At 35.7% G+C, this 115,343-nt stretch carries 115 protein-coding genes, 5 pseudogenes, 1 riboswitch and 1 other annotated feature (1 of these 122 running past the window's edge); of the genes and pseudogenes, 25 read left to right on the top strand and 95 right to left on the bottom strand.

Annotated elements, in window-relative coordinates; genetic code table 11:
- From atpD to BM305_RS02585, 19 genes are all read right to left on the bottom strand, one after another.
- Positions 1–1,003, bottom strand: the 5' portion of a protein-coding gene (gene atpD, locus BM305_RS02675; protein WP_092559153.1) for a F0F1 ATP synthase subunit beta. It extends 389 nt beyond the left edge of the window; 1,003 of the gene's 1,392 nt are visible here — the first part of the coding sequence; its start codon is at positions 1,001–1,003; its stop codon lies off the left edge, out of view.
- A gap of 26 nt (positions 1,004–1,029) precedes the next feature.
- Positions 1,030–1,899: an ATP synthase F1 subunit gamma gene (atpG, locus tag BM305_RS02670; RefSeq protein ID WP_092559152.1), complete on the bottom strand. Its 870-nt coding sequence runs from the start codon at positions 1,897–1,899 to the stop codon at positions 1,030–1,032.
- A gap of 13 nt (positions 1,900–1,912) precedes the next feature.
- Positions 1,913–3,424, bottom strand: coding sequence for a F0F1 ATP synthase subunit alpha (gene atpA, locus BM305_RS02665; protein WP_092559151.1), 1,512 nt, complete (start codon positions 3,422–3,424; stop codon positions 1,913–1,915).
- 30 nt (positions 3,425–3,454) lie between these two features.
- Positions 3,455–4,003, bottom strand: coding sequence for an ATP synthase F1 subunit delta (gene atpH / locus BM305_RS02660; protein ID WP_092559150.1), 549 nt, complete (start codon positions 4,001–4,003; stop codon positions 3,455–3,457).
- Complete coding sequence (gene atpF / locus BM305_RS02655) at positions 3,991–4,536, bottom strand: F0F1 ATP synthase subunit B (RefSeq protein ID WP_330393408.1); 546 nt, start codon at positions 4,534–4,536, stop codon at positions 3,991–3,993. The genes atpH and atpF overlap by 13 nt, the downstream gene beginning before the upstream one ends.
- Before the next feature lie 35 nt (positions 4,537–4,571).
- Positions 4,572–4,844 (bottom strand): ATP synthase F0 subunit C, encoded by a 273-nt coding sequence (gene atpE, locus BM305_RS02650; RefSeq protein ID WP_092559149.1) that lies wholly within the window; start codon positions 4,842–4,844, stop codon positions 4,572–4,574.
- A 52-nt stretch (positions 4,845–4,896) separates the two neighbouring features.
- Positions 4,897–5,646, bottom strand: a complete 750-nt coding sequence (gene atpB / locus BM305_RS02645) for a F0F1 ATP synthase subunit A (protein WP_092559434.1) — start codon at positions 5,644–5,646, stop codon at positions 4,897–4,899.
- Between the two features lie 50 nt (positions 5,647–5,696).
- The gene (locus BM305_RS02640) at positions 5,697–6,065 is read right to left on the bottom strand and encodes an ATP synthase subunit I (RefSeq protein ID WP_092559148.1); all 369 of its coding nucleotides are present in this window, start codon (positions 6,063–6,065) and stop codon (positions 5,697–5,699) included.
- Between the two features lies 1 nt (position 6,066).
- Positions 6,067–6,384 (bottom strand): AtpZ/AtpI family protein, encoded by a 318-nt coding sequence (locus BM305_RS02635; RefSeq protein ID WP_092559147.1) that lies wholly within the window; start codon positions 6,382–6,384, stop codon positions 6,067–6,069.
- 119 nt (positions 6,385–6,503) lie between these two features.
- Positions 6,504–6,932 carry a ribose 5-phosphate isomerase B gene (rpiB, locus tag BM305_RS02630; protein WP_092559146.1) on the bottom strand — a complete coding sequence of 143 codons (429 nt, stop codon included), beginning with the start codon at positions 6,930–6,932 and terminating at the stop codon, positions 6,504–6,506.
- Positions 6,929–7,387, bottom strand: coding sequence for an arsenate reductase/protein-tyrosine-phosphatase family protein (locus BM305_RS02625; RefSeq protein WP_207649454.1), 459 nt, complete (start codon positions 7,385–7,387; stop codon positions 6,929–6,931). The genes rpiB and BM305_RS02625 overlap by 4 nt, the downstream gene beginning before the upstream one ends.
- Position 7,388: 1 nt before the next feature.
- Complete coding sequence (locus tag BM305_RS02620; protein WP_092559144.1) at positions 7,389–8,462, bottom strand: L-threonylcarbamoyladenylate synthase; 1,074 nt, start codon at positions 8,460–8,462, stop codon at positions 7,389–7,391.
- 13 nt (positions 8,463–8,475) lie between these two features.
- Positions 8,476–9,204 carry an N-acetylmuramoyl-L-alanine amidase family protein gene (locus BM305_RS02615; RefSeq protein ID WP_092559143.1) on the bottom strand — a complete coding sequence of 243 codons (729 nt, stop codon included), beginning with the start codon at positions 9,202–9,204 and terminating at the stop codon, positions 8,476–8,478.
- A gap of 65 nt (positions 9,205–9,269) precedes the next feature.
- Complete coding sequence (locus tag BM305_RS02610; RefSeq protein ID WP_092559142.1) at positions 9,270–10,967, bottom strand: glycosyl hydrolase family 18 protein; 1,698 nt, start codon at positions 10,965–10,967, stop codon at positions 9,270–9,272.
- Entirely contained in the window at positions 10,954–11,580 is a 627-nt protein-coding gene (locus BM305_RS02605) for a hypothetical protein (RefSeq protein ID WP_092559141.1), read from the bottom strand. Before BM305_RS02605 ends, BM305_RS02610 begins: the two co-directional genes overlap by 14 nt.
- Before the next feature lie 191 nt (positions 11,581–11,771).
- Positions 11,772–11,990, bottom strand: coding sequence for a hypothetical protein (locus BM305_RS02600; RefSeq protein WP_092559140.1), 219 nt, complete (start codon positions 11,988–11,990; stop codon positions 11,772–11,774).
- 100 nt (positions 11,991–12,090) lie between these two features.
- Positions 12,091–13,014 (bottom strand): CpaB family protein, encoded by a 924-nt coding sequence (locus tag BM305_RS02595; RefSeq protein WP_092559139.1) that lies wholly within the window; start codon positions 13,012–13,014, stop codon positions 12,091–12,093.
- Between the two features lie 9 nt (positions 13,015–13,023).
- On the bottom strand, positions 13,024–13,602 hold the full coding sequence (locus BM305_RS02590; RefSeq protein ID WP_092559138.1) for a hypothetical protein: 579 nt from the start codon (positions 13,600–13,602) through the stop codon (positions 13,024–13,026).
- A gap of 55 nt (positions 13,603–13,657) precedes the next feature.
- A complete protein-coding gene (locus tag BM305_RS02585; protein ID WP_177214509.1) occupies positions 13,658–15,031 on the bottom strand; it encodes a serine/threonine protein kinase in 1,374 nt (457 codons plus the stop codon).
- 274 nt (positions 15,032–15,305) lie between these two features.
- Between BM305_RS02585 and BM305_RS02580 the strand changes: the two genes are divergently transcribed.
- Complete coding sequence (locus BM305_RS02580) at positions 15,306–16,088, top strand: adaptor protein MecA (protein ID WP_177214508.1); 783 nt, start codon at positions 15,306–15,308, stop codon at positions 16,086–16,088.
- 186 nt (positions 16,089–16,274) lie between these two features.
- Here BM305_RS02580 and BM305_RS02575 read toward each other — a convergent pair whose 3' ends face one another.
- Positions 16,275–16,442: a DUF362 domain-containing protein gene (locus tag BM305_RS02575; protein WP_092559136.1), complete on the bottom strand. Its 168-nt coding sequence runs from the start codon at positions 16,440–16,442 to the stop codon at positions 16,275–16,277.
- 170 nt (positions 16,443–16,612) lie between these two features.
- On the opposite strand from BM305_RS02575, the gene BM305_RS02570 reads away from it, so the two are divergent.
- Complete coding sequence (locus BM305_RS02570) at positions 16,613–16,816, top strand: DUF1858 domain-containing protein (RefSeq protein WP_092559135.1); 204 nt, start codon at positions 16,613–16,615, stop codon at positions 16,814–16,816.
- Positions 16,817–16,884: 68 nt separating this feature from the next.
- Here the strand turns inward: BM305_RS02570 and BM305_RS02565 are convergent, their stop codons facing one another.
- The 16 genes and pseudogenes from BM305_RS02565 to BM305_RS02490 all read right to left on the bottom strand — a co-directional run bounded on the left by BM305_RS02565 (position 16,885) and on the right by BM305_RS02490 (position 32,325).
- Positions 16,885–17,604, bottom strand: a complete 720-nt coding sequence (locus BM305_RS02565) for a MerR family transcriptional regulator (RefSeq protein WP_092559134.1) — start codon at positions 17,602–17,604, stop codon at positions 16,885–16,887.
- A gap of 176 nt (positions 17,605–17,780) precedes the next feature.
- Positions 17,781–19,115: a replicative DNA helicase gene (gene dnaB, locus BM305_RS02560; protein WP_092559133.1), complete on the bottom strand. Its 1,335-nt coding sequence runs from the start codon at positions 19,113–19,115 to the stop codon at positions 17,781–17,783.
- A gap of 25 nt (positions 19,116–19,140) precedes the next feature.
- A complete protein-coding gene (gene rplI, locus BM305_RS02555) occupies positions 19,141–19,587 on the bottom strand; it encodes a 50S ribosomal protein L9 (RefSeq protein ID WP_092559132.1) in 447 nt (148 codons plus the stop codon).
- Positions 19,588–21,639 carry a DHH family phosphoesterase gene (locus BM305_RS02550; RefSeq protein ID WP_092559131.1) on the bottom strand — a complete coding sequence of 684 codons (2,052 nt, stop codon included), beginning with the start codon at positions 21,637–21,639 and terminating at the stop codon, positions 19,588–19,590.
- 75 nt (positions 21,640–21,714) lie between these two features.
- Positions 21,715–23,220: a methyl-accepting chemotaxis protein gene (locus tag BM305_RS02545; RefSeq protein ID WP_177214507.1), complete on the bottom strand. Its 1,506-nt coding sequence runs from the start codon at positions 23,218–23,220 to the stop codon at positions 21,715–21,717.
- Between the two features lie 171 nt (positions 23,221–23,391).
- Positions 23,392–25,545 carry a M56 family metallopeptidase gene (locus tag BM305_RS02540; protein ID WP_177214506.1) on the bottom strand — a complete coding sequence of 718 codons (2,154 nt, stop codon included), beginning with the start codon at positions 25,543–25,545 and terminating at the stop codon, positions 23,392–23,394.
- Positions 25,546–25,550: 5 nt separating this feature from the next.
- A complete protein-coding gene (locus tag BM305_RS02535; protein ID WP_092559128.1) occupies positions 25,551–25,910 on the bottom strand; it encodes a BlaI/MecI/CopY family transcriptional regulator in 360 nt (119 codons plus the stop codon).
- 438 nt (positions 25,911–26,348) lie between these two features.
- Positions 26,349–26,603 (bottom strand): hypothetical protein, encoded by a 255-nt coding sequence (locus BM305_RS02530; protein WP_092559127.1) that lies wholly within the window; start codon positions 26,601–26,603, stop codon positions 26,349–26,351.
- Positions 26,604–26,854: 251 nt separating this feature from the next.
- On the bottom strand, positions 26,855–27,154 hold the full coding sequence (locus BM305_RS02525; RefSeq protein ID WP_092559126.1) for a hypothetical protein: 300 nt from the start codon (positions 27,152–27,154) through the stop codon (positions 26,855–26,857).
- Positions 27,133–27,498 (bottom strand): annotated as a pseudogene (locus BM305_RS19805) (hypothetical protein); the annotation flags it as partial. The pseudogene BM305_RS19805 and the gene BM305_RS02525, both read right to left, overlap by 22 nt.
- 61 nt (positions 27,499–27,559) lie before the next feature.
- Positions 27,560–28,151, bottom strand: a pseudogene (locus tag BM305_RS02515) (M15 family metallopeptidase).
- A 126-nt stretch (positions 28,152–28,277) separates the two neighbouring features.
- Positions 28,278–29,489, bottom strand: a complete 1,212-nt coding sequence (locus BM305_RS02510) for an ABC transporter permease (protein WP_092559125.1) — start codon at positions 29,487–29,489, stop codon at positions 28,278–28,280.
- Between the two features lie 2 nt (positions 29,490–29,491).
- A complete protein-coding gene (locus tag BM305_RS02505) occupies positions 29,492–30,364 on the bottom strand; it encodes an ABC transporter ATP-binding protein (RefSeq protein WP_092559124.1) in 873 nt (290 codons plus the stop codon).
- Entirely contained in the window at positions 30,345–31,109 is a 765-nt protein-coding gene (locus BM305_RS02500) for a hypothetical protein (RefSeq protein ID WP_092559123.1), read from the bottom strand. Before BM305_RS02500 ends, BM305_RS02505 begins: the two co-directional genes overlap by 20 nt.
- Positions 31,078–31,638, bottom strand: coding sequence for an RNA polymerase sigma factor (locus BM305_RS02495; protein WP_092559122.1), 561 nt, complete (start codon positions 31,636–31,638; stop codon positions 31,078–31,080). The genes BM305_RS02500 and BM305_RS02495 overlap by 32 nt, the downstream gene beginning before the upstream one ends.
- Positions 31,639–31,956: 318 nt before the next feature.
- Positions 31,957–32,325: a hypothetical protein gene (locus BM305_RS02490; protein ID WP_092559121.1), complete on the bottom strand. Its 369-nt coding sequence runs from the start codon at positions 32,323–32,325 to the stop codon at positions 31,957–31,959.
- Positions 32,326–32,381: 56 nt separating this feature from the next.
- Between BM305_RS02490 and BM305_RS19800 the strand changes: the two are divergent.
- A pseudogene (locus BM305_RS19800) lies at positions 32,382–32,594 on the top strand (transposase); the annotation flags it as partial.
- A gap of 323 nt (positions 32,595–32,917) precedes the next feature.
- On the opposite strand, the gene BM305_RS02475 reads toward BM305_RS19800, so the two are convergent.
- The 7 genes and pseudogenes from BM305_RS02475 to BM305_RS02445 form a co-directional block, all read right to left on the bottom strand.
- Positions 32,918–33,349, bottom strand: coding sequence for a ParB N-terminal domain-containing protein (locus BM305_RS02475; protein ID WP_143099117.1), 432 nt, complete (start codon positions 33,347–33,349; stop codon positions 32,918–32,920).
- Positions 33,350–33,371: 22 nt separating this feature from the next.
- Positions 33,372–34,168, bottom strand: a pseudogene (locus BM305_RS02470) (ParA family protein).
- A 370-nt stretch (positions 34,169–34,538) separates the two neighbouring features.
- Positions 34,539–34,886, bottom strand: coding sequence for a hypothetical protein (locus tag BM305_RS02465; RefSeq protein ID WP_092559119.1), 348 nt, complete (start codon positions 34,884–34,886; stop codon positions 34,539–34,541).
- Positions 34,887–35,347: 461 nt separating this feature from the next.
- Positions 35,348–35,626 (bottom strand): 30S ribosomal protein S18, encoded by a 279-nt coding sequence (gene rpsR, locus BM305_RS02460; RefSeq protein WP_092559118.1) that lies wholly within the window; start codon positions 35,624–35,626, stop codon positions 35,348–35,350.
- Positions 35,627–35,697: 71 nt separating this feature from the next.
- The gene (locus BM305_RS02455) at positions 35,698–36,144 is read right to left on the bottom strand and encodes a single-stranded DNA-binding protein (RefSeq protein WP_092559117.1); all 447 of its coding nucleotides are present in this window, start codon (positions 36,142–36,144) and stop codon (positions 35,698–35,700) included.
- A gap of 19 nt (positions 36,145–36,163) precedes the next feature.
- Entirely contained in the window at positions 36,164–36,451 is a 288-nt protein-coding gene (rpsF, locus tag BM305_RS02450) for a 30S ribosomal protein S6 (RefSeq protein WP_092559116.1), read from the bottom strand.
- A gap of 127 nt (positions 36,452–36,578) precedes the next feature.
- The gene (locus tag BM305_RS02445; RefSeq protein ID WP_092559115.1) at positions 36,579–36,761 is read right to left on the bottom strand and encodes a DUF951 domain-containing protein; all 183 of its coding nucleotides are present in this window, start codon (positions 36,759–36,761) and stop codon (positions 36,579–36,581) included.
- A gap of 267 nt (positions 36,762–37,028) precedes the next feature.
- Here BM305_RS02445 and trhA point away from each other — a divergent pair, with 267 nt between their 5' ends.
- Positions 37,029–37,691, top strand: a complete 663-nt coding sequence (gene trhA / locus BM305_RS02440; protein ID WP_092559114.1) for a PAQR family membrane homeostasis protein TrhA — start codon at positions 37,029–37,031, stop codon at positions 37,689–37,691.
- 38 nt (positions 37,692–37,729) lie between these two features.
- Here the strand turns inward: trhA and BM305_RS02435 are convergent, their stop codons facing one another.
- The 5 genes from BM305_RS02435 to sppA all read right to left on the bottom strand — a co-directional run bounded on the left by BM305_RS02435 (position 37,730) and on the right by sppA (position 42,903).
- Entirely contained in the window at positions 37,730–38,890 is a 1,161-nt protein-coding gene (locus tag BM305_RS02435) for a hypothetical protein (RefSeq protein ID WP_092559113.1), read from the bottom strand.
- Positions 38,891–39,170: 280 nt separating this feature from the next.
- The gene (locus BM305_RS02430; protein WP_092559112.1) at positions 39,171–40,376 is read right to left on the bottom strand and encodes a hypothetical protein; all 1,206 of its coding nucleotides are present in this window, start codon (positions 40,374–40,376) and stop codon (positions 39,171–39,173) included.
- A gap of 152 nt (positions 40,377–40,528) precedes the next feature.
- Positions 40,529–41,389 carry a M23 family metallopeptidase gene (locus tag BM305_RS02425; RefSeq protein WP_177214505.1) on the bottom strand — a complete coding sequence of 287 codons (861 nt, stop codon included), beginning with the start codon at positions 41,387–41,389 and terminating at the stop codon, positions 40,529–40,531.
- 85 nt (positions 41,390–41,474) lie between these two features.
- The gene (locus tag BM305_RS02420; protein WP_092559110.1) at positions 41,475–41,930 is read right to left on the bottom strand and encodes an RDD family protein; all 456 of its coding nucleotides are present in this window, start codon (positions 41,928–41,930) and stop codon (positions 41,475–41,477) included.
- Positions 41,911–42,903 (bottom strand): signal peptide peptidase SppA, encoded by a 993-nt coding sequence (gene sppA / locus BM305_RS02415; protein WP_092559109.1) that lies wholly within the window; start codon positions 42,901–42,903, stop codon positions 41,911–41,913. The genes BM305_RS02420 and sppA overlap by 20 nt, the downstream gene beginning before the upstream one ends.
- A 144-nt stretch (positions 42,904–43,047) precedes the next feature.
- Between sppA and BM305_RS02410 the strand changes: the two genes are divergently transcribed.
- On the top strand, positions 43,048–44,400 hold the full coding sequence (locus BM305_RS02410) for an MATE family efflux transporter (protein WP_092559108.1): 1,353 nt from the start codon (positions 43,048–43,050) through the stop codon (positions 44,398–44,400).
- Positions 44,401–44,455: 55 nt separating this feature from the next.
- Here the strand turns inward: BM305_RS02410 and BM305_RS02405 are convergent, their stop codons facing one another.
- From BM305_RS02405 to BM305_RS02365, 9 genes are all read right to left on the bottom strand, one after another.
- The gene (locus tag BM305_RS02405) at positions 44,456–46,909 is read right to left on the bottom strand and encodes a glycogen/starch/alpha-glucan phosphorylase (RefSeq protein WP_092559107.1); all 2,454 of its coding nucleotides are present in this window, start codon (positions 46,907–46,909) and stop codon (positions 44,456–44,458) included.
- 174 nt (positions 46,910–47,083) lie between these two features.
- Positions 47,084–50,299 carry an isoleucine--tRNA ligase gene (ileS, locus tag BM305_RS02400; protein WP_092559106.1) on the bottom strand — a complete coding sequence of 1,072 codons (3,216 nt, stop codon included), beginning with the start codon at positions 50,297–50,299 and terminating at the stop codon, positions 47,084–47,086.
- Positions 50,300–50,684: 385 nt separating this feature from the next.
- Positions 50,685–51,050: a DUF1667 domain-containing protein gene (locus BM305_RS02395; RefSeq protein ID WP_092559105.1), complete on the bottom strand. Its 366-nt coding sequence runs from the start codon at positions 51,048–51,050 to the stop codon at positions 50,685–50,687.
- Complete coding sequence (locus BM305_RS02390; RefSeq protein WP_092559104.1) at positions 51,050–52,309, bottom strand: NAD(P)/FAD-dependent oxidoreductase; 1,260 nt, start codon at positions 52,307–52,309, stop codon at positions 51,050–51,052. The genes BM305_RS02395 and BM305_RS02390 overlap by 1 nt, the downstream gene beginning before the upstream one ends.
- Positions 52,310–52,325: 16 nt before the next feature.
- Entirely contained in the window at positions 52,326–53,759 is a 1,434-nt protein-coding gene (locus tag BM305_RS02385) for an NAD(P)/FAD-dependent oxidoreductase (RefSeq protein ID WP_092559103.1), read from the bottom strand.
- Between the two features lie 204 nt (positions 53,760–53,963).
- Complete coding sequence (locus BM305_RS02380; protein WP_092559102.1) at positions 53,964–54,533, bottom strand: glycerol-3-phosphate responsive antiterminator; 570 nt, start codon at positions 54,531–54,533, stop codon at positions 53,964–53,966.
- Positions 54,534–54,569: 36 nt separating this feature from the next.
- On the bottom strand, positions 54,570–56,060 hold the full coding sequence (gene glpK / locus BM305_RS02375) for a glycerol kinase GlpK (RefSeq protein WP_092559101.1): 1,491 nt from the start codon (positions 56,058–56,060) through the stop codon (positions 54,570–54,572).
- Between the two features lie 42 nt (positions 56,061–56,102).
- Positions 56,103–56,831 (bottom strand): MIP/aquaporin family protein, encoded by a 729-nt coding sequence (locus tag BM305_RS02370; protein ID WP_092559100.1) that lies wholly within the window; start codon positions 56,829–56,831, stop codon positions 56,103–56,105.
- A 239-nt stretch (positions 56,832–57,070) separates the two neighbouring features.
- Entirely contained in the window at positions 57,071–57,949 is an 879-nt protein-coding gene (locus BM305_RS02365; RefSeq protein ID WP_092559099.1) for a LysR family transcriptional regulator, read from the bottom strand.
- A 123-nt stretch (positions 57,950–58,072) separates the two neighbouring features.
- On the opposite strand from BM305_RS02365, the gene BM305_RS02360 reads away from it, so the two are divergent.
- Positions 58,073–58,996, top strand: a complete 924-nt coding sequence (locus BM305_RS02360; protein ID WP_092559098.1) for a ketopantoate reductase family protein — start codon at positions 58,073–58,075, stop codon at positions 58,994–58,996.
- Between the two features lie 58 nt (positions 58,997–59,054).
- Here the strand turns inward: BM305_RS02360 and BM305_RS02355 are convergent, their stop codons facing one another.
- Both BM305_RS02355 and BM305_RS02350 read right to left on the bottom strand, forming a co-directional pair.
- Entirely contained in the window at positions 59,055–59,513 is a 459-nt protein-coding gene (locus tag BM305_RS02355; protein ID WP_092559097.1) for a hypothetical protein, read from the bottom strand.
- A gap of 150 nt (positions 59,514–59,663) precedes the next feature.
- The gene (locus tag BM305_RS02350; RefSeq protein ID WP_177214504.1) at positions 59,664–61,640 is read right to left on the bottom strand and encodes a S8 family serine peptidase; all 1,977 of its coding nucleotides are present in this window, start codon (positions 61,638–61,640) and stop codon (positions 59,664–59,666) included.
- Between the two features lie 186 nt (positions 61,641–61,826).
- On the opposite strand from BM305_RS02350, the gene BM305_RS02345 reads away from it, so the two are divergent.
- The 4 genes from BM305_RS02345 to BM305_RS02330 all read left to right on the top strand — a co-directional run bounded on the left by BM305_RS02345 (position 61,827) and on the right by BM305_RS02330 (position 66,060).
- Complete coding sequence (locus BM305_RS02345; RefSeq protein WP_092559095.1) at positions 61,827–63,287, top strand: nicotinate phosphoribosyltransferase; 1,461 nt, start codon at positions 61,827–61,829, stop codon at positions 63,285–63,287.
- Between the two features lie 148 nt (positions 63,288–63,435).
- The gene (locus BM305_RS02340; RefSeq protein WP_092559094.1) at positions 63,436–64,617 is read left to right on the top strand and encodes a M15 family metallopeptidase; all 1,182 of its coding nucleotides are present in this window, start codon (positions 63,436–63,438) and stop codon (positions 64,615–64,617) included.
- Between the two features lie 162 nt (positions 64,618–64,779).
- Positions 64,780–65,514 carry a lysophospholipid acyltransferase family protein gene (locus BM305_RS02335; RefSeq protein WP_092559093.1) on the top strand — a complete coding sequence of 245 codons (735 nt, stop codon included), beginning with the start codon at positions 64,780–64,782 and terminating at the stop codon, positions 65,512–65,514.
- Positions 65,515–65,556: 42 nt separating this feature from the next.
- Complete coding sequence (locus BM305_RS02330; protein ID WP_242940435.1) at positions 65,557–66,060, top strand: hypothetical protein; 504 nt, start codon at positions 65,557–65,559, stop codon at positions 66,058–66,060.
- 60 nt (positions 66,061–66,120) lie between these two features.
- Here BM305_RS02330 and BM305_RS02325 read toward each other — a convergent pair whose 3' ends face one another.
- The 3 genes from BM305_RS02325 to spoIIR form a co-directional block, all read right to left on the bottom strand.
- Positions 66,121–66,585, bottom strand: a complete 465-nt coding sequence (locus tag BM305_RS02325) for a YwiB family protein (RefSeq protein ID WP_092559092.1) — start codon at positions 66,583–66,585, stop codon at positions 66,121–66,123.
- A 22-nt stretch (positions 66,586–66,607) separates the two neighbouring features.
- Positions 66,608–67,414, bottom strand: coding sequence for a glutamate racemase (gene murI, locus BM305_RS02320; protein ID WP_092559091.1), 807 nt, complete (start codon positions 67,412–67,414; stop codon positions 66,608–66,610).
- Positions 67,415–67,481: 67 nt separating this feature from the next.
- Complete coding sequence (gene spoIIR, locus BM305_RS02315; RefSeq protein WP_092559090.1) at positions 67,482–68,150, bottom strand: stage II sporulation protein R; 669 nt, start codon at positions 68,148–68,150, stop codon at positions 67,482–67,484.
- Positions 68,151–68,278: 128 nt separating this feature from the next.
- Here spoIIR and ispE point away from each other — a divergent pair, with 128 nt between their 5' ends.
- Both ispE and BM305_RS02305 read left to right on the top strand, forming a co-directional pair.
- On the top strand, positions 68,279–69,148 hold the full coding sequence (gene ispE, locus BM305_RS02310; RefSeq protein ID WP_092559089.1) for a 4-(cytidine 5'-diphospho)-2-C-methyl-D-erythritol kinase: 870 nt from the start codon (positions 68,279–68,281) through the stop codon (positions 69,146–69,148).
- A gap of 61 nt (positions 69,149–69,209) precedes the next feature.
- Positions 69,210–69,887, top strand: coding sequence for a GntR family transcriptional regulator (locus BM305_RS02305; RefSeq protein ID WP_092559088.1), 678 nt, complete (start codon positions 69,210–69,212; stop codon positions 69,885–69,887).
- An 88-nt stretch (positions 69,888–69,975) separates the two neighbouring features.
- On the opposite strand, the gene BM305_RS02300 is transcribed toward BM305_RS02305, so the two are convergent.
- The 3 genes from BM305_RS02300 to BM305_RS02290 all read right to left on the bottom strand — a co-directional run bounded on the left by BM305_RS02300 (position 69,976) and on the right by BM305_RS02290 (position 72,491).
- Positions 69,976–70,404, bottom strand: coding sequence for a hypothetical protein (locus tag BM305_RS02300; RefSeq protein ID WP_092559087.1), 429 nt, complete (start codon positions 70,402–70,404; stop codon positions 69,976–69,978).
- 217 nt (positions 70,405–70,621) lie between these two features.
- Complete coding sequence (locus BM305_RS02295; RefSeq protein ID WP_092559086.1) at positions 70,622–72,187, bottom strand: DUF3794 and LysM peptidoglycan-binding domain-containing protein; 1,566 nt, start codon at positions 72,185–72,187, stop codon at positions 70,622–70,624.
- Positions 72,188–72,248: 61 nt separating this feature from the next.
- Entirely contained in the window at positions 72,249–72,491 is a 243-nt protein-coding gene (locus tag BM305_RS02290) for a Veg family protein (RefSeq protein WP_092559085.1), read from the bottom strand.
- A gap of 246 nt (positions 72,492–72,737) precedes the next feature.
- On the opposite strand from BM305_RS02290, the gene queD reads away from it, so the two are divergent.
- The 3 genes from queD to BM305_RS02275 are packed head-to-tail and all read left to right on the top strand — an operon-like array spanning position 72,738 to position 74,591.
- Complete coding sequence (queD, locus tag BM305_RS02285) at positions 72,738–73,181, top strand: 6-carboxytetrahydropterin synthase QueD (RefSeq protein ID WP_092559084.1); 444 nt, start codon at positions 72,738–72,740, stop codon at positions 73,179–73,181.
- Positions 73,174–73,887, top strand: a complete 714-nt coding sequence (locus BM305_RS02280; RefSeq protein WP_092559083.1) for a 7-carboxy-7-deazaguanine synthase QueE — start codon at positions 73,174–73,176, stop codon at positions 73,885–73,887. Before queD ends, BM305_RS02280 begins: the two co-directional genes overlap by 8 nt.
- A gap of 11 nt (positions 73,888–73,898) precedes the next feature.
- A complete protein-coding gene (locus BM305_RS02275; RefSeq protein WP_092559082.1) occupies positions 73,899–74,591 on the top strand; it encodes a hypothetical protein in 693 nt (230 codons plus the stop codon).
- A gap of 40 nt (positions 74,592–74,631) precedes the next feature.
- On the opposite strand, the gene BM305_RS02270 is transcribed toward BM305_RS02275, so the two are convergent.
- Both BM305_RS02270 and BM305_RS02265 read right to left on the bottom strand, forming a co-directional pair.
- A complete protein-coding gene (locus BM305_RS02270; RefSeq protein ID WP_092559081.1) occupies positions 74,632–75,021 on the bottom strand; it encodes a desulfoferrodoxin family protein in 390 nt (129 codons plus the stop codon).
- Positions 75,022–75,081: 60 nt separating this feature from the next.
- Complete coding sequence (locus BM305_RS02265) at positions 75,082–75,885, bottom strand: hypothetical protein (RefSeq protein ID WP_092559080.1); 804 nt, start codon at positions 75,883–75,885, stop codon at positions 75,082–75,084.
- A 157-nt stretch (positions 75,886–76,042) separates the two neighbouring features.
- Here BM305_RS02265 and BM305_RS02260 point away from each other — a divergent pair, with 157 nt between their 5' ends.
- Complete coding sequence (locus BM305_RS02260; RefSeq protein ID WP_092559079.1) at positions 76,043–77,119, top strand: alpha/beta hydrolase; 1,077 nt, start codon at positions 76,043–76,045, stop codon at positions 77,117–77,119.
- An 82-nt stretch (positions 77,120–77,201) separates the two neighbouring features.
- Here the strand turns inward: BM305_RS02260 and BM305_RS02255 are convergent, their stop codons facing one another.
- From BM305_RS02255 to proS, 6 genes are all read right to left on the bottom strand, one after another.
- Positions 77,202–77,609 carry a protease complex subunit PrcB family protein gene (locus tag BM305_RS02255; protein WP_092559078.1) on the bottom strand — a complete coding sequence of 136 codons (408 nt, stop codon included), beginning with the start codon at positions 77,607–77,609 and terminating at the stop codon, positions 77,202–77,204.
- Between the two features lie 56 nt (positions 77,610–77,665).
- Positions 77,666–79,051, bottom strand: coding sequence for a PEGA domain-containing protein (locus tag BM305_RS02250; RefSeq protein ID WP_092559077.1), 1,386 nt, complete (start codon positions 79,049–79,051; stop codon positions 77,666–77,668).
- 33 nt (positions 79,052–79,084) lie between these two features.
- A complete protein-coding gene (locus tag BM305_RS02245) occupies positions 79,085–80,089 on the bottom strand; it encodes a CotS family spore coat protein (protein WP_177214503.1) in 1,005 nt (334 codons plus the stop codon).
- Positions 80,090–80,169: 80 nt separating this feature from the next.
- Positions 80,170–81,552 carry a CCA tRNA nucleotidyltransferase gene (locus BM305_RS02240; protein ID WP_092559075.1) on the bottom strand — a complete coding sequence of 461 codons (1,383 nt, stop codon included), beginning with the start codon at positions 81,550–81,552 and terminating at the stop codon, positions 80,170–80,172.
- A gap of 40 nt (positions 81,553–81,592) precedes the next feature.
- The gene (gene mltG / locus BM305_RS02235; RefSeq protein ID WP_177214502.1) at positions 81,593–82,936 is read right to left on the bottom strand and encodes an endolytic transglycosylase MltG; all 1,344 of its coding nucleotides are present in this window, start codon (positions 82,934–82,936) and stop codon (positions 81,593–81,595) included.
- 183 nt (positions 82,937–83,119) lie between these two features.
- The gene (gene proS / locus BM305_RS02230; RefSeq protein WP_092559073.1) at positions 83,120–84,556 is read right to left on the bottom strand and encodes a proline--tRNA ligase; all 1,437 of its coding nucleotides are present in this window, start codon (positions 84,554–84,556) and stop codon (positions 83,120–83,122) included.
- Positions 84,557–84,622: 66 nt separating this feature from the next.
- Positions 84,623–84,861 (bottom strand) — a binding site (T-box leader).
- Between the two features lie 130 nt (positions 84,862–84,991).
- Here proS and BM305_RS02225 point away from each other — a divergent pair.
- Positions 84,992–85,702, top strand: a complete 711-nt coding sequence (locus tag BM305_RS02225; protein WP_092559072.1) for an RluA family pseudouridine synthase — start codon at positions 84,992–84,994, stop codon at positions 85,700–85,702.
- A gap of 49 nt (positions 85,703–85,751) precedes the next feature.
- A complete protein-coding gene (gene ytvI, locus BM305_RS02220; protein WP_092559071.1) occupies positions 85,752–86,801 on the top strand; it encodes a sporulation integral membrane protein YtvI in 1,050 nt (349 codons plus the stop codon).
- 1 nt (position 86,802) lies between these two features.
- Here the strand turns inward: ytvI and BM305_RS02215 are convergent, their stop codons facing one another.
- The 4 genes from BM305_RS02215 to BM305_RS02200 form a co-directional block, all read right to left on the bottom strand.
- Positions 86,803–87,690: a DUF4097 family beta strand repeat-containing protein gene (locus tag BM305_RS02215; RefSeq protein ID WP_092559070.1), complete on the bottom strand. Its 888-nt coding sequence runs from the start codon at positions 87,688–87,690 to the stop codon at positions 86,803–86,805.
- Entirely contained in the window at positions 87,687–88,370 is a 684-nt protein-coding gene (locus tag BM305_RS02210; RefSeq protein ID WP_177214501.1) for a LiaF transmembrane domain-containing protein, read from the bottom strand. Before BM305_RS02210 ends, BM305_RS02215 begins: the two co-directional genes overlap by 4 nt.
- A gap of 152 nt (positions 88,371–88,522) precedes the next feature.
- Positions 88,523–89,212, bottom strand: coding sequence for a response regulator transcription factor (locus BM305_RS02205; RefSeq protein WP_092559431.1), 690 nt, complete (start codon positions 89,210–89,212; stop codon positions 88,523–88,525).
- A gap of 14 nt (positions 89,213–89,226) precedes the next feature.
- Positions 89,227–90,771: a HAMP domain-containing sensor histidine kinase gene (locus BM305_RS02200; protein WP_092559068.1), complete on the bottom strand. Its 1,545-nt coding sequence runs from the start codon at positions 90,769–90,771 to the stop codon at positions 89,227–89,229.
- Positions 90,772–90,939: 168 nt separating this feature from the next.
- A riboswitch (SAM riboswitch) is annotated at positions 90,940–91,035 on the top strand.
- Between the two features lie 160 nt (positions 91,036–91,195).
- Here BM305_RS02200 and metK point away from each other — a divergent pair.
- Both metK and BM305_RS02190 read left to right on the top strand, forming a co-directional pair.
- Positions 91,196–92,395, top strand: coding sequence for a methionine adenosyltransferase (gene metK, locus BM305_RS02195; protein WP_092559067.1), 1,200 nt, complete (start codon positions 91,196–91,198; stop codon positions 92,393–92,395).
- Positions 92,396–92,513: 118 nt separating this feature from the next.
- Positions 92,514–93,593 carry an HD-GYP domain-containing protein gene (locus tag BM305_RS02190; protein WP_092559066.1) on the top strand — a complete coding sequence of 360 codons (1,080 nt, stop codon included), beginning with the start codon at positions 92,514–92,516 and terminating at the stop codon, positions 93,591–93,593.
- A 55-nt stretch (positions 93,594–93,648) separates the two neighbouring features.
- Here the strand turns inward: BM305_RS02190 and BM305_RS02185 are convergent, their stop codons facing one another.
- From BM305_RS02185 to BM305_RS02170, 4 genes are all read right to left on the bottom strand, one after another.
- The gene (locus BM305_RS02185; RefSeq protein WP_092559065.1) at positions 93,649–94,947 is read right to left on the bottom strand and encodes a UDP-N-acetylglucosamine 1-carboxyvinyltransferase; all 1,299 of its coding nucleotides are present in this window, start codon (positions 94,945–94,947) and stop codon (positions 93,649–93,651) included.
- Between the two features lie 119 nt (positions 94,948–95,066).
- Positions 95,067–95,591, bottom strand: a complete 525-nt coding sequence (locus BM305_RS02180) for a shikimate kinase (protein WP_330393403.1) — start codon at positions 95,589–95,591, stop codon at positions 95,067–95,069.
- A complete protein-coding gene (locus BM305_RS02175) occupies positions 95,569–97,428 on the bottom strand; it encodes an ATP-dependent nuclease (RefSeq protein WP_092559064.1) in 1,860 nt (619 codons plus the stop codon). Before BM305_RS02175 ends, BM305_RS02180 begins: the two co-directional genes overlap by 23 nt.
- A 4-nt stretch (positions 97,429–97,432) precedes the next feature.
- Entirely contained in the window at positions 97,433–98,008 is a 576-nt protein-coding gene (locus BM305_RS02170) for a flavin reductase family protein (RefSeq protein ID WP_092559063.1), read from the bottom strand.
- Between the two features lie 78 nt (positions 98,009–98,086).
- Between BM305_RS02170 and BM305_RS02165 the strand changes: the two genes are divergently transcribed.
- Complete coding sequence (locus BM305_RS02165) at positions 98,087–98,431, top strand: Ig-like domain-containing domain (protein ID WP_092559062.1); 345 nt, start codon at positions 98,087–98,089, stop codon at positions 98,429–98,431.
- 9 nt (positions 98,432–98,440) lie between these two features.
- Here BM305_RS02165 and BM305_RS02160 read toward each other — a convergent pair whose 3' ends face one another.
- Positions 98,441–100,093, bottom strand: a complete 1,653-nt coding sequence (locus tag BM305_RS02160) for a putative manganese-dependent inorganic diphosphatase (RefSeq protein WP_092559061.1) — start codon at positions 100,091–100,093, stop codon at positions 98,441–98,443.
- 23 nt (positions 100,094–100,116) lie between these two features.
- Positions 100,117–101,427, bottom strand: a complete 1,311-nt coding sequence (locus tag BM305_RS02155; protein WP_092559060.1) for a tetratricopeptide repeat protein — start codon at positions 101,425–101,427, stop codon at positions 100,117–100,119.
- A 194-nt stretch (positions 101,428–101,621) separates the two neighbouring features.
- On the opposite strand from BM305_RS02155, the gene BM305_RS02150 reads away from it, so the two are divergent.
- The gene (locus tag BM305_RS02150) at positions 101,622–102,596 is read left to right on the top strand and encodes a ComEC/Rec2 family competence protein (RefSeq protein ID WP_092559059.1); all 975 of its coding nucleotides are present in this window, start codon (positions 101,622–101,624) and stop codon (positions 102,594–102,596) included.
- 5 nt (positions 102,597–102,601) lie between these two features.
- On the opposite strand, the gene BM305_RS02145 is transcribed toward BM305_RS02150, so the two are convergent.
- Both BM305_RS02145 and BM305_RS02140 read right to left on the bottom strand, forming a co-directional pair.
- On the bottom strand, positions 102,602–103,657 hold the full coding sequence (locus tag BM305_RS02145; protein ID WP_092559058.1) for a hypothetical protein: 1,056 nt from the start codon (positions 103,655–103,657) through the stop codon (positions 102,602–102,604).
- A gap of 24 nt (positions 103,658–103,681) precedes the next feature.
- Positions 103,682–104,524, bottom strand: coding sequence for a CPBP family intramembrane glutamic endopeptidase (locus BM305_RS02140; RefSeq protein ID WP_092559057.1), 843 nt, complete (start codon positions 104,522–104,524; stop codon positions 103,682–103,684).
- A gap of 208 nt (positions 104,525–104,732) precedes the next feature.
- Between BM305_RS02140 and BM305_RS19860 the strand changes: the two are divergent.
- The 3 genes and pseudogenes from BM305_RS19860 to BM305_RS02125 form a co-directional block, all read left to right on the top strand.
- Positions 104,733–105,087: pseudogene (locus tag BM305_RS19860) on the top strand (hypothetical protein); the annotation flags it as partial.
- A 337-nt stretch (positions 105,088–105,424) separates the two neighbouring features.
- Positions 105,425–105,922 (top strand): RNA polymerase sigma factor, encoded by a 498-nt coding sequence (locus BM305_RS02130; protein ID WP_242940434.1) that lies wholly within the window; start codon positions 105,425–105,427, stop codon positions 105,920–105,922.
- The gene (locus BM305_RS02125) at positions 105,915–106,769 is read left to right on the top strand and encodes a DUF3298 and DUF4163 domain-containing protein (RefSeq protein WP_177214500.1); all 855 of its coding nucleotides are present in this window, start codon (positions 105,915–105,917) and stop codon (positions 106,767–106,769) included. Before BM305_RS02130 ends, BM305_RS02125 begins: the two co-directional genes overlap by 8 nt.
- Before the next feature lie 122 nt (positions 106,770–106,891).
- Here BM305_RS02125 and BM305_RS19420 read toward each other — a convergent pair whose 3' ends face one another.
- From BM305_RS19420 to BM305_RS02080, 10 genes are all read right to left on the bottom strand, one after another.
- Positions 106,892–107,158: an ISAs1 family transposase gene (locus tag BM305_RS19420; RefSeq protein WP_272481938.1), complete on the bottom strand. Its 267-nt coding sequence runs from the start codon at positions 107,156–107,158 to the stop codon at positions 106,892–106,894.
- Between the two features lie 27 nt (positions 107,159–107,185).
- A complete protein-coding gene (locus BM305_RS19415; RefSeq protein ID WP_242940432.1) occupies positions 107,186–107,470 on the bottom strand; it encodes a transposase family protein in 285 nt (94 codons plus the stop codon).
- Positions 107,467–107,973, bottom strand: coding sequence for a polymorphic toxin-type HINT domain-containing protein (locus tag BM305_RS02115; protein ID WP_092559055.1), 507 nt, complete (start codon positions 107,971–107,973; stop codon positions 107,467–107,469). The genes BM305_RS19415 and BM305_RS02115 overlap by 4 nt, the downstream gene beginning before the upstream one ends.
- A 58-nt stretch (positions 107,974–108,031) precedes the next feature.
- The gene (locus tag BM305_RS02110; RefSeq protein ID WP_092559054.1) at positions 108,032–108,748 is read right to left on the bottom strand and encodes a hypothetical protein; all 717 of its coding nucleotides are present in this window, start codon (positions 108,746–108,748) and stop codon (positions 108,032–108,034) included.
- Positions 108,739–109,497 carry a polymorphic toxin-type HINT domain-containing protein gene (locus tag BM305_RS02105; protein ID WP_177214499.1) on the bottom strand — a complete coding sequence of 253 codons (759 nt, stop codon included), beginning with the start codon at positions 109,495–109,497 and terminating at the stop codon, positions 108,739–108,741. Before BM305_RS02105 ends, BM305_RS02110 begins: the two co-directional genes overlap by 10 nt.
- A 203-nt stretch (positions 109,498–109,700) precedes the next feature.
- Entirely contained in the window at positions 109,701–109,913 is a 213-nt protein-coding gene (locus BM305_RS02100) for a hypothetical protein (RefSeq protein ID WP_092559052.1), read from the bottom strand.
- 17 nt (positions 109,914–109,930) lie between these two features.
- Complete coding sequence (locus BM305_RS02095) at positions 109,931–111,346, bottom strand: polymorphic toxin-type HINT domain-containing protein (RefSeq protein WP_092559051.1); 1,416 nt, start codon at positions 111,344–111,346, stop codon at positions 109,931–109,933.
- Positions 111,347–111,576: 230 nt separating this feature from the next.
- Positions 111,577–112,257, bottom strand: coding sequence for a hypothetical protein (locus tag BM305_RS02090; RefSeq protein WP_092559428.1), 681 nt, complete (start codon positions 112,255–112,257; stop codon positions 111,577–111,579).
- 16 nt (positions 112,258–112,273) lie between these two features.
- Complete coding sequence (locus BM305_RS02085; RefSeq protein ID WP_092559050.1) at positions 112,274–114,976, bottom strand: RHS repeat-associated core domain-containing protein; 2,703 nt, start codon at positions 114,974–114,976, stop codon at positions 112,274–112,276.
- Between the two features lie 64 nt (positions 114,977–115,040).
- Positions 115,041–115,343, bottom strand: a 303-nt coding sequence (locus tag BM305_RS02080; protein ID WP_143099116.1) for an IS3 family transposase, incomplete at its 5' end; no start/stop codon positions are given.

Below are 115,343 nucleotides of genomic sequence, written 5' to 3'. Positions count from 1 at the left end.
CCAATTCTACAATTGCACGAGACAATACTGTGGTAGCATCCAAATGCGCAAACGTTGTAGCTGGTGCTGGATCAGTTAAGTCATCGGCTGGTACATATACTGCCTGCACAGAAGTAATGGAACCATTTTTAGTAGATGTAATACGTTCCTGCAATGCACCCATTTCTGTCTGTAATGTTGGCTGATAACCTACAGCACTTGGCATACGTCCCAGTAATGCGGAAACTTCAGAACCAGCCTGCGTAAAACGGAAGATATTATCAATAAATAAGAGTACATCTTTACCACCCTTATCACGAAAATACTCTGCCATTGTCAGACCAGTTAACCCTACTCTCATTCTCGCTCCTGGCGGCTCATTCATCTGTCCAAACACCATTGTTGTTTTATTAATAACGCCAGATTCAATCATTTCATAATAAAGGTCATTTCCCTCTCTTGTTCGTTCCCCTACACCAGTAAATACAGAATATCCACCATGTTCGGTTGCAATGTTGGTAATAAGCTCTTGGATTAATACTGTTTTACCTACGCCAGCTCCTCCAAACAAGCCTATTTTACCACCCTTTTGGTAAGGACAAAGTAAGTCAACCACTTTAATTCCTGTTTCAAGAATTTCTGTTTCTGTAGACTGTTGGTCAAAGTTAGGTGCTTTTCTATGAATTGGATCATGGAATTTAACTTTTGGTGTTGGCTTATTGTCAATCGGTTCTCCTAACACATTAAACATACGTCCTAGTGTCTCCTCACCAACTGGCACACAAATTGGAGCGCCTGTTGAAACCGCCTCCATACCTCGTACCAATCCATCGGTTGGTCCCATGGCAATACAACGCACCGTATCATCACCCAAATGCTGCGCGACTTCTACAACTAATTTCTTCCCTTCATTTGTCTGAATGTCAATAGCATCGTATATTTCAGGAAGATTCCCTTCGGAAAATTTAATATCCAAAACCGCGCCGATAATCTGAGTGATTTTACCTACATTAGATTTAGCCATATTTGCTTTTTCACTCCTTTTCTTTGTTAATCTATTGCAGATGCACCTGCAACAATTTCTGTAAGCTCTTGTGTTATAGAACTCTGTCTTGCACGATTGTATTTTAAAGATAAATCTGAAATCATTTCTTCTGCATTATTTGTAGCAGAATCCATTGCTTGCATTCTCGCACCATTTTCACTGGCAAGTGCCTCCATCAATGCGCCATAAATCAGACTGTTTATATATTTAGGAATAATAATTCCCAGTGCCTCGTCAGCCTCTGGTTCATAATTCATTAATGTAAGCCTGTCCGAATTCTCCTTCTGCTCCTCTTTCTCAAACGAATCGCTGGAAACTGGCAAAAGTTTCATAATAGTTGGAATGTGGGTCACTGTATTTTTAAATACTGTATACACAAGATAAATTTCACCCACTTCATTTTCTGAGAATGCCCTTAATACCTCCGCACCAATTTCCTGTGCATCCTTATAAATCGGGCTATTGATTGCCTCCGAATAATCCTTGGCAATTTTATATCCCATTCTGTCTAATGTTTCTTTTCCTTTTCTACCAACCGCATAGATAACAGCATCTTCTTTCTTATAGCCGCCCTTTGTAATCAGCTTAGTGATATTAGAATTATATCCTCCCGCCAAACCTCTGTTAGAAGTAATTACAATAAACGCCTTTTTCTCTGAAGTCCCTGCCTGTAGATAAGGATGTGTTAATTTTTCTGACTTTGCCAGCATAGAGGTGACTGCCTCATACATGTGATCAAAATATGGCTTTGCCTCTTCCGCCTTAGTTTTTGCTTTTTGAAACCGGACTGTTGACACAAGCTTCATAGCCTTCGTAATCTGGCTGGTACTTTGAATACTTTCCTTGCGCCGTTTAATATCTCTCATGGAGGCCATATTTTACTACCTCCTATCCTTGTTTAAATTCTTTTTTAAACTCAGTAATTGCCTTAATCAGTGCCTGTTCTGTTTCCTCTGAAATTTCTCTTGCCTCACTGATACTTGCTGGTATCTCACTGTACTTTGTATCGATAAATTCAAATAACTCTTTCTCAAATCTTTGAATATCATCTACCTCGACATCTAACAAGTATTTCTTAGTAGCCGCATAGATGATAATAACCTGATACTGTACAGGCATTGGCTTATATTGAGGCTGCTTCAAAATTTCTCTAATGCGTTCACCTTGGGCAAGTTTTTCTTTTGTATCTGCATCCAAATCAGATCCAAACTGAGCAAATGCCGCAAGTTCTCTATACTGTGCCAACTCAATACGTATTGGTCCAGCAATCTTCTTCATCGCTTTAATTTGAGCAGAACCCCCTACACGGGATACAGACAGCCCGGCATTAACAGCAGGACGAAAACCCGAGTTAAACATTTCTGTTTCCAGATAAATCTGTCCATCTGTAATAGAAATTACATTGGTTGGAATATAGGCGGATACGTCCCCTGCCTGTGTTTCAATAATTGGCAATGCTGTTAAAGAACCACCACCCAATTCATCGGAAAGTCTTGCTGCTCTTTCTAACAATCGGGAGTGCAGATAAAACACATCACCAGGATAAGCTTCACGTCCTGGTGGACGGCGAAGTAATAAGGAAAGTGTACGATATGCAGTTGCATGCTTGCTTAAGTCATCATAAATAACTAAAACATCTTTGCCATCTTCCATCCATTCCTCACCAATAGCACACCCTGAATATGGTGCAATATATTGTAATGGTGCTAACTCACTAGCTGTTGCAGCTACTACTGTTGTATAATCCATTGCACCGTAATTTTCCAGTGTTTTAACAATTGTTGCAACGGTTGATGACTTTTGTCCAATTGCAACATATATACAGTATACGCCTTGTCCTTTTTGATTAATAATTGTGTCCAAAGCAATCGCAGTCTTACCTGTCTGCCTGTCCCCAATAATTAGCTCTCGTTGTCCTCTTCCAATTGGAACCATCGAGTCAATTGCCTTAATACCTGTCTGCAACGGTGTATTCACGGATTTTCTTGAAATAACACCAGAAGCCACTCTTTCTATCTGGCGGTACTTTTTTGAAGCAATAGGGCCCTTTCCATCAATTGGTTGTCCTAATGCATTTACAACCCGGCCCAGCATGGCATCGCCAACAGGAACTTCCACTACCTTACCTGTTGTTTTTACTGTATCACCTTCATTTATATTGCTGGTATCGCCAAGTAAAACGGCACCAACATTATCTTCCTCTAAGTTCAGAACCATTCCGTAAATGTCGTTTGGGAACTCTAAAAGTTCGCCTGACATAGCATTCTCCAAACCATGAATACGAGCGATTCCATCTGCAACCTGTATAACTGTACCAACATCCGATACTTGAAGCTGTGTGCTATAATTTTTAATCTGTTCCTTAATGACAGAACTGATTTCTTCAGGCCTCAAATTCATGATACCTTTGCACCTTCTTTCTATTAATTATTAAGAGAGTTGAACCTTAGACATATCCTTTGCCATAACATCTATTTTAGTACGGATACTGCTATCCACAATTCTGTCACCAATACGGATAATCATTCCACCAATAATTTCAGGTTCCACAAAATAAACAAATTCTAATTCCGCAAACCCTGTAATCTTAAGCAGCCTGTCCGTAAGCTTGCTTTTTTGTTCCTCCGTAAGCTCAATGGCAGAAGTTACAGAAACAACTCCTATATTTTTGAATTGTCTTACTTTATCCTCAAAGTACTCAAATATTTCAATTAACTGGCCATACCGCTCTTTATTTACTACTGTAACTAAAAAACCAACTGTAATATCTCCTAATTTTCCTTTAAAAATATTTTCAACAACCCTGACCTTCTCTTCCTTTGTTATCTTAGGGTGATTTAAAAAACTGACCAACTCTGCATTTTCATTCAATACATCTTTTACAAATTGAATCTCTTCCTGAACCTGCCCTAATACATTTTCTTCCACAGCCAAGTCAAAAATTGCTTCACCATATGTTTTTGAAACTAACTTTGCCATGTGCCATCACCCATCTCTCTTAACGTTTCATCAATTAATTGATTTTGAGTTTTTTCATCCAGCGATGATTTTACAATTTTTCCAGCCATAGCAGACGCCACTGTAATCATCTCTTTCTTCATTTCATCTCTAACTTTAGCTTTTTCAAGGTCGATTTCCTTGCTTGCCCTGTCTAATATCTTGACAGCTTCATCCTTTGCCTCATTTACAATCTCAGTTTCACGTTTTAATGCTTTCTTACGTGAGCTGCTTAAAATTTCCTCAGCCTCTTTATTTACTTCTTTCAGCTTTGTATCATACTCAGCCTTAAATTGTAATGCACTCTGTTGTTCAGATGCTGCATTGTCCAGCTGTTCCTGTATTCTCTGCTGACGCTTTTTCAATAATTCTCTTGCAGGATTAAACAACATATTTGACAAAAAGAAAAATAAAGTAAATACCGCAGCAGCCATAATACATGCATCTACAAGCAATTGCAGATCCAAATCAAAAATTCGGTTGTTCATTCCCGCTTCCAATAAAATGCTATACACTTTCCAGCCTCCTTTCGTTTGGCTTATTATTCCTATTATTGTGGAAGTTTACCAATAAGTGGATTAGCATATAATAACAAGAAAGCAATTAGCAAACCATACAGACCTGTTGTCTCGGCAACAGCCTGGCCAAGAAGCATTGTTGACATAATAGTTCCTCTTGCACCTGGATTACGACCAACTGCCGCTGCACCCTGACCTGCTGCAATTCCCTGTCCAATACCAGGTCCTACACCTGCGATCATAGCTACGCCTGCTCCTAATGCAGAAAATGCCAAAACCAAACCTTCATTTGTTATATTACCCATAAAATATTCCTCCTTAAATTTTAAATTTATTTCTTTTCTTTACTAATCTCTTTTACTCTTCTTCAAAGTTGCCTGAAACAAAAACCATTGTTAGCATACAAAATACATAACTTTGAATTGCACCTGAAAATACATCAAAATATACATGCAGAAATCCTGGCCAGAATAGCGTAATTGGTTTATACAATAAACCATATAACAACGTCATCATCAGAGTTCCTGACATAACATTACCAAATAGACGTAATGACAATGATATTGGAGTTGCTAATTCTCCAATAATATTAATTGGTGATAAGACAAGTGGCTTAAATAAGCCTGTGATGTGTCCAATCTTCTGATATTTAAATCCATTGTAATGAATCATTACAAATGTTATCAGCGCCAGACTCAAAGTAACACCGTAATCGGCAGTTGGCGGCCTTAACCCAAGTAAACCGGATGTATTTGCCAGAAAAATAAAGGCAAATAACGTACCAATGTAGTTACAGAACTTAGGTCCATGTTTTTCTCCCATGGTAGAAATTGTCAGCTTATCTACAGACTCTACAAGCAGCTCAACAAAGTTTAAAAATGCCCCTGGTGCTTTATTGGGATCGGCTCTTTTAATTACTTGATTTGCAACCACAGCAAAAATAACTAATATTAGCATTACGATTAAAATTGATATATGAGTATTAGTAAAATACAATTTTTGACCAAACAACTCATATTGAAAATAACCATCAATACCAATGCTTAATTCTTTACTAGCTGCTTTGGTACCTGAATTAGCAGCTAACACTATTGGTGCAAAAGCCATACCACTATTCACGAACTCACCTTCCTTTACTATATTTTATTTTTACATAATTATCTATGAATGAAAGGCTGAAAATACGCTGATATCTTCAGACCCATCAATCCAAAAAACAATCCTACTGGATGAAAGATTGTAGGAAAACAAAACGCAGCTCCCACAGCAAGTCCCATTACAACAAATCGAATAACTGCCTTCTTCTTCATTTGTTTCTCAGCTGATTCTGGATCTAAATCCAGGCAAAAATCCAGACTTTTGAACATATGAACTGCTATGCTTACTGCTATTATAATTCCAACTGCAAGCCCCAATAAAAAGGATAGTTTATTTTCTGCAAAAAAAGAACCCACCAAAGCAATTGGCGTTGCGTATGTGAGAATTCCCACTATTAAAAATTTTAATGTTCTTTTTGCATCATCCATCTTATCCCTTTTTTCCTTTCTCCTGCACTTTTCCCTGTTGCTGTACCTCTTGACTTTTACCAAATTCATCCCAATACTTTTGCTCTTCTTTTTCTCTTTGAAGATCTTTTGTATAAAACCCCTTTGTCAAGTGATACGCATTTCGAAAACCTGCCAAAACGCCTACAAAAAACATAACAATAAACCAAAAACCAGTCTTCATCCATTGATCTAGATAATAACCCAAAATGCTGCATAGTCCAATGGGGGTAATGAACGTCAGCCCTAGCTGTGTTATCATCAAAAAAGCATGTATGACTTCTCTATCCTTCTTTTTCAACACATCACCTCTGCATTGCGCTAAATACTACTTTTATAAGATATCATTATATACATTTTATCTAAACTTGTCCATAAATAATATTACGAAATCTATATAAATAAAAAGGAGTAGCCGGACTACCCCTCAATTAAATGAATACGCCTTTTATGCCTTTCATCATTTGAAAATTCAGTATTTAGAAATGTATCCACAATTTTTAATGCTAAGCCTGCACCAACTACGCGGGCTCCCATAGCCAGAACATTAGCGTCATTATGTTCTCTAGTTGCCTCTGCACTGAAGCAATCGTGGCATAAAGCCGCACGAATCCCCTGTACTTTATTGGCTGCAATAGAAATTCCAATTCCTGTCCCGCAAATTAATATTCCCTTATCACACTGTTTTGATACAACAGCATCTGCAACTTTTCTTGCATACAGCGGATAATCTACCGACTGCTCATCATAACACCCAAAATCCTGATAGGAAATACCCTTCTCCTCAAAATATTTTATAATTTCCTGCTTTAATAAATAACCACCATGGTCACATCCTATCGCAATCATTCTAAAACCTCCTCATGTAATTTAATAATGGTTTTTTTCATCAATCTTGAAAGTTCTTTAAAACAATCCTCATATTCTAGTACACTTCCTCCATATGGGTCTAACACATCTCCCTCTTCACCTACAAATTCTTTAATAGAATACACATTTTCTAAAAATCCATACTCCTCCATAATTTTCAGTTTTTGAACCATTGTCATACAAAGTACCAATGTTTTATCTGTTAACTCTTCTTTCTTCAATTGCATCGATACGTGGTTTTCTAATACTAAGTTATGATTTTTCATAACAACATCCGCTTTTTGATTAGTAGGTTCCGGAAACAAAACCACTAGTCCTCTTGAACATACTTCTACTAATTCTTCACTAACCATACCATGATAAATCGCTTCTGCCATAGGGCTTCTACATGTATTCCCTGTACAAACAAAGATTAGCCTTTCATATTTTGACATACTATTCACACCTTTCTCGACTTGAAACTTGAATAACATGATATCCGGCCGCCTTCAAAAGTCGATTCATTATCGCCTGTCCAAAGTGCTCAGATGAAAAACATTCACCAAAAATGTACTCCACCTTTTCCTGGTCAAAATCCCGCAGTACAGCATATAAATGCCTTGCTACTGAGTCTTCATCCAATCTGGAACCTATGCACTTTATGTTTTTACCAATATACCTGTTCATACTTTCTTCTGTTGCAATAACGCCTACTCTTTTCCCCTTTGTCTCTAATTCCTTTGTTCGTTGGTTAATCTCAAAAATAACATCCTCTTCTTCCCCTTCAAACAGTGTTAATTCTCCTTCTGGTGCATAATGTTTATATTTCATACCAGGAGCTTTTGGCCTTATTCCTTCTAGAACTCCTTGCTGGAGAATCCCTTTATCCACTTCGATTTCACCAATTACTCCTTTTATCATTTCTACTGTAACATATCCTGGACGCAGAATAACTGGTACTTCTGCCGTTAAATCTACAATTGTAGACTCAATTCCAATCCCTACAGCACCACCATCTATAATCATCTCAATTTTCCCGTCTAAATCTTCCCTGACATGTTCAGCTGTAGTAGGGCTTGGTCTTCCAGATGTATTGGCACTTGGAGCGGCAATAAAAATACCTGACTCTCGAATTAACTCCAATGCAATTGGATTAGAGGGCATTCTGACAGCAACTGTTTCCAATCCACCAGTTGTGCTATACGGCACTTTATCACTTTTTTCAAAAATCATGGTCAACGGACCCGGCCAAAATGCCTCAGCTAACTTTTCGGCTTTTGGAGGAACTATTTTAACTAGTTCCCGCAGACTTTCCATATCTGCAATATGAATAATTAGTGGATTATCTGATGGCCTGCCTTTTGTAGCATAAATCTTCTGCGCCGACCTGGCATCCAGTGCATTCCCACCTAATCCATATACTGTTTCCGTAGGGAATGCTACCAAGCCTCCAGTTTGCAGAATTCTGGCAGCCTCCGGAAATTCCAAAGTTTTAAATTCTTCTTTTATCACTTGATATTTCGTAATCATTATTATGTCCTCTTTACGTTGTTTCACTTAAATATTTTTGAATCCCTTCAAATATTGCTTCTGCAATTTTTTGTTGGTACTCCTCTTCCTTTATAAACTCTGCTTCCTGTCTATTCGATAAAAAACAGCATTCCACAATGACTAATGGACACTGGGTTTTCTTTAACATATAATACGTATCATTGGATTTGGCCATTCTATGATTGCCATCTGCCATCTTCGCTTTTAATGTTTCTTGTATAAATTGTGCCAGCTTTTTCCCTTCTTCCGAAGCAGTATGATAAAATACCTGCGCTCCTTTAGAACTCTCCTGCTGAAAACTGTTCTGATGAATACTAACTGCCAATCTTGCTCCACTATTATTTACTATTTGGACTCTCCGGCTTAAATCAACACGCTTTTTATTCGTATCTGTTTCATCATATAAGCCATTATCCTGAGTTCGTATCATCTTTACGTCAAAATTATTTTCATCCAACAGCTTATTTAGCTTTAAGGCAATGTCCAAATTGACGTCTTTCTCTAAAACGCCATTTACCCCAACTTTACCTGGATCAAATCCACCATGCCCTGCATCCACTACAATTCTAATTTTTTCTCCTTCAGGTTCTATCGTAGCAGCCACTGGGCTTTCCGTAACCACCGTATTATCTTCTTCTAAAATCTTATTCCCCTTTTTCATAGTTACGTATACAATCAGCAAAATTACAATGATTATGGTAATATAACAATATTTTTTCACAACTCACAACCCTAATAGTACTTATATATAGTCTATGAGTCAATACTTTTACTTATTCTTCCAGTTTAATTTACATACTTAATAATTACATTCCACACACTGTCTTTTTCCAGTCCAAGCTTCCACGCTGCAACACCTGCCACATCACTATTCTGAATTGCTTTCATCTTTAATTCAATGGACTTATCTTCCTCCAGCCATATACGCTTTTGTCCATCCTCTGCCTCATATTCTCCATAATACTGTCCTGTTTCACTTTGCCATACAGGCTCTACTCCATTAACCTCTAGATAAGCTAATCCCTGTTCCATTCCACAAGCCTCTGATGTAATCATGCCATCTTCACCTTCGGTCCACAACCTTGTATAAAAAGGAATTCCCATAATAATTCTTTCCTTTGGAACCTCTGCCAATGTATTCTCAATAGCACTCTCTACAAAACTGATTGATGATACGGAACCGCATTCCTCTGAAGAAGCATGATGCTCATCATATCCCATAATAATAACATAATCTACAATTTTTCCTTGCTCTTCCCTATCATAAAATTGTGTATAAGGAGCAGGCACATAAGTATCAACCGACAAAATGATTCCGTTGTTTCTGCATTTAATCGAAAGCTCTCTCAAAAACTGAATATAATCAATTGCTGAGTTTTCTGTAATACGCTCAAAATCAATATTTAATCCATCCAAATTATACTTAATTGCATAAGAAATCAGTTCATTGATAAGCTTTTCTCTTCTGGAAGTGTAGGACAAAAGTTCTTTCATATCAACTTCCTTATTGAAATCATCACATAATGCCCATACTTCTATATCCTCATTATGTGCACGTTCTACATACATCTCGCTGGCAATAGAAACAATTTCACCTTCATTGCTGCTGATAGAAAACCACGTTGGGGAAATTGTTGTTACCCCTTTTGTACTAGAGATAGCATTTAGCAAATTGTTATTTGCCTCCTGATTTGTCACCTGATGCCATACTAGATTTACTTTATAATCCTTTGATATGTGAGAATATTCTACCTCATGGTAGTCACTTACCGGCGTTTCATAATAAGCTGCTTTTACATATTTATTTTTAACATATCCCATGATACCATCTTTTGTGATAACCTTGCTAAAACCTTCCTTCACAAGACTGTCATTTTCTACATATGTTAAAACGTCTCCCACACCCAGCTGCTTTAAAATAGGACTTTTAATTGTCGCTTCTGTCCTTAACTGAGTCTTCTTTTTCACTTGTGTATATAAAAATTCTTCTCCCCATTTATAGTTAATCACCACCCGGGCAGGTTCTTCAAACACCTCATACTCTATATTTGAAAACATTCTTACATAATCCAATGCGATATACACCTGTTCACCAATTGTTTTTACAATCTGGTGAGTCAAAGATGCCTTGCTTTTATTCTCATAATAATCTTCACTTCCAACTTCCGTCTTAATTACCTCAGAAGATGTAGTGTAAATTAGCAAATTTTCATGTTCATCCCAGTAAAATCTTTTATTAAACTTATCCACCACTGTTTCATAGTCTATAAATGGTACACCATCTAAATAAAGACCTTGTTTTTCATAAACTTCATCTTGCAATACAACCAAAATGCTGTCCTTCTCTACTGGATAGTACTCATTTAAATCCATAACTTCTTTGCTTGGTATTAATTTTTTCACTAAAAATATGCCTGCAACAATAAGAATCAGTGTTATCGCAAAGCAAGACCCCAAAACTAATGGTTTTCTATTCTTTCTCATCCTTCGTTCCTCCTATTTTAATTTCACGAAACAGCAGAACCACCAGATAAATGAAATAGGAAGATAATAAAGTAAATAAAGTAATCCAGATAAAACCTACTTCCTGCCTTTTTGCTCCCGCTTCATCAATAATAATGCTCGATATATTATATTTATCTCTCACTTCTTCTGCCGATAATTGATAGTCCTCTGCTACCATCTCGAACAATTTCTCATCTTCTTTTAATCTACCGATTAAATTATAATCCTTTAACTCTTCTTTGGCATTTCCACTCTCATCTACTGACTTATCATTTGGAATAAATACAAAAAACTTTGTTTCATCAAATTCAGCAACATAGCAATTGTATACTATTTTTCCATCCTTGTCCATTTTATAATATCCTGAAAAGTCTAACGACTGCTGTTCTAACTTAATATAGCTAATATCATCATAATATGCCTTTTCAATCTGCTTATCACTTTTTACTGTTTTAATTTCAAATGGATTTAATACGATTCCTGAAATTAGAAGTAAAACCGTACCAATTATTAAACAGCATGTAGCTACTAGTTCAACAGCTCTTCTTAGTGTAATATGCCTAACCTTAATTCCGATATTATACTTCATCATACACCCATAAGATTGCAACAATTAAATTGTTCTTCTTCCAATAAATTTACAAGCTCTTCTCATTATATCACTAAGTTTTTATTTTGTACAAGAAAAACGTAAAAATATAGAGAGTTCACCAATTAGAACCCTCTATATTTACTACAATTGCATAAAAATTCAGACTATAAGCTACTAACATAGAGGGCTTTTCATTTTTTATGATTTGTTTTTATCTCGTGAAAACTTAGCTCAATAATCTTTCCTTTATCATCTGTCACATAATCTGACATATAATCTGCTTTTTCTTTAATTATCTGCTTATGTACTTTTTGCTCTGCTTCATATTCTACTCCATTTATAGTAACCGGAAGCCCCTTATCATTTGCAGCTTCAATAAAATTTAAAACCCACTCATTCTTCTTGTCCATCGAAATTACTCCTTATATTTTGCTAGAAGGTGCATAGAACCGAAAAAGATAATTTGATCATATTATTGTGAGACAATACATCATATATTCCAGCTGCTACTTAGTCAAAATACAAATACTCCGAATTTACATTTTGTTCTTCCATCACCTCATCACCCGTATTATCATCTCTGATTTCATCAGATTCTAAAGAATTTTCCTCTTCATTTAGAAGTGAACTTTCAAAATTTTCTACTAAATATCGTAATTCAAATGTCTCTGTATCTTGAAGCAGTATAAGAATATTAGGATCTTCCTTCAATATCTTTTCAACCACTTCATTAACAGGATAATTGATCCTAGCAGCCTCCTGTTGAAAATCTGTATACTGGATGGCATACAGATAAGTTCCCTTCTGATTTAAAATATCAAACCCTGCACTGGACAAACGTAACAGCTCTTCTTCATTTAGTTCAAACCAAAGTGAGCTTTCGACACTTTCCAGTCCACTTTTAGCCTCTTGATTTGTTTCGCTCATTTGCTTTTTGGGAGACAGATCTAGAATTTTCTTTTTGGATAGTACTACAAAATCAGCTCCATTAGGAAATGAAATACGAATATCAACATAATCTCCTGTCTTTAATTTTTCTGTATAACTTATCCAGGTAACCTGGTGGAGTCTTAAATCTTCAGATGGCTTGTCAGCATCATAAAAAAACTCTTTTAATAACAAGGTATCCTTTTCTAAAGATATTCTGGCGGCTTTTCCAATAAGGTTATTAACAGAAATCTCTTCCATATAGCAGCTTCCTTCCTCCATCTCCTTCCTATAAATGTCCTGTTCCTTTAATTCTTCACCTGGAAGAAGCTTTCTAGCCAATAGACACACAGTTACCTTACTGACAGACTTTTCTTCCCTTTCTTGCCTCTCAGAGCAGGTTCTAAAAATATATAACATAATAATGCTAAGAGGAATTCCCAGTAAAGCACCACCCACAAGACCTGCCCGAATCAGCCACTTCTTTCTCTTTCTCAGACTTGTCATATAACCTCCTTACAAAAGTAAATAATACAACCTGCTCATTTCCTTTGATATAATAAATGGGTCTGTAATAACAGGTACAGGCTGAAGCAAAACTCCCTTTTCTAATATAAGTTCATGTACTATTTCCTTACCTGACAAGTTGACCATAAAATTCCAACCCTTCTTTTCTTGAATTTCTTTAAATGCCTCCATGAAATGCTCTAGATTGTCTCTTTTCCATTCTACAAGATTGCACATTACAATTTTTTGGTTGCACCTTAAAAATTCATCTTTTAATAAAGTTTCCATACTTCCCAGATCCAGAATAAAACTGTCATAATTTTCATTAAACAGAGAAGGCAGACTTTTTTGAGAAACATTTTTATAAAAACAAATAGAATGAAACAAGAAATATTCATCTGTTACTTTAACCTTTTCATCTTTGCTTAATTCCATCTGTATTTTCAAAAAATCATTGTGCTTATTTACTTCCACAACTGCTATTTTTAAGCCACAGACCTGACTAAGAAATACAGCCATATTTACGCTAAACAACGTAACACCTGCACCCCGATGAGTTCCAGTTACACCTATTACTTTTTTAGTCATACCATTAAAATATTTTCTTCAACCCATCACTCCTCGTAACAAATAAATAGACTTTTTAGAAGCTCTGGCATATATTATCCAGAAACTCTATTACTTCTGGTGGCATTTTTTGTTGAAATGGATTTGCCACAAAGGGCATTAGAAAACAACGACTATTTTTTTTACTTCTAGAATAACGGTGAAAACCGTCTTTATCAGAATAATTTACAACAAAAACAATATTTTTATAATTAAAAAGCTTATTTACCCATGGTGTGGCATACATCAGTTCCCACTCTTTTATTCCAATAACTAGAACCATCCATGTGTTCGCCTTGTACGCAATAAAATTATCGCTAGTTAGTTCTCCATAATCTTTTACTTGATAAAAGTATTTTTGAGAGTACTGACTTGAATTTTCTTTACTTTCCTCCCCTATTGGGCAATTCTTATAAAAACAAGTTCCGTCTTTAATCAGAATATCTGCACCTGCATTCCAACAGCTTGCTAATATCTTATGCTCATTACATTCAAGACAAATTGCTCCCAGTTCACTTTCTTGCAGATAATTCGTTAAAAGAAACGAAAAATGCGTTGTCCCAATGCGCCTCTGTGTACCGGCCACGGCAATTGTTACTGGCATATTTGAATCGGTTTGATTAAATTTTTTTTGTTCCTTTAGATGTGTAAGTGCCCATTTCAAATGCTCGATTGATTGATATCGTCTTGACGGATCATTTCGCAAGCATCTTTCCATGATAATTTCTAATTTGCTTTGAAATAGCCTCCTTCTTTCTAAATATTTAGACAATAACTCTGGATTATATGATTTACCTGTCTTTAAAAAGAACAATAACACGCCAATACTATAGATGTCACTTCTTTCATCAATAAAAAATTTGCCTTCATATTGTTCTGGTGCTGCATAACCTGCTGTACCAAGTGATAATTTCATATTATCTCTTCTCGTCCTATATGTTGCTGTTCCAAAATCCACCAGCTTAATTTTTCCCCTGCAAATTATAATATTATCTGGCTTCAAATCCAAATATAGTATACCTTCTTCAAAATGATGTAAATACTGAATTACATCACATATTTGTAAAACATATGATTTAATACTATTTTCCCGAAGAAATCCATGATTTATCCGAAATGCTTTTAATGACTGCCCTTCCAAAAACTCCTCAATAATATACGAATATAATTCATCTGTTTCCACATCATATATTATAGGAATATGGGAGTGCTTTAGACGCTTTAGAACATCAATTTCATTCATAATCTGTTCATAAGCCTGGTGTGACTTAGAGATTCTTTTTATTGCACGCTTACATTGTAATACTATATGTTCTGCTAAAAACACATCTGCCGTACCTCCGTGACCTATTTCACAAATAATACGGTACTTTTGAAACCAAACATTCTCTAACGTAGTTGCTCCTTTCAAAAAATTTTCAAATATGCCATATCCAAATTATAACGATAACGTCCAATATATGCAATATTTTTTTTGTTGTATTAATTACCAATTTTTTAATAATTCTTTGTTACATTTTTACACACTTTCCCCCATCAAAAAAATTAGTAATTTTTACTATTTATTATAGTGTATCCAACGAAAACTAATTGACTTTATCTATTTTTTAAATTATACTTTGTATACGAAAGAGTGTTGAGATTGTATTCAATAGAGAAATGAAACATCGGAAGGATGTGATTAAGTGAAAATCGAAAAAGTAAGTGATAATCAAATTCGCTGTACCCTAAGTAAAGATGATTTAGTGGATAGACAACTTCGCATAAGTGAGTTAGCTTATGGAACGGAAAAGGCAAAAGCTCTATTTCGTGAAATGATGCAGCAGGCTTCCTCAGAATTTGGCTTTGAAGCAGATGACATACCTTTAATGATTGAAGCTATCCCGATTTCTTCAGATTGCTTAATATTAGTAATTACAAAAGTGGAAGATCCCGATGAATTAGATACCAGATTTTCTAAGTTTTCACCTGATCAAGTTGATGAGGAGAACGAAACAGAAGTTTCATCCGAAGCCTATGCAGATGAAATAATTAACTGTTTTGACCAGCTAAATGACCTTTTAGATGAGCAGAATGAAGGGAAGAATGAAGAGGAAGACAGCATTTCATTTTCAACTGTTCCAACAGAGGAAGAGGAAAAAGAACCAGTGAAAAAGGAAGTTTCTATTAAAACTGATTTGACAAAAGTATTTTCATTCCACAGTTTAAATGAAATAAGTACGTTGGCAATTCATTTATCCTCTTTTTATCATGGGGTAAATCATGTATACAAAAATCCTGTCAATGGATTATATTACTTAAGCATAAATAAATCAGAGCATAGCCCAGAAGAGTTTAATAAAATTTGTAATATTACTTCTGAATATGGTAAATCAGAACGTACTACTTATGCAACTAGTGAATATTTTAATGAGCATTTTGAATTAATTATTAAGGATAAGGCAATTCAAGTTCTTGCCACCCTTTAACTCTTACTAATATGAAAAGAGAGTACATGTAGTGACCTATTACTTCATGTACTCTCTTTATATTTATTCTTTAAAGCAGATATATCCTATCATATAAAAAGTTGCATTCGTCAACACGCGTAAGATGACAAATGCAACTCTTATTTTTATTTTTCAAGACCTTTTGTATTCAATCTTATTTTCAAATTATCCTTCGATAGAACCTGTTGGACATGTAGCAGCACAAGAACCGCAATCAATACAAGCACTTTCATCGATAACATATTTACCATCGCCTTCTGAAATTGCTCCTACTGGACATTCTGGTGCACATGCTCCACAGCTGATGCATCCATCATTAATTGTATATGCCATAATATTTATCCTCCTTTTTTATGATAATACTATTTTAATATATTGATAAAAATAATACAAGTACTATCTATGATGTTTCACAATAAATACAAATTAATTCCTTGACGGCACAATAGTGGTGACATATAATATATACAATTGTTAAAGCTAATACAAAAGGAGGTAACACTATGGCTCAGATAACAAAAAATATGACGATTGCAGAAATTATTAAAATTAACCAAGACTTAATACCAGTGCTTATGGAAGCAGGAATGCATTGTATTGGATGTCCTTCCGCTCAGGGTGAATCTTTAGAAGAAGCTTGCATGGTTCATGGGATTGATCCAGACGCGCTTTTGAATGCCTTAAATCAGAAACTTAATGAAGCATAATTTTAATGTCATTTATATGATAATACCCTTAAGAGTTCTTTTGTTCTCCTAAGGGTATTATTGTACTTTTATACGGCATCACTTTTTTTCTTTTTTGAAAAAAAGCCTTTCTTTTTCTTTTTTTCCTTTTCTTCTGTTGCAGCAACTTCTCTTCTGGATTTTTGCCTGGAACGAATTGCTTCATCAAGCTTCTTAAAGCGCTCTTCTTCCCGTTCCTCTTTCATACGCATCATATAATCCATTTCTTTCAAAACACTTTCCGACACTACTGTACCCACAACCCCTGAAAGCTCTTTATTATTTTCGCGTAAAGCGTCCATAATTAACGTACTCATTATCACCTTAAACTGGGTCATTTTATCTTCTTCAGGAGGAAATAATTCCTCTTCTTTATGACTCAGCCCATTATAACATCTTTCATTTTCCTCTTCAAGGGCTTGTCCAACCTCTTCCAAGCATTCCTTTAAAACCTGCTCACTAGCTGTTTGTTCAAGAGTAAGTACTTGAGCATTTAATTCATCCTTTAACATTGACATACTTTTTTCATCAAGTTGTCCAATTTTTGAAATGTCCGATAAAACCATTTTTATGGCACGAAGTTGAAATCCCTGCTCTTTTAACAGCTTAATCCCCTTAAACATCTCAATATCCTGTTCACGATAATATCGATGCCCCATTTCATTTCTAGGTATCTTAATTCCCAATTCATCTTCCCAGTACCTTAAAACATGCGGTTCCACATCTATTTTTTTCGACGCATCTGAAATAATGTATCTAATTTGGCTCATGATACTCCTCCTAGTAAATGTAAATTTTTTCCACTTACTACATTATACCATAGCTTTTCTTGTTTTCAATACATTTTCCAAAATTATACATAAAAAATGTAGACATATATTTACCCTATTCCACACACCTGACTCATTTATGACAGCATATCCAGTAAGGATAAGAAAAACGAAACCTACCTGTTTCGTTCTAGGTTTGCAAATTTAGTAAATTGAGACAGCCAAGCAAGCTTTACTGTTCCAGTAGGACCATTTCTTTGCTTTCCAATAATAATTTCTGAAATACCTGCATCCTCTGAGTCATGATTATAATAATCATCACGATAAATAAACATTACTACGTCTGCATCCTGCTCAATAGCTCCAGATTCTCTCAAATCAGACAGCATAGGACGTTTATCTGGGCGCTGCTCCACCGCACGGCTTAGCTGAGAAAGTGCAATAACCGGTGCCTGTATTTCACGAGCTAACGCCTTTAAGGAACGGGATATTTCTGAAATCTCCTGCTGTCGTGATTCACTTTTTTTACTTCCTGACATCAATTGCAGGTAATCAATGATTACAATACCCAGATTCTTTTCCAGCTTAAATTTTCTGCATTTTGAACGCAGTTCAGCAATGGATATCCCTGGTGTATCATCTATTATTAAATTGGAACTACCAATCAGGTTTGCACTTTCAACCAGCTTTACCCAGTCATCATCCTGCAATTCCCCACTTCGAATTGCCTGGGAATCTACCTTAGAGTTCATAGATAAAATACGCTTTACTAATTGTTCCTTAGACATTTCCAAACTAAAAATTGCTGTTGTAACATTTAGCTTTAAAGCTACATATTCTGCTACATTAAGGACAAATGCCGTCTTTCCCATAGACGGTCTGGCAGCCACTAAGATTAAATCAGAAGGCTGTAACCCAGAGGTTTTATAGTCCAAATCGTAAAAGCCTGTTGCTATTCCTGTCACCGTCCCTTTATTACGGGATGCGGCCTCAATATTTTCAATTGCCTCTATTACAATTTCCTGAATACTAACAAAATCAGTAGAACCTCTATTTTGTACAATATCAAAAATCTGCTTCTCTGTGTCCTCAAGAATTTCTTCTACAGAGGCATTATTAATATAACATTGATTGGTAATCCCTTCTGTTACCTTAATCAATCGTCTTAAAACTGCTTTCTCTTTTACAATAGTTGCATAATGTTTTACATTTGCAGACGTAGGAACTGCTGTTACAAGTTCACGAATAAAATCTATACTACATAACTCGGGGGGCACATTTTTTTCCTTCAATTTATTCTGCAACGTAATCAAATCAACTGGTTTACCTTCACTATTCAGCTCCAGCATTGCTTCAAACAAAACTGCATACTGCTTCTGATAAAAATCTTCCTCTGTTATGATTTCAGAAGCGGTAATAATAGCATCCCTGTCCATAATCATAGAACCAATCACTGATTGTTCCGCCTCACTGCTGTGAGGGAGAATACGTTTAATTAGTGCCTCATCCATATCTTTCACCTTTTCTGCTTTTTATCTATAATTCCTGTACTTTTACTGTTAATTCCCCCGTAACCTTTGGGTGCAGTTTTACCTGTACAATGTAATTTCCAATTGCCTTAATGGGATCAGCTAAATGCATCTTCTTTTTGTCAATATCATAATTTAACTGTTCCTTAGCAGCCTGTGCAATTTCCTTCGTAGAAATAGAACCGAATGTTTTCCCCCCATTTCCAGCCTTTAAGCTGACCACTACAACCTTGTCCTTCATTTCAGCTGCAAATGCCTTTGCTTCTTCTAAAATTTCCTGTGCCTTCTTTTCTTCATTTGCCTTCTTTAACTTTAAATCATTCAGATTTTTAGCTGTTGCTTCTATTCCTAACTTTTTAGGCAAAATAAAATTTCTGGCATATCCATCATTTACCGTAACCTTCTGCCCCTTTTTTCCTAATGCCTTTACATCTTCTAATAAAATAATCTCCATCTATAATTCTCCTTCCATTGCCATTTTGTGAAGTGTTTCTTTAATAATATCTTTTGCCATTTCTATTGTGCAGTTTTCCAACTGAGCACCTGCTACACTCATATGGCCGCCCCCTCCCAGTCGTTCCATAATAATTTGAACATTAACCTCATCAATTGAGCGGGCGCTAATAAATATTTTTCCTCCAAATTCTGTTAGAACAAAAGACGCTTTAATATTATTTATGTTTAGCAGCTCATTGGCAACTTGTGCTCCTAATACCATAGGGCTTTCCTGTCCCTGGGCATTACATTCCGTTACTGCAAACACATTTTGAAAAACCTGTACGTTTTTAATTGCATTTGCCCTTATCTGATATTCTGTCATATCACTGCGGAAAATCTTACGTATTTTCGTAATATCTGCACCGTTTCTCCTTAAATAGGCTGCTGCTTCAAAGGTTCTGACACCTGTTTTTGTCTGATAATTATTTGTATCAATAATAATACCTGAATACATAGCATCTGCTTCTACTGGACGAAGACGCAGACCTTCACCAATATATTGCAGGATTTCTGCTACCATCTCACAGGTAGATGAAGCATACGGTTCAATGTAAGATAGAACGGCATTTTCAATCACCTCTCCACTTTGCCGGTGATGATCCAGTACTACTATTGTACGAGTCTGCTCTAATAGTTCTGGACATTCCGTATAACTGGGTTTATTCACATCCACCACTACCAACAGTGTATTGCTGTCTACTAATGATCTGGCTTCCTGACCGCTAATAATCATGTCCTCATCATATTCTGTATTATCCTTAAAGCGTTCCATAACTGGACGGACAGACTTTGTAACATTATTTACAACTATATTAGCCTTTTTCCCAAGTGTTTTAGCAATTCTCCAAATACCAACAGAAGCACCAAATGAATCCACATCTCCAATGCTATGACCCATGATTACAACCCGATCTCTTGACTCTACCAGCTCCTTTAAAGCATGTGCTTTTACACGAGCCTTTACACGAGTTGTCTTTTGCATTTGGACACTCTTTCCTCCATAATAAAGAATTTTCTCGCCTTCCTTTACCACAGCCTGATCACCACCGCGCCCCAGCGCTAAATCAATAGCCACTCTGGCAAATTCATAGCCTCTTAGGTAACTGTCTGCATTCACTCCCAGTCCCATACTAATTGTAACTGGAATCTCATTACCTATATTAATTGCTTTTACTTCATCTAAAATGGAAAATCTGCTGTTCTGAAGCTCTGCCAAATGCTTTTGCTTAAAAATAACAATATATTTGTCTTTCTCCAGCTTTTTAGTAATAGCATCAATGCTCTGCATATATTTGTTTACTTTACGGTCTATTAGAGCCACTAACAGGGAACGTCTGACTTCGTCAATGCTTTCCAGTGCCTCTTCGTAATTATCAATGTACACTAACCCTACAATCAGCCTTTGTTCTCTGTTTTCTTTAATATATCCAACAATCTCCGTTTCATCAAAAAGGTACATAGCGATTAGTGTGTTCTCTACCTCCTCATCGGTTTCTGCCATATTAGCTGAAAATTGTTCCAGATCTTCAATTACAATTTTACGCATTACAACCTTATAATTTTTCTCGTTCAGCTGAATATGAACCTCACTGTCTAGTTCGTCACCAGGAAGACTTTCTTTATCAATACCTGGCAAAAAATGAAAAATGTTTTTCTTCGTTCCCTTTTCATTTCCTACCAGATATGCAAATTCATCATTTACCCACAGCAAATGTCCTTCTGTGTCTAATACCCCAAAAGGAAGCGCCATTTCCTTAATAAGCTGCTTCTGTACCTGCCCATAATTAGAAGCAAAGCGGACTAAATCTCCTAAAATTGCCTTATGCTTATATGCATAGATAGAGAATGAAATCAAGATATATACTATTACATATATAAACATGATAATACCTGCCTCTGTGCTAACACCAAAAATACTAATGTCCATGCACAGCAATAAAATGGTCAGCAAAAATGGCCATCTTAAGTATGAATTTAAAGAACTTGTTAGCTTAATCTTCGATTTCATTTCTTAACTCCTTAATATCCTTTGTTACGTTAACCTTTATTATACCAAAGATTGCATCTATTGAAAAGTTTTATTTTACTTCATGCAATTGATGTCTACGCATAATACATACCTCTGCCCTGTTTTTAGTGTAAATACTTTTGCAAAGGTTTTACAAAGGTTTCCTGTCGCTCCAGATATATACCGAAAAGAATCATATACCGCTCCATTCAGCCGTAAGCCCTTCATAAAATATTTTTTATTTGAATGATCCTGTCCTGGCAATGCTGGTGTAAACTCTCCAAGCACAGACTGATCAATTTTTGGATTCATTACCGTTTCACTGATCTGTAACCCGTTTTCGCCAATGATATAAATACACTCAATCATATCCTGCTTCTCTATTACTTTTTCCAGTGTCTTATTAAATTCTTCTTCCCTTTCCAGCCTTCCAGCCAGCTTAGCAATTACACCCTCCGCATACTGTTTTATATGTTTTTCGTCTTGTATTCTCATATTTTCCTGCCCACTGAGAATAAAATACTCCAGCATTTTCTTTAACTCACTGGTTTGCTCTAGAAGTTCTGTACTGTTGCTGGCATTTTCTTCAGCAAACGCGGCATTATTTTGAACAAGTGCTGATATTTGCTCTACAATGTCCACCATTTTCTTCAGAGAACTCTCTTGTTCTTTCGTAGACGCTACAATAGACTCGCTTTCCTGGGTTGCCTTTTCAACCTCACTTTTAATATTTTGAAAGTTCCAGGCAGTCTTTTGTACGATTCTTTCACTTTCTGCTACCCGGTCCAGACTTTCCCCTACTAGTGCAGTGGTCTGATTCACTGCATCTGTGGTCTGGATTGCCAGTTTCCCAATTTCACTAGCAACAACTGCAAAGCCTTTTCCTGCTTCCCCCGCCCTTGCTGCTTCAATGGAGGCATTCAAAGAAAGTAGTTCGGTCTGACTTGATATAGCATTAATTAACTCAATAATATTTTTAATATTTTGAGATGCCGTTGTAACCTCCCCCATTGAACGTAACATGTCTTCTACATACAATGTACCTTCCACTGATTCTGCTTTTGCTTTCGATATATACTCTGCCACCAGTTTTGTACGCTGAGCATTTTCTGCCACATTATTGGATATATGATGAATTGCTTCTGAGAGGTCGCTGATCCCTTTCGCCTGCTGTTCTGCATGTTCTGCTACCTCATTAGACTCCTTTGCTGCAAGTTCACAGACCATCTGAATCTTGTCAGCTAGTGTCCCAACCTTTTCAAATGTCGTATTCAGCGAGAAAATAATTTTCTTTAAAGCATTCTTTATCGATATAAAGTCCCCCTGAAAATTAGTTTCTTTTGATACTTTTACAGACAAATCCCCTACTGATAAATGAGAAAGCACTCTGGATACTTCACTAATATAGCAGTCTAAATATTGAGAAATAGTGGTAATATGCTCTGCCAGCTGGGATAGTTCTCCTTCTTTCATTTCATCCATATGTATTTCTAGATTTCCCTTTGCCATATCCTGTGTATAGTCTAACATTCTGTTATACTCTGCAATCAATTCTTCCAATCTTCTTTTATTCTGAAACATTGTATGGTCACATCCTTTACTGTTCATAATGCATTATATACTTTCTTTCAAAAAAATAAGCACAAAAAAAGGCCAAAAGTTGTAAAATCTCCCTTGACCTTAATAAATGTTATTATAACACGACTATTTCTTTTTATCAAAACTTTTTTCGTCTTGACATCCTCAAAGTAATTACTTTTCAAAATAGAATCCTATTACAAGCCACTTGTCACCTGAATATTTTAATTGAACATCCAGATAAGTATAGGAGTCTTCCCCGTCTGTCATATATTCATATTGTATTTCAGCCTGTTCATCAGATGCAGAATACCACTTTGCTATTAGATGGGTAAGTTTCTCATATATGTTTGTGGTAACTCCTTTACTCTGATATACTTTATTGCCACTGTAATCGGCATCAGCAGCAAGATATTGATCAATTGTATCTTTATCGCCTGAAAAGTAAGCTTTCACAAAATTGTCTGCTGTCTTCTTTAGAAGCTCTCCGTTTTCTGTATTAAGGTACTGTAATATTTCTTCCTCTGCATAATCTTCTACACTGTCACTTTCAACCATGTCAGCACTGACAATTGTATTATCTTCCAGAGGCTGAGTAAATTTAATGGAAGAAATAACCGATTCAAGTATACTTACATTTTCTGTGCTTTTCTCTGTTGGATATGTGTAATTGAACTGATGAGAAGCATAACCTATGATAGTCTCATACTGCGTCATAATATATTCTTTATCCTCCTGAGTATAAGAAAATACAAGTTTAATCGCATCATGCCCATCTATTGTTGTTTTTATTAAATCTGTTATCTTAATATCCCTATAGCTGTCAGATAAAAGTGTTTTATAATCCTCTTTTGTGCGCTCGAATTCAGTTAGCCACGAAGGACCCTTGGAGTACTTAAAAATAGGCAAATCTTCTGAATCAGTGCTATAAAAATTTACGTAATGTATGTCCTCTGTTGGGTTATCTTTTATTGTCCAATCACTTGGATAATCAAATTTTATATCATCACTAGAATAACTGCTAACTATTAGTGCTAAAGGTGTTGGCGACGGTGATACAGCATTTTCACTAGTATATTTCCATGAAGAAAGGTAGTCATAACTCGCTTCGTAATAATCACCATCAATAATCAAGTAGTTATTTCCTCTATTACACACACTATGGCGAGTTCCATCTGCTAACGTGATATAAAAAGTTATTGACTTTCCCACTAGCTCTTTAGGATTTTTTATGTATTTACCACTGCTTTCATTAATAAGCGTAATTATATCGTCAAATTCTGCTTTTTCTAGGCGACGTTTATTAATATTTCCCTTATATTTCCATTCAACAAGGTCTATTTCTACAACGTCACTAATGCTTAACTTCTTTGCCCACTGCATGGATGCTCTTTTAGTATGTGGATTTGCTACCAATCCAGTTACCACAATAATAACTGCAATAAATGTAACACTTACTCCCCAGAAAGCAGGCTTCTTATAATTCATCACATTTTTAATTCTGCCCTTTATATCTCCCTCACAAAATGCAAGTGGCACCCCCGAAATTACTTTTCTTCCCGTTGCAAGACCCAGCAGCAGCTCAGAGTAGTCGCCGCGAATGTCGGTATCCATGTGTTTCATAACACTTTCATCACAGGACATTTCCATATCGTTACTTAAAAATATAAAAGCTGCCCATACCAGTGGATTAAACCAATGAATAACAACGCTTACAAATGCCAGTATTTTTACTATATGGTCAAACCTCCGAATATGGGTCTGTTCATGCCAAATAGTATATCTTTGTTCCTGTTCGGACAAGGTGGACGGCAGATAAATTTTCGGACGTATTACGCCTATCACAAAAGGTGAATTAATATGATCCGCAAGATAAATGTTACCGTGCAGCTTTCCTGCACCTATGAGCTTCCACCGCAATCGCAGCAAAGAAATGAAACTATATAGTAACAGAACAGTAATTCCTATTAGCCAAATAATCGTCCCTATCGTTATCCATTCTTGCAGGGGTTTAACACCAGCAGACGACACCTGCTCAGGCAGCACTAAATTATTTGTATTACTAATGGTAGTAATCCCGCTATTAACCTGCGTTATTTTAGAATAATTAGTATCTATTGGTAATGCTATGGAGTCTTCCGGAATAAGACTCCATAGACTAGTAAAGGAAAAAGGACACATAAGCCGGAATAGCACTACACTCCAAAGCATATAGGAAAATAACTTTGGTGCTTTTTTAATCAGCAGTCTCATAATGATTACAAAAACAATTACGTAACTGGCAGTATAACTCATATTAAGTATTTGTAGAAAGACTTTTCCTGCCATACTCATTACCTCCTGTTCCGATTAATGATCTGCTGAAGCTCGCTGATTTCTTTCGCAGACAATTTCTTCCGCATCGTGAATGCTGCTAAAAACTTTGGAAGAGAACCATCGAAGGTTTCTTTAACAAACATTTCGCTTTGCAATGCATGAAATGCTTGCTTGGAAAGGATCGATGATACGATTCCATCTTTATTTTGAAAAATCTTACGCTGACATAGCCGGCGCAGCATTGTATAAGTAGTAGATTTTTTCCACCCCAGCTCATTGTCGCATAACTTCACCAAATCTCCAGATGGTATTGGCTCGTGATTCCATATCAGCTCTGCAAACTTTGATTCCATAACTCCCAGTTTATAATCTATCATTTTTATTAACCTCCTTGGTTTAATACCATTAAACCCAATTATCAGTTTAACAGCATTAAACCAAATTGTCAATACATGACTTTTCCAGTATCTATACGTCTTTTTCAGCTTTTGAAACAAAGTATGTGCTCCGCACACTTTGCCGCGCCTCAGGATTGCGGTTGTCCTTTTGACACATTATTCAACATGTAACAGCTACTTTCACTTTATATGCTACTTATATATACAGTTTATACATGACCATCTTTCTTCTCTGAAACTTCTGTAAATTCAATAACTAATCCAGTGTATACGTCATTAAAGCGATATTATCATTCTTGCTTTCATCATGCCTCTTCTTATTTCAAAGCATAATATAATAACACTTCCTAACTATCACTAAATTGCATCTTCTTTTATCTCATTCCATCAATGTTGTCAAAAACCGTGTAATCTTTATTAACATTCATCAATTGGTAATAATCCATTTTCCATATTAAAATAACCATATTTGTTACCGTCACCGTTATCATTTTCACCTATGTAAGCATGCACTGCATTTCCATATACATGAATACGCCGACCTTCGTCCTCCCATGTAAGATATTTTGCATCTTGACTACTTATATATGCTCTCTTATCTGTTTCTGTCCCTTTACCATCACCATCTGTGTATACCAGAACTTCTTCTTCTCCAGTATTTTCAACACTCATGCTTCCATTTTGAGGGTGATAAATATCTTTTTGCTCGTTTTTCCTAAATAATCCTTCTGCTTTTCTCTTTAAACTTCTTTCAATATAATCTTCATCAATAGTACTGTTCTTATAGTATGCTTTTAATTTTTCACGCCCAATCTTTCCTTTATAATCAACATGTCACTGAGATATGTGAAAGGTACAGTTATCAATTTTACTCCGTTTATAATCACATCCAAACCTAACATATTTAGATTTCCTTTAAATGACTAAAAATTAGAACTAGGATTGTTCAATAATAATTCATTGGCTTTTTCATCAGATTTCAAATCACTATTTTGAAATATTTCTAACAAAGCTGAAAAACATTTATTATTATGATAATAATAATCTTCCCAATTCATTTCCTTGTAAGTAACTCTTAATTTAGAACTGTAATCTTCATACAACTCTCCTAAGCCTGAATTATAAAATATTTTTTTCCATATATCCGTTGAGGGAACTAAGAGCTTTCCACAAGATAATATATCAGCTATTTGAGAAATAGCTATATTTTGATTTGTATCCATTTCATTTCTCCTTGTAATAATTTTTTATTTAATTGTATCATCTTAAAATGTTTTAAAGCATTTGTTATGGCTTTCTCTTTATCTGGTGGGCATTGTGGCACTCGTGCATCCTCTGATTTTGGAAGATTATAATTTGTACCCACCTCTAAACCCAATTTTCGTTTAACCTATGAAATATACAGACTTGATACTTTCATACTATGATTTTTCAGAACATAATCTTTTATTTCCTCATAAGTAGCTTTACTTTCAGCACTAGTAATATCAAGCTCGTCAAGGTCTAAGTCGATTTCTATTCTATCATCAGGATTTTTTCTGGACAAACAAACAACCGTCTCAACATGCCTTGAGTAGACAATAATGATGTCGTAAGAAGCTAGTAACTCCTTGGCGGAAAGATGAGTGTCATTTTTGCATATCTATATATTCTTCTAAACAGATTCCTTGAGAATATATCTCGCGTGCCGCTTGCTTTCCAACATATCTATAATGCCATGGTTCATTGATAATACCAGTTATTTCTATCTTATCAGTGGGATAACGTTTTATGAATCCATATTTATATCCATTTTCTGCAAGCCAAGCATACACATCATCACTAGAACTATTCGTAGTATCAGCATTTATGTCAACTGCTATACCTAACTGATGTTCACTTGTTCCCGGAATAGCTACCCACTGTTCTGCAAGTTTTCTTGCTTCTGATTTTGAATGCCCTTCACTTTGATATGCCTTTATTTTTTCATCCAATAATTGTTGCTGCTTTTCCTGTGTTCTATAGCCAGCAGCAACATATGGATATACGCCATCCGACCTTGCAGCGTCAAACATTGCTTGTAAGTCTGGATAAATTCTGGAATCAACTTTTTCCCCATTTGACAATTCTGTTAAGTCCATCTCATAATGTTCTGGTATATAGTTTTTTTTGATTGACCAGAATCAGGTTCCAGCTATAATCATAACTATCCGTTTTATGCTCCACCCCTATACTATCCATAAATGGCAATGGAAATTCTGGAATAGAAATTAAGTTGCTTTTCAGCAGTACATATGCAAAAACAAGAAGGAGAGGAATTGTAAATATCTTTGTTTTATTAAATTTTCGCTTTGTATATCGTTTCATTTATTTTATTTCTGCCCTTCTATAAACAGCATACAATAATGGTTGAAGAGCAATACAAGGTACCAAATAGGCCGGAATAATAATAGCTATTGTTCCCATTACTTTTCCACCTATTTCATATAATCCAGAGTCTTTAAGAATAACAAATATCTCTAACAACTGGTCTGGAAAAAGTGAACATATTTGAGGTAATGTAATGATTCTGCTTAGAAACGGAAACACGCATAATAGGATAAAAGGTATCATGATTGCTACCACTGTTGAATGTGTTTTGGCTGATACAAGCATAGAAACCGTCATGGCAAATAATGTTCCTACATATCCTCCTAGGAGAATAAGAAGATAAGCTTGAAAATACGTAACATTATAAAAACTTCTCCACATACTCCATTGTATTGGACAGCTTGCGCCATCAATTCCCAATAATAAGAGTACAATCATAGAATACAAGAAAACACATATTATGTATGTCAATGTGGTAATTAAAAATCCCGCTCTTATTTTAGAACGAACTGCTTTATTTCTTCCTAGTTTTGTTGAAAAGAAAATAGAATCTGCCTTTAATTGAAACTCATCTGAAAAAATACCTGATACAAAAAATCCAATGATTAATGCTAATATTAGAATAACCGTAGAAATATTCTGTAATAAAGCCTGCCAGCCATCAGTATATTCATAATAAAAAGGTGTTTCAAGATTCTGATATTGTCCAATTAAAAAATCTTTTTCTGCATCCGAAAAATGTTCTTCACCAGTATCCAGCCATTCTTGTAAATTTGAAATTCTTTTCTCATAAGCCTTGCTTACTTCTTCGGTTGTAACGCTATCAGCTCTATAATAATCATATTCCCCAAAACTCACAAATGCATTACTTATCATTTCTATAATATCAGAAAACCCTTGTTTTTTTGCATATGCTTTATCTTTTTCCTGTACAATGTCAGATAAAGCTTCTTTCGAATTGTTAATTGCAGTATTTTCCTCAATTGCTTTTGAAAGCACATCACTTTTAACATAACCTGCCCACTGATTTTTTAACTCTCTCAAATGTTTTGCTGCGGTAATTCCCGTTGTTGCATCTCCATTTTCATCTACATATCTCACATTATTAATGGTGAGAATACTTACAATAATAAGTGTAACTATCAAAAACAACAGTGCCGCCTTGTTTCTAGGCTTAGAGAATACTTTTTTTATTTCAAATCGAATCATTTTTACTCACCAACCTTTTCTCCAAAATAGTACAAAAATACGTCTTCAAGGGACGGTTCTACCCAAACTGCCTCAGGAAAAGGCTTTTCTGACGAAATAATACGTAATGCTACACCTTGAGGCTCTGATTTCATATTAGAAACCTTATATCTTTTCATAATTGCAGATACCAAGGAATGTTCTACAAAACACTTCCAGACTTTTTCAGGCATTGAATTTATAATTTCATCCGATGTTCCCTTACGAACAATTTTTCCATCACTCATTAACCAGATTTCATTGGCAATGTACTCAATATCAGAAACAATATGTGTAGACAACAGCACCAAACGTTCTTCTGAAAGCTCACTAATCAAATTACGAAAGCGTATTCTTTCATTGGGATCTAGACCTGCGGTTGGTTCATCAAGTATTAAAATATGGGGATTGTTTAACATTGCCTGTGCAATTCCTGCTCGGCGCTTCATACCCCCAGATAATTTCCTCATTTTTTTATTTGATGATTTGGTAAGTCCCACTTGGGAAATTAATTCTTTTACTCTTTTTTTTGCCACAGCAGGACGAATTCCTTTAATTGTAGCAATATAAAGAAGGTAATCTTGCACTGTAAAGTCAGGATAAAATCCGAATTCCTGTGGTAAATACCCTAATAGATTTCTATATTCCCCGTCCATTTTAAAAATATCTTTTCCATTGCAAGTAATATGTCCACTTGTAGGTCGCAGTAAAGTACAAAGCATTCTCATTAAAGTGGTTTTTCCTGCACCATTTACACCTAACAAGCCATACACACCATTGGTCATAGTAAGATTCATATGGTCTACAGCAGTAAAATCACCAAAACTTTTGGTTAAATCACTCAATTCCAATTTCATTAATAGCCACCTCCCAATATTTATTGCAACTATTTAAAGTACGATAAATAGTAATACATAAGAAAATAAGTGCAAATGTCACTAAAGCCAGCCATATTGGCAATGTAATCACTCCATATATTTTTTCATTTAAAGTAATAATTGACCATAATCCACTCCACACAATACATAAACCAATTGCAACAGTTTCATTCAAAATATATTTGCTGCACAACGTACCGAAACAAATACAAGCTGTTACAATCATTGGCAAAAGGAACTGAACAAGCAACTTGGTAAGCTCAAAATGCAATTCCACTGTTACTGTTGCACAAAATGTAGTAAGAAGCAACATGTCTACTATACCAAACAATGCCATTCGTGCTGCATAGATTTGTCGCAGGGAATAGTAGGCGGATTCTTCTATTTCCATACACCTGCATGATCTATTTTTCCAAAATTCTGGAATAATAAGAATTACAAACAATGACGCCATAACTCCCATACCCCTTTGGATATAGTTGTCCTCATATGCGGATAACAACATTATTCTTAATATGAATAAAAGTACAAATTGAAAAATCCACCATCTTTTCTGTATTAATTTCAACTGTGCCCATAAAAATTCGTGGTAAGATAACATATGCTCCTGCTCTACTGCATAAAATACTTCCTTTGACCGTCTGATTGTTTCCTGTATTTTTTCCTCTGCTGTCTCTGCTTGTACTGTTTTTCTATAGTTCATAAGTGGTTCTTCCAAACTCATATATTCCCTCCTCTCCCAATAGCTTTCCCAATTGTATTTTTGCTTGTTTAAGCCGATATTTCACTAATGGCAGGCTTATTTTCAGTACATCGGCTATTTCTTTCAGTTTAAGTTCCTGAAAATAATAAAGAATAAGAACCTCATGAAATTCATTTGGCAGTTGCTTTAATGCCCACTCAATAGTAAGTTTATTTTCTACCTCTGACATCTGATGTTCTACCGGTTCTATTTTTTCGCTTAATTCCATGTCTTTGATAGGTATCTCTTTTTTCTTTTTATAAAAATCTCTACATAAATTTCCAGATATCGTATATAAGTAATTTTTTGTCTTCCCTTTATAATGATAATCAGATACTTTTTCAAAAAACCGCGCAAAGGTTTCCTGCGTTAAATCTTCGGCATATCCTTTATCAAAGCAATGATAATTGCAGTATGTCAAAATCTCTTTATAATACTTACGGATAAATAAATCAAAAGCCTTTTCATCCCCTTGCTTTATTTTCCTAATCAATAGAAAATCAGCGTCCACAAAATCCTCCTTTCTCATTTATTACTAATGTCAAAATTATTTTTTACATTCTATAATGTATAACGAATCAGAAATGCGAAAAGATAGTCTGCATTAAAAGTTTAAAAAAATCATCAATTTAAACCCATTGTTTTTTATCAGTTTTTTACTACCATACTTGAATCATTATATTGCACTTAAAGTTATACTGCAAAACTAAGAATTAAATAATAAATTCCATTAAACTAATTTTTGAATTGATAATAACAATCTAAAAAGGGATACCGTTCTTCCAGTATCCCTCTGACTTAATTTTTCTTAAATTCGAATTTTATTACCTTATTTGAAATATGTTATACTAGAAAAAGTACCTAAAGTTAAAGAATTTCTATATAGTTTTTCGTTGTAGTAACACGCAAGTCTCCGTATGGCTCGAGTGCTCATTATTGGGATACTTCCATTAGGTGCATAGATTAATCCACTATAATTTATATTAGTACCATCAATATCTATATTACCATTTTTGCTATATAATGCACTTTTTGTATTAATAACTTCTTGATTAATTTTAATATTATTGATACATCCATAATTTAAATTTTCTAACTCGTTTAATACTATGCTCTCATCAGAATATGTCTTATTTTCTTCATCACCATTTCTATTCATAATAAATTTACTAATAACCGAGCGTTGCTTATCAATCATTGTTTCTTGATGACTGCCTGCACATTCTCCGTTTACTGAAACATGTTCTGCATCAAAACGGCTTTGATAACATCGACGGTGCCAACTATGACCTAGCTCTGTGGGTTGCCTACTACAACTTCCTGCGTCCTCACAAGCATACCAACTACAGAGTGCTTAATGGGGTTGAAATGTTAAAGGGTTCCGATAACATGCCGGGTAAGTGGCAGCTACTTATCTTTTTGGGTCAGCAGACAATACTAAATCTACAGAAACAAGCAGCTATATAAATGAAGCGGAACTGTTGTCAAGTAAACCGTGGAATACCACAGTGCATTGCCAACTACGTTGGATAGGCACTAGGATATGCCGCGAAAGTTACTTGACATAAAGTTTTCGGATTATCCTTTTTAGCAGAAAAGGGGCAACTGCGCCCTTTTCCTGCCTTCCAGCGAGGACGGGTTAGGGCAGATCCCATGAATGGGTCAAGGGACAAGTCCCTTGTGGGTACTTAGGGCAACGCCCTAAGCCCTCGGAGAGCTTTTCGGCATCCATATCTACAGTTTTCAAGGTTCATTTGAGCCTATTTTTTAGACTCTGTTTTTTTCATAAATCATTTGACACTATCTTTTAGTGCCTCATAGTGTTTTGCAAGTACACATGCCCGCTCAGAATGGCACAAATCACTAAAGGATCTTTGTATTAAATTTGTCTCGGTCACGATGAGCATTGCTTCTTCTTCTGACAGACCATCCATGACCACTACAGGAACTTTATTTAGTCCTGCTTCCCTGCCAGCATTCCATCTATTGTGACCTGCCAGTATTTCACAAGTACCAAATCTTCCGCTTATAGTTCTCACAATTAGGGGTGACAAAACCCCCAATTCCTTTACACTTCGCACCATATCATCCAATCGTGCCCCTTGATAAAGCTTGAATGGATGATTTTGAAAAGGCACCAGCTGATTAATTCCTATTTCCTTAACTGCTCCTTCTTTTTCTGTATCCTCGCTTTGTTCAGAAAATCCACTTAATCCAAGCATGTCATCCAAGCTTGTTAGTTTCTTAATTGGCTACGTCATTTGCTAACACCTCATGGGCAAACTCTCGATAAGAACATGCCACTTTATTTTTTTGATCATATTCTATAATACTTTTACTGCTTAATGCTGATTCCCCAACTCTTACTGATTTCGGAATGTAAGTACTATAGATATTTAAAACTTTTCCATATGCCGTTTCAATCATACTTCTAATCTCTTTTGATAAATTCATTCGTTCTGTATACATAGTTAATAAAATTCCTTTTACTTCAATACTCGGATTAATCCTCTTTTTAACTTTAAAATATTCTTTAATAATAACTCCAAACCTTTTGCACTAAGATACTCTGGAGTTACTGGAATCAAAACCCCATTACAGGCTGCTAATGCATTAATCGTTAGCATTCCTAAGCTTGGAGAGCAATCAATAATTACATAATCATAATTTTCTTTTAATTCACCACTAATGGCTTTTAGAATCATTTCCCTGCTCATGGCATTTACTAATGACACCTCAATAGCAGATAATTCTATATTACATGGGACTAAATCCATTGAACCGACCGTAAGAATATAATTATTCTTTCCAGGTAACAGCCTATCTTCCATAGTTAATGCCATTAAAGTTGCAATGGTTGTTTCCAAGTTGTCATTGTCATCATATCCACAAGATATTGTTAAGCTTCCCTGTGGATCTAAGTCAATTAGCAATACCTTCTTTCCTTTTTCAGATAATGCATATCCAAGATTTAATGCTGTGGTTGTTTTTCCCACGCCACCTTTTTGATTTACGACAGATAATACTTTACACATGTACATCTCCTTCTTTCTTTTCAATATTTTTTACTACCCTTTTAAAAAGTTTAACCCAGAGTTGCGCGACCCTGGGTTAAGAAAAAAGGTAGTATGTGTGCATCCCCGTATTGCCGATAGGACAGCATGTGTTCAAAGCAACAAAAAAAGGACAACCAACTCTGATTATCCTTTTTTCATTGCTCAATATAAATATTATTCAATTAAAAACGACTTACAATAGCATCGTCATGTACATCAAATATTTGTTAGATAAGGTTATATAGGAAATCCATACCCCTGGGTGTAATGACTTTGTACTCAGGTATATCGCTAATATAATTAGACGTTTAAACGTAAGTGTTAACTCAACTATACATTAAAAAAGACATTTCAACTAGTATAAATCTATACAGGCTCTTGGTATATACACATTTTCTAACCATTCAGATTCTGCACAATTACCAGGATCTGCCTTTACGTATTTAACTTTATAGAATTTTCCACTTTTTTTTATAATCTCAACTTTTTGCCCTTTCCTAACTTCCCAATAGCAACCCTCCCTTGATGTTATTTTTTTAGAATTATCTGGTCTACTATAAGCATAACATCTTTTTATAATTTCGCCTTTTTGTGTAGCTGCTTGAACTACTTGAGTATCTTTTGCTACAAAACCCACCTGCGATACTGTAGCTAAACATATAGACAATAATCCAACTCCTATAATTTTTTTTACTTTCAACATGAAATAATTCCTCCTTTTTTAGTTTATACATGTACTATTGTACCACTATTTCCCATTATGTCAAATAAGAATAAATTTTTTGATATTATCTGGTTTATATTTCAAATATTCTATATATTATTGTATTGCTTAAGTATAGTAGCATTAAACTTCAATTAACGAGTACCATATTTTAAAAATCTACAATACAACACACCAACTGCTTCCCCTATTATAATAAAATAAGTGCAGATGTCAGAGTTAATTACTCTCCAACAGCTACACTTTTATGGTACTAAAAAGGACAACCAATTCATACTCTGATTACCCTTTTTTTATTGCTTATTTAATTAGTATTGAAGTTGATGGTAAATTTCAAAAAACCACCATATTTACATATGATGGTTTTATACATACACGCTTTGGTGTAATATTGGTGTAAAGATATTTTTACTAGCTAATAATTCCTTATAAATAAGGGATTAATCCAGTGTATAAGGCATTAAAGCGATATGTCTTGCTCTCTTAATTGCCACTGTAAGAGCTCTTTGATGTTTTGCACAATTTCCAGTAATTCTTCTAGGAAGAATTTTTCCTCTTTCAGATACATATCTTTTTAATTTATTAATATCCTTATAATCAATAGCTTTGTTCTCTTTATCTGCACAGAATACGCAAACTTTCTTTCTTCTGCGTCCGCCTCTTCTCTTCATTGGAGAATCGCCTCTGTCGTTTCTATCGCCTCTATTATTTGCTGGCATAACATGACCTCCTTATCTTTTCTCGGTTCATTTCTTTATATAAAACGATCTTACCGTTCTAAAAAATCTGATTAATTAAATGGTAACTCTTCATCAATTCCGTCTGGAATATTCATAAAGCCATCTCCAACAGCCTGACTAGGTTCTGGTCTCTGAGCAGGCTGATAACCTGTCCCATCATGGTTGTTATTACTAGCATTTTTGCTTTCTGCAAACTCAACCTCTTCTAAAACAACGTCTGTAGTATAGACTTTTTGACCATCCTTATTCGTATAACTGCCTGTTTGAATTCGTCCTACCGCAGCAACCTTAGTACCTTGCTTCAAGTACTTCTCTGCAAATTCAGCTGTCTTACCAAATGATACACAATTAATAAAATCGGCATCTGGCTCGCCTGGGCGCTTAAATCTGCGATCTACTGCCAATGAAAACCTTGCAATGGCAAGTGAACTTTCACCTTGTGAGTAACGAACTTCTGGGTCTCGAGTTAACCGTCCCATTAAAATCACTTTATTCATAGGGATACCCCTCCTTTATTTATGCTTCTTGTTTCACGCATAAATATCTGATAACATTTTCCATGATACGAACTGATTGCTCAAGCTCGCTAGGAACATTTGCTTCAGATTCGAATTGAATGAAATAGTAGAATCCGTCTCTCATTTTCTGAATTTCATAAGCTAATCTCTTCTTACCCCATTCATCAACGTTAGTAATGGTACCGCCAAATTTTGCGATATATTCTTTTACCTTTTCAACAGTTGCTACTCTAACATCGTCTTCGATTTTTGCACTTACAACTAAAGCTAATTCATACTTATTCATAGCTACGTGCACCTCCTTTTGGTCTCTGGCTCTCTAATATATAGAGAACAAGGAATTTTTTGTATTGTCTCACAATTTATTATTTTAACACAGCTTTTCTGGTAAAGCAAGCTATTTTTTCTAAATTCTAATTTGCTCGTTTTATATCACGTATATTTTTTTCTACCTGCTTTCTTGGAATCATAATCTGATGACCGCAGCCACAACATTTGAGACGGAAATCCATTCCTATTCTTAACACTTCCCACTCCTGGCTTCCGCAAGGATGTTGTTTTTTTAATTTAATAACATCTCCAACCTGAATATCCATTGTAACTCCTTTCCCACAACTTACCTCATTATTGCCTTATTTTTTATGAGATTTTAAATATACTAAATAACAGCTTTTATTATATCATGCCTTATATTTAAAAGAAATTTATTTTTCACTTGCTTTTTACCATAAATTGTAGTAGCATATAAATATAGATGATGTAGTATTGAAAACTACAACATGAATATTTCACACAAGATAACGTATACTAACTTACTACATAGGAATAATATAAATGATATAAGAAAGAAATGAGGTATTGATATGAAAGCAATTAAACAATTAAAAGAACCTGGAAGTGCTATTACTCATTTTATTGGAATGCTTATGGCGATATTTGCTGCTACTCCGCTACTTATTAAAGCTGCCCACAGCCCTGACTGGGTTAACAGCTTCTCACTTGGTATTTTTATTGTCAGCATGATTCTATTGTACGCTGCCAGTACTATTTATCATTCAATAAATAAGTCTGAAAAAATCAACCGCATACTGAAAAAATTTGATCATATGATGGTCAGCGTATTAATTGCTGGGACATATACTCCAATCTGTCTAATTGTTCTTGGTGGCAAAACTGGCCAAAGAATGCTTTGCATTATTTGGGGAATGGCCCTTATTGGAATTTTAATTAAAGCATTTTGGATTTACTGCCCAAAATGGGTTTCTTCCTTCATTTACATTGCAATGGGCTGGACCTGTGTCCTTTCTTTTACTCAGATTATTAATTCGCTTTCACCTGCTGCGTTTGGATGGCTTGTTTCAGGAGGCATCATTTATACAGCTGGCGGCATTATTTACGCATTAAAGCTCCCTATTTTCAACAGTAGACACCAGAATTTTGGAAGTCATGAGATTTTTCACCTGTTTGTCTTAGGCGGAAGCATCTGTCACTTTATATTAATGTATCGTTTTGTAAGTATCATGTAATACGATTCCAGTTTGTTTCAGAAGAAACAAACTGGTTTTTAATTTTTAGTACTTACTTTTAACCTAAAATAACCACACATTTTTTTTACGTTTTTTGTTACTTTAATATAGTATGTCCCTTTTGCCAACGGTAATACCTTTCCATTTCCATCTAAGTCTGCTATTTGGGTCCCATTGGCCAAATTAATTCCCGCTAACAGTTCTTTCGTACCATAACAGTCCCCATTTGCCCGATAAACAGACATAGAAAGAGTATCAGTAGAAAAATAGGATGCCGCATATAAAAAGATAGACTGTTTCTTTGGATTGTAAAATTTAAACCAATACGACTTTATGGTACGGTCGGTTGCAAGAAACACACCTGTTTTTGCTGCACCATTTACAACTACCTTTTTTGCCTTTGATTTAGTAGTCCCCGCACTGGAGGTAATGGCTTTTATTGTAGGCTGAACTATATAAACCAGGTTTGCAGACTTAACCCGAATAAAATATGTTCCCTTCTCTACTGTATATACAGCCTTAAAGTTACTATCTGTTATACATACCGTATTGGTCAAAGCTTTTTTTCCACTATTGCAAAGAGCAGCTTCTGCTTTTATTTCTTTTCCCGAAAAGTCCAATATTATTTGAGATGTTTTATTTACCTTAATTTCATAATAGCTTGTCTTCTCACCATCAAGAGAAACGCAGCTTTGCTTTACACCATTTACCAGTGTTGAAGCATTGGGTTGAAAGCATGTGACAGAAAATAAAAATATAGTATCTTCTCCTTTTTGTAAAAGCTCTGCTCCAATTTTTACATAACATACTGTTTCTTCCTTAAATTCAATCCCATCATTAACTCTTGAAATTATGCTGGTACACGAAACATCCTTATATACTTCAAACGAAAGAGTTTCTGCGCCTGCTGCATCAGATAGTGTAAAAAAAGCAAATGCCTCTTGTTTTATATGTATTGGAATAATTACATCCCTTGTCCACTGACTGGGTATTGAAATCCCTGTTATTTCTGCTTTAACATCCTCCAGATTCTCAAGGCAGTTAGGCTCTATTATGTGTACCTCTTCTCCTGACTCTGTTAACAAAAGAAACGTTTCTTCATATGGTATTCCAGTTTCTGTTACCTCAGCCTGAAGCTTTAATGACGGAAAAAAAATACAGAGTAACCCAAATAAAAAAATAACTAGTTGTTTTTTCATAATCAACCCCCATGCATCAGATTATTGTATGCTTTTTCATTTTTTCCCCACTTATTATTTATAAGGGAGGTGCTGCATATGTCTACAGCACCTCAAATTTATATAAAGCAACCGAATATTCTTGTATTTTAACATTATTTTTTTGGAAAGCAAACCTCTGGTAAAAAAGTTTCGGTTGCAAACTTTACCTTATGTACGTCTGCCTCCAATTACACTTAAATTCCTAAGAATACAAGAGTTACTTTATTATACGCTCAAACTTAAAAAGCGTTCATCTTTTCTACTTATTCGTAACATTTACTTTTAAGACACCAGAAGTTTTCTTTTCTGTTTTCTTAAATCTCATATAATACGTTCCTTTTGGCAATGTTCCTTCTGATGAATAAATAGCTCCAACATATGGAGAAAAACCATCTGCATTGTTAACGCCAGGATAAACTGTCTTTACACCAAAGCTTGTGCCCTTTGAATTAAAGAATTCAACTTCAATATCACCTGAAGTCATATTAGTTAATATGTTAACAGTAATTGCCTGAGTCTTTGGATTAGTAAACTTCAGCCATTGAACCTTTGACGTAGAAGCCGCTGCATTAAGTACAACCGTCTTTTTCCCACCATTTACCTTTATCGTTTTTGCCTTTGCCTTAGAAGTTCCTGCTCCACTGGTTACAGCAGTAATTGTAGGTTTAATTTTAATTACATCACTTGAAGTTTTAATACGGACATAATAAGTTCCCTTGGCTAGTGAAAATGCTGCCTTACCTTCATCGGTATACACACTTTCTTCTGTTGTAATTGCAGTTTTTTTACTATTACATATTGTAACATATGTTGAATAATCACTTTCGATATCAAATACAACCTTAGATGTCTTTGCCACTTTAAATTTGATATACACTGGTGTGTTATAATCTATAGTAGCCGCAACACCCCACTTTTTATTGGTAAGCGTCTGTACATCGCTTGAAATAAAGCTTAAGGCAACTCCATAAAGCAAATCTGCTGTTTCCTGTGCACTTGAAGTAGCCACTCCAATGTAATAAGTCCCTGCTTCCTCTATTAATGCCCGGTTATCATATCCGCCTACATACTGTGAACAAGCTTCATCTGCATACAGAGAAGCATCCACTTCAGTTCCAGAAGCATCTGCCACTGCCATGGCTAATAAACCTTTTTTATTAATTTTCACAGGAATAGAAACATAATATGTATCACCTGCTGCTGTCTTGTATCCCATAGGTACAATAACAGTATATGCATTTAATTGGGATACCTCAGAATCTGAACCTCCTGTTATATAAAATGGTTCTAGAACACTTACTGTCTGTTGATTTAAATCAGACATAATAAGTCCCGTATTTGTTGTAGTGGAATCTGTTTCTAGAGCAACTGCAAAATTAAATCCTGCACCCTTCACATTATTTACTGGGGTAATAGCAAGTACTGCTGCCAAAACCAATGCCACCACTGTTCTTAACTTTTTCATTCTTTTTCTCCTCCTAAAATATTATGCATTATAATTATAACATTTCAACTGATATTATGCAATGACTAAGGCTTTACAACATGAAAAGAAGCTGTAAAACGATAACATGTTTACAACTCCCTTAGCATTTTATGATGTTTTTAAAATGAAAACTATCTAAGCAGATACAAAGGATTTACTGGCTCACCATTTTGTGTAACCTGGAAATATAAATTAGCCCCTTCCACAACATAATACTTTGTAGGCTTTGCAATACAACCAAGCACCTGTCCTTCTTCTACAGTATCACCTACTTCAACTTTGAGGTCTTTTAATTGTCCATATGTTAATACATAGTCATTTCCAATTGACATTTTAATGGTAGTTCCTGTTTCCTCATTTTCAATAATTTCATCAATTGTCCCTTTTGTTGCACTGACAACTTCTGTTTCCTCTTCTGCACCAATCAAAATTGCTGGATTTACCTTGTATTGCCCTAAAGTAGCAAAATAAATCCCTTTCTCATCACTATAATTCATAATGACATTTCCATTTGCAGGCCATAAAAGACCAGCATCTTCATCAAAACTCAGTTTTTCACTGATTGGTTTCGTATCATTCTGCATAACAGAAACTGCTTCCTCTTCCTGAATTGCAACAGTCGGAACCTCTGTATTCTCTGATGGCTCTACTGTTTCTACAGGCTTAGTTACCTGTGACAGACTTGATTCGTTCTCATTTTCATCATAAATATCATGTTCTAACAAATTGATTTCTTCAGATTCATCTGATTGAGGAACATTATTCTCACTGTTGTCCGCAATATCTGTCACTTCATTCGCAACATTAGCATTGCCTTGGCTTTCCACCTTAGGTTCATTTAAATCCGTCAACTCTTTGGATTTATTGAGTTCAGGCAAATTGAAACACACAGCACAGATACAGACAACCGTCAATACACCAGATAACATCCAAATATAAAAGTTCTTACTTTTTAGCTTATTATTTAGCTTGTTATTTTGTCCTTTCACCATTATCACCTCTGTACATATTCTCTCCAAGACGATAATGTTTATACATAACATTTGATGAAATACATAATTATTTTCAAATTTTTTCTTACATTTTATAAATTACAAGGGTATCACAAAGCATATCGTGAAAACCTCGCTTCGTCCGGTCAACACCAATTACAAAATAGCCTGCAAAAATAATAGCTGCTGATAAATATCTTCCTATTGTTTCCCGATATAATACATTAAAAAATGTCAGCTTTTCTCCATCTGCTGTTATAACAGTTAAATGAAATAATTTTTTACCTACCGTACTTCCTGAAATATAGGTTAAAATCACAAAATACCCCACTGTTAATAAATATAAAAAGATATCCCAAGCTGAAAATTGAAATAATATAGGACTTGTTAAAAAACTTTTCCCAAACAGCAGTGTAATAATCCCCATAGGAATCTGTAATGTCAGAAGGACAAGTCCTACAATAATATTATCTACGATATACGCTGCAAGACGTACAAAAAAACCTCCGTAAAGCATCTGATTAGTTTCCAAAGTTTGCATAATACATTGCCACCCCATTTCCCTTATGCTCCAGATACTCTGTTAAAATCTGAGCATCTGACTTTGTTTTCTGAAGCTGGACTGCTGCAAAAAGGTCGTTAAAAATAGATTCTCCTGATAAATCAGGTTCAAAGATTTCAACATGACTTCCTTCCTTTTCATAAATATAGCTTTCCATTTCACTATACTGCTTAATTCCATCTATTAATCCATTTTTTTCTGCCTGCTTTGCCGTATAGATTCTTCCATCTGCCAGTTCTTTTACTTTATCAATTTCCATTCCTCTTCCAGTAGCAACTATCTGCGTAAAAGTATCATAGGTTTCATCGATATATGCCTGCAAAATATCCTTTTGCTCATCTGTTAAATCTTCACCAGCAGAGCCCATCGCCTTGTTATCGCCACTGGTTATATTAATTTCTTTAATACCTAATTTATCATACAAGCCTTTTAAATTGGTCATAGACATAATAACACCGATAGAACCCGTTGTACAATTTCTATTGGAATAAATTTCATCTGCTGCCATAGAAATATAATAGCCGCCAGAGCATGCCATAGATTCAAAGTATGCATAGATTGGTCTCTCTGTTAATTGCTTATATTCCATAAGCTTTAAATACATTTCATCTGAGGCATATACTGTGCCGCCAGGGCTGTCTACTACCAGAAGAATTGCTTGATTAGATTCCGAATCCTCCAGTTCACTTATGTAATCAAGTAATGCCTGATGATCATATTCTACCTGTGAAAATACATTGCTTGATACATCCTCTTGAATCGTACCAGATATTCTTACTACACCTACATAATCATTCTTTGGTAAATTATAAGATGTACTGCTGCTTTGTAATATTTCATTCATGCTTTCGGAAAAACTTGTTGAAAACCTTTCTGTTATTGCACTTGATACGCACACAAATACAAACACAAGTCCAGCAACAATAATTCCAAGTAATTGTTTTGTTTTCATATAAACCTCCTGTTTAATTTAATTAATCTATAATAAAATACATTTTATAGTAAAAATAACACTATTGTATTTCATTATCCTGCATGTTATTCTAGAACTTCATAAAAAATCTAAATAGGACTAGAAGAAAGTGAAGGGACTAAAATGACAAATGATATGACAACTGGAAATCCAGCCAAAATAATATTTCTTTTTGCGCTTCCTATTTTATTAGGTTCCGTATTTCAACAATTTTATAGTATGGCAGACACCATCATTGTGGGCCGGTTTATTGACTATAAAGCACTTGCTGCTGTAGGCTCAACTGGTTCCATGTCTTTTCTTATCCTTGGATTCGTCATGGGACTGTCCAGCGGGTTTGCCGTTATCGTTGCGCAGCGTTTTGGAGCAAAGGATGAAGAAGGTGTTCGCCGTTCTGTTGCTACCAGCATTTTTTTGTGTACCATCACTACCATTATTTTTACCACATTATCCATGGTAATTGCAAGACCTTTACTTGTAGTAATGAATACTCCTGATGATATTTTTCAGGAAGCTTATACTTATATTATGATTATTTTTGCAGGAACGGGTGCTATTATGTTTTACAACATGGCTTCTTCTATTTTGCGCGCCTTGGGAGACAGCAAAACCCCTCTGTACTTTTTAATTATTTCTTCTATTTTGAATATTATTCTTGATATTGTTTTTATAGTAACTTTTAAGATGGGGGTTGCAGGTGCAGCGCTGGCAACTGTTGTATCACAAATTATTTCCGTAATACTTTGTGTTTTCTATATGATAAAGCATTATCCTATTTTACACCTAACTAGAAAAGATTTTCAACTAAATTCAACATTTGCATGGAAACATTTATCCCTGGGACTTCCTATGGCATTTCAGTTTTCTATTACAGCAATTGGTGTTATTATATTACAAAGTTCATTAAACTTGTTTGGTTCAGTGAAAATCGCTGCCTTTACTGCGGCAAGTAAAGTAGAAGGACTAGTATGTCAGGGAGCCCCAACCTTTGGAGTAGCCATGGCAAACTACACAGGACAGAATCTGGGTGCTGACAATATACCAAGAATTCGAAAAGGCGTTGTGGCAAGCAGTTTTCTTACCTTAGGTTTTTCTTTCGCAGCCAGCTTTATTGTCATATTGTTTGCAGAACCTCTGACCAAATTATTTATTACCGATGTGGATCCGATGGTTTTGGATGAAATCTATGCTGGTGCCAGAGAATATTTGAAAATGTGTGCCATTTTCTTCCCATCTCTGTTTCTTCTCTTCATATACAGAAACGTGCTGCAAGGCATTGGAAAAAGTTTTTGGCCTCTTATGGGTGGTGTTATCGAATTAGTAATACGAAGCATTGTTGCTTTTACTCTGCCAAAGGTAATCGGATATACAGGGATTTGTCTGGCTGGCCCTCTAGCTTGGGTTGGTGCATGTGTTCTGCTCTTTATTGCTTATATTGTAACATTTAGAAAAATGCATTCTGCATCCCCGTCCTAAAATAAATTCAGACTTGGTCAAAACAATGCACTGTTCTGACCAAGCCCTTTCATTATTATAACTCAACCTTTACTTTATCTAATTTCCATATTTCAGTAGCATATTCTTCAATTGTCCGGTCTGATGAAAACTTACCTGATTTTGCTACATTCAAGATAGCTGACTTTGCCCATCCTGTAGAATCCTTGTAAGCTTCCTCTACTCGCTTCTGAGCTGCTTCATAGGAGCGGAAATCTTTTAGAATAAAGTATTGATCTGCTCTCTCGCCACCATTTTGCTCTAATAATGAATTATAGATTTCACGAAACAGTTCTGGATTCTCTGGTGAATAGTAGCCATTAATAAGCTGTGTTAAAATATTACGAATGTCGTGATCAATATTATAGTGTTCTTTTGGATTATATCCACCATTCTGTTCGAAATGAATGACTTCATCGGAGGTCAGGCCAAAAATAAATGCATTTTCTTCTCCTACTTCCTCAACAATTTCAACATTAGCCCCATCCAATGTTCCTAATGTAAGTGCACCATTCAGCATAAACTTCATGTTACCTGTACCAGATGCTTCCTTACTTGCTGTAGAAATCTGCTCTGATACATCTGATGCTGCAAAAATCATTTCTGCTTTTGAAACATTATAGTCTTCAATAAATACTACTTTAATCTTATCATCAATAGATTTATCGTTATTCACCACATCCGCAACACTTGTAATAAGTTTGATGATTGCTTTGGCACGACGATAACCAGCGGAAGCCTTTGCTCCAAAAATAAATGTTCTAGGGTAAAATTCCATTCCTGGATTTGTCTTTAACTGATTATATAAGTGCATAACATGCAGAATATTCAATAACTGTCTTTTATACTCATGCAGACGTTTTACCTGTACATCAAATATAGAACGTGGATTTACTTCAATTCCATTTTTCTCCTTAATAAACTCTGCCAGGCGAAGTTTATTCTGGTATTTAATATTCATAAATTCTTTTTGACACTTTTCATCATCCGCGTAAATAGAAAGTTCATCAATAGCAGATAAATTGGTAATCCACTCATCACCAATCTTTTGTGTTACCCAGTCTGCAAGCAGTGGATTTCCATGAAGCAAAAACCTTCTTTGGGTAATTCCATTTGTCTTATTATTAAATTTTTCTGGAAAATGCTCGTAAAAATCTTTTAACTCCTGATGCTTTAGAATTTCCGTATGAAGCCTTGCAACACCATTTACAGAATAACTTCCCACAATTGCCAAATGAGCCATTTTAACCTGGCCATCATATACTACTGCCATTTTTTCAATTTTTTTATAGTTGCCTGGATAACATTCCTGAATTTCAATTATAAATCTTCTATTGATTTCTTCCACAATTTGATAGATTCGAGGCAAAAGTCTTGAAAATAACTCCAATGGCCATTTTTCCAATGCTTCTGACATAATGGTATGGTTTGTATAAGCACAAGTTTTTGTTGTGATATCCCATGCTTCATTCCACTCCAGATCGTAATCATCCATTAAAATACGCATAAGTTCTGCTACCGTAACTGTTGGATGTGTATCATTCAATTGAAATGTAACCTTTTCATATAAATTCCTAATATCATCGTGATTTTCCATGTATTTAGTAACCGCCCGCTGAATACTGGCAGATACAAAGAAATATTGCTGTTTCAGACGCAGTTCTTTTCCTGCATAGTGATTATCATTTGGGTAAAGTACCTCGCAAATAGTTCTTGCCAGATTCTGCTGTTCTACCGCTTTCTGGTAATCCCCCTTGTCAAAGGAATCCAGATTAAATGTATCAATGGCTTCTGCATCCCAGATTCTTAACGTATTAACCACATTATTATTATATCCTACAATAGGAAGATCGTATGGTACTGCACGGACTGACTGATAATTCTCCTGAATAAATCGATCTTTTCCCTTTTCATCTTTTCGTATTGCAACGTATCCTCCAAATTTAACTTCCACAGCATACTCGGAACGCTTAATTTCAAATGGATATCCATCTCTTAGCCAGTCATCTGGCACCTCCAGCTGAAAACCATTTTTAATCTTTTGTTTAAACATACCGTACTTATAACGGATTCCACAGCCATAGGCCGGATAGCCAAGTGTTGACAGAGAATCTAAAAAGCAAGCGGCAAGACGACCAAGACCTCCGTTTCCTAATGCTGGATCTGGTTCCTGATCTTCAATTACATTCAAATCTAATCCTAATTCTGCAATTGATTCTTTGATTACTTTGTTAGCACTTAGATTAATAATCATATTACCTAGTGCCCTACCCATTAGAAATTCCATTGACAGGTAGTATACTGTCTTTGCATCTTGCTTTTCATACTCCTTATGGGTAGCCATCCACTGATCTACCACAATGTCTTTTACCGCGTAAGAAACTGCCTGAAATAATTGCTGCTGAGTTGCTTCCTCAGCTTCCTTCCGATATAGAACTTTTAGATAATCTGTGATGTTTTTCTTAAACTCCTCTTTCTTAATTTGAATCATAAATTACCTCCTCTCCGTAATTATTTACATTAAACTCATGTAAATATGATTCATTATACTACATTATGAATATGTTGGAAATATGCATACTACAAAAACTTAAATTTATAAAAAATGGAATCCTTGTGATTTCACACAAAAGATTCCATTAATCATTACCAGAAAGATAATGTGCTAGTTGCGTTCTACCGCCATAATAACGGCTTCACCATTGATGTTCCATTCCTTAATAAAACCTTTTACTTCCTCTGTGCTAATAGCATTTGCCAAGACCTTATTTTTAATTGTGGCACTATTTCTTTCAATAATTTCTTCGATTTTATTATTATTATTTACAAAAACAGTAATTCTATCCATGACTTCAAAACCTGCATCTTTACGCATAGTTTGAATTTTACTAATTATTTCAAATACAAAGCCTTCTTCTATTAATTCGTCTGTAAGATTTGTATCTAGTACTACCGTTATGCCACGATCCGAATCTGATACATAGCCTTCTTTCTTTGCCGCTTCAATCAAAAGATCTTCTTTTTCTAATACTTCTTCTTTTCCCTCAAATTGTATTGTCAACGTTCCCTTTTCATTTAATTCGTCCATGGCAAGGTTTCCATCTAATGCTGCAAGGCATTCCTTCAGTGCATTAATTTGTTTTCCAAATCTTCTGCCCAGTGTGCGAAGCTGTGGCTTAAAGGTATAGGCTGTAAACTCACGAACATCCTCTGTAAACAATACATTTTTTACATTCAATTCATCTTCTATTATTTCTTTATAATATTCAGATAATTCAAACTCTGCCTTCACATACATAGAACCAACTGGCTGCCTGTTTTTTATATTTGCCTCATTCCGACATGCACGGCCTAACACAACAATATCTAATACAGCTTCCATATCTTTTTCCAGCTGCTCATCTACAAATGCACTGTCCCACTGTGGAAAATCACACAAATGAATACTTTCTGGCTGTGACTGATCGATGCTTTGAACCAAATTTTGATAAATATCTTCTGTCATAAACGGTATCATAGGTGCTGCCACCTTACAAATTGTCACTAATGCAGTATACAGTGTCATATATGCATTAATCTTATCCTGCTCCATTCCCTTCGACCAGAACCGTTCACGTCCACGTCTGACATACCAGTTACTCATTTCATCCACAAATTGCTGTAACGCTCTGGCAGTCTCTGGAATTTTATACTGAGACAGATTTTCATCTACGGTTTTAATTACTGTATTTAGTCGGGATAAAAGCCATTTATCCATTACATTTAGTTTATCATATTCCAAAGTATATTTTGTTGCATCAAATTGATCAATATTCGCGTATAATACAAAAAATGCATAGGTATTCCACAAGGTACCCATAAATTTACGCTGTCCTTCTACTACTGCTTTTCCATGAAATCTATTTGGCAGCCAAGGTGCGCTGTTTACATAAAAATACCAACGAATTGCATCTGCACCGTATTCATTCAGTGCCTCAAATGGATCTACTGCATTACCTTTAGACTTTGACATTTTTTGACCATTTTCATCCTGCACATGACCTAATACAATTACGTTTTTATATGGTGCTTTGTTAAAAATCAGCGTAGAAATAGCAAGTAAGGAGTAAAACCATCCTCTTGTCTGGTCTACTGCTTCTGAAATAAAGTCTGCTGGAAACTGCTGCTGAAACAGTTCTTGATTTTCAAATGGATAATGATGCTGTGCGAATGGCATTGCTCCTGAATCAAACCAACAGTCAATTACTTCTGGTACACGATGCATCTCTTTTCCACATTTTTCACAAGGAATGGTTACGGCATCAATAAATGGTCTGTGGAGTTCAATATCATCTGGACAGTTTGAAGAAAGTGTTTTTAATTCTTCAATACTTCCAATTGCGTGCATATGGCCACATTCACATTCCCATACATTCAAAGGTGTTCCCCAATAACGGTTACGACTGATTCCCCAGTCCTGAACATTTTCCAGCCAATCGCCAAATCTTCCTTTTCCAATGCTTGCTGGAATCCAGTTAATGGTGTTGTTATTGCGAATTAAATCCTCTTTCACTTCTGTCATTTTTATAAACCAGGATTCTCTTGCATAATAGATCAATGGTGTATCACATCTCCAGCAAAATGGATAGCTGTGCTCAAACTTTAACACTTTAAATAATAATTTTAATTCTCCTAGTTTCTTCAAAATGCCTTCATCTGATTTTTTGCAAAACAAGCCCTGGAACTCGGTTACTTCTGGCTTCATCTCACCTTTTTCGTCTACAAGCTGAACAAATGGCAGGTCATATCTGCGCCCCACATTGGCATCATCTTCACCAAAGGCAGGTGCAATATGAACGATACCGGTACCATCTGATAGTGTAACGTAGTTATCGCACACTACATAAAATGCTTTTTTCCCATTGACACTTCCTCTGTCACCAGGATCTCCAATCGTACCATCTGGTTTATTAAATGCATAATCAAATAGGGGAATATATTCTTTATACTCTAAATCCTTACCAGTATATTTCTCAACAATTTCATAGTTTCCTTCTACTACAGAAAGAAGGGCTTCTGCCAAAATGTAGTATTCTGTTCCTACAGCTGTCTCTTCCTCGCCTTCTTTTACTACACTGTTCTTTTCATTTACCTGAACCTTCACTTTTACATAAGTTTCATTTGGATTCACGCATAGTGCCACGTTAGATGGCAATGTCCAAGGTGTCGTAGTCCATGCAAGGAAAAATTCATCTTGTGCATTTTTAATCTTAAATTTTGCAATTACAGATTTTTCTTTTACATCCTTATACCCCTGAGCAACCTCGTGGGAAGATAGAGGGGTTCCACATCTTGGACAGTAAGGTACGATTTTGTACCCCTTATATAAAAGTTTTTTATCCCATATTTGCTTTAATGCCCACCACTCTGACTCTATAAAATTGTTATCATAGGTTACGTATGGATTGTCCATATCTGCCCAAAAGCCTACTGTACTGGAGAAATCCTCCCACATACCTTTATATTTCCACACAGATTCTTTACATTTATGAATAAATGGTTCTAAACCATACTCTTCAATTTGTTCTTTTCCATCCAGTCCCAAAAGCTTTTCTACTTCTAATTCAACAGGAAGTCCATGGGTATCCCATCCTGCTTTACGGGGAACTGCATAACCTTTCATTGTTTTATACCTTGGAATCATGTCCTTAATAACGCGGGTAAGCACGTGACCTATATGTGGTTTTCCATTTGCAGTCGGCGGACCATCGTAAAAGGTATAGGTGTCTCCTTCTTTTCTGGAATCAATACTCTTTTCAAATACCTGGTTGTCTTTCCAAAATTGTTCTACTTTTTTTTCTCTTTCCACAAAATTCAGATTAGCGGTTACTTTTTCGTACATGATTTTCCTCCTTTATTTCTACAGTTCTATTTTTCACATTTATGTTAGGATTGTATAAAATTGAGGTTAAAAAAAGCCCTCATCCAAACAGGATGAGAGCGAACTATCATTTAACCACCTATTTACATACCAACATATGCTTCCATGTAACGGTGGATCCCGGCTTAGCTTACTTGAGCGTCGAAAGCAATCTTGTTCAGCCTGCAACTTAGGAGTGATATTCAAAATCTACTACTCATTCCAGGCTTCCACTCTCCCTGGCTCGCTTTGATTTTCGTTGGATTTTTACTGTCTCCATCTTAGTTTTTATTTTATATGAACTCATCATAGTATATTTTTAGAAAGTTGTCAACAGGTGGTTTACTATTGATTTCTATGTTAATGTCTATTTTTTCATACTTCTAGAAGCAACAACATCAGCTCCTGTGCCTAGTATATTTTTGATAATAACATCTCTAACTGTAACAGGTGCTTCTACAACAACTTTATTAATTTCTTTCATGGCTTCAAATATAAGTCCTTTTGGTATAGGTTGGTTGGTTTTTACTGGAAGACTATGCAAGGAGCCACCCATTATCTTGACTGTAGTTGTCAAAACCCTAACTGGATTTGTTAACTCATTTTTCCCGTACTGTTCTCCACGTTTACAAGTATTTCCTTTCACTACTATAGTACCCTGATCTGTTTTTGTCACTTTAAGATGGCACCCCATTGGGCATACAATACATATCAATTCATGTTCTTTTTCCATTAGCCTTCCTCCTTCACTTCAATTATTAGTGTACTTCCATCTATCTGTTGTAACTCATCCTTCTTTAGTGTAATATGCTCCATTTCACCAGGAGCCATATGTGCTTTCTTCTTTTCTTTTATCACCTTATCACCACTTTTAACTACTAACTTAACATTATGATAAATGTTACGAACACGCATGAATAAATCCAAATTTGCTTCTACATTTTCAATCCGCACCGATTGTGGAACAATGTATGATATTCCATCTCCTGCAATCGTTTCAAATCCAATGACCGAATTATCCAATTGGTTTTGAACATATCTTGCGGCTCCTCTTCCAGCTCTGCGGCTTTCTTCTGTTACAAAGTCAACTAAATCATGAACATGAACTACATTCCCACAGGCAAAAATACCATTGGAGCTAGTCTCCATAACCTCATTCACAATAGGTCCATTTGTTTTAGGGTCAATCTTTAGTCCTACTGTTTTTGAAACTTCATTTTCAGGAATTAGTCCAACAGAAAGCAATAAAGTATCGCAATCATAATTGATTTCCGTTCCTGGAATAGGACGTCTATTTTCATCTACCTTTGCAATCGTAACTCCTTCTACACGGTTATGGCCTTTTACCTTTGTAACGGTATGGCTTAAATACAAAGGAATATTAAAATCATCTAAGCATTGCACAATGTTCCTTGTTAATCCTCCAGAAAACGGCAATATCTCAGCAACAGCCAGAACTTCTGCTCCTTCTAATGTCATTCTTCTTGCCATAATAAGCCCGATGTCTCCCGACCCAAGAATAACTACTTTCTTACCAACCATATAACCTTCCATATTAATAAATCTTTGAGCTGTCCCAGCAGTATATACTCCGGCGGGTCTAGTACCTGGCATAGCAATGGCTCCCGCCGTTCTTTCCCGGCAACCCATTGCTAATATAATAGCTTGTGCCTTTATACATAAATAACCCTCATTAGGACTTACTATATGAACTTCCTTTTCCTGAGTTATTTCTAGAACCATTGCATTTAATAAATAGGTGATATTATTCTCTTTTAGCTCATTAATAAATCGCTCCGCATATTCTGGTCCAGTCAGTTCTTCTTTAAACACATGAAGTCCAAAACCATTGTGTATACATTGCTGCAATATACCACCTAGTTCACGATCCCGTTCTACCACTAAGATTTTTTGCACTCCATTTTTTCTCGCTTCAATAGCAGCGGCCAGCCCAGCTGGGCCACCTCCTATAACAACTATTTCATAATCCATACTACACCTCCTAATCCTACTTTGTTTGTTCTGTTAATACATAAGAATTTTCACCATCATATAAAATATCTTCAATATTTTTATTTAATTCTCTTGCTAATATTTCTTGTACTCTTGGACCACAAAAGCCTCCTTGACACCTGCCCATTCCTGGTCTAGTACGTTTTTTTACACCCTTTACCGTTGTGGCACCAGCAGACCGATGAATACAATCAATAATTTCAGCTTCCGTAACCGTTTCGCAGCGACAAACTATTTGACCAAATTTGGAATTTTCTTTAATTTTCTCAATCTTTTCTTCTTTCGAAAGTTCAACAAACCGCACAACTGGTCTTCGTCTAGGATTGAAATTCTCATTTTTAACCCAGTCAACAAGTCCTGTATTTTTTACAATTGTTACTACATATTCTGCAACCGCAGGAATGGAAGATAATCCTGGAGATTCATAGCCACCAACATTAATAAATCCTTTTGCACCTTCCACCTCTTCAATTACAAAATCTCCTGTGCTGCTTGAAGCACGAAGTCCTGCAAATACTCGAATAACTTTATTAAATTGAATTTTATCTGAAGTAAGTAAGGCTGTCTTTTTAACATATTCCAATTGCTCACTCTCTGTTGCAAGATCATTTTTATCAGTAACAAATTCCGAATCTGGACCCACAATTAAATTTCCATGTACGGTTGGTGCTATTAAAATTCCTTTTCCTTTGTCAGAAGGGCATTGAAAAATGATATGATTCACCATGTCACCCATATCCTTATCCAGGATAAAGTAATTACCTTTTCTCGGTTTTATCTCAAAGTTTGGTTTTGTTACCATATTACAAATTTCATCTGCAAATACTCCAGCACAATTAATTACTAGTCTTGTTTCAAAATCACCATTGTTTGTTACTACTTTATATCCTGGTTCCAATCTATAAATATTTTCAACCCTTGTATTAAGCTTTAATGTAACTCCATTGTCTACTGCATTTTCTGCAAGCGCAATTGCTAATTCAAAAGGCGAAATAATTCCTGCTGTAGGAGCGTATAATGCACAACAAATTGCATCACTGATATTTTTTTCCATCTCATGAACTTCCTTCTTGTCAAGAATTCTCATATCAGGAACTCCATTTTTAACTCCATTTTCATATAGTTCCTTTATTATCCTTTGATCATTTTCATCAAATCCAACCACTAATGAGCCACACCGTTTAAACAATACATCAAGTTCATCACACACTTGATCAAACATCTTATTTCCAGGTGCATTAAATTTACCCTTCTTATAGCCTGCTTTAGCATCATAACCTGCATGAATAATTGCACTATTTGCCATTGTGGTTTGATTTGCTACATCGTTTTCTTTATCTAATAATAATAATTTTAAGTTGTATCTTGCCAATTCCCTAGCAATGTATGTTCCCGCTACTCCAGCACCAATAATTATAACATCATACATAATCTCCCTCTTTTCTACGCTGCTTTTTGTATCACTTAAGTTTGTGATTGCAGCGTAGACACAAACTTAAAAGAACTTCCTGCTACAGAAAAAAAGTCACACAATAGACCTTTATTTTATTAAGGTATTGTATGACTCTCATTCTCTCCAGCCAGTCTGTATTTAGTTATTATTCAATCTTACACTTCATAGTAACAACTTTATTTATTCATTCCATAGATTTTGTTTTGTTGTTGATATGCATGTAGCTCCTGCTTTTAATCCTGTAATAATCTCTTCTTTTTTATCAATTAGTCCACCTGCAATAACTGGTATATTTACTGCTTTACATACCCTAGTAATAATTTTAGGAAGAATACCTGGCATAATTTCAACAGCATCTGGTTTCAGAGATTGTATCGCTTGAACAGAAGCATCATAGGATGCAGAATCCAACATAAATAACCGCTGTATAATAAACAACCCTTCCTCCCTTGCTGCTTTTAGCAAGGATACTTTTGTAGATATTACGCCATCTACTTTAATATGTTTTTTGATATAGGCTATTGCCACTGCGTCCTTTGAAAATCCCTTGATTAAATCAAGATGTAAAAAAACCACTTTATTATTTTCCTTGCATTTTATTACTGCTTCCTCCAGATTAAAAATATCACCAGTTAATATGAATACAATATCACTAGCTGCTATAAGCGCTTTATCTAACTCATTGATATCACTTACAGCGGAAATAACCGGATTATCTTTAAATAATTCAATGAGTTCATAATGATTCATAATAAACCTTCTTTCTAAATATATGTGGATAATACATTATCTTTCCCAACTTTCTGATCTTTTAACCGCCTCTTTCCATCCGTTATAAGCCATAGTTCTATCAGCATCATTCATGTTAGGAGTAAATTCTTTATTTAATGCCCAACTTTCAACAACTGCTTCTTTACTATCCCAGAACCCCACTGCAAGTCCAGCTAAATAAGCCGCTCCTAGTGCAGTTGTTTCAATTACTTCTGGTCTATGCACTGGCACGCCTAAAATATCTGATTGAAATTGCATCAGAAAATTATTAGCAACTGCTCCACCATCTACTTTAAGTGATGTTAATTCTATACCAGAATCCGCTTCCATTGCACCAATTAAATCCTTGGATTGATAAGCAATTGCTTCTAACGCTGCTCTAACAATATGATTTTTATTGGCACCACGAGTAAGACCTACTATCGTTCCTCTTGCATACATATCCCAATAAGGTGCTCCTAATCCAGCAAATGCAGGAACTACATAAACTCCATTGGAATCTTTTACTTGCATTGCAAAGTATTCACTATCTTTGGCATTATCAATTAGTTTAAGTTCATCTCTTAACCATTGGATTACCGCTCCTCCAATGAAGATAGAACCTTCCAGAGCGTATTCAACTTTACCATCAATTCCCCAAGCAATTGTAGTTAATAAACCATTTTTTGATGAAACTAATTTTTCTCCTGTTTGCATCAACATAAAGCAACCTGTTCCGTATGTGTTCTTCACCATACCTGACTGAAAACATGCTTGCCCAAACAAGGCAGCTTGTTGATCCCCAGCAGCACCAGAAATCGGAATCGCCGTACCAAAGAAAGAAGCATCCACCTCACCATATACAAAAGAAGAATCCTTAACTTTTGGAAGCATTGTTTCTGGAACCGTTAAGATTTCTAACATTTTCTCATCCCATTTAAGTTCCTTAATATTATACATTAAGGTACGAGAAGCATTACTATATTCCGTTACATGTTCCTTCCCCTTTGTTAAATTCCATATTAGCCATGTATCCATTGTGCCAAATAGTAAATTACCCTCTTCTGCTTTTTCTCTAGCATTTGGAACATTGTCTAGTATCCATTTTACTTTAGTTCCTGAAAAGTATGCATCAACAATTAAGCCCGTGGTAGCTCTAATATACTCTTCATGTCCATTAGCTTTGATCTCTTCACAAATTTCAGCTGTTTGTCTGGATTGCCATACAATAGCATTATACACAGGTTGTCCTGTTGTCTTATCCCAAACAACTGCTGTTTCTCTTTGATTTGTAATTCCAACCGCAGCTATTTCTTCCGCAGGAATGTTATTATCGTTTAATACAGAATTCATAACACTCAGCTGTGTATTCCAAATTTCAATTGCATTATGTTCAACCCATCCAGCTTGTGGATATATCTGAGTAAATTCTTTTTGGGATACTGCAATAATTTTTCCATCTTTATTAAATAAAATTGCCCTGCAGCTTGTTGTTCCTTGATCTAGTGCCATCACATATTTTTTCATAAAACACCCTCCTGAATTCTAATTTCTTATTATCCTATATGCTTAAACAAAAAGTGTTAAGCAGAAGTTATAAATCAAAGCCCCCAACACCCCACCAATGATTGGCGCGATTACTGGAATCCATGCATAACTCCAATCTGAATCTCTTTTCCCAGGTATTGGCAATATTGCATGAGCAATTCTTGGTCCAAAATCTCTTGCAGGGTTAATTGCATAACCAGTAGGTCCACCCAGGCTAAGTCCTAATGACCAAACTAAGATACCAACTAATAATGCTCCTAGTGCTCCTGCGTTATTATGCGAATTGCCAATTCCAAGAATACCGATTAGTAATAGCGCTGTTCCAATAATCTCTGTAACTATATTCCATATTGTACTTCTTATTTCTGGTGCAGTTGAGAACACAGCAAGTTTTGCATCTGCATCATCTGTTTCAGCAAAATGCTTATAATATGCTAAGTACACAACAATTGCTCCAAGGAACGCTCCAAATACTTGAGCAGCAATATAACTTGGCACTAAACTCCAAGAAAAACTACCTATTACTGCAAGACCTATGGTAACTGCGGGATTAAGATGTGCTCCTCCAACCCAGCCAACTGTATAAACGGCTATTGCAACTGCAAACCCCCACCCAGCTGTAATAACAATCCATCCACTTGAATTACCTTTTGATTTCTTAAGTACTACATTTGCCACTACACCATCACCTAAAATTATTAGTATCATTGTGCCTATAATTTCCGAAATAATCATTGCTGTATTTGTCATTGCATGATCCTCCTCTTATGCGTAATACTAAAAACCTACTTTTTTGTGATGGCCATCAACAAATTTTAGTTATGCTATAATCCGACAAAAAGAGAGCAAAACAAAAGTAGCATTACTTTGTTAAGCTCTCCAAATCATCGCTCGTTTTTAGTTGATTTAATTATATCACATCACATAGTTCATGTAAATAATTTTTAAACGTTTATTGTTATTTTGTAAACTAATCAAGAATTTTCTCATTATATTTTGTGCATTTTTACTAATTCCTGAATCTGCTGATACATTTGTTTGGCGGCAGGGGCGAGCTGAACAGAATTTTGTGTTGCTAAACCTATTATTCGATATTCATTAGGAACAATCGGGAAAACATCCACTTCTCCTGTAAAGTTTTCCATGATAAGGCTTGGCATTATACACATTCCCAGTCCACTTTCTACCATGGCAATGGTAGATTGATCATCTAAAACCTGACAATTAGAATACACACGAAGCCTATACTTCTGTAAAAAATTCTGAACATCTGCATCACATGTCTTATGCTGAATTACAAAGGAACGGTTCCGCATCTCGTCAATTGTAATGTAATCAGAGTGCAGCGTCTGAAATCCCTTAGGCACAACACAGACCAATTGATCCCGATAAAGTGGTGTAATAGACAGTTCTCTGGTACAGGACGCAGAAAGAAATCCAAAATCCACATCTCCATTTTTGATCCATTCAATTACATCATCGTAGGTTCCTTGAAAAACACTTATTTCAATATCTGGATATAGTGATTGAAATGTTCTTATTATTCTGGGCATCCAATTAGTACATACACTATTGAAAGCACCTATTTTCACGCATCCCTTCTGTAATCCATTTAGCTCAGAAACACATTGAAGAAGTGCTTCCTGACTATTTAGTACCTTAATAATATTAGGATAAACCGCTTCTCCCGAACTGGTAAGCCGTACCCCATTTTTACTTCTTATAAAAAGAGAAAATCCAAATTCCTTTTCTAGCGCAGTGATAGAGTGACTAATTGCAGAAGGTGTTAAATCAAGAACTTCTGCTGCTTTATGAAAGCTTCCCTGCTGTACAACGGCATAAAATATCTGATAGGAAGGTAATGACATACATAAACACCTCCATTTCTGGTAATGATGAATTTAATTCACTTATAACATGAAATTAAAGAATTTTACTTATGTATATAACTGTACTAAAATAGTAATATAAAATCAAGAGGAGCTGACGAAATGAAAATTGCAGTACTGGGTGCTGGTGCAATGGGATGCTTGTATGGGGCATATTTATCACAAAAAAATGATGTAACTTTATTAGACGTATATCAGCCACAAGTAGACGCCATTCAAAAAAATGGATTAATTATGATTGAAAATAAGCAAGAAAAACTTTTTCATGTAAATGCTGCCCTTAGCGGTACTGATATTGGTCATGCGGATCTAGTTCTTGTTTTTGTAAAGTCTACCCAGACTTATGATGCAGTAAAAGAGAACCAGAAACTGATTGGGGATAAAACATTAGTAATGACACTGCAAAACGGAGCAGGTAATGACCGGGATATCTTAAAATTTGCAAAACATGAAAATATAATAATTGGTACATCAAAACATAATAGTGTGACTGTAGAACCAGGAAAATTCCAACACACTGCCTTTGGAGTCACGACTATTGGCACAATGGATTCCCATTCTCAAAAGGATTTAATTGCGGCTGATATATTAAATCAATCTGGTCTGGAAGCAATCGTTTCTGATGATATCCAGCGAATTATATGGAGCAAGTTATTTGTTAATATGTCAGTAAATACCCTGACTGCTCTTTTACAAACAAGAATTGGCTACTTAATCCGTAATAAGGACGCATGGGATTTTGTAAAAAGAGTAGTTTATGAAGGAGTTGAAGTTGCTGAAGCAGACGGAACTTATTTTGACCGCAGGGAAACACTGGAGATGGTACGAAAGGTATGTATAGAAGCTGGCGATGGCTATACTTCCATGTATCAGGATCGGAAAAACAAAAGGCTTACCGAAATTGACAAAATAAATGGTGCTGTGGTTGAGCAGGCAAAACTTTACGGAGTACCAACTCCATATAATGCTTTAATCGTTGACTTGATTCACGCTATTGAAGGAACTTATTGCGAGCTGCCAGACTAGATATGAATTCCTATTATCTAAATGAACTGCCTGTTTAGGCAGTTCATAAACATATGTATTAATTTCCCCATCTCGCATTATACGAGCTAATGTATATGGTTGAAGACGTTCCTGTTATAATTACATGATAGTCCTTATCTTCATCAAGCACAGGCGCAGTAAACTTACAATATATACGATTGTTCGCTTTAATATATGATACAAGTGAGTTAGACTCATATACTGACACTCTAAAGGTATTACGACTTTGTAAAAATGCATAAAAAGTAAATGACTGACCAGCAGGTACATGCCAATACATAGGTGTCGCAGAAGTAGTATCATACAGCGTAAGCACAGAAACACTGTTTAAAGCATATGCAGATGGTGTGAACTTATAACACTTATACATGCCTGTACTAGTAATATCATTAACCGTACAGACAGCTGTTGAAGCTGCATATACATTATTAGGTTCTGTAGTAAATAGAATTACTACAAACAGCAACGCAATAGAGCGTCTTAATACTTTTTTCATATAAATTACCACCTTTCAAAATTTTATAATAAAATTTTACAGTATTTAGCACGATTATGCAAGCAAAAATCTACTATTTAAAAAATCAAGGCAAAAGGATTTGTTTTGTCCTCTTGTCTTGACTTATAATTTATGTCTTAATTTAATTATTTACTGCACAGTAACTTTACAGGTTACTTTTTTCCCATTTTGCGTTTTAATTGTAAGGGTGGCAGTTCCCTTTCCCTTTGCTGTAATTTTTCCTGTACTAGACACAGTTGCTGCCTTTTTATTGGAAGAGGTATACGTATACTTTACATAAACACCAGTAGGTGCTACAACAGGCTTTAACTGATAGGTTTTCCCCTTCTTAATGGTTATCTTGGTTTTGCTGAGTTTTACCTTTGTCGGCGTTGGAATGGTTACCTTTACTTTCTTAATGGTTTCATTTCCATTTGTGTCCACCGCATAAATAGTATAAGTACCAGAAGCAGTAATAGCAACAGAAGACGTCTCTGCTATCACTGTACCCGAAGTACCTTTCTTGAAATCTGCTGCTGCCTTAGCACCTTTCTTCCAAAGAACAGCCTTTACCCCTGCTGTTCCAATATCTGCTGCTGTTACTTTAATAGAAGCCTTTGCTTTTGATTTATAAACGGTTGTCTTTGTTGTAATAGACGGTGCTGACGCATCCACCAGGTATGCATTATAAACATCCAATCTGCCACCTGTTTCCACCAAACCGCTAAGTGCATCTATTTTTACTGCTCCTGATAAGATTTTCTTTCTAACAGCAGTATTGGATAATCCATCCTCATATGAATATAGTAACGCTGCAACGCCAGTTACAAAAGGCGCTGCCATAGACGTACCTACTTTATAATCATATGTATTATTAGGAATTGTACTGTAAATTCTTGTTCCAGGAGCAGCAATATCTACACCTGAAATCCCATAATTAGAAGATCCATTCAGGGTTCCGTCACAACGCAGGTTTGCTACCGAAATAATATTATCATACTCTAAATAAGCAGGATAAATTGGTTTGCTTGCAATATCAACTCCTGAATTCCCCGCAGCACAGACAAAAAGCATCGAAGAAGACTTTATATAATTGGCCAGCAATCCATCATAAGTTGTCATTCCCAAACTCAAATTACAAACCTTTGCTCCGTTTTGTTCTGCATACATAATTCCTCTCAGTATTGCAAAAGAGGAAGCATAGGTTTCTTCACCTGATTTTGAATCGGCAAATACCTTCACCTGCATTAACTTTATATTACTTGCTCCAGCAACACCCCACACACCTGAACTGCCATTTGCCGCAATTATCCCCGAAACATGAGTTCCGTGGCCATTACTATCTGCAACGTCACTTGTACTGGCTGCTGTATTATAACCATAATAATCATCTATATAACCATTTTTATCATTATCAATTCCATCACCTGCTACCTCATCACTATTAATCCAAAGCTTACTCTGCAAGCCCGTATGATTAATATCTACACCGGAATCAATTACTGCCACAATGACTTCCTTGCTCTCTTTCTCCTTTACTGCATTCCAGAATGGAATCACATTAATATCTACTCCCGCAATGGAAGGTATATACTCACCAATATAACGGTCCAAATAGGCATTCTCACCTGTATTCAACAAGCCCCACTGCTCTGGCAAAATTGTATATGCTGTATCCATTATCTCGTCTTCTGTTTCGTCTTGTATATCATCTTGCGTTTCATTCTCCACTTCATCTGTTGTACCATATTGATAATTAGGCTGAATACTGGCTGCTAAACCGCTTTGTAACAGTGTATTTATACTACTCACCATCTTTGTCTGATTCGATGCTTTTAAGTAATAACATTCATCATACAAAAATTCATTTTCCACCAGGTCTAATTGGCTTATTATATCAGCCACAGCCACTTCCCCTGCACTTTCATCGAACGCAACCAGAAAATCATTACCCACATATTGATTCCAGTTACTTTCCGCGAGAACACCCGAATCAACCCAGATACTTTCTTGAGCAGATGCCTGTACATAAGAAAAGGGCTCGATTATATTCACAGCTAAAAACCCTGTAATAAAAAGGCTGGCTAACTTTCTTTTAATTCTCTTCTTCCCTGCAAAACATTTCATCCTAAACACCTCACTTTTCATTATCCTTTCACCCTACTATGTTCTTAGAATATCATACTATAAATTGACTATCAATAGTAATTCACTAGTAATTGCTTTTACTGGGATTTTGAATATTTACACTTGACAATAAGAACTACAAGAGGCATTATAACCTTAAAACTATATACTGTAAAGGAGATAGCAATGATCAAAGAAAACTTAACGCTATTAACAGATTTTTATGAACTGACCATGATGCAGGGTTATTACAAAAATAATAGAAATGACCGTGTTGTTTTTGATGTATTCTATCGTACAAATCCTTCCGGCAGCGGCTACGCTATTTGCGCCGGACTCGATCTTGTCATTCAATATATTAAAGAATTGCATTTTACCTATGAAGACATTTCCTATTTAAGGAGCCTTAATATCTTTGATGAAGACTTTCTAGACTATCTGGCAGGTTTTCATTTTACAGGAGATGTTTATGCCATTCCAGAAGGAACGGTTGTCTTTCCTATGGAACCGCTTGTTAAAGTAATTGCCCCTATTATGGAGGCACAATTAATTGAGACTGCTATTCTTAATATTATCAACCATCAAAGTCTAATTGCTACAAAAGCTTCCCGTGTTTGCTATGCGGCGAGGGGCGAAGCCGTAATGGAATTTGGACTGCGCCGTGCGCAGGGACCTGATGCTGGTACATTAGGGGCAAGGGCTGCTGTCATTGGTGGCTGTGTTGGGACAAGCAATGTTCTATGTGCAAAGGAATTCGGCGTTCCTGCATTAGGAACACATGCCCACAGCTGGATAATGAGTTTTGAAAATGAACTCACCGCTTTCCGCACCTATGCTGAGCTTTATCCAAGTAATACCACTCTCCTTGTTGATACTTATGATACTTTACGTTCTGGTGTTCCACATGCTATCCAGGTATTTAAAGAGCTTAGAGATGCTGGAAAAATGCCTGCAAAATACGGAATTCGTTTAGATAGCGGTGACTTGGCTTATCTTTCCAAAAAGTCTAGACAGATGTTAGATGACGCAGGTTTTATTGATGCTGGAATCTGTGCATCAAGTGACCTGGATGAATATTTAATAGACTCCTTAAAATCACAGGGTGCTGCTATCGACTCCTGGGGTGTGGGAACTAATTTAATTACTTCAAAGGACTGTCCTGCTTTTGGTGGAGTCTATAAACTTGCTGCCATTGAGCAAAATGGCACTTTTATTCCCAAAATAAAGCTTTCAGAAAATCAGTGGAAAATAACGAATCCAGGAAACAAAACCATTTACCGCATTTACGAAACGGATACTGGAAAAATAAAGGCAGATTTAATTGCTCTTGTAGAAGAGACATTTGACGAGTCCAAGCCATTATTGATTTTTGATCCAATCTCCACATGGAAAAAAACCACTTTAAAACCTGGAAAATACAAAATGAAAGAAATTTTGCTTCCTGTTTTCCGTAATGGCACATGTGTTTACGAATCACCAACCGTTTTAGAGATAAAAGCATATTGTCAGGAGCAGCTTGCTACTCTCTGGGATGAAACAAGACGTTTAATTAATCCACAGGAGGTATATGTGGATCTGTCAAAAGTACTATTTGATTTAAAGAATGAAATTTTGGATACTGTTAACAGCCAAAAAGAAAGTGATTAATTTTCCTTATTTAACCTATTTTTTATATAATTCCGAATTATTTCAACATGCATCTAGATTTTTCTGCTTTATATGGTATAATGCATATAGTTAAAAGCAACTTGCAGATTATATAAAAGGGCTTGCAAAATAGATAGGATGTTGATGAATGAAGAAATTAATATATGTAGCTGGTAGTTTTCTTCTACTTGCTGGAGGTATTCTTTTTCAGACTATATCTTCTCATTCAGAAGTGAATCATACTTCAAATAATTATGAATATTATTATAATAATGATAGTGTGATTAAGGAAGATAGCTCCATGGAATTAGGTAATCCAACGGATATAGAAGCATTTGTTCCTGCAACTAAAATGGATCTGGAACCTGACAGCATAACTGTTCTTGTAAATAAGGAGTATGGCCTGCCAGAGGGGTACCGTCCAGATGATTTAGTAGTACCAGACATTTTATTTAATATCAATTACTTTCACGAAAAGAAAATGTTAAGGCGGGAAGCTTCTAATGCAATTGAAGAATTATTTGAAGCAGGCGAACAAGAGGGACTTTCTTTATGTGGTGTCTCTGGTTTTCGGTCATATGAAAGACAGGAAGAAATCTATGAAGAGAATCTGAAAACAAAAGGTTACGCTCACACTAGTCAGTTTTCTGCTGTTCCAGGTTATAGCGAACATCAGACAGGTTTAGCTATGGATGTTTCAACTAGCTCGATTCACTATAGACTGGATACTGTTTTTTCAAGCACTCCAGAAGGTAAATGGCTGGCTGAAAATGCTTATAAATTCGGTTTTACTATTCGTTATCCTGAGGACAAAACAGAAATTACTGGATATGCTTATGAACCATGGCATATTCGATATGTTGGTAAAGAACTGGCAAAGTATTTATACGATAACAATTTAACATTGGAAGAGTACTATAATTATGTTCCAAATCCTGAAATTATGGACGATGAAGATTATGGAAATGCTATTGACATGGATGACACTCCCGTTACGAAAAGTACACCTGTACCTACTGTGAAGCCTACTCCGTCAAAAACGCCAAAGCCGGAAGCGGTGACTGTTACACCAACCCCTTCCAGCACTCCTGTTCCATCCGTTTCACCTGATGTAACCAAAAAACCAGTTATTACACAGGAGCCGGCAAACACCCCTAAGACGGAAGAACCTACGCCTACGCCTGTGCCTTCATCCACTCCCGTTTCTTCTACAGAACCAGAAAATACGCCTGCACCAAGTATTTCACCTGATACGGAGCCTGAAGTTAGTACAGAACCAGAAATAACACTGGAACCAGTAGAGGAGATTACACCAACACCTTCCAGCTGAATATAATATATAACTTTATGATGTATAAATAAAAAGGATTGTTGCAATACTGATTTATACCCTGATGCAACAGTCCTTTTATTCCCTACAAATTTCTTGAATAACTAAACTTCATTTGTTATAATTTGAGAGATGCAATTATTTTATGCTTAGGAGGTTAACGTGAAAACAATTTTAATTCTTCTATTTTTACTTATTTTTTCAATTATAAGTTTACCTTTATACCTAATTGTGTTTATTCTTGGTAAATTTAATGTAGAGGCTAAAAAGAAAGTGACACAAAAAATTGTAGTCTGGGCGTTAAATGGTATTCTTTTTATTGCAGGAGTAAGGAAAAGGGTGTATGGATTAGAAAATGTGCCAAAGAATACTCCCGTTTTGTATGTAGCAAATCATCGCAGCTATTTCGATATTGTGGTTGGTTATACTACTGTCCCTACTATAACATCATTCATTTCTAAAAAAGGACTTGCTAAGGTTCCTTGCATTTCCCACTGGATGAAATTATTAAAATGCCTGTTTTTAGATCGAGAGGATATAAAACAGGGACTGCAAACTATTCTACAGGGTATAGATCAAATGAAAGACGGGTATTCTATTTTTATAATGCCTGAAGGAACGAGAAATCATACGGATGAACTTCTCCCTTTTCATGAAGGCAGCTTCAAATTTGCACAAAAAACAGGGTTTCCTATTGTTCCGGTAGTTATGACACATACGGATGACATCTGGGAAAAACACATGCCATGGATTAGAAAAGCTACTGTATCCATTTATTTTGGAAAACCTATTTATGTAAACGAATTAAGTAAGGAAGAGAAAAAGTTTATTGGATCTTACACCCAGAATATTATAAAAGAAAATCTTGAAAAATTAAAATCAGGTATGATAGAATAAAACTATTGTACTAATACAAAATACAAGGAGGTACATATTTTTATGTATTACAATACATTGCCTATTTTTGCAATTAATATTAATCCATTTGTAATTGGTTTACTTATAACACTGGTAGTCGTTTCAGTTGCATTATTTTTGTTATATCGTTTTGGTACAAAGCTCCAAAAACGTCAAGAAGATTCCCAATCTCAGATGCAGGCTAATTCACAAAGTGTTTCCATGCTTGTAATTGATAAAAAGCGGATGAAGTTAACGGAAGCTGGTCTTCCAAAACTTGTTCTTGAGAGCACACCAAAATATTTGCGTGGAAGAAAAGTACCCATTGTAAAAGCTAAAATTGGTCCAAAAATTCTTTCTCTCATTTGTGACGAAAAAATATTTGATGTGATACCTGTTAAAAAGGAAGTAAAAGCAGTAATCAGCGGGATCTATATTATGGAAGTCCGCGGTCTTCGTACAAGTTTAGAAACAAAGCCTGAGAAGAAAGGTTTTTTTGCTAAGTTAAGAAGTAAGGCACAGAAAAAAGTAAACGAATCTAAATAATTTTATAGGTAAACATATTAATAGCCAGGTTCCCCCAACTAGCATGGGAACCTGGCTGCTTTATGCATTGAATCCAGAAAGAATCGTTGCTGCTGCTTCCTTGGATAAAACTTTTATGCTAATTGTACACTCTGATACGTGTGTATAATTCACTTCCAAATCATATTCCAACTGAACTTCAATCTGATTATCTTCTTCCTTCACTGCAATTTTATTCGTATAAATACCTATTAAAATATTTCCAAAGGGCATATTATAGTAGGTCATATTTTTCTTATCTACTTCAAAAATCATATGGACGCTTGCACAGCCATCTTTTATAATATCAACCTGCTGGTTGCTTATTTTAATGGTATTTTTCGATATACCACCCTGCTGGTCTTCATCACCAATCACTTCCTCGTATAACACATAATGCTTCTGGTTCTTATAGAAATACTGGCCAGTAGCAATTAATTCAACTGACTCATCTTCTCCTGCTTCAAATTGCAGCCCTTTTATTGAAATTATGACATCTCTTGTCATTGTACCCTCCCTTTAATGAACTTTAGTACTGTTCTATATTAATATCCTTCGTTTCTTCCACATCACATGATAAAATCGTATTTGCAAAAGACTTAAATTTTTCTGCACCATCACTTACAAAAAATTTATGGTTTGGCATCTGCTCAGAACATTCTATTTCCTTTTCCCTTAGCACACGCTTTAATGTTTTAGCAGTTTCAAAGGCTGGATTCACAAGTGTTACATCTGGTCCTACTACCTTTTGTATCGTATGCCGGATAAGTGGATAGTGAGTACATCCCAGCACCAGTGTATCAACATCATACCCCTGCAATTCATTCAGATAACGCTCTGCAATCTCTACTGTTACAGAATCATATAGCAGCCCCTCCTCCACAAGTGGGACAAACAGAGGACATGCCTTTGCAAATACCTGTACATGGGGACACATCTTATCCAGATACTGTGTGTACACACCACTGTTAATGGTGCTTTCTGTTCCAATAATACCAATTCTTCCACTCTTTGTTGCCTTAGCAGCAGTTATGGCACCTGGCTTTACTACTCCAATTACTGGAATAGTCAATTCTTCTTTAATCGTTTCTAAAGCTAATGCACTAGCTGTATTACAAGCTACTACAATTGCCTTAACGTTTCTTGTTAACAAAAATTTAGCAATCTGTCTTGAAAAAGTAATAATGGTTTCTTTGGATTTGCTTCCATATGGCACCCTCGCCGTATCACCAAAATATATAATCTGTTCCTTTGGCATTTGCCGCATAATTTCTCTTGCAACTGTTAACCCACCTACGCCAGAATCAAAAACGCCTATGGGTGTATTTCCTGACATAAAAAAACCTCCCACTTAGTTTTCTTCCATTCTACTCTTTCTCTTATAATTATTCAACTATTTTCCTCTATTTCTTACCCCAGATTTTATGCCACCATTCTTCAATTTTAAACTTATATTCTATTTCTGCATCTCCCGATAATACAAGCGACTTATACTCCTCTTCACTTAAAACATTTTTCAAAAGTTTCTTTGAGTCATCTGGCACTACCATATAAGTGCTATCTACAAAGCATAGGGTTGGGAACATAACACACCACCAGTTTTTCCCGCAGGCACTTCCTATTAGAACTTGAAGCGCCTCGTACTTTCCAGCTGGAAATGTCATATCACCGTACATTTTTACTGGAAAATTATCCTGTCCCAATATAACCTGACAATTATAAGAGTATCCATTTTTTTTAATGATTCTCTTGCTTATTTTTTCCAACTGAGGCATTTCTACCACCATTATTTTTTTTGCCTCATTAATATTTTTAGCATTTTTTAGCTTCTTTTGCAGATAGGAAACAACTGCATCTTTCACTTTTAGCTTTAATTGCTGGTCTTCTTCACTGTCACTATTGGCGCGAACATGAAAACGAACAATTTCTTCTGAGATACCTGCCTGAAGTTCCCTGGCCCCTTGACCTTTGTGCATATTATTTACGATTAAAATAGCTCCAAATAAAATAAGAAGAACTATTTTGATACTTCCCTTACTTTTCTTTTTTATAGAATCTTTACTATTTAACATATGTATCACTCCTATTTTATGATACTTAAATCCTAACCAGTTTTAGAAGTATTATACATCTATTGATTATTTTTATTTTTTCATATATAATGTGTATACAAAATACAATTAGGTACGAGGGGTGTACAATGTATCCAACAATTCAAAAAAATGCATATGGAAAAATAAATATTGGATTAGATGTTCTTCGAAAACGAGAGGATGGCTATCATGAAGTTCGTATGATTATGCAGACTGTCACCTTATTTGACCGCTTACATGTTACTGTCATACCAAATGATACTATTAACATAGAAACCAATCTTTCTTTTTTGCCAACTAATGAAAATAATCTGGTTTATTCTGCGGTGAAGTTACTCAAGGATGAGTTTTCAATTAAAGAAGGACTGTCTATTAAATTAGATAAGTATATTCCGGTTGCTGCTGGAATGGCTGGTGGAAGTGCTGATGCTGCTGCTGCTTTAGAAATTATGAATGAATTATTTTCACTTGGGCTGACTCAGTCAAATTTAATGGAACGTGCGGTAAAGCTAGGAGCCGATGTCCCTTACTGCATTATGAAGGGAACTGCATTGTCGGAAGGAATTGGTGAAATATTAACTCCCCTTCCTCCCCTGACAGATTGTTTTATTTTAATTGTAAAGCCCAATATACATGTTTCCACAAAATACGTTTATGAAAATTTGCGTTTAGATACCATTACCAGCCATCCTGATATTGATGGTATTATTTACGATATTCGTCGCAAAGACATTCGCGGCATGGCTCTCAAAATGAATAATGTTCTGGAATCTGTTACGGAAAAGGACTACCCCGTAATTTGTCAGATTAAAAATCTAATGATTGCGCAGGGTGCCATTCATTCTATTATGAGTGGCAGCGGCCCGACTGTATTTGGAATTTTTCAGTCTCATTCCGCTATTGAGAAGGCACACAGGTTTTTCAGGGAAGATTATCCTATGTATAAGTCCTATATTGTTAAGCCAATCAGGCCTTAACGCAACGATACAAACTAACTGTTTTTTGCTCATGGCTTTTTGCCACAGTAAGGAGGTACTTATGGAAGATCAATTAATTGTCAACATGAATGAATATCTGCCATTGCGTGATGTTGTCTTTCAAACACTGCGACAAGCTATTTTAAAGGGCGAATTGAAACCTGGAGAACGATTAATGGAAATTAAGCTTGCCAAACGTCTGGGAGTTAGCCGGACACCCATCCGCGAAGCTATTCGTATGCTGGAGCTGGAAGGCTTAGTTGTTATGATACCAAGACGTGGAGCTGCTGTTGCCAAAATTACGAAAAAGGATTTGGAAGATGTTTTAGAGGTTCGCTGTGCTCTTGAAGAACTGGCTGTCAGTCTGGCATGCGAACGAATAAATGAAGATGGCATTTTAAAACTAGAGGATGCCTTGTCTGAATTTGAATTAGCGATTCAGCATGGAGATGTGACAAGCCTGGCTGAAAAGGATGTTGCTTTTCACGATATTATTTTTGAATCCACAGGCAATGCCCGTCTTATACAATTACTCAACAATCTGCGAGAACAGATGTATCGTTACCGTTTGGAGTATTTGAAAGATAACAGAAGCCATGATAAGCTTGTTTTAGAACATCGTATTATTATAGAAACCTTAATGAACCGCGATGTACTAAATGCCCAAAAACGGATTCGAGAACACATTTATAATCAGGTAATGAACGTAAGCCAGCAAATCGATAGTGAAGAAGAATAGGTTATCTAAAAGTACCACAAGTAAGGCTATTTATGCAAAATGAATACGCATAAATAGCCTTTAATAAACATTATATTATCTGGAATATCTATTGGTTTTCCATTAGTGAATAAAATTTATCACAAAATGTTTGTCCATTATTATCAACCAGATTTTTTATTAAATACCATTTACCATCAATGCGAATTCCCTGTGAAAACAATGCCAAATACATAATGCGTTCATCAAGTCTAACTTCTATATATAGTCCTCCCATGAGTTTTTCCTCTTCAGCTGCTTTTTCTAATTTCATTTCTTTTAATAGAGCATATGCTTCTATTAACTTTTCCCCTTTAAAATTGTAGGATCCTTCTCCTTGATTTATTACTATTTCATCAACATCGCTTTGTATTTCACTGGTAAATATATTATTATTTTCTTTCGTGTCTGGTTTTTTAATAATAAAAAAGTAGGAGTAAAAAAATACAGCTAACACTATAATTAAAATTAAACTGACCATAATTATTTTCTTTTTCATTGTATCACCTCTCTAACTTCAGTGAAAATGCTTGTTAATTATTTATAAACAAAAAAATTGTATCATAATTTTATTAAATTACAACAGAAATGTGATTTTTAACTACAATACTGTAATTTTTAATCATTTTTTGCTTTTCAATTATAATAATAGAACGAATCTCATTTAAAAAAGCCTTACTGTACTTCTTATAGTACAATAAGACTTTTTTGTTTTCTTACACCGCATCCACTCTTTTTAATAATAATAATTTATCTCCTGGGTGAATTAAATCTGTCTCCATATCGTTCATTTGCTTAATGCTATCCACCGTAGCATGAAATTGTTTTGCAATTTTCCACAAAGTATCCCCTGGCTTCACAATATATCCAACCATACTTGGCATCTCCTGAAGCTTATCAAGATCAAACTCATTTTCCTTAATATCTACAATAATAGGTTCACTAAGCTTGCGAAACGCAATTGTATCCAGATTCAAAGCTGCCTTAATCTCGACCTCTTCACCATCCAGCATAATAACACTAATTTGCTCAACGCTTGGTTTGATTTCGTAAACACATTCATTGTTTAACCCTTTAATTTCTACAAACTGGCTAAATGGAATAACACCTTTTGCAGCCCCCAGCGGTTTGTTGTCATCCGCTGAAATATATAAAATTTGTACATCTAATACGCCGTCGGTCTGAACACCATCCTCCATTAGAACCTGATCGTCAATCCGCACATTTCCTGTTGCATTACAAATTTGCAGAATGCTAGGCTGGCCTGCACCAATATTAATCCGGTCCGTCACACGGGTTTTGGAATTATTTTTTGAAACTAGTTGTTCATAAAATGCTTCTTTTACTACTGGTGCAATATCTTTTGCAGTGGAATAGCAATCACTGAGAATCTCCAGTTCTTCATCTACATAAACCTTCATATCCAGCTCCAGTATTGCCTCACATCCAATGATTCTCTCTTCTCCATCATCATCAGTCTTAATTTGCAAGTCCTTTCCTGTCAAATTAACATCGATATTAGATACCATGCTGTCATTACATCCATTCACATCAATGATACTGTTAAATGGCACTTCCGTCTCGAAATATTGTGGTGTCTGCTCATCCATATCCCCTGTATACAAAATAAATACAAGCAGTACACCCCTAATATTTATTTTATCTTCTAACACTCTGGTTTCCAACTCACGTAATTCCATTTCATCATACAAAATTTCATAAATATTTTTCTTTCCATTTGGAATATGAATTTCATCTTTTACCCGTATAGTATCTTTTTTGTTCATCATCACCTGGGTAATGTTTAAATCCTTAAACATACTATGACAATTACTATCTCCTTCAATTGCTACAGCAGTTTCTTCATCATAATTATTTTCTGCTAATACGGTAAAGGAAACAATTGATTTTACACTGATTTTTCTTGAGTTAATCAGGCTGGTCGTTAAATCATCTATTTCCCATTTTGTTACTACAAAATCATCTGAACATGTTTCATCCATATTGATTACTTCCTCAAAAGGAAGCTCGCCACTGATATTATGTACAGGTCTGGACGCACCGTCACTAATATACAACAGATTAAAAAGTAAGGAACCTCTGATCATTACTTTTCCGTTTAGAGGCTTGACTTCATGCAGAACAATCGTAGCCTGATCCTTAATAATCTGTTCAATATCTGGTTTTACGTCGGGGACATTAAAGTCATCATCCAATGTTAGCTGCACATTGGTCCTGCATTTCAATTTATTCATATGGACATTCTTTTTAATTAATTCCACAAAAAATCCCTCCTTGCCTTATATATTATTAATATTCAGGCAAGAAGGGATTTATTACAAATTAACTACATAACATTAATTGAACTTCTTTTGTTAATACGTCAGCATAACTAAATGATAACGTTCTATGGTTATTTTCCAAATCTTCATCCAGCTGTATAATAAATATAGAAGGATAAGTTTCACATATAATGCCTTCTGCAACATCAATCTTATGTCGTCCTCGATTAGATCGAATACGAACCCGGCTACCAACATGATTTACAACTGCCCTGCGAACACTGCTTAAATCCATTTGACTCATATCATTTACCTCCAAATGTGTTTTTCTATCTTATCCTTATGCTGTCGACTCTAGTTGCTAAAAAAATATGCAATACATCTATCATTATACCACTAGTGTTAAAATTTGTCAATGATTTTTTAATTTTTTTCTTGACAAACAGGTGTTTGATTTCTTTTTTACTTATTATAGAAGTTTTTTCTTTTATTCAAATAAATTTGTGCTATAATTTTAATAAATACTTTTCTTAAAGGCAGGGATTTTTAAATGAATGATATTAATATACCCAAACCCAAAAAACTAAAATACCATGAAAAACGTGTAGCAGTAACAAAAGAATTTGATTTTAGTGCTGCCCACTTTTTATATGAGTATCAAGGCAAGTGTAAAAATCTTCATGGTCATACTTATATTGTGGTTCTAACTGTCAGCGGATATACAGACGAACAAGGATTTCTTATTGATTTTAACAAATTAAAGTCTATTTACATAGAATCTATACATAATAAATTAGATCACTCCTATTTAAATTCTATTTTAACTAATATGAATTCTACCGTAGAAAATATGATTGTCTGGATATGGGAGCAGCTTGAAGAAACATTTTCTTTGGTTCAGTACAAGAAGCAGGATATTCGAATCGAAGAAATTAAATTATATGAAACACCAACTAGTTATGCTACATTGAAATGGGAGTGGATGCATGGATAATCTAACAGACGTAAAGAATAATCAAATTGCAATGGTAGAAATTTTTCAATCTATTGAAGGGGAAGGCACAAAAGCAGGAACACCCACTACCTTCATCCGGCTGTTTGGATGTAATCTTCGTTGTAGCTGGTGTGATACCAAATATAGCTATGAGCCTGACAAGCCACGATTTTATGCCTCTGTGGAACAAATTCTAGAACAGGCAACAACGTATGGAAGTTCTTCTGTCTGTCTGACCGGCGGGGAGCCCCTTTTATCTTTTAAAAACGCGTATGCACTGTTACTTGGATTAGGGGAGTTGGATTTTATTAAAGATATTCACATTGAAACAAATGGCTCCATTGATTTAACCCCTTATTGCAAGCTAAGAAATGATAATGCCAATCTAAATCAAAAGGTACGGTTTGTTGTTGACTACAAGCCAATATCCAGTGGACAAAATGAAAAAATGAATTTAAATAATTTTTCCCTTTTATCAAATCGGGATGAGATAAAATTTGTTATTGGAAGTGAAGAAGATTTTTTACTTGCCCGCACAGTGATAGAGCAATACTATCAATCTGGACAAATTCTTTTTAGCCCCCTTTGGGGAAAAATTGAACCTGCTAGACTGGTAAGTTTAATGCTGGACAGCAAACTATTACATGCAAGACTCAGTTTACAATTGCATAAAATGATATGGGGACAAGATAAAGAAGGGGTATAGGAGGAAATAAGATGAGTAGAAAAAAAGGATTTATAACTTTCTTAGCATTACTATGTTTACTAAGTTTTAGTATAGCATTATTTAAGTCCTTTAACAGGGAGCAAACTCAACCAAAAGAAACCGGTATTATTTATGGTGAAAATGAAACAAGTAACAAAGTGGAAATTAGTGAATTACGTGCTGTTTCTGATAACAAATCAGCTCATGTTGTTTGTGATACTATTGAGGTACTTCTTACGGACGCACAGCTTGTAGATTTATCTACAATAATTGTTAAAGGAAAAGTTACAGAATGTCTTGGCGAATATACCTATACACTAACAGAAGATGGGCGGGCACCCTTTAGTACAGTACGTAAGTTATACAATTTTGAATTAACGGATACCTTAAAAGGAATACCAGAAGAGGATATGAAACTAGCAACTGGCCCTGCGGCTAGAGAAGATGCATTTGAAATAGGGAAAGAATATATATGGTGTTTATACCCAATGGAAGGTGATTATGAGGGAGCATATGAACCTGTCAGTTATGCTTGTGGATTGCTTTCTATTGACAGCGAGCAGCTCAGCCCAAAACGCTTGACCTTGACAGAATTAAAGGAACTCATTCAAAAAATTGAAAACAATGAGGGTGAATTTGTAGAAGAACTTAACGATGATATGTATGTTAAAATGAAGTCAGTATTAAAGCATATGGAACAATAGAACTAAGGGAGTGTCACCTAACAAGTGCACTCCCTTAGCATTATTCTACATCTTTTTTCCACAAGCCATGAATATTACAATATTCAAACACTTCTACTGCTTCTTCACCTTCACTAAGCATAAATACCGCTTCTGGCTTTTCACCTGGCTCTAAGCACTTTCTTTGTCCACCTTTATTGGTTTTTAAATAAATCCAAGAAATATGATGTTCTGGAAGCATTGGATGCTCTGCACTTCCGATTACTACCGTCACTTTATTTCCTTCTACGGTTACCACAGGCACATGCTTTTCTACCGCACCATCTGTTGTATTAGGAACTAACTCTGTCATTTTCTCTCCACAGCATACAACTGGTACACCAGAATCTTCGATCATACCAATAATATTTCCACAATGTTTACAAATAAAAAATCTTTGATCCTTACACATAAAATTGTCTCCTTTCATTTTACGAAAAGTTTGCTCTATGATTACTATTTTCTAGAATCATCATAAATAATCAAAAAAATCTCCATATCTCATAACACGCCAAATTGCAAGACGTACCAGATATCCAAAAATACAAAGAGGTCCTACAATTAATACCTTTGCTCCCCAAAATGCAACCAGTAAATTAGATTTTCCCACAAAGTATTCTGAAATATTCGTAACTCTCTTCATACCAAACATAATAGTAATATAATGTGCAAGTAAAAATACAGATACAAATTTATATGGTACTTTATCTAAATTCACATAAAGTATTACCATTAAAATAATAAAGATAGCTCCCAGCACTCCCAACATAATACCTGCCAGCTGATTGCCCGTCCAATCCTTTTTTACACATCTGATAATCAGCGCCATAATAAAGTACGCTGCAATAAGTGCAATAAATGTAGCTTCAACAACATACACATCTTCTATCTGAAATAAATTGGAATACAATATTGCTGCAAGTGGAACTATTAATACAAAAGCTAGATAAGTCACTATCCTTTTCCCGTGGGCTTTTGGACCCCCCATTTCTAAAACTAACACACAAACTCCGCACCCATAAATAACTAGATTAAATGTTTGCTCTGACACCATGATAAAACTGCCTGCCCAGCCTGACGGCAGACTGCTTGCTATTCCCAAAATTAAAATCAGCATAAAACCCATAAGTAAAAATACATAAGTCAGCCCTTTGTTTTGGCTATCTTCATAGGAAAGATACTTTAAGGTTCTTTGATACAGTTCCTGCTGCCTTACTTCTTCCTGGCTAAAATCCAGCTCTTCATCCAAATTATTAAAAGATTTTCTAGCTCTCATAATTTTCCTACTCCCTTATTATGTTATTTTATAATATTGTCTATCACAAGTAAATACCTATTGCAAAATATTTTTATGTAGCAATATTTGTTCCTTAATCTTCTATTTTTTGTTATAATAAAAGTATCAACATAAATTAAATTGAAAGGAGCATTCCATGAAACGAAGACTTTTCTTATTTACCTATTTCTTTATCTTCAGCTTGCTAATTGGCTGTAAAAAAAATGATAGTGCTGTGGACAGTAATACTTCCGAAGCAACCGAGGCCTCGGGGCAGCCGTCTGAAAGCAATACGTCCAGTACTCCCTCTGCATCTCCTGCGGCAGATGAAAAGCACGTACAAGACGTTACCCTTACATCTAAGCTTTTAAGTGAGGCAACAGACGGAAGTTCCCCTGAAAAGCACATTATTCTTTATCTCCCCCCTAGTTACTTCCGTTCTGAAAAGCGGTATCCTGTTGTATATTACTTTCATGGCTTTGGAGATACACCATATTATATTAATCTGGCGGAAAAGGATTTTGAAAAAAACATGAAAGATAGCGCAGAATTTATTGTAGTGGGAGTAGACGGCAGAACAAAAGGCAGTAATGGTTCCTTTTATGTAAATTCCCCTGTGACAGGTGCCTGGGAAGACTACGTTATACAAGAAGTTATACCTTATGTGGATGATAATTATCGAACTCTTGCAAATCCTGAATCCAGAGGAATTACTGGTTTTTCTATGGGAGGCTTTGCCGCCATTAACTTGGCACTTTTACATCCCGAAATATTTTCATCTACCCTCTCCTTATGTCCTGGCTTGTTAAAAGATGATGAATTACAAATTGCTATGGATACCTGGAGTGGTGATACTACCTTTAAAACCTCTTATGGACAGGCCTTTGCTCCCAATCCAGATGCAGAAAATTTATGCGACATTCCTACAATGGATGGTTCAAAGGAAGATAACGAAATCTGTGAAAAGTGGCTTTCTGGCTTTGGCCACCTAGAAGAAAAAGTTAATCGGTATTTAGAAAAGAAACAACCATTACATAACATACAAATTATTTATGGCAAAGCAGATGGCTATACTTGGATACCAGAAGGATCCAAATACTTTTCAGAGCTTTTGAATGAAAAAGGAATTGAACATACCTTAACCGAACGACTGGATGGACATTTAATACCAAATGATTTTGTAGAAACCTACTTTGTCCCATTCTTTTCTGACGGACTGGTTTTTGAAGAATGATTTTATATCACGCTTCCCATACTAAAAGAGGCAGACTGCTGACATCAGTCTGCTTCTGCCCTTCATCTTTATAAACTTTGTTCTAATTAAACACCACATTTTTATCTACAAATTCTGTCTTCACAACAACGTATGGATATGTCAGAGCATTACTTACCATATCTTCTTTTGATGGTCCTAGTAAAGTCGTGTCAATGTAAACTGCATTTTCTGTCTCATACAGTTCATTTACCTGTATGCTGAAGCCTCCGGTTTTTTGCTCTCCATATCCAACTACAATATACAAGTATTCTCCATTTGCATAGGACATTTTAAATGGCTGAGCTTTTTTCTCTTCGATCATTGATTTCAGTTCATCCGATAAGTCCACATCTTCCACAACTGTAAATTCTAAGTCTCTCAGTTTCTCTATTGCAGTATTCTCTGTCTTACAAGCACTTAACAGAACAATAAACAATCCTGCTAAAATGATAAACAAAGTTTTTTTCATAACTGCCTCCACAAATATCATTGTTATATATTATGACTTATCTTTTAATATCATTCCTACTCTTCTAATAAAGCTGGAAAACTTAAAAACACATCTTCACTGTCATCTGCAAAATCTACACTATAGCTTTTAGAAACGTACCCTTCCTTTTTCAGCATAATTGTATATTTTCCAATGGTTTTTGTAAAACTTACTGGTGAAATGCCTTTATACGTACCATCTAGATATACTTCAACACCCTCTGGTGCCTTCACTGTAACTTTATGAAGAGAATCTACTTTTTCAGTTGTACTGGAAGCTTCCGTATCACTTTCTTCTGCCTCATTTGCCTCTGCTTCGCTGACAGAATCTGTATCCCAGTCTAATGAAGTATCTTCGTCCTCATCTCCTTCAATGGTAATAAGAATATCATCATCTGCCTCTGCCGGCTCCTCTGCTGCCAAATTAAGTTCTATCCTTTGGGATGCCTCTCCTACTATCATAATACCATAAAAATCCTCATACCCGCTTAAACTCACCTTTATTTTATGTTCACCATAGTTCAGCTTTACAGGCTCAGAATAATCCGTCAGAATATTATTAATATATAAGTCTGCCCCATCTGGAGTAATAAGAAATTCCACCTCTCCAATTCTCTCTGCTGGAATAATAAATTCACTCATGTCCACTGTAATCTCTTTATCTCTAATTACAGAAATACTTTTTGTGCCAACCAGTTCACCATTTGTCATAGTCAGCTTATAGGTTCCTTCTCTCACTACCACCATCATATTTTCTGTTACAGGAAGAATTTCACGGTACCCTATTTCCAGTGTACCGCCAAGAAAACTATCATACCCTGTTAAACGTACAAAACCATGCCCCTCTGTAACCACAATAGATAAAATATCTCCATCCATGCCCCTTACAGTTAATTCATCCTTTTCGCTTACGTCAATAAGAGGAATTTCTTCACCCTCGCTAAATATAAGCAAATTATCTGTATACTGATACTTTTTATTTGCAATTTTCATGGATTTTTTCGTCTTGTCAAAAGAAAACTTATTAACCCCCTGATATTCCCATGCATCCTCTGAGATTTTCAGACTCTTTAATTTACTTTTATTTTCATCATACTCAACTTCAACAATTTCTCCTACCGAAACCGTACTAATTGAAATAATTTCATTATATTTATTTCTAATATCTGCACCACCATTATAGCTTAATGTGATATCCTCAAAAAAGGCCGTATCTAATACGGTAATGGCCTGTGCATCCAAGTCAATCTCTCGTACAACTGCTGCTATTTCTGATTTATGATTTACTGCTGTACCTTCCCGATCACTTACCTGATATTGATTTGATATATTTTCTTTCCTACAACCTGCTAAAGCAGACATGGCTGCCATAGTAATTATAAGTAAAACTGCGTATTGCATTATTTTTCCCTGGCGTATCATGCGTAGCCTCCTAAGTATTTCAATTTATAGGTTTTACTTGTTCATTATATAATAGGACTCAAGATTCTGCAAAAATAAATTTTTCTGCTCCTCTTGTTGTTGTAAACTAACAAGTTTCTGAATTGTTCTTCCGGAAATCCATGATTTTTTGCTGTTAAAATAGTAATTCGTTATTTTCCAAAATTTTTCCGGATACAACATTAAAATATACAATAAATCCAGCTGATCCTTAGCCAGCACAAAATTGGAAAAGTATTCATCCAGTATCTGATTTGCCATGTAGATATCCCAGCTATTTTTTTCCATTGTTTTTCTCATAAAATAGTACAAATCAAATATTTGAAGTCCAACATCTGCCTTTTCAAAATTGGTCGTGACAATCCCTTTGTTAGTCATCATTATATTGTGATATGTATAGCTTCCATGATTTACTGTACCATTTTTTTCTGCGTGTACCTTTTGCTGTTCAAAGGATGAATTATTTAACAGCTTCTCCGCTTCTATTCCCTGCTCATAATATCGGTCAAAAACACTTAAAAATCGAACTTCAAATTCATTTTTTTGCTTTTTATCAAGAATATATGATTTAACCCGCTTTAATTCTTTATTATGCTTTGAAAAAAGAGCTGGCAGGAGGTAAATTGGGGCAAATGATCTTTCCTTTACAACAGATACCTGATTTAAAAGTTTATGCAGCATTGCCAAATTTTTTGCAGCACCACGCACTTGTTGAACATCCTTTAGATTACATTCATCTCCCTGGTACCAATTTTTAATAAAATACCTATCTCCTGACGAATCCTGACTTATAATCTGATTTTCAAGATTAGGATAATAACTATCTATCCTTTGGTATCCTTGCTCTACCAAAAATGACAATATACTATTCTCATGCTCAATCCGGCTGTTTGAACTTTGACAGACCCGAAATAACTTATACCCTTTATCTGTATCAAGCAAAAGGGCCCCTCTGGCTCTATATACATTTGAAATTTTTAAGTCATATTGTCGAAAGACATCTTCATATCTATCATCCACATTTAGCCCTCCCATTAAATATATTTTCCCAAGAACTGGTGTCTATTTTTAATAGTATGACCAAACGAATGCTTTCATACCTATTTCTTATAAGTACAAGCTCTATTTAGTAAAATTTCTTTGTCATTTAATTCTGGGTTATCCAACACCTCTTGCAGCAGCCTCTCTAATATATCACCAATAATTTTTCCTGGCTTAAATCCTATTTCAATTAAATCATTTCCGTTTATTTTTAAATCTCGAATGGATGTACATTGTTCTTTTTCTTCTACCTGAATCGCCAAAATTCTAGCACTATTCAACTTAGCAAGCTTTTCATCCAGCTGATAGGTGCTATGAGCCAGTGTATCTGCGTATTGTACAAAAAATAATATTTTTATTTCTTCTTTTCCAATTTTATGAATTGCTCTCCGAATTGCTTTTTCTGTTAGTTCATATCGGTAGTCATGCCATTTAATCAAGTGCAAAGCAAGCTCCATAGAGTAATTGTCAAATTTCAATCTCTTAAAAACTGCCTTTGCCTGTTCCACACTTTCCTCAGGATGCCTGTAAAAATGTTCAATTCCTTTCTCATCAATTGTTTTTACAGCTGGCTTCCCTACATCGTGCAGCAATAAAGTCCAACATAAAATATGCCTTATCTTTTCGTCAAACTCCATTTCCCTATATTCCTGTGACTGAGAAATTTCTTTTGTAAAGATTTCAATAGCCTTTATACTATGCATTCCCACGTTATACATGTGGTGAGGATTATTCTGAGAAGTTGCCAACATAAGATCCAGTTCAGGCAGAATAAATTTAGTTAATCCCGTTTCAAATGCAAGTAATAATTTATCTGGACATGGAGAAACAACCAATTTATCAAGTTCCACCCGTATTCTCTCAGCACTGATGTTTTTAATTGTGTCTGCCCGTTTTATAATTGCCATTTTTGTACTATCATCTATTGTAAAACCAAGCTGACCTGCAAACCTTATGGCACGAAGCATTCTAAGAGCATCTTCTTCAAATCTTTCTTCTGGCTCCCCTACACAGGTAATTCTTTTTCTTTTTAAGTCTTCAATTCCTTCAAATTTATCTACCAGACCTACTGCTGGATTATATGCCATAGCATTAATGGTAAAATCCCTCCGTCTTAAATCTTCTACCAGGTTGGTAGTAAATTCAACAGAGCTGGGATGTCTGCTGTCTTCATACTGCCCATCAATTCGGTATGTTGTAACCTCAAAGCCCTCTTTTTCAATCATAATGGTAACCGTACCATGTTGTATTCCAGTGTCAATGGTGCGGCGAAATAACATTTTTACCTCTTCTGGCTTTGCTGAAGTTGTAATGTCCCAATCCTCTGGAACTCTGCCTAGTAAAGCATCTCTGACACATCCTCCCACAGCAAACGCCTCAAAGCCTTGTTCCATTAAGGTATTTATAATAAATTCTACTTTTGGTGGAATTGCTATATCCATATAATTCTCCCTTCACGCTGACTATATCACTTTTTTAGCCTTATCCTTCTATAAGATTATTCATATTTTCTAGATGCTCCTGATAAGTACTTGCGTAATAATAATTTCCGTTCTTGTCAGAGCAAAAATACAAATACTCATTTTCTTCTGGATACAACGCAGCCTGAATTGCTTCTCTTCCTGGACTACAAATCGGGCCAGCAGGCAGTCCACTACATTTATAAGTATTATAGTACTTGCTGTAGCGGTCAATATCTCCACTAATGTATGGTTTTATATATTTCTCCACATAATATATTGTTGCATCACATTGAATTTTCATACCACTTTTTAACCGGTTATGAAGAATAGAAGAAACCTTTGTACGTTCACTGGAAATTGCTATTTCTTTTTCAATAATAGATGCCATAGTAAGCACCTCATCAAGTGAATATCCTAATTCATCTGCTCTCGTTTGTTGTTCCTTGGTCAGCATATTTTCTGTATTTTTAAGAATCTTAGATACCACATCCCCTGGATTGCTGTTTTTGTAAAATTCATAGGTACTTGGATACAAATATCCTTCCAATAAAAAACATCTTTCTTCTGACGGAGTCATACCCTCGAAAAACCAGTATTTTGTAGTATCCACCTGATTACACGCATTTAAAACCGCTTGGGTAGACTGGCACACTCCTTTTTTTACTAATAATACCGCTGTCTGAGCCACTGAATATCCTTCGGGTATTGTTACCTTTACCGTATTAGACGCTGCTTTGTCACTATAATAACTTACCACGGTTGCAGCAGGAAGCTTTGTAACTGACTTATAAGGATTATAAATAATTAGTCCACCAATGTCTTCCTTATCATACTTCGCTGCAAGAATTTTTTTTGCTCCTGAAGATGTACCATTACTATAATATCGGTATCCTTTTGTTGTTTTAAAAATGTACTGAAAAACTTTTTTATCTGCCATTGCTGCATTACTGTCTGGAGATAAATACATCTTTGCTCCTAACTTAACCTTTTTACCTGCTGATGATTTACCTGCATAAGTATATGCATATAAGCTGTTCTCTGTTAATACAATTTTCTTATCTGTTTTTTTATTTGTTATAGTTGCCTTTTTAGTCTCATAACTAAACTCATAGGACAAATCGGGCATATAGGAACAAATCTTTTTTAATGGAATCATCACTGTTCCATTTTTTGAAACCTCTATTCTCTGGGTACCCGTTACTCCATTTAAATCATAATACATATAGCTGCCTTTTTGATTTCCGATTAAAATCCCATACTGTTTTACCTCAGAAGCCGCCTTCACTCCCACTGTCTGGCTTGGCAATGCAACGGCTAAAATTGCAATTATTAAGATTGTTATTATTATTTTTCCACTTTTCATCTGACAATACACACTAAATACCCCTTTCTATGAATTACTATTTTTTTATAATACCTCTTTTTTAACTTTTATGCAATCCATAGACCTTTCTTTCATAATTACAAAAATGATTTTACCTGTATTTCTATAATGTTACCCAAAATAAAAAGCGAACCTCTATCTAATGAGATCCGCTTTCTATTTTTAGTATGCTTTACCCCAATAAACCATTGTTTTGGCTGGCTTTCCGCAGCATACACATGTTCCAGAAATCTCTTCCTGTTCAAATGGCATACACCGGGATGTTGCAGTGGTATCTTCCTTAATCTTCATTTCACATTCCAAATCACCACACCACATAGCCTTTACAAAACCAGGTTTATTTGCAACAATATCCTTAAACTCATCATAATTTGCTGCTGTATACGTGTGATTATCACGATGAGTTCTTGCACGTTCCAGCATTTCAGCCTGCATAGTATCTAAAACCTTCGCCAGCTCAGTTTCAATTTCATCTAATGAAACTACAATTTTTTCTCTAGTATCACGCCGAACAATAACTGCCTGATTTGCCTCAATATCTTTTGGTCCCAGTTCAATACGAACTGGAATACCACGCATTTCCTGTTCACTAAACTTCCACCCTGGGCTCTTATCTGAGTCATCCACCTTAACCCTGAAATCAGCGGTCAATTTGGCAGCTACCTCTCTTGCTTTCTCTAATACCCCTTCCTTATGCTGTGCAATCGGAATAACCATAACCTGAACAGGAGCAATTCTAGGTGGAAGTACTAACCCAGAATCATCTCCATGAACCATAATAACAGCACCAATAATACGGGTAGACATTCCCCAAGAAGTCTGGTGTACATAAGAAAGTTTATTTTCCTTATCTGTGTACTGAATACCAAATGCCTGAGCAAAACCATCTCCAAAGTTATGGCTTGTGCCTGACTGCAATGCCTTTCCATCGTGCATCAGTGCCTCAATGGTATAGGTAGCATGTGCTCCTGCAAATTTCTCTTTGTCTGTCTTTCTGCCCTTAATCATAGGAATAGCCAGAACCTGTTCACAAAAATCAGCATATACATTTAACATCTGAACTGTTCTTTCCTCTGCTTCTTCCGCTGTGGCATGGGCAGTATGACCTTCCTGCCACAAAAACTCCATAGAACGCAAGAAAGGTCTGGTTGTCTTTTCCCAGCGAACTACAGAACACCACTGGTTATATAACTTTGGAAGATCACGATAAGACTGTACAATATTAGCATACAAATCACAAAATAAAGTTTCTGATGTAGGCCTTACACAAAGTCTTTCCTGCAAAGGTTCTAACCCTCCATGTGTAACCCATGCCACTTCTGGCGCAAAACCTTCTACATGATCCTTTTCCTTCTGCAAAAGGCTTTCTGGGATAAACATTGGCATATACACATTTTCTACGCCTGTTTCCTTAAATCTTCGATCCAATTCCTTTTGAATATTTTCCCATATTGCATATCCATTTGGTCTTAAAATCATACAGCCTCTGACACTGGAATAGTCAATTAACTCGGCTTTTTTTACTACATCTGTATACCATTGTGCAAAATCCTCTTCCATGGAAGTAATGGCTTCCACAAGTTTTTTATCCTTAGCCATAATAACACTCCTTTTACTACATTATATTTTCTAAAAAAGTGCAAAAAAATAAGCCTCACATATCCCCTAAGGGACCGAAAGACTTCGGCGGTACCACCCTGATTAACTGCTCTCTGCAAGTAACAGTTCCACTCTGAACAGCAGCAAATACATTGCGACTATCGAATCCGTTAACGCCAGATATACGCTATACTTTCATATAGAGCTCCAAGGCAGGTTCTATTATTTCCTTATAGAAATCTCACACCATCTGATTCCCTCTCTGCATAATTTCATAATATACTATCCCTTTTCTTTGCCACTTCTCTAATTAAATTATATAAAAATTTTAAGTGGAAAACCTATAATTGTCAAGCAATATTTTTATAATAAATATCTTTACGGTTATTTTATAATGTGCCATACTAAAGTGAATAAAAAAATCAGGAGAACGATATGAAAATAAATATTATATTTGAAGATGCAGATATTATAGTATGTGAAAAACCAGCTGGTGTTCCAACTGAAAGTAAGAATCTTTATACAAAAGACATGGTAAGCATTTTAAAAAATTATTTGAAAGAAAACCAGCCCCTTAAAAATGACATCGAACCTTATTTAGGATTAATTCACCGTCTTGATCAGCCAGTTGGCGGAGTAATGGTTTTTGCAAAAACGCCAGCCTCGGCAAAAGATTTAAGCCGACAGGTTCAGGAAAAAACAATTAAGAAGTACTATTACGCTGTAATTACAGAAGACTTAAGTCCATTGCTTGGCAAACCTGCCTCACTGCTGACCGATTATCTGGTTCAAGATAAAAAAACAAATACTTCTTTTCTTACTGCCCAAACAGATTCCAAGGGAAAAAAATCTGAACTATTGTATCGGGTTCTGGATGTAGTAACCTATCAAGATACTATATTAAGTTTGGCAGAAATTAATTTGCTTACAGGACGCCATCACCAAATTCGTGTACAAATGGCCCATCACCATTCAGGATTATATGGTGACAAAAAATATAACCCTTTATTTCAAACAGCAAAAGAAAATACCCAGCTTGGTTTATTTTCCTTTTCCTTAACCCTCCAGCACCCAAAAACAAAAAAAATACTGGGTTATCAAATTATTCCTAAACTTGATTTATTTGAGCTGTTTAAATTAGAATGATAACTACCTCCATTACAAACACTAAAGAAAATGTAATGGAGGTATTCATATGATTGAAAAGATAACACCTAAAATGAAATTACTGGTTTTCATTGTGGCAATTAGCGTTTTTGTTATTTTTAGTATGTTTTACATACTTCCTTATGTCTGGCCATTTGTTTTAGCTTACTGTATCGCCAAACTTCTTTCCCCTATTGTTTTCTTTTTGCATGAACGCTTTCGCATACCGATGGGATTAGGCAGCCTGATTACTGTATTTCTATTTCTCATTATCATAGGAATTCTTATGTACTTTTTTATAACTACCTTACTGTCCCAATGCTGTCAGCTCCTAAAAAATCTTCCTGTTTACAGGCATTATTTTACTAGCGCCTTATCCCATTTCAGTTGTATTTGTGATGACCTGTTTCATTTTGCAGACGGCTGCACACAAAATTTTTTAGATTGCAGCCTTGATGGGGTAATGGATAGTGCAAAAAAACAGTGGCTTCCAAGTCTTACCCTGCGCACTGTCACTATCATAATCAGCTTTATGAAATTTTTTACTCTTCTTTTTATTATTTTAGTGAGCGCAATATTAATTGCTCTAGATATGACAGAATTAAAAGAAAAATGTATGAAATCCTGTTTCTACCCAGACATTCATAACTTAGCCGTTACGTTATCTGAATCTGGATTAAAATATTTGAAAATGCAGGGCATCATTACCCTTATTATTTCTGCCATCTGCACCCTAGGTATTTATCTTTCCAAAAGTTCTTACCCTCTTCTGTTTGGCGTTATAATTGGTATATTAGATGCACTTCCCCTAATTGGAAGTGGAACCATTTTAGTTCCCTGGGCAATATTTAAAGTAATCTCTCAAAATTACTTTAGTGCCGCTATACTAATGACAACATACCTTTGCTGTCAGATCACACGACAGTTTCTTGAACCACGCTTAATTGGAAACTCCCTTGGTTTCCTCCCTATTTACACCCTAATGTCTATTTACATTGGATTAAAATTATACGGATTAACAGGAGTGATATTGGGACCTCTTTCACTCCTGTTAATACAAACCCTTTATAGAGCCTATAAAAATAAACTAAATATTTAAATTAATCCTCCGAGAAATCAATGTTAATGGATCCTACTCCACCATCAACTTCCAGCTTATGCTTTGATGATGAACTATCTAGATGAACATCTCCGCATTTTTCACCATCAATATGAATAGCGCCAAGACCTGATTCTACTTCTATTTCATAATCATCCTTTTCACCTTCGATGCTAAGTTCAACTGAACCCATGCCTGATGATACAACTGATTTTCCGGATAATTTTCCTGAAAAATCAATACTGCCCACTCCGCCTTCAATATCTGCATCTGAAAAATTTACATCTTTAAACTTTAGCTGTCCTACACCGCCTTGGATATCAACCTTTTCCCCTATAATATTTTCAACGGTCAGATTTCCAACGCCACATTCAATATCAATAGTGTCAGCACGTAAATCACTTAATTGAACTGTTCCCACTCCAATTGTCAAATCAAATTTGTTGGCTTTAAAATCGTCTGGAAGATATAAGTAAATAGTTCCCTTAGTATCTTCCTTATCCATATTAAAATGAATATTAAAAAACCATGTATCTTCCTCTGAATAGATAACAAGCTCATCACCTGACTGTTTTGCCCCGTAATCATCAGAAACATTATCCATTACTACCTTTAATTCAGGTCCTTCTTTTACTACCAGTTTATATACGCCGCCTTCAATCCTTATATCCTCTATACCATCAAAAACATAGCTTCGGACGCCATCTTCATTGGTACTCTCCACCGAATAATTATCACTGCTGCTATGATGAATTTTTACATTCTTAAAAAAGGAAAAAGCTCCAAATGCACCTGCTATTGCTGAAACAATTGCACCTATAATGGTAATAGCAAGAAAAATTCCAAATGCCATAGCACAATATTTAATTACTTTCTGCGCTCCATTCATTTAATATCAACCCCCCCGAATAAACAAATTCCATTAATATAAATTGTTGGTGCCCCTGGTACATTTACACTATTTATTTTTTTATTTCCCACCCCGCCAAATATGCAGGTACTAGCCACTTTTACAATTACGTCATTAGGAAGATAAATATCAGCTCCTCCAAAAATAGCATTACATTCAATTACAACATCCTCATTAATAATAGCATTTCTTAAATCCAGTTTTATTCCTCCGAAAACGCTATTAATCTCTGCACCTCTGAATACTTCATTGTCCTGATAAATAATGTTCTGACCAGAAAATGTTGCTGTATACTCTAGTGCATCTCCGCTTTCCAGTTCTTTAATGCGCTTTTGTGATGGACCCACTACGCTTTTCAGCAGCAGATTAGCACCAATTGCAATGAAAATAACTGGAACAATTAACTTTTCCACTGTGTCTTCATCAATAATCTTCAGACTGGAAAGTAAAATTAAAATTCCTACAATTAATGCACTAATTGTAAATGCCTTCGGTCCTTTTTGAATAATGCTGGCTATGCTTGGTATAATAATAAAAAGTGTCCACCAGCCTGAAAAAAGCATGTTAAAAGACCAAAGATCATATACTTCTCCTACAAATCCAAGGCCTACTGCAATAAACAATACCCCCCATATAATACTTGATGATTTATTCCTCATACTATAACCTCCTGTTTTTTTGATTGCAAGTATCATCTCTTTACTGTACTCTTATCTTACAAGAATGAGGATAATCTCACAAGTTACATTTGTCATATAATCCAGATTGTATTTGTAACATTTTATTCTCCATACCATGAAAAATGTAATAGTTATACTTTAAATCGGTACCCTACTCCCCAAATCGTTTCTATATATTGCGGCTTTGCTGTATTCACTTCAATTTTTTCACGTATTTTTTTGATATGGACAGTTACTGTTGCAATATCTCCGACGGATTCCATATCCCATATATTTTTAAACAACTCTTCTTTGGTAAAAACTCTATTGGGATTTTCTGCTAAAAATGTAAGTAAATCAAACTCTTTTGTTGTAAAAATCTTTTCTTCCTCATTGATATATACCCTTCGATCTGTCTTATCAATTTTAATTCCTCTAATCTCAATACTATCGTTTTGCTTCACATTAGAACCAATTAATCTTTCGTAACGTGCCAGGTGTGCCTTTACTCTTGCCACAAGCTCGCTTGGACTAAATGGTTTAGTCATATAATCATCTGCTCCCAGTCCCAGTCCTCTGATTTTATCAATATCATCTTTCTTTGCAGAAACCATAATTACCGGAATATTCTTTACCTCACGAATTTTTTTACATATTTCAAATCCATCTACATTAGGAAGCATTAAATCTAATACAATTAAATCACATTCCTCCTTCAGTGCCTTCTCTAGTCCGGCATCTCCTGTCACTTCAATTGAAACTTCAAATCCACTTAGCTCTAGATAGTCTTTCTCTAGCTCCGCTATTGCTAACTCATCTTCAATAATTAAAATTTTGCTCATCTTTTTCTCCCTTTCTACCATTTCACATCACCCATCCGCCGGTTGGTTTTGTTAAGTACAGTATAGTTTTCATCTTCCTGTTCCTCCCTTGCCTGCTTCAGCGTAAAGGAAATACTGGTTCCTTCTCCTTCTTTACTTTCAGCCCATATTATGCCGCCATGATCCATAATAATTTTCTTAGATATAGCTAAACCCAAGCCGCTTCCTCCTTTTGAAGAGTTCCTTGAGGCATCTGTCCGATAAAATCTTTCAAAAATTTTTGTCAAGTCTTTTTCTCCAATTCCTTTCCCATTATCAGATATAGTAATTGAAACCATATTTTCAGTCTCCTTAATAATTACTTTAATCTGACCCTGCTCTTTATCAATATATTTTACGGCATTTCCCATAATATTATTAATAACTCTCTTCAGCTGCTCCACGTCTGCGATCATTTCCAGCCCATGATGTGCATAATTAAAATACTTAAGTGCTATATTTTTTACTTCCAAATCCAGCTGCCAGTCATTAATACAATCGCTAAAATATTGTTCCACATTCACTTTCACAAAATTATACGGAACAGTGTTACAGTCAATTTTTGTATAAAAGGATAACTCATCTACTAAATGGGTTATGTCATTGGTTTTTGTGTAAATTGTCTTTACATAACGTTCCATTTTATCAGGGGTATCTGCAACCCCGTCAATAATGCCTTCCGCATATCCCCGTATAGCTGTTAAAGGTGTTTTCAAATCGTGGGAAATGTTGCTAATCAAAACCCGCATCTCTTCCTCACTGGCAAGCCGCTCTTCCATAAGCATTTTGATTCTTTTTCTCATTTCATCAAAATCCTCACACAGCATCCCAATTTCATCATCCGATTCTGCCTGAATTTCAAAATTAAAATCACCATTTTTCATACGGTATATGGAAGTTCTTAAAATATTCAATGGCTGTATCATTCCACGGTAAATCCAAAGCGTCAGTATTAAGGCAGTAAGACAAATAACAATAATAATTGATACCAGCAGTTTAACGCTGCTTGATTTCACCTGTGGCAATAATGTGTTTACATCTGTCAATATATATAAACAACCCTTGCTATTATCAGTATAGTAAAAATCAAATTTACGTATTAAATATGGCTGTAAATTTACCGAATACAGCCCTGCATCGGAATCAGCAGTATAGTTTCCAAACCCCGGAAGTATCGTTTCAACCTCCTTATACTTTTCTCTGTTTCCAATATATACTGCCTCCTCCTCCTTTTTAACTACGATAAAGGAATGCCTGCTTTTCAATTCTTCATTGACCGTACTTACATAATCTACATTATCTAGCAGTGAAGGATCTGACAGGATATCATCCTTTACTTCACAAAAGATATCCTTAATTACATCATTTAAAGCTACAACCGGATTCATTAATACAATATAATTATCCGTATCAATGTTGTAATCATGCCGTATAGAACTCATTGTATAATATAGGATTGCTCCTGTCGTAGTGGTTATCAAAAAAAGTGGCAGTGAAATAATAATTACAAATGACATAACAAGTCGATTTCTAATTTTCATTTTGATGAACAATCCCTCCTATTCTTATTATAACCTTTTTCTATTTTTCAACTGGCTATTGCTTAATTTTATCACATAGTGTCATTTGGAACAACTATGGAATTTTACTCCTTGACATCTTTCAACAGAACTTGTACAATAATTGTATAAAGCTATAGTATATTATTTCTCTTATTTAGAGTGGCGGAGAGTTAAGGCTCTATGAAGTCACGGCAACCCCTTTGTGGAAGGTGCCAATCTGAGCGAGTAATCGAACAATAAGAGGATTTGAGATAATGTTTCAAGTCCATCTTGTTGATGGACTTATTTTTTTACAAAAACAGTATTTGTTTTCCTTTTGTTTTGACACAAATTGGATATCATTACGAATCGCTGTTACAATTCGGGAAATAATATGGATATAGTACTATAAGGAGGAAATGAAATGGAAAAATTATTATTTACATCTGAATCTGTTACGGAAGGTCATCCTGATAAAATCTGTGACCAGATATCTGACTCTATTTTGGATGCTCTTTTGGAACAAGATCCAATGAGCCGTGTTGCATGTGAAACAGCTATTACTACAGGTTTAGTTCTTGTAATGGGAGAGGTAACCACAAAAGGTTATGTTGATATTCAAAAAATTGTAAGGGAAACAATTAAGAATATAGGCTACGACCAATCTGACAAGGGTTTTGATGCTGGTACCTGTGGTGTTATTGTTGCACTAGATGAACAATCAACGGATATTGCCATGGGTGTTGATAAAGCTCTTGAAGCAAAAGCACAAACAGAACTGGATTATTCTGATGAGCAGATTGAAGCCATTGGTGCTGGTGATCAGGGAATGATGTTTGGCTTTGCATCCAATGAAACAGAAGAATTTATGCCATATCCTATCGCCCTTGCTCATAAATTAACACGCAAGCTTAGTGAAGTTCGTAAGGATGGTACATTAGCTTACCTTCGTCCAGATGGAAAATCTCAGGTTACAGTTGAATATGATGAGAATGGTAAGGCTGTCCACATTGATGCCATTGTCATTTCTTCACAACATGCAGCAGACGTTTCCCAGGAACAGATTCATGCAGATGTAAAAAAATATGTAATTGATACTGTAGTCCCTTCTGAACTAGTAGATGATCAAACTAAAATTTTTATTAATCCTACAGGCCGTTTTGTAATTGGTGGTCCTAATGGCGACAGTGGGTTAACTGGAAGAAAAATTATTGTTGACACCTACGGCGGATATGCCCGTCACGGCGGTGGTGCATTTTCAGGGAAAGATTGTACAAAAGTAGACCGTTCTGCTGCTTATGCAGCAAGATACGTAGCAAAAAACATTGTTGCTTCTGGTCTTGCAGATAAATGTGAAATACAGCTTTCCTATGCAATTGGAGTTGCTCAGCCTACTTCTATTATGGTGGATACTTTTGGCACAGGAAAACTATCTAATACTAAATTAGTTGAGATTATTCGTACTAATTTTGATTTACGTCCTGCCGGAATTATTAAAATGCTCGACCTAAGAAGACCTATTTATAAACAGACTGCTGCGTATGGACATTTTGGAAGAAATGACCTTAATCTTCCTTGGGAAAAGCTTGATAAAGTTGAATTGTTGAAGAATTATTTATCTTAATAAAATAAATTATTTTATTGCAGAATTTGTTGACAGAACCCTTTTCTTTACCTATACTTAAAGTATATAGGTACGCAGTTTGTACTCATTTTGATGGAGAAGGATAGTAGGTGAAACAATGAAAACAAAACGTATATTAACCACACAAGCTAGACCAGGAATGATTGTAGCAGAGGATGTTTATACTTTTAATAATCAGTTAATTATAGCTAAAAACACTACGCTTACTAATCGAGCAATTACCAGACTTAATTTTTATTCTATTACGGATTTCAGAATTTTATTGGATGAACTAGAACCTATAAAGATGGATCAGAATGTTTCTTTTTCTGAAGAAATCAAGCGTACTCCGGAATTCAAGAAATTTGATGTCAAATTAGCTGAGTCTGTTGATATGCTAAAACATATGCTAAATGATTTTATAAATGAAGGCACTATGAATTTTGATTTTAATCTTTTACTAGAAAATACAAAAGAATTACTTGCCGAAAGCCGTAATGGAATACACATTTTTCATATGCTTCAATGTATGCGTGATTATGATGATTTAACGTTTGTTCATTCCGTTAATGTTGCACTTATTTCTAATGTAATAGGAAAATGGATGAATATCTCGAATAATGATTTAGATATTTTAACTTTATCTGGTTTGCTTCATGACATTGGAAAACTACTTGTTCCTCAGGATATTTTAACTAAACCAAGTACTTTATCAGAAGAAGAGTATACCATTATTAAAACTCATTCTATGAAGGGTTATGAATTAATTAAAGATCAGAACTGTGATATGCGTGTTAAATTAAGTGTTTTAATGCACCATGAAAGGTGTGACGGCAGCGGTTACCCAAGTCATCTGCCAAGCTCTAAGATTATTGAATTTGCTAAAATCATAGCAATTGCAGATACCTATGATGCAATGACATCTGCCAGGGTATACCGTGCACCTATGTGTCCATTTGAAGTAATTAATATTTTTGAGTCGGAAGGACTTCAAAAGTACGATCCACAGATACTAATTACGTTCTTACAAGGTACTGCTGAAACTTATATTCACAGCAATGTTGTATTGAGTGATGGACAAGAAGGTGTTATTGTTCTAATTAATAAAAATAATCTTTCACGACCAATTATTAAGGTAAAAGAAGAGTTTATTGATTTATCAAAACGACATGATTTATACATAACCTCAATGGTTTAATTTCATGTAAACAACCACACTTATAAAAGAGAGCCTGTTAACAGGCTCTCTTTCTTTAACTTATTTTTAATTTGAATTTCTGTATTGCTCTCTCATCTTCCATATCAACCTTATCCATATGTGCACCAAGAGCTTTCATTTTTCCTTCAAAATCTTCATATCCCCGCTCCACATATTCAATATGGTCTATGACTGTATATCCTTCTGCTACAAGCCCAGCAACTACTAACGCTGCTCCTGCTCTTAAGTCTGGTGCACTAACTACGGCTCCTGTTATCTTTTCAACACCATCAATAATTGCGGTATTTCCTTCTACCTTAATGTTAGTACCCATTCTCGCCAGTTCATCCACATATTTAAATCTGTTTTCAAAAATACTTTCTGTAACTATACTTGTTCCTTTGGATAAAGCCAGCAGCATGCTGATTTGCGGCTGCATATCTGTTGGAAAACCTGGGTATGGCAGCGTTTTTACATGGGTATTTCCTAATCGCTCATTCGCAAATACATGCACTGCATCATCTAATTCTTCTACACATGCACCCATTTCCTCTAGCTTAGCCGTAATGGCCTCTAAATGCTTTGGAATTACATTACGTATTACTACATCGCCCTTTGTAGCAGCGGCCGCTATCATAAAAGTTCCTGCTTCAATTTGATCAGGAATAATTGAATATTCACTTCCATGCAAAGACTGGACACCAGTAATACGAATTACATCTGTACCTGCACCTTTAACATTAGCGCCCATGCTGTTAAGAAAGTTTGCAACATCTACAATATGAGGCTCCTTTGCCGCATTTTCAATTAACGTTTTTCCTTCTGCCATACATGCCGCAAGCATAATATTAATTGTCGCGCCAACACTAACAACATCAAGATAAATATGATTTCCTCTCAATACTTCTGCATTCGTGTCAATCATACCCTGTTCTATCTTAACCGTTGCACCTAATGCTTTAAATCCTTTAATATGCTGGTCAATCGGACGGCTTCCAATATTGCAGCCTCCTGGCAGTGCAACCTGCCCTTTCTTATATTTTCCTAATAATGCACCTAACAAATAATAAGAAGCCCTGATTTTCCTGATATATTCGTAATCAATACTAATGGAACTGATGCCTTTTCCATTTATTTTAACAACGTGTTTGCCTACACGCTCGACTTTTGCTCCTATACCCTCCATGGCTTGCAATAATACATTAATATCACGAACATCGGGCAAATTATCAATTGTTACCGTCTCATCCGTCATAATGGCTGCAGCCAGAATACCTAATGCTGCATTCTTTGCACCACTTATATTCACTTCACCCTTCAGGGGCTTTCCACCTTTGATTATATATTGTTCCATCGTACACCTCAAACAAATCAATAATGATTTTTTTATTCGTGAATTTGCACAAATCTATTCTAATAATTTGTATATTTTGCAATCCTTATTTATTATACCATAAAGCTTTCAATTGTAAATTATAATTTTAATTTTTCTTTTATTACAAACATCAATTCTTCTACATTATAACCTTCTGCATCTGCCACAACATGAGCATACTTTTCATAAAGTGGGCATCTTTCCATATAAAGTTCCTCAAAACTTTGATTTTTTCTTAGCACTACCCCCCTTTTCTTTATATCGCCAAGTCTCTTTTTCAATGTAGACATACTTAGCTTTATGTATACAATGGTTGCAATGCTGCGAAGATGCTCCATTGCCTTTTCGCCATAAACTACACTGCCTCCTGTGGCGATTACGCACTGTTGGCAATCTATGCTGCAATTTACATCCTCTTCAATTTGAATAAACTTATCTAATCCTTGTTCTGCAATAATATCTTTTAAAAGCTTTTTTTCTCTTTGTTGTATTAGCAAATCGGAATCAATAAACTGATATCCGATTACCTTTGCCAATACAACTCCCACCGTACTTTTACCTGCTCCTGGCATACCAACCAAAACAATGTTATTCAAGTCACTATTTCCTCCGTCTGTTTTCAAAATAGACAAAATTATCGATTGCCTTCAGTATATCATCAAATGTCTCTGGTGGTGCCACATCAATATACTTTTTTAATATTTCTGTTTCCGCATCACCACGGTACTTGCTATAAAAAATATCATACAAATTATGTCCTCTGACATAAGTTTTAATTAATTCCATATTTTTTTTCAAATCTTCTTTTGTATTAATTCTCAGGTTAAAATTTTTAATCAGCCGTTTTGTACTGCCTAACTTATAAAGATAGTCTTTGTATTTTTTAAAAAGAATATTATAAAATTCTTCTACACTTTTTACCACTCCGATTTTTGCCATGATAACTGGGTCAAGAAAATAATTTTCAAAAGAGTAATATTTTAGAATTAATACATTTTTAGGCGTTACTCTTGGCAGATTTCCCACATCTTCCTTTGCCCTCTGGCTATAATAACTGCACAGTTGTTTCACTAAATGCTTCGGATTCTTTCCATCGCTGTCCCGAATCATCAAAAACTGATCCTTTAAATACAGTTTATTAATATATTTTAAGTTAGCATATGTTTTGATATTTGTACAGCTATTTGTTGGGATAATGGAGATTCTCTGAATCTTTCCTTCCTCATCATAAATTTCTGAGTAATACTTTTCCAGTAATAGCGGTAAACGGTTTCCATCCTGCTTTCCTTCTACAATAAATACAAAGCTTACATTTAAAATATCATTTGCTGTATACCCTAAATCATCTAAAATTTCATCTACATCTGTCTGCTCATTTATGGTTGTATAATATTCTTCGTCCAAAACAACCTGCTTAATTTGTTTAGATGAAAAATTGAATATCATATTAGGAGAATGAGTAGAAAAAATAACCTGATTCTTTTTTGATAAACGAAACAAAATTTCACTAGCTGTTTTTTGTAATTGAGGGTGGAGATAAATCTCAGGATCCTCAATTATAATAATACATGGTATGGTGTTTTCTTCATCTATATACGCCTCTAGAAGAGACAACGCATAAATACTCCTTAAACCTTCACTTAATGTCTGAATGGAACCTATCGTCTTACGATTGCGGTTATATACTTTTGTTTCAATTTGAACTAGTTCCTTCGCATTAAAATTTACCTCATAGCTGATTTCATAAGAATTACTGCCATTTAGTTTAAAATAATGATTTAATTTTTCCGTAAACTGACTTATATTCATATGAAACAGCTTATACTCCATCAGCCTTGCCGTCTCATATAATGTAAGATCTTCTGGTGTCTTTTGGTTAATTTGTTCAATGCATTGAAAGCAGCGGTTACATTTTTTTGCTTTATCGTAAATACAAATATTTTCCATTAACTCATTTAGTGACTCCTTGTCATAAAAACTTAACACTTCACTCTGTAGTGCGTCCAGATTTCTTGCTTGATCAATATGATAAGTTTTCGGAAAAATCATTGGAATATATAAATTACTTTTCTTCCCTCCATCACTGTATTTTATGTTACCATTTGCATTTATAATACACACAAAAGAAAGCACTCCATCTATAAAGGAAGGTAGTTTATTTTTAAAATCTTTTTCCCACGCCTCATACTTTCTGTACTTACTTACCATTCCTTTCTGGTGGAACATGCTTAAATCTTCTTCTGTGAACTCTACTTCCATGCCAATTTCAATATTATCTTCAATCCGGTTAAAATCCGTTTTACTCACCTTGTATTCACCAGATACTACCCGTATTGCATCAATTACAACCGTTTTTCCTGTATTATTCTTGCCGACTAAAATCATTGCATTGTCAACATCCTGTATCTTCAGTTCCCGAATAGATTTAAAATTTTTAATAAATAACCCGCTTATTTTCACACAATCAACGACCTTTCCCCTTCTTTTTTACAGAATATCCAAAGCTCCCTAATAATTTTCCCATATTATAATATTCACCATGAGAATAAATTAATAAATCAGAGCGATTCAATTCAAATTTTCCTTTTGCATCTAAATAAGATTCTTCCACATTTACGCCAAGAACGTCTGCAATAAACATATGATGAGAGCCCAGTTTTTTTACCTCTTTCACCTTACATTCTATGCTGACAGGACATTGGGCTATGAGAGGTGCTTTTACCTTATTTGCCTTCTCTGGCGTAAGCTTCGTCCTTGCAAATTTATTTTCTTTTCTTCCCGATCGAACCCCACAATAATCCACTTCTTTCACAAGCTTTTTCGTAGTCAGGTTAATTACAAACTCTCCTGTTTTTTTAATTAGATCATACGAATACCTCTCTGGTCTTACTGAAATATAAACCATTGCTGGATTGGTACAAATAGTTCCTGTCCATGCAACAGTAAAAGCATTTACCTCTTCTCCAAAAATCCCACAGGACACTAATACTGCTGGTAAAGGATATAACATATTACCAGGCTTCCAAAATTGTTTTGCCATTCTATACTCCTTAATTTTGTATCATTATATATACTTTTCACCTTATTTATATTATAATAACTAAAGAGAGGTGATAGTATGAATTCATCAAGATATTTAAATATTGAATCTGTTACTCCCGGAATGGAAGAGAAGGTAAAACAAAATATTCGTTTTCGCACTCCAAATTTTATATGGCGCGTAAAATTTAATACTCCTCTTGATCCGGCAACTGTAAATAACCAAAATTTATACGTGACCACTTTAAATAAAACTCCTTTAAAAACATCTATTCGCTATAATACCACCACAAATGAAATTGAAGTAGAACCCCTTGAACATTACAGCGAAAATGAATCTTATCTGCTAAATGTAACTACAAAAGTAAAATCTAAAGGTGGTCAGACTCTTAAGAAACCGATTCAAATACAATTTAAAATCTGAAATTAGTAATTACTCTTTTTGTAACTCTGACATCAGAACAGGAATCAGCTGCTTCTTTCGCGAGACAACACCTTTTAAATAAAGGCTTTCTTCAGAATGAGGCAGCTGAAATGCATTTGCAGAAAGTTCCTTTGCCCCATCTCCTGCCAGTAATAATTCTGTTGACTCTTCCAAAATGTTGGTAAGCATAAAAAACAACATATCTACACCCTGCTCATAAAAAGCTTTATCCATATATGGCAGCAGAATATCTTTAATTCGATCCAGTTCTTCCTGAGACATACTGTTAATCTGCCCTACACCAAAGACCACTTCTCCTGATGTAAATTTTTTAAAATCCTGATAAAATATTTCGTCTGATGACTTATTTTTCAGATTGCTTCCTGCGCGAAACATTTTTACTGCATGTTCTTCTATTTGAATTCCTGCAATTTTTGCAAGCTCTTCCGCAGCAATTTTATCTATTTGGGTACAAGTCGGCGAACGGTACACCAGGGTATCTGATAAAATAGCAGAACACAGCAGACCTGCCGTCTCTGGTTCAATTTCCACACCATTTTCCTTATACATCTGGTAAACGATTGTTGATGTACATCCTACTGGTTGATTCCTAAAGAATACAGGATTAATGGTTTCAATGCTCCCTAACCTGTGATGGTCAATTATTTCTAATAACTCAGCTTCTTCTATCCCCTCAACTGCCTGAGATTTTTCATTATGATCCACCATAATCACCCGCTTTTTCCTTGCATCTAATAAGTTTCTTCTTGAAATCATACCGCACAAACATCCATTATGGTCCAAAATAGGAAAATCCCTATGCCGCTTCTTCGCCATAATTTGACGTATCTCATCAATGTAATCCTCTAATGTAAAAGTAATTAGATTATTCTTGCGCATGAAATACCGGATTGGCATACTCTGATGCATAAGTCTGGCAACAGTATACGTATCATAAGGTGTTTTAATTATAGTACAATTATGACTTTCTGCCAGTTTTGTAATGGTAAAGGAAACCATTGCTCCGTCGCAGACAATAATACATTTTGCATTCATTTCAATTGCACAGAGCTGTGATTCGTAACGGTTTCCAAGGATAACAATGTCACCTTTCTCAATATAGCTTTCCATTAAATCTGGATTTGCTGCTGCTATAAGAACCTTTCCATCACTAATATTCTCCCGGATATCTCCAACAATCATTTCGCCTTCCAGCGTTTCCACTATATTGCTGAAAGAGGTATTTGCCATAGCCAGTATTCTGCTGTCATACACATCCATATACGCTTTTGCAATATCCCCTACGGTAATCACACCTGTTAGCCGGTTATTGGAATCAACCACTGGAAGAGTCACTACATTATTTTCACCTAAAGTTGCCCATGCCTTTTTTAAGGATATATGATCTGACACGCCTTGAATTTCACGAATATCAATATCCTTTACCTGGGTCTTTACATCAGCCACAAAATCTGGTGCCTTTACTCCAAACCGGTCTAATACATACTGGGTTTCTGCGTTAATCTGTCCTGCCCTCTTTGGCACATAGCTTTCTCCTGTAATCTTTTCCTTAAGCCTTGCATAAGATATGGCGGAACAAATAGAATCCGTATCAGGATTTCTATGACCAACTACATATACCGCATGTCTTCCTCTATCCAATCTGACACCTCCTGACAACTTGTCTACATCCTTATAGTATATGCAAAATGCTCTTTAAAATCAAAATGTTCCTCTAAAAATATCTGCATATTTTCTTCTGTATCCTCTAACACTACAACCAGCTCGTCCTCTAATCGTTCCATTAAATCTACAATTGACTGTACAGTAGGAACATAAAGCTGTGATGCTCCTTCTACTAACAAAATACTATTTCTCAATTTTTCCACTCTTTGTTCTAATTGAATACGATTTAAATTTTCACCCTTAATTTTTGCCACCTGGGTTTTTGTAATTACCCCAAGTATTTGTAATGCCTTGGACAGTTTTTTAATAAAATCCATTTTCTCCAGATCATTCTCCCCAATAATCAGAAAATGTGCGCCTGCCTTATTTTCAATTATAGTATACAATATAGGAATTAACTGCTGGCGGACTTCGCTTCGTTTCATAAACTTTCCAAACACCTCATTTAGGTTACAGCTTCCAATAAACTCTGCTGGTAATTCTGTTTCTTCTACTATTTCTGGCTTAGGACTCTCCTGCTTTTTTCTTGCCTTTAGCATATCCTTTACCATGGACTCCTGGATGTTAATAGTAGGTGTCAGTTCCTGTTCCAGTTCATTTTTCAAATCCAGTTGTTTTTGATAAGAAGCAATCTTTATAACCTGGGCGCCAATATCACTTGTGTTGTAAAATAAAGTATCGCTTTCTGGATGAGATCTATGCTGATTTGGATCGTTTAAATCTTCTAAAAAAGATTCTTTTCCACTCACATAATACTTTTTCAGCATTTTTGCTTTTTCCACAATGATTCCTTCACCGAACCAAGTAATCAGATCATTACATTCCTCAATACACTTCTCTGCCATTCCTGCCTTATGGTACAATTTAGCAAGCTCATATCCCCATTCCTCATAGTAATCCACTTTCTTCAGCTTTTCCAATGAATCAATACGAGTTTTATAATCTAGATGCTTTGCCTTGTCAATTAAATACCTTAAAATGTATTGTTCTCCCGCTTCAGGTGCCTTTTCTACATAGTCCTTAAAGCATAATTCTGCCTCGTCTAACCTTCCCGCTTTCATTTCTAAACAAACCAATTGATATAATATCCTTGAGGATGAATTTCTTTCATATATAAGAAGAAGCATTTTTTTTGCTTCGTCATACAGCTTCATAGCACAATATATTTCATAAAAAGCCTTATAGTCCGTCAGACTTTTTACTCGAGTTATGTTTATGGTCTGCAAAATCTCATATGCTCCCATATATTTTTCTTCACTTAGCAATTTGCGAACTTCTGCACACTTTATCTCATTGTCGTATTTACTCATTTAGTACCTCCTTTCGCATTCTTTTGTCGTTTTCATGCAAACCCATTACTCTTTTACCTATAATATTACCATTCCAGACCGTTGAATACAAGACGCATTTGTAAAGAAGCAAAACGCATTTGACAATGTTTTTATTATCTTCTATGATTATATAATAGCCCTAATTTTTTTATGGTATAAAAAGGAGACTACTAATGAAACGTCGTTCAAAACACGTCCAAAAAAAACGGTTTTATTCTATTATTTTTATTATAATTTTATTTCTTTTATTTCGCTATACAGATGTAAAAACTATATTAGAGCAGGCATTGGTTTCCAACGTCTCTACAGAACTTTCCGTACATTTTATTGATGTGGGACAGGGAGACTGCATTTTATTAAAAACCCAGGATAATACTATGCTGATTGACGCAGGGAATAAAGGCGATTTTCCTGTAATTCAAGATTATTTAGCCTCCCAGAATGTAACGAAGCTGGATTATCTTGTTTTGACCCACCCTCATGAGGATCATATTGGTTCTGCTGCAAATATTGTTAAAAACTACAAAATTGGAGCCGTGTACATGACCGATTTTTCTGCTGATACCAAGACTTATCGTTCCTTATTAAAGGCACTTAAGAAAAAGCACTACACCTATGAAATTCCTGCTGTTGGGGAGAGTATTTCATTAGGGGAAGCCATACTTACATTTGTAGGTCCTGTTTCTAGTTATGATAATGCCAATTCTATGTCTCTTGTTATCAGGGCTGTCTTTGGCTCAAATAGCTTTTTATTTACTGGTGATGCGGAAATGGATTCGGAAAAAGATATGATAAACCAGAATTTAAATCTGGAATCTCAGGTTTTAAAGGTTGGGCATCATGGCAGTTCTACTTCTTCCTGTTATGTTTTTTTAAAGGAAGTCAATCCAAAATACGCCGTGATTTCCTGCGGAACAGATAATGATTATGGTCATCCTCACGAGGAATCCATGAGCAGGTTAAATGATGTTGGTGCTTCCGTCTTTCGCACAGATAAGATGGGAACAATTGTTGCTGTCTGCGATGGGAAAGAAATTCGATGGAATCAGAATGGAATGGAAAGTACACAAGAGCATGTGGAGGATATTGTTTTAGATTGGATCAAGAAAGGAACAAATGAATTCAAAAAAATAACTGGGATAGAGTAAACATTCTATCCCAGTTTATACACATACTCCACATAATGTCCATTGTAATCCTCGGGTCTTTTTTTACCTCTAGAGATTTCTACCTCTATTGCCATTGGCTCGTCTACTTCCCCCCATTTTGCATCTTTACTCTTTACGGTACTTGGTTTTGGTTTTCCTTTTCCCGTTCTCACGTCAGTCTGCATATCATAAACATCTTTTCCGATGAGGGCAATGTTGTGTCCGCTCTTCAAGTCTGTACTAATGAGTGCTATTGCATATTTACCCGCAGCATCAAATGAAAATTCCTTCGACTTCATTAGATCGGCCAGCTTAATTCCTTTTTCTCCTTCCTGCTCCCTTTGCTTGGGATCGTAAGACCATATCAATTGTAACCCCTTTGACCTATACCAAATATCGGTATCTGCCATATTATATGGTTCTAACTTTTTCCCATTTGCAGTGGCATTATTATACGCGTTCTGAACATCTGTTTGATTTATAATGGTTTTGTCCCCTTTATCACCAAACTTGGTAACGACCTCTAATGCATCTCCTACGCAGCCGTTATTTTTTTCATATGCCTTAACTGCCCAGTCTGCTTCTCCTTCTCCTTCAATTCCATCAATTACATCCTTGGCATAGGGTATCCTGACAGGTCCCGCCAAATAATTGCCTTCATTATTGACATATAATTGACCATCCTGAACACTCTCTAGATTTCCATCAAGGTCTTGTGCTGGTTGAAAAAACAGCTTGCCGCTTTCAACATTTCCGCCTTTTATATTCTGTGCTGCGACCACGATCATTTCTTTATAGTGTTCCCAGTTTTTAGCTTCACAACCAGGGGGATAAATTGCTGTATCAATCTTAATCGGAATAAATCCTGTCTTTTTTTTATCTTTTCTATCTATTACTACCCTTTGTATTGGTTCTGTCATGCCAGAAAACACGTTTGGCTGATTTGGCTTTACATATTTTCTGGTATATGGCTCTTCTTTTTCTATGTAATTGCTTTTTATATCTGCAACCGCCTTTTTCTGAACTAAATTAGATTTTATAGTTTCTTTAAATTCGTACATAAAATTCCTCCCCGCTTTGCCAACTTATTTTATCCTATTTTTGTTCCACAAAGAATATGCCAGCATTGAGAATAATAAATATGCTGCAATTGCTGCTACAGAAGCCTCTACCCCAAAGTCCCCACCTGTTATAAGAAAAGATTTGGTACTTAACACATAGTTGAAAATCGACATCTCATTTGCTTTTGTTCCAATATTTAAAATACCACCAATCATCACTGTATTCCATATTCCGTGAATAAAGGCACTTGACCAAATACTTTTGCTTTCGTATGTGACTAAAGACAACAGTATTCCTACCATTGTTCCTGCAAGAAGCAGCTGAATCATACTAACAAAACTAAGGTTATTTCCTATTATGTGAAGCAGTCCAAATAACATGGACGGCAACAAAATAGCTGCTTTTTTATTCCACCTTAGCTCCAGTGCTGTCATAATGACTCCTCGAAACACTGCCTCTTCTACAATTCCCGTTGCCAAACCATAAAAAACTATTGCTCTTGAAAGTGTTGAACCAATAGTTGTTAGATCTACTGGTGTGTTCTCCCAGGTTCCTGGCATAAGTAATAGTACTCCACTTACCGCAAAGGGCATTATAAATGCGGAAATACACCATATAGGCTTTAGATTTATTTTGGTTATTCCACATTCTTCTGGCGAAAGGTTTAATCCTTTTTTACAAAGTATACTAATGCCATATAAGGCTGTACCAGCATAGCAGATTCCTGCAAAGATATTTCTAATCATAACTGGTAGTCCTATGATAGCTAGTAGATTTACTAGTACCAGTGCAATTATCTGGGACACAATTAGTATGAAAATAGAGCTTAAGGCTATGAGTACTTTTTTTGTTGTAAATTTGCGCATCTTACAGTTCCCCTATATATTTGTTTATAACTTCCTGATTGATTAATCGCTTGCTATCTACATTATAATAACATCCACGCATTTAGTAAAGGAAATTGTAACTGTCACAGAGCTTGGTATTTCAACAAGTACTCTTAATGGCTGGGGCAAAGCTTCTAAGGAGGGAAAATTAGATCTGGGGTTGGGTTCTCAAACTCCAGACAGTACAATGTCTTTAACAGAAGAATTAATTTCCCTTAGAAAGCAACTAAAGTTTATTTCCATTAAGACCCAAGACGGCGAGATTAAGGGGAAACTATCTTTTTATTGTATAATAACGGATGTGACTAGGCAAGCTTTTTACGATTACCTTCACAGGATGGATCTTCCATGGAAATATCAAGGTATTAAAGCTTAAACATGATAATGCTATCAATTTCAAGGTTCCAAGTGAAAGAACCATTTATAGAATCATGGAAGTCCTTACTCTTAGCCACAAACCTAAGCGCAAACCTAATGGCATTACAAAAGCTGATAAAGAAGCTAAAAAATTGGATGATTTCATCAAGCGTAACTTTAATTCTGTTGTTGTAGGACTACAATGGATAAAAATATAGCATAGCTGCCAGAATGTACGAGTAAAAGGTGTAAAGTAATATTGACAATATCACTATGAAGAGGGTTTCAATTTTTTTATAGGAATACTGATTATTATTGGATGTTCAATCAAATTAAGCAGTGTCATATAGTTTTGGAAATTGGTAGTGAAAATAGGGCAAAGTACATTAGCATTAGTTGAGCAAGGAAATAAATTTCAAGCTTTATGAAATTAAATTTACCTAGCATCAACTTTTTAACAATGAGCTGTGTCTAATAATTATAGAGCACAAAAATGAAGTGACATAAAGGAGGGAAAATGTTTTGCAGCAAATAGACAGTAAACTTGATGTACTCAAAAAATATATTCTGAGTGATCAAAACAAATTTTATAGGTTAGTCTATAGCTATACGAAAAACAGTGACGATGCCGCAGATGTCGTCCAAGAAGCAATCTGTAAAGCAATAGCAAAAGTGCACACGCTTGACAATGCAGAGTATGTAAAAACTTGGTTTTATCGAATACTTATTAACGAGAGCCTCAATTATATGCGAAAAAACAAAAGATATATTTATAAGGATGAAATACTTGAAAATGCCAGCTACGAGGATAAAGATATTGCTCAAAGCTATACAGTATTTAATGCCGTTTCTAAATTAGAACCCAAAATGAGGACGGTTATTATTCTTAGATACTATGAAGATATGAAATTTACTGAAATTGCAAAAGTTACAAACAGCAATTTAAATACTGTTAAATCGCGTTTGTATAAGGCACTTGATCTTTTAAAAATAACGATAAGGAGTGATGATTTTGAATAAATTAGAAGAAGCTAAAAAAGTATATGAAACGATAACCCCTCCGATGTCTTATAGTCTTATGGTGGAACGAAGCGTTAATGGAAAAGTCACAGAACAGAAAAAAGCAGGTCATTATAGATGGTGCAAACCTGCGATGGCTAGTGTGGCTGCTGTGTTTGTAATGTGTATTATTATGCTTAATACCATTCCCGCATTTGCTTCAGCCGCATATGAGATTCCGGTAATAGGTGATATTGCCCAAGTATTCACTTTGCGGGAATATCAGCTATCCAACAGTGCCTATGATATTCAGGTCGAAGTGCCATCTATTAGAAATACGGGGAACACGGATTTAGAAAAGCGTGTCAATAATCAGATTCAGGACAAAATCGATCAAATTGTAGAAAGCGCAAAACAACGAGGGATGCAAGCTATTGATGATCAGCTGGCGGAAGGCGGAAAAGAAGAAGATTTAATACCTTTCCACATCATGATTACGTTTGAAGTAAAATCCAGTAATGAAAATACGCTTTCATTTGTAATTAATGATACAGAATCTTCCATAACATCCTATACCTATCAGACCTTTTATAATATAGACTTAAATACCCATAAGGATATTACTTTATCTAATAATCTGGGTGAGGATTATTCAAAAATTATTGTGGACAGCATCCAGAAACAGATAGCACAGCGTATACAGGAACATCCTGATTGGTCGTATACAGTCACAGAGACAGATTTAAAGGAAATGGTAAATGATATGAAATTCTATATTAATGATGTAGGTAATGTGGTTATTTCTTTTGACAAGGGAGAAATTGCACCCCCACCTATGGGCATACAGGATTTCGAAATCATAAAATAGAAGTTACTCTTTAAGTAAAGCCGTCGCTAAAAAGTGGCGGCTTTACTTGGGTTGTAGTAGTGATGAAATTTCTGTAATGGAAATGGAGCGAAGAACCCGAATTATTTAGTTTCAAGAATAAGTCAACTTTGTAAGGAGGAGGAACCATGGTAAACGCACTTCTTTCTTTTTCCTGCAATTCCTCGTTTGCAGCTCATTTCCTGTTTCAACATATTTAAAGTCAGGTGTCTTACTATATTTAGATTTTCAGCACTATTTTCATTTCTTGCTCGACTTTCATCTTCTCGATATGCTATATCTAGTATCCAGTGTAGGGAGTTTTCGATTTCCCAATGACTTCTTTTCGATTTCCCAAATTCCTCTGCTGTCATTTCTTTTCGACTAAAAATAGCATAAATCCAACTTTCTGTGCATTTTCAATCCTTTTCTACTGTAGCATGGAATTGCCCTGGATTTATCATAGAAAAAATCCTGTTAAAGGTATCATGGGACGGGATTCCTCCTGGAAGTTCTAAAAATGTAGAAAGCCATTCCTTTTTTGCATTTCCCGAATCTTCCATATAATCCCATGTATCTGTTCCACTGATTACAGCTAAAACTGCTATGACAATAACGTCCAGAAACTTATGAACCTTATTATAATTAGCCCTTGGATCCTCTAAATTATTGAAACACTCTTCTAATGTCTTTTCAATTTTCACAATGTATTACTCCTATAAGATGTTATGGAGTCATTGTATACGATTGTAATAGAAGTGTCATAATACGTATGGAAATCTTCTACCTCAAAGTTATACACCTTAACCATATTGGTTAATTTCTCAACCGTAACCTGCTCCACCAGTGCCTGCTTGCCACATTCTAGTCTGACCCTGTCTCCTCGTTGCAGATCGTCAGCTCCTACAAATCCTTCGCCCTCCACATAAAACGGATGCTCTCTCGTTGTAATGATTTCCTCTCCTGCAATCCAAACATGAATCAGCTCATCCTTCATATGGACAAAGGTGCGTACTACTTTCTTACATGCCTTCTCACCTGTTTCTGGATTCTCTGACTGGACAATGTCTCCTGCCTTTACTTCCTCAATTGGCTTCTGACCATCTTCTGTCAAGACAAGCGTTCCCGCCACAAAACAGCCACCATTCATATCCACCTTGCCCTGTACACTGCTCTTACCGAGGTTGTTTCTCCTACTGTATTTCATTCAATTGGTTTTTCATCTCTCACAGACTTCTCGTCTATGATGTTTACCTACTATTCAATTACTTTATTGGATTATTTTTAAAATATTCATTAATACCTATATAATCATGAAATCTTGGGTTATTTATATCGATAACTTCATCTGAAAAGGATTCTAACAATTTCCTATCGTTTGATGGTATTATGACAATACTACCCTTTTCCTTTAAGATATTAATATAATAAGAAAATCCTGTATTTAGTATTATGGATTTTAAATAATCCGTATCCTTCCAAGGAAAACAAAAAATAGTTTTTTCATACAAAAAACCAATTGCAACAGAAATTCGCCAACTTTCCCAACTTACATGTGAAAATTTATAGTGCATTCTGTCCTCAGATAATTCAAATTTTTTTATTACTTCTGACACACTATACTTCTTATTACCACATTTTAATGCTACCTGAAGTTGGTTTCTAATTTTTTTTTCAAAATATGAATTGTATTTACCTAATCCTTCTCCTACGTACCACCCTTCATTGACATACTCATTTTTATTATATTTTTTATTATTTATAATTAACTGTTCATTTAAAACAGGAGCTTTTCCTCCTAATATATAAGAAATTCCGCCCCCCCCTTCACCATGATTACAAAGCAAACCATAAATTTTTCCAGTAAAAAATTTATATTCTTTTCTACATAGAATTTCTATCCACTTATCCGTATTTCTAAATTGTGTGTTAACCACTCTTTCTGTTGTATAAAGGCATATATAATTTTTATTTATTTCCAAAATTGCCACCATGCTTTCTTAAAACCAACTTCTTGTATATTAGTAATTCTTAGTGGTAAACGTGTTCCCTCAGACGTTCGAACTGCCAACCCATATAACGATTCATTGACACCAGTGTCAATAGAAAATGATGCTGAAGTTTCAAACTCAAGCACTACTTGAGAACGATTTCCAATACCAGCTAATTTTGCCTGTGATTTAGTAGGTTGTTGTTTCCATGCAAATACTGAGGATTCAAACTTACCATTCTTTAATTGACCAGACGCAATTATTTCATCTGCTGCCTCTCTTGTAGTAACATGATAGTATTTGCTTCCACTCTTCCCTGGAACGCTCTCCACACTACACATATTATGCACCAAAACACTTTGCTCGCCCACATAATACGTATGTAAATCCTCTACCTCAAAGTTATACACCTTAACCAGATTGATTAATTTCTCAACCGTAACCTGCTCCACAAGTGCCTGCTTGCCACATTCCAGTCTGACCCTGTCACCTCGTTGCAGATCGCCAGCTCCTACAAAACCTTTGCCCTCCACATAAAACGGATGCTCTCTCGTTGTAATGATTTCCTCGCCTGCAATCCAAACATGAATCAGCTCATCCTTAATGTGGACAAAAGTGCGTACTACCTTCTTACATGCCTTCTCGCCCGTTTCTGGATTCTCTGACTGGACAATATCTCCTGCCTTCACTTCCTCAATTGGTTTCTGACCATCTTCTGTCAAGACAAGCGTTCCCGCCACAAAACAGAATAGTCCCCGCCCCACTTCACCTTCCTCTAAATACCGAGTGGTCTCATGGAAAATTGAGTATCCTCAATGTTTATAACTACTTTATTATTTAAAAGAAAATGGACTAGCCTACTTGTTTTTCAGCTAGTTCATTTAGTGCTTTTCTTACTGCATTATTTAGATTCTGCTGTTATCTTCAATCTATTTCTAGCAATTTATAGTCTTTCCACATCTGTAAGTTCTGACCATAACGCCTTTCGCCCTAAAGCATTCATTACATCTTCAAAGTTTTCACTGTTATCTTCTGTTATATATATATCTTTCCATACAGTATCACACTCGTCACAAATGTACAATTTCAGCTCAGTTCCTTTTATTGTGGCTTTGTTTATTACTCCTTGACCATCACAAAACGGACAATATATCATGTTCTTCTCCTCCTTTATTATTTAACTGGAAATGCTGTTATTACCTCAGATGTTCCATTCTTAACTACAATTCTAATAGATGTTTCTCCATTGGTACCAACCACTCTCCTCATTGGAATATTAAAAACTTGATTTCCATTTTTCTGTAATATTGGTGTTACTCCAACTCGTTTCGACCATGCTTCATCAACTACACCTAAAACTTTATCTTTTGAAACATTAAATACCGAATGCAACGGCTTAGTCAGGTCTAGTGACGCATGTTCAAGAACATGTAATATCCTATTCCCTTGTTTAGACCCTTGACCATAAATAAGTCCTTCCGTTGACTCCCATGTTCCATTTCCAATTGATTTGAGTTTTCCAACTTCATCGGCTTCCCCTAACGGTTCATTCATCTTACTACACATATTATGCACCAAAACACTCTGCTCGCCCACATAATACGTATGGAAATCCTCTACCTCAAAGTTATACACCTTAACTAGATTGATTAATTTCTCAACCGTAACCTGCTCCACAAGTGCCTGCTTGCCACATTCCAGTCTAACCCTGTCACCTCGTTGCAGATCGCCAGCTCCTACAAAACCTTCGCCTTCCACATAAAACGGATGCTCTCTCGTTGTAATGATTTCCTCGCCTGCAATCCAAACATGAATCAGCTCATCCTTGATATGGACAAAGGTGCGTACTACCTTCTTACATGCCTTCTCGCCTGTTTCTGGATTCTCTGACTGGACAATGTCTCCTGCCTTTACTTCCTCAATTGGTTTCTGACCATCTTCTGTCAAGACAAGCGTTCCTGCCACAAAACAGCCACCTGGCGTTACTTCTATTTTCCCTTCTGGCGCAGTTTTCGATACCACATCAATTTCCGCATCATTCGCGCGCTTCCAGCCCTTCAAGTTCTTACTAAGACCTTTTCCAGCCATAACCCCAGAAAATACATCCAGCCCTAGCGTAGCCACTTCTCCTAACGTACTCCAGCCAGCCGATTTCCCATCTACCACGTACTTATCATACATGCTGCTTACGGTGTCCGTTGCATTATATGCACTTCTCGCCAACGTGACTGCATTGGAAACCAGTCCACAGCCCTTTTCAATCATAGAGGCTGCCTTTAAAATCTTACTGCCCTGAAAACAAAGTCTGGCACCATTTCCAATAAAAGAACCAACTCCCGGTAACGCAGAAACAAAACAAGAGAGTCCTAGCGCCACTTCCCCTTCTGCCAAATACCAAAGTCCATTTATGACATCACACACATCTCCAATTCCTGGAATAAATCCCAACGCATTTAACACCGCATGACCAAGGGAACTCCAGTTAAATTCTGGACTCAGCCCAAACGGATCCGTTAGGGTAATCGGATTTCCCTGCACATAGGCATAACGGTTTTGACTTGGACTGTCCCCAACGCTTCCCGTCAGCACATCCTGATTGATAAATCACTTACTATCTACATTATAATAACGCGCACGCATATAGTAAAGGGAATTTGCATCCACGAGATTGTGCCCATGCTGGGTACACCCAGAAAAAAGGCTAACGCCTTTTTATCAACGTTAGCCTTTATGATTGCTATAATATACTTGATTTTTACTTTTGTTATCGCTAACTGCATTGTTGAAATTATGCAGTTAGTTTAATGCAATTTATGCTGTTAACTGCTAAAAAATGTTAACATATCTCTACTAAACACTATCGCGATTTCAGCCTCCTCTGCTGAATCTCCCCATCTAAAAACTACATCACCATCAGAACAAAGGTGAATCGCAAGACCAAAATAGTCTATTTCATCTATACGGCTTCTATGTTGATTAAATGCTATTTCAAAGAAATTTGTTATCATCTTTTCAGATAAAACATCATCTTTTTTGCTTGCAATAATTGTATATCTTTTAGGATTACTGGAAATTATCTGTAGTGCTGTTGATAAATTTTCCACTTTAAAACCAGCAATGCTTGAGAAAAATATTTTACCGTCAATTTCTGTTTCTATCTCAGGTCCCTTATTAAACTCATTTAATTGCCATTTAGATTGAACTAGCTTCCATACCTTTTTATATCTTTCTATTCGAGAGTTTCTATCTTTTACTTCCACATTTGCAAACAAATACAACATATAGTCTTTTAAAAAGTTCTCTTTTATAAATATTTTTTGGATCTCACTACTGCATACCTCAATAAAAACATTTTTTTTACTTGTGCCAAATAACCCTGAACCATTTACACTAAATACGCTCAAATTTGGATTCATACCAACCCTTTCAAATGCCTCATCCTTGTTAAACCATTGAAAGTAAGAAAATGCATCTTTTTCACTTTCATTCCAAGTTTTCATTTTCACCACTCCTTTTTTAATAATCATAATGATTTCCATCTGGGTCATTAAAATGAGGCCCTCTATTTTGAGATGGGTCATCTGGAAATTCGTGTCCTCCTGAGTGGTCCCTTATTACCTTTCCATCACCAAAATCATAGTCTTTTCCAGGCATTCTTTTTCCTTTCTTGTCAACTGCTGGAGTTACATTTTTAGGCTGTTTACTAACTGGAATATTACTATTTCTCTTCGCTTCCCTAAAGGCACCATTTCTCCTAGCCCCTTTTGGACTCAGATTAGGAGGTCGGTTTCCTGACTTACTGCCTCCCTTACTCGCAAAAAATTGAAGATTGTATTCTAGCACTCTTCCACTCTCTAACTGCTCCTCCAAGCCAATCGATGTTACTTCTATTTTCCCTTCTGGCGCAGTTTTCGATACCACATCAATTCCCGCATCATTCGCGCGCTTCCAGCCCTTCAAGTTCTTACTAAGACCTTTTCCAGCCATAACCCCAGAAAATACATCCAGCCCCAGCGTAGCCACTTCTCCTAACGTACTCCAGCCAGCCGATTCCCCATTTACCACGTACTTATCATACATGCTGCTTACCGTATCCGTTGCGTTATATGCACTTCTCGCCAACGTGACTGCATTGGAAACCAGTCCACAGCCCTTTTCAATCATAGAGGCTGCCTTTAAAATCTTACTGCCCTGAAAACAAAGTCTGGCACCATTTCCAATAAAAGAACCAACTCCCGGTAACGCAGAAACAAAACAAGAGAGTCCTAGCGCCACTTCCCCTTCTGCCAAATACCAAAGTCCGTTTATGACATCACACACATCTCCAATGCCTGGAATAAATCCCAACGCATTTAACACCGCATGACCAAAGGAGCTCCAACTGAATTCTGGACTTAGCCCAAACGGATCCGTTAAGGTAATCGGATTTCCCTGCACATAGGCATAACGGTTTTGACTTGGACTGTCCCCAACGCTTCCCGTCAGCACATCCTGATTGATAAATCGCTTACTATCTACATTATAATAACGTGCACGCATATAGTAAAGGGAATTTGCATCCGTCACAACACCTGCTTTTCCATTGTACAAAAATAAAATGTCATTTTGTTCCCCAGAAAGAAGTTCCCCATATGGTCCATAGGAATAACGGCTTACCACAGCGCCTTTATCATTCGTCAGCTCGGTGGTACTTCCAATGTTGTTATAATGATACGTAAGATATCCTTTTTCTTCCTCCGTTTGTGCCAGTAACCCATTTCCATAAATAAAATACGTGGACTTTCCTTCTGCCCCTGCCTTGTCGTACGTAGTGGACAGTAGCATTCTGGAAAGGGGTTCTACCGTATCCACCACAAACTCCTGCCGTTTTTCACCTGTTGCAACCGCTATACGGTTATTTTCTGCATCATACTCATAGGTGGTATTCCCAGCCTGAACCAAACGGTTACGACAATCATAAGTAAATGCTACCATCTGTCCCTCTAGTGGTCCATACAGCATATTTCCTTCTTTGTCATAAGTAACTGCTTCTCCATTATAGGAAATCAGTCGGTTCACCGTATCATATTCCATCGTAACTTCAGACAGCTTTAATGCCCCATCTTCTTGAAACCCTGTTACAGACGTAACATTTCCCGCTTTATCATAGGCATACTCATAGGTGTGGATTACGGTATCTCCACATGTATCCTTCTGTGACCGCAGTCTTCCATTTACATCATAGCCATACTGCTCCTCACTGCCATCTGGACGAGTTACCTGTGTAATCCGTCCGTTGCCGTCATACACATAGCTAGTTACCCGATTGTCCCAGTCTGTCACCGTTTTCAGATTTCCATTTTTGTAATAGGAATAACGGACAATTCTTCCACCTGGATATGTTAAAGAAATGACATTGCCAAGCTCATCGTAACTGTATTTAATTGTATTTCCATTAAAATCCGTATACTCTGTGACGCGGTTCAGAGCATCGTATTTTCTTTCTATACTTCGCTGAACCGTTCCCTGGGTCTCCATTACGGTTAATACATTTCCGTTTTTATCATAGGTATACGCAATCGTTCCCAGTTCATCTGTGATCGTGGAAACTCTTCCAGCCGCATCATACTCATACTGGGTTTCTTGGGTATTTGCATTGTTCATTCTGGTGAGGGAACCCACTGCATCATAGGAATACGTTCTTCTGCTGCTTACGGTGTCCCCGATTTTCAATCGTTCCGCCGTAACCTTTCCCATGTAGTTATACTCATAGGCTGTTATGCCCCCTTCTGGATTGGTAACACTTTCCACGTAGCCCAGTGCATTATACGTACAGCTGCTTACCCCTTCTTCTGCATCAGTTACTTCCTTGATTCTGCCACTGCTGTCATATTCATAGGTGGTTTTCTGCTCAGAAGCCGTATTTAAATATTGAACCACTTCTTTTATGTCACCGGTTGTATGATAGGTATATTGGGTGACGGCCCCCATCCCATCTGTGAAGGAACTGATTTGGTTTCTGCTGTTGTACTGGTTATCCTGTACTACATTGCCTACTGCATCTGTAACCTGTGCTATATTTCCATTGGCATCATACGATAGTTTAGAAATATTTCCTTCCTCATCTTTTGTTTCTTTTATTCTGCCCAGTTCATCATAGATATAGGTGTAGGTACATACGGTGCCGTCCGCTTTCTGCACATGGATTTGGCAAAGTCTGTTTTCTTTGTCATACTCCATGGTCGTCTGTATGCCCAGTGCATTTGTTTTACAGATGGATTGTCAACACTTTTTTATACAATTTTTATTCGGTCATTTTAGATAAACGATATTCTACTGGAGTCATATAATTTAAGGCTCCATGAATACGTTTATTGTTATACCACTTTACATAATCACTTAATTCTCTTTTCAGTTCCTCTAAACTGCTAAAAACTCTTTTAAATGCAAATTCTGTCTTTATAATCTTATACCCTGCTTCTGCAACTGCATTATCATATGGACACCCTTTTTGGCTTAAGGAACGTTTGATTTTAAAGGCATTTAGAACCTCATCAATTATTTTATTTTTAAACTCGTTTCCTCTGTCTGTATGAAAAACTTTAAT

Origin of the sequence: Anaeromicropila populeti (genome assembly GCF_900112775.1) — a bacterium.
Taxonomy (GTDB): domain Bacteria; phylum Bacillota; class Clostridia; order Lachnospirales; family Lachnospiraceae; genus Anaeromicropila_A; species Anaeromicropila_A populeti.
Note: the sequence above shows the minus strand (reverse complement) of the source record. Positions and strands in the feature narration are given on the sequence as shown.

Bases quoted from the DNA above. Each gene is read 5' to 3' on its own strand.
- atpG (WP_092559152.1), bottom strand. From the start codon at position 1,899: ATGGCCTCCATGAGAGATATTAAACGGCGCAAGGAAAGTATTCAAAGT.
- atpA (WP_092559151.1), bottom strand. From the start codon at position 3,424: ATGAATTTGAGGCCTGAAGAAATCAGTTCTGTCATTAAGGAACAGATT.
- atpH (WP_092559150.1), bottom strand. From the start codon at position 4,003: ATGGCAAAGTTAGTTTCAAAAACATATGGTGAAGCAATTTTTGACTTG.
- atpE (WP_092559149.1), bottom strand. From the start codon at position 4,844: ATGGGTAATATAACAAATGAAGGTTTGGTTTTGGCATTTTCTGCATTA.
- atpB (WP_092559434.1), bottom strand. From the start codon at position 5,646: ATGGCTTTTGCACCAATAGTGTTAGCTGCTAATTCAGGTACCAAAGCA.
- BM305_RS02640 (WP_092559148.1), bottom strand. From the start codon at position 6,065: ATGGATGATGCAAAAAGAACATTAAAATTTTTAATAGTGGGAATTCTC.
- rpiB (WP_092559146.1), bottom strand. From the start codon at position 6,932: ATGATTGCGATAGGATGTGACCATGGTGGTTATTTATTAAAGCAGGAA.
- BM305_RS02625 (WP_207649454.1), bottom strand. From the start codon at position 7,387: ATGTCAAAATATGAAAGGCTAATCTTTGTTTGTACAGGGAATACATGT.
- BM305_RS02620 (WP_092559144.1), bottom strand. From the start codon at position 8,462: ATGATTACGAAATATCAAGTGATAAAAGAAGAATTTAAAACTTTGGAA.
- BM305_RS02610 (WP_092559142.1), bottom strand. From the start codon at position 10,967: ATGAGAAAGAATAGAAAACCATTAGTTTTGGGGTCTTGCTTTGCGATA.
- BM305_RS02605 (WP_092559141.1), bottom strand. From the start codon at position 11,580: ATGATGAAGTATAATATCGGAATTAAGGTTAGGCATATTACACTAAGA.
- BM305_RS02600 (WP_092559140.1), bottom strand. From the start codon at position 11,990: ATGGACAAGAAGAATGAGTGGGTTTTAAATTTTATTGAAGCTGCAAAT.
- BM305_RS02595 (WP_092559139.1), bottom strand. From the start codon at position 13,014: ATGACAAGTCTGAGAAAGAGAAAGAAGTGGCTGATTCGGGCAGGTCTT.
- BM305_RS02590 (WP_092559138.1), bottom strand. From the start codon at position 13,602: ATGACTAAAAAAGTAATAGGTGTAACTGGAACTCATCGGGGTGCAGGT.
- BM305_RS02575 (WP_092559136.1), bottom strand. From the start codon at position 16,442: ATGGCATATACAATTAATGATGGATGCATCAGCTGTGGAGCATGTGCA.
- BM305_RS02570 (WP_092559135.1), top strand. From the start codon at position 16,613: ATGGCTCAGATAACAAAAAATATGACGATTGCAGAAATTATTAAAATT.
- BM305_RS02565 (WP_092559134.1), bottom strand. From the start codon at position 17,604: ATGAGCCAAATTAGATACATTATTTCAGATGCGTCGAAAAAAATAGAT.
- dnaB (WP_092559133.1), bottom strand. From the start codon at position 19,115: ATGGATGAGGCACTAATTAAACGTATTCTCCCTCACAGCAGTGAGGCG.
- rplI (WP_092559132.1), bottom strand. From the start codon at position 19,587: ATGGAGATTATTTTATTAGAAGATGTAAAGGCATTAGGAAAAAAGGGG.
- BM305_RS02550 (WP_092559131.1), bottom strand. From the start codon at position 21,639: ATGAAATCGAAGATTAAGCTAACAAGTTCTTTAAATTCATACTTAAGA.
- BM305_RS02545 (WP_177214507.1), bottom strand. From the start codon at position 23,220: ATGTTTCAGAATAAAAGAAGATTGGAAGAATTGATTGCAGAGTATAAC.
- BM305_RS02540 (WP_177214506.1), bottom strand. From the start codon at position 25,545: ATGGCAGGAAAAGTCTTTCTACAAATACTTAATATGAGTTATACTGCC.
- BM305_RS02535 (WP_092559128.1), bottom strand. From the start codon at position 25,910: ATGATAGATTATAAACTGGGAGTTATGGAATCAAAGTTTGCAGAGCTG.
- BM305_RS02530 (WP_092559127.1), bottom strand. From the start codon at position 26,603: ATGAGTGTTGAAAATACTGGAGAAGAAGAAGTTCTGGTATACACAGAT.
- BM305_RS02525 (WP_092559126.1), bottom strand. From the start codon at position 27,154: ATGGATACAAATCAAAATATAGCTATTTCTCAAATAGCTGATATATTA.
- BM305_RS02510 (WP_092559125.1), bottom strand. From the start codon at position 29,489: ATGATTCGATTTGAAATAAAAAAAGTATTCTCTAAGCCTAGAAACAAG.
- BM305_RS02505 (WP_092559124.1), bottom strand. From the start codon at position 30,364: ATGAAATTGGAATTGAGTGATTTAACCAAAAGTTTTGGTGATTTTACT.
- BM305_RS02500 (WP_092559123.1), bottom strand. From the start codon at position 31,109: ATGAGTTTGGAAGAACCACTTATGAACTATAGAAAAACAGTACAAGCA.
- BM305_RS02490 (WP_092559121.1), bottom strand. From the start codon at position 32,325: ATGATTGATAAGCAACGCTCGGTTATTAGTAAATTTATTATGAATAGA.
- BM305_RS02475 (WP_143099117.1), bottom strand. From the start codon at position 33,349: ATGCTTGGATTAAGTGGATTTTCTGAACAAAGCGAGGATACAGAAAAA.
- BM305_RS02465 (WP_092559119.1), bottom strand. From the start codon at position 34,886: ATGTTGAAAGTAAAAAAAATTATAGGAGTTGGATTATTGTCTATATGT.
- rpsR (WP_092559118.1), bottom strand. From the start codon at position 35,626: ATGCCAGCAAATAATAGAGGCGATAGAAACGACAGAGGCGATTCTCCA.
- BM305_RS02455 (WP_092559117.1), bottom strand. From the start codon at position 36,144: ATGAATAAAGTGATTTTAATGGGACGGTTAACTCGAGACCCAGAAGTT.
- rpsF (WP_092559116.1), bottom strand. From the start codon at position 36,451: ATGAATAAGTATGAATTAGCTTTAGTTGTAAGTGCAAAAATCGAAGAC.
- BM305_RS02445 (WP_092559115.1), bottom strand. From the start codon at position 36,761: ATGGATATTCAGGTTGGAGATGTTATTAAATTAAAAAAACAACATCCT.
- trhA (WP_092559114.1), top strand. From the start codon at position 37,029: ATGAAAGCAATTAAACAATTAAAAGAACCTGGAAGTGCTATTACTCAT.
- BM305_RS02435 (WP_092559113.1), bottom strand. From the start codon at position 38,890: ATGAAAAAACAACTAGTTATTTTTTTATTTGGGTTACTCTGTATTTTT.
- BM305_RS02430 (WP_092559112.1), bottom strand. From the start codon at position 40,376: ATGAAAAAGTTAAGAACAGTGGTGGCATTGGTTTTGGCAGCAGTACTT.
- BM305_RS02425 (WP_177214505.1), bottom strand. From the start codon at position 41,389: ATGGTGAAAGGACAAAATAACAAGCTAAATAATAAGCTAAAAAGTAAG.
- BM305_RS02420 (WP_092559110.1), bottom strand. From the start codon at position 41,930: ATGCAAACTTTGGAAACTAATCAGATGCTTTACGGAGGTTTTTTTGTA.
- sppA (WP_092559109.1), bottom strand. From the start codon at position 42,903: ATGAAAACAAAACAATTACTTGGAATTATTGTTGCTGGACTTGTGTTT.
- BM305_RS02410 (WP_092559108.1), top strand. From the start codon at position 43,048: ATGACAAATGATATGACAACTGGAAATCCAGCCAAAATAATATTTCTT.
- BM305_RS02405 (WP_092559107.1), bottom strand. From the start codon at position 46,909: ATGATTCAAATTAAGAAAGAGGAGTTTAAGAAAAACATCACAGATTAT.
- ileS (WP_092559106.1), bottom strand. From the start codon at position 50,299: ATGTACGAAAAAGTAACCGCTAATCTGAATTTTGTGGAAAGAGAAAAA.
- BM305_RS02395 (WP_092559105.1), bottom strand. From the start codon at position 51,050: ATGGAAAAAGAACATGAATTGATATGTATTGTATGCCCAATGGGGTGC.
- BM305_RS02390 (WP_092559104.1), bottom strand. From the start codon at position 52,309: ATGGATTATGAAATAGTTGTTATAGGAGGTGGCCCAGCTGGGCTGGCC.
- BM305_RS02385 (WP_092559103.1), bottom strand. From the start codon at position 53,759: ATGTATGATGTTATAATTATTGGTGCTGGAGTAGCGGGAACATACATT.
- BM305_RS02380 (WP_092559102.1), bottom strand. From the start codon at position 54,533: ATGAATCATTATGAACTCATTGAATTATTTAAAGATAATCCGGTTATT.
- glpK (WP_092559101.1), bottom strand. From the start codon at position 56,060: ATGAAAAAATATGTGATGGCACTAGATCAAGGAACAACAAGCTGCAGG.
- BM305_RS02370 (WP_092559100.1), bottom strand. From the start codon at position 56,831: ATGACAAATACAGCAATGATTATTTCGGAAATTATAGGCACAATGATA.
- BM305_RS02365 (WP_092559099.1), bottom strand. From the start codon at position 57,949: ATGTCATTACCTTCCTATCAGATATTTTATGCCGTTGTACAGCAGGGA.
- BM305_RS02360 (WP_092559098.1), top strand. From the start codon at position 58,073: ATGAAAATTGCAGTACTGGGTGCTGGTGCAATGGGATGCTTGTATGGG.
- BM305_RS02355 (WP_092559097.1), bottom strand. From the start codon at position 59,513: ATGAAAAAAGTATTAAGACGCTCTATTGCGTTGCTGTTTGTAGTAATT.
- BM305_RS02350 (WP_177214504.1), bottom strand. From the start codon at position 61,640: ATGAAATGTTTTGCAGGGAAGAAGAGAATTAAAAGAAAGTTAGCCAGC.
- BM305_RS02345 (WP_092559095.1), top strand. From the start codon at position 61,827: ATGATCAAAGAAAACTTAACGCTATTAACAGATTTTTATGAACTGACC.
- BM305_RS02340 (WP_092559094.1), top strand. From the start codon at position 63,436: ATGAAGAAATTAATATATGTAGCTGGTAGTTTTCTTCTACTTGCTGGA.
- BM305_RS02330 (WP_242940435.1), top strand. From the start codon at position 65,557: ATGTATTACAATACATTGCCTATTTTTGCAATTAATATTAATCCATTT.
- BM305_RS02325 (WP_092559092.1), bottom strand. From the start codon at position 66,585: ATGACAAGAGATGTCATAATTTCAATAAAAGGGCTGCAATTTGAAGCA.
- murI (WP_092559091.1), bottom strand. From the start codon at position 67,414: ATGTCAGGAAATACACCCATAGGCGTTTTTGATTCTGGCGTAGGTGGG.
- spoIIR (WP_092559090.1), bottom strand. From the start codon at position 68,150: ATGTTAAATAGTAAAGATTCTATAAAAAAGAAAAGTAAGGGAAGTATC.
- ispE (WP_092559089.1), top strand. From the start codon at position 68,279: ATGTATCCAACAATTCAAAAAAATGCATATGGAAAAATAAATATTGGA.
- BM305_RS02305 (WP_092559088.1), top strand. From the start codon at position 69,210: ATGGAAGATCAATTAATTGTCAACATGAATGAATATCTGCCATTGCGT.
- BM305_RS02300 (WP_092559087.1), bottom strand. From the start codon at position 70,404: ATGAAAAAGAAAATAATTATGGTCAGTTTAATTTTAATTATAGTGTTA.
- BM305_RS02290 (WP_092559085.1), bottom strand. From the start codon at position 72,491: ATGAGTCAAATGGATTTAAGCAGTGTTCGCAGGGCAGTTGTAAATCAT.
- queD (WP_092559084.1), top strand. From the start codon at position 72,738: ATGAATGATATTAATATACCCAAACCCAAAAAACTAAAATACCATGAA.
- BM305_RS02280 (WP_092559083.1), top strand. From the start codon at position 73,174: ATGGATAATCTAACAGACGTAAAGAATAATCAAATTGCAATGGTAGAA.
- BM305_RS02275 (WP_092559082.1), top strand. From the start codon at position 73,899: ATGAGTAGAAAAAAAGGATTTATAACTTTCTTAGCATTACTATGTTTA.
- BM305_RS02270 (WP_092559081.1), bottom strand. From the start codon at position 75,021: ATGTGTAAGGATCAAAGATTTTTTATTTGTAAACATTGTGGAAATATT.
- BM305_RS02265 (WP_092559080.1), bottom strand. From the start codon at position 75,885: ATGAGAGCTAGAAAATCTTTTAATAATTTGGATGAAGAGCTGGATTTT.
- BM305_RS02260 (WP_092559079.1), top strand. From the start codon at position 76,043: ATGAAACGAAGACTTTTCTTATTTACCTATTTCTTTATCTTCAGCTTG.
- BM305_RS02255 (WP_092559078.1), bottom strand. From the start codon at position 77,609: ATGAAAAAAACTTTGTTTATCATTTTAGCAGGATTGTTTATTGTTCTG.
- BM305_RS02250 (WP_092559077.1), bottom strand. From the start codon at position 79,051: ATGATACGCCAGGGAAAAATAATGCAATACGCAGTTTTACTTATAATT.
- BM305_RS02240 (WP_092559075.1), bottom strand. From the start codon at position 81,552: ATGGATATAGCAATTCCACCAAAAGTAGAATTTATTATAAATACCTTA.
- mltG (WP_177214502.1), bottom strand. From the start codon at position 82,936: ATGAAAAGTGGAAAAATAATAATAACAATCTTAATAATTGCAATTTTA.
- proS (WP_092559073.1), bottom strand. From the start codon at position 84,556: ATGGCTAAGGATAAAAAACTTGTGGAAGCCATTACTTCCATGGAAGAG.
- BM305_RS02225 (WP_092559072.1), top strand. From the start codon at position 84,992: ATGAAAATAAATATTATATTTGAAGATGCAGATATTATAGTATGTGAA.
- ytvI (WP_092559071.1), top strand. From the start codon at position 85,752: ATGATTGAAAAGATAACACCTAAAATGAAATTACTGGTTTTCATTGTG.
- BM305_RS02215 (WP_092559070.1), bottom strand. From the start codon at position 87,690: ATGAATGGAGCGCAGAAAGTAATTAAATATTGTGCTATGGCATTTGGA.
- BM305_RS02210 (WP_177214501.1), bottom strand. From the start codon at position 88,370: ATGAGGAATAAATCATCAAGTATTATATGGGGGGTATTGTTTATTGCA.
- BM305_RS02205 (WP_092559431.1), bottom strand. From the start codon at position 89,212: ATGAGCAAAATTTTAATTATTGAAGATGAGTTAGCAATAGCGGAGCTA.
- BM305_RS02200 (WP_092559068.1), bottom strand. From the start codon at position 90,771: ATGAAAATTAGAAATCGACTTGTTATGTCATTTGTAATTATTATTTCA.
- metK (WP_092559067.1), top strand. From the start codon at position 91,196: ATGGAAAAATTATTATTTACATCTGAATCTGTTACGGAAGGTCATCCT.
- BM305_RS02190 (WP_092559066.1), top strand. From the start codon at position 92,514: ATGAAAACAAAACGTATATTAACCACACAAGCTAGACCAGGAATGATT.
- BM305_RS02185 (WP_092559065.1), bottom strand. From the start codon at position 94,947: ATGGAACAATATATAATCAAAGGTGGAAAGCCCCTGAAGGGTGAAGTG.
- BM305_RS02170 (WP_092559063.1), bottom strand. From the start codon at position 98,008: ATGGCAAAACAATTTTGGAAGCCTGGTAATATGTTATATCCTTTACCA.
- BM305_RS02165 (WP_092559062.1), top strand. From the start codon at position 98,087: ATGAATTCATCAAGATATTTAAATATTGAATCTGTTACTCCCGGAATG.
- BM305_RS02155 (WP_092559060.1), bottom strand. From the start codon at position 101,427: ATGAGTAAATACGACAATGAGATAAAGTGTGCAGAAGTTCGCAAATTG.
- BM305_RS02150 (WP_092559059.1), top strand. From the start codon at position 101,622: ATGAAACGTCGTTCAAAACACGTCCAAAAAAAACGGTTTTATTCTATT.
- BM305_RS02145 (WP_092559058.1), bottom strand. From the start codon at position 103,657: ATGTACGAATTTAAAGAAACTATAAAATCTAATTTAGTTCAGAAAAAG.
- BM305_RS02140 (WP_092559057.1), bottom strand. From the start codon at position 104,524: ATGCGCAAATTTACAACAAAAAAAGTACTCATAGCCTTAAGCTCTATT.
- BM305_RS02115 (WP_092559055.1), bottom strand. From the start codon at position 107,973: ATGAAATACAGTAGGAGAAACAACCTCGGTAAGAGCAGTGTACAGGGC.
- BM305_RS02100 (WP_092559052.1), bottom strand. From the start codon at position 109,913: ATGATATATTGTCCGTTTTGTGATGGTCAAGGAGTAATAAACAAAGCC.
- BM305_RS02090 (WP_092559428.1), bottom strand. From the start codon at position 112,257: ATGAAAACTTGGAATGAAAGTGAAAAAGATGCATTTTCTTACTTTCAA.
- BM305_RS02085 (WP_092559050.1), bottom strand. From the start codon at position 114,976: ATGGAGTATGACAAAGAAAACAGACTTTGCCAAATCCATGTGCAGAAA.